At 57.2% G+C, this 115,343-nt stretch carries 103 protein-coding genes, 1 tRNA gene and 1 pseudogene (2 of these 105 cut by a window edge); 55 read left to right on the forward strand and 50 right to left on the reverse strand.

Translation table 11 applies throughout. The features are described 5' to 3' along the window. The 5 genes from ampC to efeO (K3169_RS20450) all read left to right on the forward strand — a co-directional run. On the forward strand, positions 1-974 hold the 3' portion of the coding sequence (gene ampC / locus K3169_RS20430; RefSeq protein ID WP_411567010.1) for a class C beta-lactamase. Its footprint begins 175 nt before the window's first position; the window shows 974 of its 1,149 coding nt (coding positions 176-1,149); its start codon lies off the left edge, out of view; it ends in the stop codon at positions 972-974. Between the two features lie 622 nt (positions 975-1,596). Continuing rightward, entirely contained in the window at positions 1,597-2,460 is an 864-nt protein-coding gene (gene efeU / locus K3169_RS20435) for an iron uptake transporter permease EfeU (RefSeq protein ID WP_263267733.1), read from the forward strand. A gap of 8 nt (positions 2,461-2,468) precedes the next feature. After that, the gene (efeO, locus tag K3169_RS20440; protein ID WP_263267735.1) at positions 2,469-3,677 is read left to right on the forward strand and encodes an iron uptake system protein EfeO; all 1,209 of its coding nucleotides are present in this window, start codon (positions 2,469-2,471) and stop codon (positions 3,675-3,677) included. Between the two features lie 154 nt (positions 3,678-3,831). Continuing rightward, the gene (gene efeB / locus K3169_RS20445) at positions 3,832-5,148 is read left to right on the forward strand and encodes an iron uptake transporter deferrochelatase/peroxidase subunit (protein ID WP_122396724.1); all 1,317 of its coding nucleotides are present in this window, start codon (positions 3,832-3,834) and stop codon (positions 5,146-5,148) included. 38 nt (positions 5,149-5,186) lie between these two features. Beyond that, positions 5,187-6,005 carry an iron uptake system protein EfeO gene (gene efeO / locus K3169_RS20450; RefSeq protein WP_027902481.1) on the forward strand — a complete coding sequence of 273 codons (819 nt, stop codon included), beginning with the start codon at positions 5,187-5,189 and terminating at the stop codon, positions 6,003-6,005. 209 nt (positions 6,006-6,214) lie between these two features. Here efeO (K3169_RS20450) and K3169_RS20455 read toward each other — a convergent pair whose 3' ends face one another. Both K3169_RS20455 and K3169_RS20460 read right to left on the reverse strand, forming a co-directional pair. Next, a complete protein-coding gene (locus tag K3169_RS20455) occupies positions 6,215-6,883 on the reverse strand; it encodes a polysaccharide lyase family 7 protein (RefSeq protein WP_095099420.1) in 669 nt (222 codons plus the stop codon). Between the two features lie 41 nt (positions 6,884-6,924). Further along, positions 6,925-7,080: a hypothetical protein gene (locus K3169_RS20460; protein WP_263267736.1), complete on the reverse strand. Its 156-nt coding sequence runs from the start codon at positions 7,078-7,080 to the stop codon at positions 6,925-6,927. Positions 7,081-7,414: 334 nt separating this feature from the next. Between K3169_RS20460 and K3169_RS20465 the strand changes: the two genes are divergently transcribed. The 5 genes from K3169_RS20465 to K3169_RS20485 are packed head-to-tail and all read left to right on the forward strand — an operon-like array spanning position 7,415 to position 12,489. Then, positions 7,415-7,867, forward strand: coding sequence for a MarR family winged helix-turn-helix transcriptional regulator (locus K3169_RS20465; RefSeq protein WP_099267251.1), 453 nt, complete (start codon positions 7,415-7,417; stop codon positions 7,865-7,867). After that, positions 7,864-9,951 (forward strand): FUSC family protein, encoded by a 2,088-nt coding sequence (locus K3169_RS20470; protein WP_263267739.1) that lies wholly within the window; start codon positions 7,864-7,866, stop codon positions 9,949-9,951. The genes K3169_RS20465 and K3169_RS20470 overlap by 4 nt, the downstream gene beginning before the upstream one ends. Beyond that, the gene (locus tag K3169_RS20475) at positions 9,948-10,157 is read left to right on the forward strand and encodes a DUF1656 domain-containing protein (RefSeq protein WP_027902485.1); all 210 of its coding nucleotides are present in this window, start codon (positions 9,948-9,950) and stop codon (positions 10,155-10,157) included. The genes K3169_RS20470 and K3169_RS20475 overlap by 4 nt, the downstream gene beginning before the upstream one ends. Beyond that, complete coding sequence (locus tag K3169_RS20480) at positions 10,154-11,053, forward strand: HlyD family secretion protein (protein ID WP_263267742.1); 900 nt, start codon at positions 10,154-10,156, stop codon at positions 11,051-11,053. The genes K3169_RS20475 and K3169_RS20480 overlap by 4 nt, the downstream gene beginning before the upstream one ends. After that, a complete protein-coding gene (locus K3169_RS20485) occupies positions 11,050-12,489 on the forward strand; it encodes an efflux transporter outer membrane subunit (protein ID WP_263267744.1) in 1,440 nt (479 codons plus the stop codon). Before K3169_RS20480 ends, K3169_RS20485 begins: the two co-directional genes overlap by 4 nt. Positions 12,490-13,333: 844 nt before the next feature. Here the strand turns inward: K3169_RS20485 and K3169_RS20490 are convergent. Then, positions 13,334-14,356, reverse strand: coding sequence for a transporter (locus tag K3169_RS20490; protein WP_027902297.1), 1,023 nt, complete (start codon positions 14,354-14,356; stop codon positions 13,334-13,336). Between the two features lie 2 nt (positions 14,357-14,358). Here K3169_RS20490 and K3169_RS20495 point away from each other — a divergent pair, with 2 nt between their 5' ends. Continuing rightward, positions 14,359-14,904: a hypothetical protein gene (locus tag K3169_RS20495; protein WP_263267747.1), complete on the forward strand. Its 546-nt coding sequence runs from the start codon at positions 14,359-14,361 to the stop codon at positions 14,902-14,904. A 17-nt stretch (positions 14,905-14,921) separates the two neighbouring features. On the opposite strand, the gene K3169_RS20500 is transcribed toward K3169_RS20495, so the two are convergent. Continuing rightward, the gene (locus tag K3169_RS20500) at positions 14,922-15,749 is read right to left on the reverse strand and encodes an aldo/keto reductase (protein WP_263267748.1); all 828 of its coding nucleotides are present in this window, start codon (positions 15,747-15,749) and stop codon (positions 14,922-14,924) included. A gap of 365 nt (positions 15,750-16,114) precedes the next feature. On the opposite strand from K3169_RS20500, the gene K3169_RS20505 reads away from it, so the two are divergent. Further along, a complete protein-coding gene (locus tag K3169_RS20505; protein WP_027901408.1) occupies positions 16,115-17,731 on the forward strand; it encodes an inorganic phosphate transporter in 1,617 nt (538 codons plus the stop codon). On the opposite strand, the gene K3169_RS20510 is transcribed toward K3169_RS20505, so the two are convergent. Next, positions 17,719-18,624 (reverse strand): LysR family transcriptional regulator, encoded by a 906-nt coding sequence (locus K3169_RS20510; RefSeq protein ID WP_263267750.1) that lies wholly within the window; start codon positions 18,622-18,624, stop codon positions 17,719-17,721. The two genes, K3169_RS20505 and K3169_RS20510, sit on opposite strands and share 13 nt — an antisense overlap. 315 nt (positions 18,625-18,939) lie before the next feature. Between K3169_RS20510 and K3169_RS20515 the strand changes: the two genes are divergently transcribed. Continuing rightward, positions 18,940-20,139, forward strand: a complete 1,200-nt coding sequence (locus tag K3169_RS20515) for an MFS transporter (RefSeq protein WP_231676784.1) — start codon at positions 18,940-18,942, stop codon at positions 20,137-20,139. Here K3169_RS20515 and egtB read toward each other — a convergent pair. Beyond that, the gene (egtB, locus tag K3169_RS20520; RefSeq protein ID WP_263267752.1) at positions 20,136-22,286 is read right to left on the reverse strand and encodes an ergothioneine biosynthesis protein EgtB; all 2,151 of its coding nucleotides are present in this window, start codon (positions 22,284-22,286) and stop codon (positions 20,136-20,138) included. The genes K3169_RS20515 and egtB overlap by 4 nt on opposite strands. Positions 22,287-22,380: 94 nt before the next feature. Further along, on the reverse strand, positions 22,381-22,749 hold the full coding sequence (locus K3169_RS20525; RefSeq protein ID WP_231676748.1) for a DUF427 domain-containing protein: 369 nt from the start codon (positions 22,747-22,749) through the stop codon (positions 22,381-22,383). Between the two features lie 252 nt (positions 22,750-23,001). On the opposite strand from K3169_RS20525, the gene K3169_RS20530 reads away from it, so the two are divergent. The 5 genes from K3169_RS20530 to K3169_RS20550 all read left to right on the forward strand — a co-directional run bounded on the left by K3169_RS20530 (position 23,002) and on the right by K3169_RS20550 (position 30,577). After that, positions 23,002-24,177, forward strand: coding sequence for an XdhC family protein (locus K3169_RS20530; RefSeq protein ID WP_263267753.1), 1,176 nt, complete (start codon positions 23,002-23,004; stop codon positions 24,175-24,177). Positions 24,178-24,554: 377 nt separating this feature from the next. Further along, positions 24,555-26,234, forward strand: a complete 1,680-nt coding sequence (locus K3169_RS20535; protein WP_263267755.1) for an MFS transporter — start codon at positions 24,555-24,557, stop codon at positions 26,232-26,234. Then, positions 26,231-27,421, forward strand: a complete 1,191-nt coding sequence (locus K3169_RS20540; protein ID WP_231678243.1) for an HlyD family secretion protein — start codon at positions 26,231-26,233, stop codon at positions 27,419-27,421. Before K3169_RS20535 ends, K3169_RS20540 begins: the two co-directional genes overlap by 4 nt. 912 nt (positions 27,422-28,333) lie before the next feature. Then, positions 28,334-29,422, forward strand: coding sequence for an enoyl-CoA hydratase/isomerase family protein (locus K3169_RS20545; RefSeq protein WP_263267757.1), 1,089 nt, complete (start codon positions 28,334-28,336; stop codon positions 29,420-29,422). Between the two features lie 3 nt (positions 29,423-29,425). After that, entirely contained in the window at positions 29,426-30,577 is a 1,152-nt protein-coding gene (locus K3169_RS20550) for an acyl-CoA dehydrogenase family protein (RefSeq protein WP_263267759.1), read from the forward strand. Positions 30,578-30,702: 125 nt separating this feature from the next. Here the strand turns inward: K3169_RS20550 and K3169_RS20555 are convergent, their stop codons facing one another. Next, positions 30,703-35,871, reverse strand: a complete 5,169-nt coding sequence (locus tag K3169_RS20555; protein WP_263267761.1) for a dermonecrotic toxin domain-containing protein — start codon at positions 35,869-35,871, stop codon at positions 30,703-30,705. A 127-nt stretch (positions 35,872-35,998) separates the two neighbouring features. After that, positions 35,999-36,562: an NADPH-dependent FMN reductase gene (locus K3169_RS20560; protein ID WP_099267264.1), complete on the reverse strand. Its 564-nt coding sequence runs from the start codon at positions 36,560-36,562 to the stop codon at positions 35,999-36,001. Positions 36,563-36,854: 292 nt separating this feature from the next. Here K3169_RS20560 and K3169_RS20565 point away from each other — a divergent pair, with 292 nt between their 5' ends. Continuing rightward, the gene (locus tag K3169_RS20565) at positions 36,855-37,064 is read left to right on the forward strand and encodes a hypothetical protein (RefSeq protein ID WP_027902834.1); all 210 of its coding nucleotides are present in this window, start codon (positions 36,855-36,857) and stop codon (positions 37,062-37,064) included. A 299-nt stretch (positions 37,065-37,363) separates the two neighbouring features. On the opposite strand, the gene K3169_RS20570 is transcribed toward K3169_RS20565, so the two are convergent. Genes K3169_RS20570 through K3169_RS20585 form a run of 4 tightly spaced genes read right to left on the reverse strand, consistent with a single transcriptional unit; the run spans position 37,364 to position 39,951 of the window. Then, a complete protein-coding gene (locus tag K3169_RS20570; RefSeq protein ID WP_231678033.1) occupies positions 37,364-37,909 on the reverse strand; it encodes a GNAT family N-acetyltransferase in 546 nt (181 codons plus the stop codon). A gap of 45 nt (positions 37,910-37,954) precedes the next feature. Continuing rightward, positions 37,955-38,716, reverse strand: a complete 762-nt coding sequence (gene dnaQ, locus K3169_RS20575) for a DNA polymerase III subunit epsilon (RefSeq protein WP_255879895.1) — start codon at positions 38,714-38,716, stop codon at positions 37,955-37,957. Then, positions 38,709-39,161 carry a ribonuclease HI gene (rnhA, locus tag K3169_RS20580; protein ID WP_027902837.1) on the reverse strand — a complete coding sequence of 151 codons (453 nt, stop codon included), beginning with the start codon at positions 39,159-39,161 and terminating at the stop codon, positions 38,709-38,711. The genes dnaQ and rnhA overlap by 8 nt, the downstream gene beginning before the upstream one ends. Positions 39,162-39,189: 28 nt before the next feature. Continuing rightward, positions 39,190-39,951 (reverse strand): class I SAM-dependent methyltransferase, encoded by a 762-nt coding sequence (locus K3169_RS20585; RefSeq protein ID WP_027902838.1) that lies wholly within the window; start codon positions 39,949-39,951, stop codon positions 39,190-39,192. Between the two features lie 70 nt (positions 39,952-40,021). Here K3169_RS20585 and gloB point away from each other — a divergent pair, with 70 nt between their 5' ends. The 8 genes from gloB (at position 40,022) to fabI (ending at position 50,936) form a co-directional block, all read left to right on the forward strand. Then, entirely contained in the window at positions 40,022-40,801 is a 780-nt protein-coding gene (gene gloB / locus K3169_RS20590) for a hydroxyacylglutathione hydrolase (RefSeq protein WP_263267766.1), read from the forward strand. Between the two features lie 99 nt (positions 40,802-40,900). Continuing rightward, positions 40,901-42,487: a lytic transglycosylase domain-containing protein gene (locus K3169_RS20595; protein ID WP_231678031.1), complete on the forward strand. Its 1,587-nt coding sequence runs from the start codon at positions 40,901-40,903 to the stop codon at positions 42,485-42,487. A gap of 248 nt (positions 42,488-42,735) precedes the next feature. Continuing rightward, complete coding sequence (locus K3169_RS20600; RefSeq protein WP_231678030.1) at positions 42,736-44,565, forward strand: extracellular solute-binding protein; 1,830 nt, start codon at positions 42,736-42,738, stop codon at positions 44,563-44,565. Next, positions 44,562-46,415 carry an extracellular solute-binding protein gene (locus K3169_RS20605; protein WP_263267768.1) on the forward strand — a complete coding sequence of 618 codons (1,854 nt, stop codon included), beginning with the start codon at positions 44,562-44,564 and terminating at the stop codon, positions 46,413-46,415. The genes K3169_RS20600 and K3169_RS20605 overlap by 4 nt, the downstream gene beginning before the upstream one ends. Before the next feature lies 1 nt (position 46,416). Beyond that, complete coding sequence (locus tag K3169_RS20610; protein ID WP_027902843.1) at positions 46,417-47,490, forward strand: microcin C ABC transporter permease YejB; 1,074 nt, start codon at positions 46,417-46,419, stop codon at positions 47,488-47,490. Position 47,491: 1 nt separating this feature from the next. Next, positions 47,492-48,511 (forward strand): ABC transporter permease, encoded by a 1,020-nt coding sequence (locus K3169_RS20615; RefSeq protein WP_027902844.1) that lies wholly within the window; start codon positions 47,492-47,494, stop codon positions 48,509-48,511. A 1-nt stretch (position 48,512) separates the two neighbouring features. After that, positions 48,513-50,123 (forward strand): ABC transporter ATP-binding protein, encoded by a 1,611-nt coding sequence (locus K3169_RS20620; RefSeq protein WP_263267770.1) that lies wholly within the window; start codon positions 48,513-48,515, stop codon positions 50,121-50,123. 18 nt (positions 50,124-50,141) lie between these two features. Beyond that, the gene (fabI, locus tag K3169_RS20625) at positions 50,142-50,936 is read left to right on the forward strand and encodes an enoyl-ACP reductase FabI (RefSeq protein WP_027902846.1); all 795 of its coding nucleotides are present in this window, start codon (positions 50,142-50,144) and stop codon (positions 50,934-50,936) included. A gap of 818 nt (positions 50,937-51,754) precedes the next feature. Here fabI and K3169_RS20630 read toward each other — a convergent pair. The 4 genes from K3169_RS20630 to K3169_RS20645 are packed head-to-tail and all read right to left on the reverse strand — an operon-like array spanning position 51,755 to position 55,732. Continuing rightward, complete coding sequence (locus tag K3169_RS20630; RefSeq protein WP_122706055.1) at positions 51,755-52,756, reverse strand: lysylphosphatidylglycerol synthase domain-containing protein; 1,002 nt, start codon at positions 52,754-52,756, stop codon at positions 51,755-51,757. Further along, positions 52,753-54,036, reverse strand: a complete 1,284-nt coding sequence (gene clsB / locus K3169_RS20635; RefSeq protein WP_263267773.1) for a cardiolipin synthase ClsB — start codon at positions 54,034-54,036, stop codon at positions 52,753-52,755. The genes K3169_RS20630 and clsB overlap by 4 nt, the downstream gene beginning before the upstream one ends. Then, positions 54,033-54,818, reverse strand: coding sequence for an endonuclease/exonuclease/phosphatase family protein (locus K3169_RS20640; RefSeq protein ID WP_027898860.1), 786 nt, complete (start codon positions 54,816-54,818; stop codon positions 54,033-54,035). The genes clsB and K3169_RS20640 overlap by 4 nt, the downstream gene beginning before the upstream one ends. Continuing rightward, complete coding sequence (locus K3169_RS20645; RefSeq protein ID WP_099267275.1) at positions 54,815-55,732, reverse strand: DUF72 domain-containing protein; 918 nt, start codon at positions 55,730-55,732, stop codon at positions 54,815-54,817. The genes K3169_RS20640 and K3169_RS20645 overlap by 4 nt, the downstream gene beginning before the upstream one ends. A 495-nt stretch (positions 55,733-56,227) precedes the next feature. Here K3169_RS20645 and K3169_RS20650 point away from each other — a divergent pair, with 495 nt between their 5' ends. From K3169_RS20650 to K3169_RS20660, 3 genes are all read left to right on the forward strand, one after another. Continuing rightward, a complete protein-coding gene (locus K3169_RS20650) occupies positions 56,228-56,767 on the forward strand; it encodes a cytochrome b (protein WP_263267776.1) in 540 nt (179 codons plus the stop codon). 211 nt (positions 56,768-56,978) lie between these two features. Then, entirely contained in the window at positions 56,979-59,144 is a 2,166-nt protein-coding gene (locus K3169_RS20655) for an outer membrane assembly lipoprotein YfiO (RefSeq protein ID WP_263267778.1), read from the forward strand. 6 nt (positions 59,145-59,150) lie between these two features. Further along, positions 59,151-59,858: a DUF3142 domain-containing protein gene (locus K3169_RS20660; protein WP_231677262.1), complete on the forward strand. Its 708-nt coding sequence runs from the start codon at positions 59,151-59,153 to the stop codon at positions 59,856-59,858. Here K3169_RS20660 and K3169_RS20665 read toward each other — a convergent pair whose 3' ends face one another. Continuing rightward, the gene (locus tag K3169_RS20665) at positions 59,859-60,416 is read right to left on the reverse strand and encodes a cysteine hydrolase family protein (protein WP_231677263.1); all 558 of its coding nucleotides are present in this window, start codon (positions 60,414-60,416) and stop codon (positions 59,859-59,861) included. Positions 60,417-60,440: 24 nt separating this feature from the next. Next, entirely contained in the window at positions 60,441-61,364 is a 924-nt protein-coding gene (locus tag K3169_RS20670; protein WP_122395611.1) for a LysR family transcriptional regulator, read from the reverse strand. Between the two features lie 119 nt (positions 61,365-61,483). On the opposite strand from K3169_RS20670, the gene K3169_RS20675 reads away from it, so the two are divergent. Next, positions 61,484-62,233, forward strand: coding sequence for a 3-oxoacyl-ACP reductase family protein (locus K3169_RS20675; RefSeq protein ID WP_263267780.1), 750 nt, complete (start codon positions 61,484-61,486; stop codon positions 62,231-62,233). Between the two features lie 117 nt (positions 62,234-62,350). Here K3169_RS20675 and K3169_RS20680 read toward each other — a convergent pair. After that, positions 62,351-62,440: transfer RNA gene (locus tag K3169_RS20680), tRNA-Ser, on the reverse strand. A 225-nt stretch (positions 62,441-62,665) separates the two neighbouring features. On the opposite strand from K3169_RS20680, the gene K3169_RS20685 reads away from it, so the two are divergent. The 5 genes from K3169_RS20685 to K3169_RS20705 all read left to right on the forward strand — a co-directional run bounded on the left by K3169_RS20685 (position 62,666) and on the right by K3169_RS20705 (position 65,847). Then, positions 62,666-62,854 carry a hypothetical protein gene (locus K3169_RS20685; RefSeq protein WP_027898867.1) on the forward strand — a complete coding sequence of 63 codons (189 nt, stop codon included), beginning with the start codon at positions 62,666-62,668 and terminating at the stop codon, positions 62,852-62,854. 136 nt (positions 62,855-62,990) lie between these two features. Next, the gene (locus K3169_RS20690) at positions 62,991-63,284 is read left to right on the forward strand and encodes a DUF6388 family protein (protein WP_027898868.1); all 294 of its coding nucleotides are present in this window, start codon (positions 62,991-62,993) and stop codon (positions 63,282-63,284) included. 7 nt (positions 63,285-63,291) lie between these two features. After that, complete coding sequence (locus K3169_RS20695) at positions 63,292-63,954, forward strand: class I SAM-dependent methyltransferase (protein WP_122706045.1); 663 nt, start codon at positions 63,292-63,294, stop codon at positions 63,952-63,954. Positions 63,955-64,064: 110 nt separating this feature from the next. Continuing rightward, complete coding sequence (locus tag K3169_RS20700; protein ID WP_122395614.1) at positions 64,065-64,757, forward strand: crotonase/enoyl-CoA hydratase family protein; 693 nt, start codon at positions 64,065-64,067, stop codon at positions 64,755-64,757. A 118-nt stretch (positions 64,758-64,875) separates the two neighbouring features. After that, positions 64,876-65,847, forward strand: coding sequence for a magnesium and cobalt transport protein CorA (locus tag K3169_RS20705; protein ID WP_099267286.1), 972 nt, complete (start codon positions 64,876-64,878; stop codon positions 65,845-65,847). A 402-nt stretch (positions 65,848-66,249) separates the two neighbouring features. Here the strand turns inward: K3169_RS20705 and K3169_RS20710 are convergent, their stop codons facing one another. Beyond that, complete coding sequence (locus K3169_RS20710) at positions 66,250-66,969, reverse strand: amidotransferase (protein WP_263267783.1); 720 nt, start codon at positions 66,967-66,969, stop codon at positions 66,250-66,252. Between the two features lie 714 nt (positions 66,970-67,683). Between K3169_RS20710 and K3169_RS20715 the strand changes: the two genes are divergently transcribed. Continuing rightward, positions 67,684-68,055: a rhodanese-like domain-containing protein gene (locus tag K3169_RS20715; protein ID WP_099267288.1), complete on the forward strand. Its 372-nt coding sequence runs from the start codon at positions 67,684-67,686 to the stop codon at positions 68,053-68,055. 4 nt (positions 68,056-68,059) lie between these two features. Next, positions 68,060-68,875 (forward strand): cytochrome c, encoded by an 816-nt coding sequence (locus tag K3169_RS20720; RefSeq protein ID WP_263267786.1) that lies wholly within the window; start codon positions 68,060-68,062, stop codon positions 68,873-68,875. A 129-nt stretch (positions 68,876-69,004) separates the two neighbouring features. Here the strand turns inward: K3169_RS20720 and K3169_RS20725 are convergent, their stop codons facing one another. The 8 genes from K3169_RS20725 to K3169_RS20760 form a co-directional block, all read right to left on the reverse strand. After that, on the reverse strand, positions 69,005-69,823 hold the full coding sequence (locus K3169_RS20725; RefSeq protein WP_027898875.1) for a transglutaminase N-terminal domain-containing protein: 819 nt from the start codon (positions 69,821-69,823) through the stop codon (positions 69,005-69,007). Next, entirely contained in the window at positions 69,820-70,779 is a 960-nt protein-coding gene (locus K3169_RS20730) for an alpha-E domain-containing protein (RefSeq protein ID WP_027898876.1), read from the reverse strand. The genes K3169_RS20725 and K3169_RS20730 overlap by 4 nt, the downstream gene beginning before the upstream one ends. Before the next feature lie 12 nt (positions 70,780-70,791). Beyond that, positions 70,792-72,201: a circularly permuted type 2 ATP-grasp protein gene (locus K3169_RS20735; protein WP_263267788.1), complete on the reverse strand. Its 1,410-nt coding sequence runs from the start codon at positions 72,199-72,201 to the stop codon at positions 70,792-70,794. A 516-nt stretch (positions 72,202-72,717) separates the two neighbouring features. After that, positions 72,718-73,059, reverse strand: coding sequence for a ribonuclease E inhibitor RraB (locus K3169_RS20740; RefSeq protein WP_027898878.1), 342 nt, complete (start codon positions 73,057-73,059; stop codon positions 72,718-72,720). A gap of 246 nt (positions 73,060-73,305) precedes the next feature. Next, positions 73,306-73,542, reverse strand: coding sequence for a hypothetical protein (locus K3169_RS20745; protein ID WP_027898879.1), 237 nt, complete (start codon positions 73,540-73,542; stop codon positions 73,306-73,308). Between the two features lie 414 nt (positions 73,543-73,956). Then, positions 73,957-76,044: an LTA synthase family protein gene (locus tag K3169_RS20750; protein WP_263267792.1), complete on the reverse strand. Its 2,088-nt coding sequence runs from the start codon at positions 76,042-76,044 to the stop codon at positions 73,957-73,959. A gap of 354 nt (positions 76,045-76,398) precedes the next feature. Beyond that, positions 76,399-77,259 carry a polyamine aminopropyltransferase gene (gene speE / locus K3169_RS20755; RefSeq protein ID WP_095099563.1) on the reverse strand — a complete coding sequence of 287 codons (861 nt, stop codon included), beginning with the start codon at positions 77,257-77,259 and terminating at the stop codon, positions 76,399-76,401. 410 nt (positions 77,260-77,669) lie between these two features. Next, positions 77,670-77,861 carry a PLDc N-terminal domain-containing protein gene (locus K3169_RS20760; protein ID WP_099267294.1) on the reverse strand — a complete coding sequence of 64 codons (192 nt, stop codon included), beginning with the start codon at positions 77,859-77,861 and terminating at the stop codon, positions 77,670-77,672. Positions 77,862-78,010: 149 nt separating this feature from the next. Between K3169_RS20760 and K3169_RS20765 the strand changes: the two genes are divergently transcribed. Then, on the forward strand, positions 78,011-78,937 hold the full coding sequence (locus tag K3169_RS20765) for a ZIP family metal transporter (RefSeq protein WP_122395621.1): 927 nt from the start codon (positions 78,011-78,013) through the stop codon (positions 78,935-78,937). A 4-nt stretch (positions 78,938-78,941) separates the two neighbouring features. Here K3169_RS20765 and K3169_RS20770 read toward each other — a convergent pair whose 3' ends face one another. Together K3169_RS20770 and K3169_RS20775 are read right to left on the reverse strand one after the other, a co-directional pair. Next, the gene (locus K3169_RS20770) at positions 78,942-79,463 is read right to left on the reverse strand and encodes a hypothetical protein (protein ID WP_122706037.1); all 522 of its coding nucleotides are present in this window, start codon (positions 79,461-79,463) and stop codon (positions 78,942-78,944) included. 85 nt (positions 79,464-79,548) lie between these two features. Further along, on the reverse strand, positions 79,549-80,082 hold the full coding sequence (locus K3169_RS20775; protein WP_122706035.1) for an ankyrin repeat domain-containing protein: 534 nt from the start codon (positions 80,080-80,082) through the stop codon (positions 79,549-79,551). Between the two features lie 463 nt (positions 80,083-80,545). Here K3169_RS20775 and K3169_RS20780 point away from each other — a divergent pair, with 463 nt between their 5' ends. Continuing rightward, positions 80,546-80,824: a DUF3509 domain-containing protein gene (locus tag K3169_RS20780; protein ID WP_099267298.1), complete on the forward strand. Its 279-nt coding sequence runs from the start codon at positions 80,546-80,548 to the stop codon at positions 80,822-80,824. A 391-nt stretch (positions 80,825-81,215) separates the two neighbouring features. On the opposite strand, the gene K3169_RS20785 is transcribed toward K3169_RS20780, so the two are convergent. The 6 genes from K3169_RS20785 to aroC form a co-directional block, all read right to left on the reverse strand. Next, positions 81,216-81,938, reverse strand: coding sequence for a helix-turn-helix transcriptional regulator (locus tag K3169_RS20785; RefSeq protein ID WP_231667956.1), 723 nt, complete (start codon positions 81,936-81,938; stop codon positions 81,216-81,218). 270 nt (positions 81,939-82,208) lie between these two features. After that, complete coding sequence (gene mtnC, locus K3169_RS20790; RefSeq protein ID WP_122805872.1) at positions 82,209-82,892, reverse strand: acireductone synthase; 684 nt, start codon at positions 82,890-82,892, stop codon at positions 82,209-82,211. Positions 82,893-82,902: 10 nt separating this feature from the next. Continuing rightward, the gene (locus K3169_RS20795) at positions 82,903-83,451 is read right to left on the reverse strand and encodes a 1,2-dihydroxy-3-keto-5-methylthiopentene dioxygenase (RefSeq protein WP_027898889.1); all 549 of its coding nucleotides are present in this window, start codon (positions 83,449-83,451) and stop codon (positions 82,903-82,905) included. 82 nt (positions 83,452-83,533) lie between these two features. Next, entirely contained in the window at positions 83,534-84,148 is a 615-nt protein-coding gene (locus K3169_RS20800) for a methylthioribulose 1-phosphate dehydratase (RefSeq protein ID WP_122706027.1), read from the reverse strand. Continuing rightward, positions 84,145-85,308, reverse strand: a complete 1,164-nt coding sequence (locus tag K3169_RS20805) for an MFS transporter (protein WP_263267799.1) — start codon at positions 85,306-85,308, stop codon at positions 84,145-84,147. The genes K3169_RS20800 and K3169_RS20805 overlap by 4 nt, the downstream gene beginning before the upstream one ends. 36 nt (positions 85,309-85,344) lie before the next feature. Then, entirely contained in the window at positions 85,345-86,436 is a 1,092-nt protein-coding gene (gene aroC / locus K3169_RS20810) for a chorismate synthase (protein ID WP_099267303.1), read from the reverse strand. 143 nt (positions 86,437-86,579) lie between these two features. Here aroC and K3169_RS20815 point away from each other — a divergent pair, with 143 nt between their 5' ends. Together K3169_RS20815 and K3169_RS20820 are read left to right on the forward strand one after the other, a co-directional pair. After that, positions 86,580-87,539 carry an alpha/beta hydrolase gene (locus tag K3169_RS20815; protein ID WP_231673655.1) on the forward strand — a complete coding sequence of 320 codons (960 nt, stop codon included), beginning with the start codon at positions 86,580-86,582 and terminating at the stop codon, positions 87,537-87,539. Positions 87,540-87,656: 117 nt separating this feature from the next. After that, the gene (locus tag K3169_RS20820) at positions 87,657-88,466 is read left to right on the forward strand and encodes a hypothetical protein (RefSeq protein ID WP_263267801.1); all 810 of its coding nucleotides are present in this window, start codon (positions 87,657-87,659) and stop codon (positions 88,464-88,466) included. 65 nt (positions 88,467-88,531) lie between these two features. Here the strand turns inward: K3169_RS20820 and prmB are convergent, their stop codons facing one another. Continuing rightward, complete coding sequence (prmB, locus tag K3169_RS20825; RefSeq protein ID WP_122706019.1) at positions 88,532-89,440, reverse strand: 50S ribosomal protein L3 N(5)-glutamine methyltransferase; 909 nt, start codon at positions 89,438-89,440, stop codon at positions 88,532-88,534. Between the two features lie 260 nt (positions 89,441-89,700). Between prmB and K3169_RS20830 the strand changes: the two genes are divergently transcribed. From K3169_RS20830 to K3169_RS20840, 3 genes are all read left to right on the forward strand, one after another. Further along, positions 89,701-90,291 carry a cysteine hydrolase family protein gene (locus K3169_RS20830; RefSeq protein WP_027898896.1) on the forward strand — a complete coding sequence of 197 codons (591 nt, stop codon included), beginning with the start codon at positions 89,701-89,703 and terminating at the stop codon, positions 90,289-90,291. A 234-nt stretch (positions 90,292-90,525) separates the two neighbouring features. Then, positions 90,526-90,846, forward strand: a complete 321-nt coding sequence (locus K3169_RS20835) for a hypothetical protein (protein ID WP_027898897.1) — start codon at positions 90,526-90,528, stop codon at positions 90,844-90,846. Positions 90,847-91,034: 188 nt separating this feature from the next. Next, the gene (locus K3169_RS20840; RefSeq protein WP_263267802.1) at positions 91,035-91,592 is read left to right on the forward strand and encodes a Smr/MutS family protein; all 558 of its coding nucleotides are present in this window, start codon (positions 91,035-91,037) and stop codon (positions 91,590-91,592) included. Between the two features lie 30 nt (positions 91,593-91,622). On the opposite strand, the gene K3169_RS20845 is transcribed toward K3169_RS20840, so the two are convergent. Further along, positions 91,623-91,811: a hypothetical protein gene (locus K3169_RS20845; RefSeq protein ID WP_122395631.1), complete on the reverse strand. Its 189-nt coding sequence runs from the start codon at positions 91,809-91,811 to the stop codon at positions 91,623-91,625. Positions 91,812-92,002: 191 nt separating this feature from the next. Here K3169_RS20845 and K3169_RS20850 point away from each other — a divergent pair, with 191 nt between their 5' ends. The 4 genes from K3169_RS20850 to K3169_RS20865 all read left to right on the forward strand — a co-directional run bounded on the left by K3169_RS20850 (position 92,003) and on the right by K3169_RS20865 (position 93,871). Beyond that, on the forward strand, positions 92,003-92,281 hold the full coding sequence (locus tag K3169_RS20850; RefSeq protein ID WP_231673658.1) for a type II toxin-antitoxin system RelE/ParE family toxin: 279 nt from the start codon (positions 92,003-92,005) through the stop codon (positions 92,279-92,281). 8 nt (positions 92,282-92,289) lie between these two features. Then, complete coding sequence (locus tag K3169_RS20855; protein WP_027898900.1) at positions 92,290-92,601, forward strand: HigA family addiction module antitoxin; 312 nt, start codon at positions 92,290-92,292, stop codon at positions 92,599-92,601. 276 nt (positions 92,602-92,877) lie between these two features. After that, on the forward strand, positions 92,878-93,423 hold the full coding sequence (gene folE, locus K3169_RS20860) for a GTP cyclohydrolase I FolE (RefSeq protein ID WP_027898901.1): 546 nt from the start codon (positions 92,878-92,880) through the stop codon (positions 93,421-93,423). Between the two features lie 76 nt (positions 93,424-93,499). After that, positions 93,500-93,871, forward strand: coding sequence for a glutathione S-transferase N-terminal domain-containing protein (locus K3169_RS20865; RefSeq protein WP_027898902.1), 372 nt, complete (start codon positions 93,500-93,502; stop codon positions 93,869-93,871). Positions 93,872-93,892: 21 nt separating this feature from the next. On the opposite strand, the gene K3169_RS20870 is transcribed toward K3169_RS20865, so the two are convergent. The 3 genes from K3169_RS20870 to K3169_RS20880 form a co-directional block, all read right to left on the reverse strand. Then, positions 93,893-94,285 (reverse strand): lysozyme inhibitor LprI family protein, encoded by a 393-nt coding sequence (locus K3169_RS20870; protein ID WP_231677550.1) that lies wholly within the window; start codon positions 94,283-94,285, stop codon positions 93,893-93,895. 171 nt (positions 94,286-94,456) lie between these two features. Beyond that, positions 94,457-95,059 (reverse strand): glutathione S-transferase family protein, encoded by a 603-nt coding sequence (locus K3169_RS20875; RefSeq protein ID WP_099267310.1) that lies wholly within the window; start codon positions 95,057-95,059, stop codon positions 94,457-94,459. Positions 95,060-95,092: 33 nt separating this feature from the next. Further along, positions 95,093-96,259 carry a PLP-dependent aminotransferase family protein gene (locus K3169_RS20880; RefSeq protein ID WP_231677551.1) on the reverse strand — a complete coding sequence of 389 codons (1,167 nt, stop codon included), beginning with the start codon at positions 96,257-96,259 and terminating at the stop codon, positions 95,093-95,095. 82 nt (positions 96,260-96,341) lie between these two features. On the opposite strand from K3169_RS20880, the gene K3169_RS20885 reads away from it, so the two are divergent. Both K3169_RS20885 and K3169_RS20890 read left to right on the forward strand, forming a co-directional pair. After that, positions 96,342-96,812 (forward strand): MarR family transcriptional regulator, encoded by a 471-nt coding sequence (locus K3169_RS20885; RefSeq protein ID WP_231677552.1) that lies wholly within the window; start codon positions 96,342-96,344, stop codon positions 96,810-96,812. Between the two features lie 168 nt (positions 96,813-96,980). After that, positions 96,981-98,174: a benzoate/H(+) symporter BenE family transporter gene (locus tag K3169_RS20890; protein ID WP_263267808.1), complete on the forward strand. Its 1,194-nt coding sequence runs from the start codon at positions 96,981-96,983 to the stop codon at positions 98,172-98,174. Positions 98,175-98,335: 161 nt separating this feature from the next. Here the strand turns inward: K3169_RS20890 and K3169_RS29855 are convergent, their stop codons facing one another. Next, positions 98,336-99,217 (reverse strand): methyl-accepting chemotaxis protein, encoded by an 882-nt coding sequence (locus K3169_RS29855; RefSeq protein WP_411567058.1) that lies wholly within the window; start codon positions 99,215-99,217, stop codon positions 98,336-98,338. Then, positions 99,197-100,315: pseudogene (locus tag K3169_RS29860) on the reverse strand (HAMP domain-containing protein); the annotation flags it as partial. The gene K3169_RS29855 and the pseudogene K3169_RS29860, both read right to left, overlap by 21 nt. On the opposite strand from K3169_RS29860, the gene K3169_RS20900 reads away from it, so the two are divergent. Then, entirely contained in the window at positions 100,293-100,559 is a 267-nt protein-coding gene (locus K3169_RS20900) for a hypothetical protein (RefSeq protein WP_231677561.1), read from the forward strand. The pseudogene K3169_RS29860 and the gene K3169_RS20900 overlap by 23 nt on opposite strands. A 55-nt stretch (positions 100,560-100,614) precedes the next feature. Here K3169_RS20900 and K3169_RS20905 read toward each other — a convergent pair whose 3' ends face one another. Then, a complete protein-coding gene (locus tag K3169_RS20905) occupies positions 100,615-101,547 on the reverse strand; it encodes an LD-carboxypeptidase (protein ID WP_263267810.1) in 933 nt (310 codons plus the stop codon). A gap of 221 nt (positions 101,548-101,768) precedes the next feature. Here K3169_RS20905 and K3169_RS20910 point away from each other — a divergent pair, with 221 nt between their 5' ends. Next, positions 101,769-102,773: an NADP-dependent oxidoreductase gene (locus K3169_RS20910; protein WP_231673675.1), complete on the forward strand. Its 1,005-nt coding sequence runs from the start codon at positions 101,769-101,771 to the stop codon at positions 102,771-102,773. A gap of 237 nt (positions 102,774-103,010) precedes the next feature. Here the strand turns inward: K3169_RS20910 and K3169_RS20915 are convergent, their stop codons facing one another. The 5 genes from K3169_RS20915 to K3169_RS20935 form a co-directional block, all read right to left on the reverse strand. Continuing rightward, positions 103,011-104,177, reverse strand: coding sequence for a putative zinc-binding metallopeptidase (locus tag K3169_RS20915; RefSeq protein WP_231673674.1), 1,167 nt, complete (start codon positions 104,175-104,177; stop codon positions 103,011-103,013). A 328-nt stretch (positions 104,178-104,505) separates the two neighbouring features. Continuing rightward, complete coding sequence (gene ligA, locus K3169_RS20920; RefSeq protein ID WP_263267812.1) at positions 104,506-106,869, reverse strand: NAD-dependent DNA ligase LigA; 2,364 nt, start codon at positions 106,867-106,869, stop codon at positions 104,506-104,508. 327 nt (positions 106,870-107,196) lie between these two features. Next, positions 107,197-108,036 carry a cell division protein ZipA gene (gene zipA / locus K3169_RS20925; RefSeq protein ID WP_027898913.1) on the reverse strand — a complete coding sequence of 280 codons (840 nt, stop codon included), beginning with the start codon at positions 108,034-108,036 and terminating at the stop codon, positions 107,197-107,199. A 250-nt stretch (positions 108,037-108,286) separates the two neighbouring features. After that, the gene (smc, locus tag K3169_RS20930) at positions 108,287-111,775 is read right to left on the reverse strand and encodes a chromosome segregation protein SMC (protein ID WP_263267815.1); all 3,489 of its coding nucleotides are present in this window, start codon (positions 111,773-111,775) and stop codon (positions 108,287-108,289) included. Between the two features lie 4 nt (positions 111,776-111,779). Continuing rightward, complete coding sequence (locus tag K3169_RS20935) at positions 111,780-112,439, reverse strand: GntR family transcriptional regulator (protein WP_263267816.1); 660 nt, start codon at positions 112,437-112,439, stop codon at positions 111,780-111,782. Between the two features lie 272 nt (positions 112,440-112,711). Here K3169_RS20935 and xdhA point away from each other — a divergent pair, with 272 nt between their 5' ends. Together xdhA and xdhB are read left to right on the forward strand one after the other, a co-directional pair. Next, complete coding sequence (xdhA, locus tag K3169_RS20940; protein ID WP_263267818.1) at positions 112,712-114,166, forward strand: xanthine dehydrogenase small subunit; 1,455 nt, start codon at positions 112,712-112,714, stop codon at positions 114,164-114,166. Then, a protein-coding gene (xdhB, locus tag K3169_RS20945; protein WP_263267820.1) for a xanthine dehydrogenase molybdopterin binding subunit crosses the window boundary here: on the forward strand, positions 114,159-115,343 show its 5' end (the start). It continues 1,281 nt past the right edge of the window; 1,185 of the gene's 2,466 nt are visible here — the first part of the coding sequence; its start codon is at positions 114,159-114,161; its stop codon lies off the right edge, out of view. The genes xdhA and xdhB overlap by 8 nt, the downstream gene beginning before the upstream one ends.

Below are 115,343 nucleotides of genomic sequence, written 5' to 3' on the forward strand. Positions count from 1 at the left end.
AGCATTTCTACAACTATGGCGTTGCCTCCAAAGACACCAGTCAGGCAGTCAGCAGCGACACGCTGTTCGAGCTCGGATCTATCAGCAAGACCTTCACTGCAACCTTGGCCGGTTACGCACAGACAACGGGCAAGCTGTCGCTAGAGGATTATCCGGGCAAATACCTGCCCCAACTTAAAGGCAGCGCCTTCGACCAGGTCACCCTGATCAACCTTGCCACGCACACGGCGGGCGGCTTTCCCTTGCAGGTGCCCAACGAGGTGCAGAACAACGAGCAACTGATGGCGTACTTGCAGGCCTGGCAACCGCAATACCCGGCAGGCAGCAAACGCACCTACGCCAACCCGAGCATCGGCATGCTGGGGATGATCACCGCCAAGGCGATGAACATGACCTTCGAAAATGCCATGGAGCAGCTACTGTTTCCAACGCTCGGACTGACCAATAGCTATCTGAATGTGCCTGCCGACAAGATGAAGTTTTACGCACAGGGCTACAACAAACAGGACGCGCCGGTCCGCTTGCAGGGCGGCGTGCTGGGCAATGAAGCTTACGGGATGAAATCCAGCAGCAAGGATTTGCTGCGTTTCGTTGAGCTGAACATCAATGCTGGCAAGGCAGACAATGCGTTAGCCAAGGCGATTACTGATACGCATGTTGGTTATTTCAAAGTGGGAGAAATGACTCAGGATCTGATCTGGGAGCAGTATCCCTATCCGGTCAGCCTGGAAACTTTGCAGGAAGGTAACTCGAGCAAGATGGCCTTCGAGACTCAGCCTGCCGCCGCGATCAATCCGCCGCTCGAACCGCAGCAAAACGTCTGGATCAACAAGACCGGCGCCACCAATGGCTTTGGCGGTTATGTGGCATTTGTTCCGGAGAAGAAGATCGGCATCGTGATTCTGGCCAACAAGAATTACCCGAATGAGGCGCGGGTGAAGTTGGCGTATGAGATTTTGCAGGCAGCCGAGTAAGGCTTGCCGGTCTGGACCGCGCTCGAATGATAAGACGGGCGCGGTTCACTGTTAGATCGCATCAACCCTATCGCGGGCAAGCCCGGCTCCTATCAAACAAACTACAACTATTTGATTTGGAGTACTTTTTTCATCTGTAGGAGCGCGCTTGCCCGCGATCGCGTCAGCACAGGCAATATATTCATCGACTGACAGACCGAATCGCGGGCAAGCGCGCTCCTACAGGGTCCGTGTTTGCTGCGCGACAGCGTGGTGTCAGGGACACCGGGGCGACTCCCACAGACTGCATTTATCCAGACAGGGATGTGGCGTGCAATTCTCACAATGACCACAGCCCTTGTGGGAGCAGAGCTTGCTCGCGACAAGGCTGAACACGATTCACTTTAGATCGCGTCCATGCCTATCGGGAGCAGCCTGCTCCCACAGTCCGAATTTCAGGCAAAAATCCCGTCAAGGCTTCATCCCTGAACCCCACCTGAACAAGAACTCGAATCCGATCCAGGGCGAAAAAACAACTATACGCATTCAATAATGAGTATCATTATGTTACGTATTGTTTCAGGTATGACTCTTTTGGGTGGCCCTGAAGCAGATCAGCCTAACGCATTAACCCTGGTGAAACATGCTCGTTCCTTTTTTGATCATGCTGCGCGAAGGGATTGAAGCCGCGCTTATCGTTGGCATCATCGCCAGTTACCTGAAGCAGACCAGCCGTGGCGAGTGGATGCCCGCCGTGTGGATTGGTGTCTTCCTGGCCGTCGCCTTGGCGCTGTTCGTCGGGGGTGGTCTGGAGCTGGTCAGTGCTGAATTCCCGCAAAAACAACAGGAATTGTTCGAAGGCATCGTCGGTCTTTTAGCCGTGGCGATCCTCAGTTCCATGGTGTTCTGGATGCGCAAAGTCGCGCGTTCTATCAAGCATGCTTTGCACGAGTCTCTCGATGCCGCTCTGGCTGGCTCGAAAAACCAGACCTATGCGCTGATTGCCATGGTGTTCTTCGCCGTGGCCCGCGAAGGGCTGGAAACCGTGTTCTTCCTGCTAGCCGTTTTTCAGCAGAGTGAAGGCGCCAGCGCGCCGCTGGGTGCCCTGCTCGGCCTGATCCTCGCGGTTGCCGTGGGCTTCGCCATCTACAGCGGCAGCATGCGTTTGAACCTGAGCCTGTTCTTCCGCTGGACCGGGTTGTTCATCCTTGTGGTGGCGGCTGGCATTTTGGCCAACTCGGTGCAGGCGCTGCATGAAGCCGGAGTCTGGAACCACCTGCAAACCGTGGTCTTCGACATCAGCGCCACGTTGCCGATGGACGGACCAACCGGCTCGGTACTGGCGGGCATGTTCGGTTATCAGGATGCGCCCACCATCAGCACCCTCAGTGCTTACCTGATTTACCTGATCTTCGCGCTTGTTCTGTTCTTTATGCCCCACGCTCGGGTGGTGAGTTTGCCCACCCGACCGGCGCATTCGCATCCCTCTTCCGCTACAAACGAATAAGGCAACTCATGTCGAATCGTCCTACAGGGCTTTCAGATAAAGCCAAGCCACCTCGCGCCTTGAAATTGGCTGTCGCAGGCTCCGTGGTGCTCATGATCGCTGCAGGCGGGCTGTTTTATTACGCCTCGCAAACCGCCATGAAAAAGCGCGCCGCCAATAACAATGCGGAAACCGTGGTGACCATTCATGGCCACGCCTGCGAGCCGAATACGCTCACCGTGCCGGCTGGCAAGAACGCCTTTCGTATCGTCAACCGCTCCGAACGGGCTGTTGAATGGGAAATTCTCGATGGCGTTCTGGTGATTGAAGAACGGGAAAACATTGCGCCGGGCCTCAGCCAGGTGATCAACGCCAACCTGCAAGCCGGCGACTACGCGATTACTTGCGGCCTGTTGAGCAACCCGCGCGGGACGCTGCATGTAACGCCGACTGCCGAGTCGGAGGCCAGTGCCAAGGCCCGCCCTTCGATGGTTGCTTTCATCGGTCCGCTGTCCGAATACCGGGTTTACCTGAGTACCCAGGGTTCAGCGCTGATCAAGGCGGTTAACGCCCTGCAGGACGCCATTGCGGCGGGCGATCTAAGCGCGGCACAGGCAGCTTATCTTCCGGCCCGGGCGGCCTATCAGCGCATTGCCCCCGCAGCCCAGCGTCTGGCCGAACTGGATAACGCAATCAACGCCCGCGCCGACTATTACGAAAAACGTGAGCAGGACCCAGGCTTCAGCGGTTTCCATCGCATCGAGTACGGCCTTTTTGACAAGCACAGCGTCGACGGTCTGCTGCCTGTCGCGCAGCGTCTGCAAGCCGATGTCACCACGCTGAAGCAGCAGTTGCTGGCGCAGAACATGGCGCCTGAACAACTGGCCAGCGTCATCGCCCGCAACATGCGCGGCCTCGCCGAAATCCGCAGCAACGGCGAAGAGGAGCGTTACAGCCACAGCGATCTGAACGGCTTCGTTGCCAACCTTGAAGGCACTCGCAAAGTCATCGACCTGCTGCGCCCGATGCTGGCCAAAAGCGCCAAGCCGCTGCTTGAGCAGATCGATGCCGCCGCTGCTGCGCTGGACACCGAATTGAACGGGCTGAGCGCGGACAGCGGCATGCGCCCTTATGACCAGGTGGATGCCGTACAACGCAAGTTGATTGCCGACAAGGCCAAAGCACTGGCGGATGCGCTGGACGGGATAGACCAGGCGCTGGGTTTGTCTGGCCTTTGATTTTATGTGGGAGCAGAGCTTGCTCGCGATAAGACTGGACGCAGTTCACTTTAGATCGCGTGACCTTTATCGCGAGCAAGCTCAGCTCCCACAAAGAACTCGCGACCGATCTCCCCGTTACCAAACAACTGATTTTTGAGCGAAGTAAACAGCCATGAACGACTCAGACAACAGCAACGCCCCACAATCCGCTCAACGCCGTCGAGTGCTGCTAGGCCTCGGTGCTGCGGGTGCGGCTTTGGCGGGTAGCAGCCTGAGCGGCAACGTATTGGCCGCCGCTCCGGCACAAGTCACCGAAGCGCCAAACAGCGAAAAGACCGCTGACCATAACGAATTCCACGGCACCCACCAGACCGGAATCGTCAACCCGCGTCCGGCGTCCGGTATGCTGGTGGCCTTTGATGTGCTCGCCGCTGACCGGGAAGATCTGGAGCGTCTGTTTCGCACGCTGAACGAGCGCATCACGTTCTTGATGACCGGCGGAACAGTGCCCCAGATTGATCCGAAGTTGCCACCTGTGGACTCCGGCATCCTCGGCCCGGTGGTCACGCCGGACAACCTGACCATCACGGTGTCGGTGGGTGACTCGCTGTTCGACGAGCGCTTCGGCCTCGAAAGCGTCAAGCCCAAGCGTCTGAGCCGAATGGTCGGCTTCCCCAACGATGCGCTGGAAGCGGACAGCTGCCATGGCGACTTGAGCATTCAGTTCTGCGCCAACAGCGCCGACAGCAACATCCACGCCCTGCGCGACATCGTGAAAAACCTGCCGGACCTGCTGCTGGTGCGCTGGAAGCAGGAAGGCAGTGTGCCGCCGCAAGCGCCGAAGAAACCCGGCCAGCCGCCGGAAAGCGCCCGCAACTTCCTGGGTTTCCGCGATGGTTCGGCCAATCCGGATTCCAACAACCAGAAGACCATGAACGAACTGGTCTGGGTGCAGCCGGGCAGCGACGAACCGGGCTGGGCCGTGAATGGCAGCTATCAGGCGGTGCGGATCATCCGCAACTTCGTCGAGCGCTGGGACCGCACGCCTCTGCAAGAACAGGAAGCGATTTTCGGCCGGGTCAAAACCACAGGTGCGCCCATGGACGGGAAGGTTGAAACCGATGTGCCGAACTATGCAGCCGACCCTCACGGCAAGAAAACCAGACTGGATTCCCATATCCGCCTGGCCAACCCGCGCACGGCTGAAAGCCAGCGCAACCTGATCCTGCGTCGGCCGTTCAACTATTCCAACGGCGTTAACAAGAACGGCCAACTCGACATGGGCCTGCTGTTCATCTGTTACCAGTCCGATCTCGAGAAAGGCTTCATCACCGTGCAGACCCGCCTCAATGGCGAGCCACTGGAGGAATACCTCAAACCGGTGGGCGGCGGGTACTTCTTCACCCTGCCCGGCGTGATCAACGACCAGGACTTCATCGGTCGCTCACTGCTTCAGGCTTCGGCCAGCTCCGATACCAAAACTGCGTAATTGCCAACCCTTAAAGCCACCTCAACAGGAAGAGTCCCATGAAGAAGTTGCCTTTTGCTTTGCTGCTCACCGCCGGTCTGCTGCAGACCCCGGTTTTCGCCGCCACTGCGCCGCTGGACCTGGTAGGACCGGTTTCGGATTACAAGATCTACGTCACCGAACAGATCGGCGAGCTGGTCAGCCACACCCAGAAATTCACCGACGCGGTGAAGAAAGGTGACCTGGCCACCGCTAAGAAACTGTACGCGCCGACCCGCGTGTTCTATGAAGAAATCGAGCCAATGGCTGAGCTGTTCAGCGATCTGGACGCGTCCATCGACTCCCGTGTTGATGATCATGAAGCTGGCGTGAATGCTGAAGACTTCACCGGCTTCCACCGTCTGGAATACGCACTGTTCTCGCAAAACAGCACCAAGGATCAGGGCCCGATTGCAGACAAGTTGATGGCCGACGTGAAAGACCTGGAAACCCGCGTCGCCGGTTTGACCTTCCCGCCTGAAAAGGTTGTAGGTGGCGCAGCAGCGCTGCTGGAAGAAGTGGCTGCAACGAAGATCTCCGGTGAAGAAGACCGCTACAGCCACACCGACCTGTATGACTTCCAGGGCAACATCGACGGCGCGAAGAAAATCGTCGACCTGTTCCGTCCGCAAATCGAGAAGTCCGACAAAGTGTTCGCTGCGAAGGTCGACAAGAATTTCGCGACCGTGGACAAGATCCTGGCCAAGTACAAGACCAAGGATGGCGGTTTCGAAACGTACGACAAAGTGAAAGAGAACGACCGCAAAGCGCTAGTGGGCCCGGTTAACACCCTGGCTGAAGACCTGTCGACCCTGCGTGGCAAGTTGGGCTTGAATTGAGTTAACCCGATCCCGTGGAATTGGGGTGGAATTGATCTAACCCAATCCTGTGGAATTGGGGGGTTTGATCTAACCCAATCCTGTGGGAGCCGGGCTTGCCCGCGATACATGAGACGCGGTTTGAAGACACACCGCGTTATCGTTTATCGCGGGCAAGCCCAGCTCTCACAGAGGTTTTGCATTCCCCTGAGATATCTGCCAAGCCTTATTCACGCCTTCTTGTCGTGATTGATGATCAGCTTGTAAAACGTTGCAGCCCCGCCTTCGGTGGCATACCCAGTGTTGTCCTGGGTATACACACCTGCCTTGAAATACAGCAGCTTGTCTTTCCACGTAGCATCCAGCTTGGCACCCCATGCAAAGTCAGCCGCATTCACTGTCAGATTGCCTGCAGGCGTCAGGTGAATGCTGTAGCTGAAACGCACGTTCAATGGCACGCCTGAAGCAATGTTGATGACTTCGATTTCAGCGTCCGGGCTACGGCGGAATTTAGCGACAATGTTGCCAGTCTGCAGTTTTTCCTTGAACTGGTACTCAACCTTGAGCAGCGGCTCGGTGCTTTGGAAAGCGTGAATCTGACCGATGACAATTTTGCCGGTTGAAGGCACTTGATTGACCGTGAGTGCAGCGCGCAGGAAATTGTCTGCCTGGGAGTAAGTCCAGTTGTAGACCTTGCCGTCCGCCGTCGTCTCTCGCAGTTCCGTCCGCGGGAATTTAGCGTTCTCCGTTTTGGACCCGGTTACCGGAGCCCAGAAGAACAATGTATTGCCAGAACGAAAATAACCATCCTGATAACCCTGAACCAGTTTAGGGGTATCAATAATCACGGATGGAGTGCCTACAGGAATGGAAAGGTTCCAGGTGGCGAGGTCGATCATCGCATGCTCACAAGGTGCGGCCAGCGCACCGACAAAGGTCTCTAAACCGGGCGCTTGAGCTCCCGGATGGCTTCGTCTGGCGTATCGGCTGAATCGATTTTTTTGTGAACAGCATGCGACACTGAATTGGCGTCAATAAAACAACACACTCTTATAAAGGCCATTATTTCGATATCACGCATCAAATCAGGGCCCATGACCTCTCCTGCCCTGCAAGCATCATCAAATATGGAAACTGCGAAATGAGAACCACGTCAGTTTTTTGGACGTGCGTCCCGTAACTGCTGATTTACAGTTAAAAAAACATAAATAAATGCCGACCAACGGTATGAAAATAATCAAAACGGATGGCACTTTTACGATTTATCCCTGTCGGGCCGCCTGACTTTTCCATGATTTTTAGCGCATCTGCTCCTCGAACCGCTTGGCACTTCGGGCTTGACTGTAAGACTTTGTTACAGGATTATAGTTAGCAAGCTAATTATGTTGTCACGAACAATATCCTCGCTAACTAATTTCCCGGTTTCAGTTATGTCCCTCGATTCACTGCAGATGAGCATCAGCAGCGGCATGGTCGCTTCGTCCCGACAATGGCGGCGGATCTGCCACAACACGCTGGTGCGCTATGGTGTTTCCGAAGCTTGCGCTGCGCCGCTGCTGATGATTCTGCGGCTGGGCGACGGGGTGAATCAGGTCACGGTGGCCCACGCAGCGGGCATGGAAAGCCCGACGCTGGTCCGCCTGCTCGACCAACTGTGCAATGCCGATATCGTCTGCCGCACCGAAGATCCGTCGGATCGCCGGGCCAAATCCCTGAGCCTTACCGAAAATGGCCGCGTGCTTGCGCTGGCCATTGAAGATGAACTGCTGCGCTTGCGTCGCGAGGTGCTCAAAGGGGTGGCGAAGGAAGATCTCGAAGCAACGTTGCGCGTGTTTAAAGCCTTCAGCGATGCCGCCAATCAAGACAGCACGGGGTCGCTTTGAAAGACTTTTTCGCAGGCGTGCCCCCGGCGCGGGACTGGTTCTATGGCGTCCGGACCTTCGGCGCTTCCATGCTGGCGCTGTATATCGCGCTGCTCATGGAAATGCCGCGGCCCTACTGGGCGATGGCGACGGTGTATATCGTCTCCAGTCCGTTCGTGGGTCCGACCAGCTCCAAGGCGCTGTATCGTGCAATCGGCACACTCACGGGTGCAGCGGCGTCAGTGTTCATCGTGCCGATGTTCGTCCAGACGCCGTTTCTGCTCGCCATCGTGATCGCCCTCTGGACCGGCACACTGCTGTTTCTGTCGCTGCATCTGCGCACCGCCAACAGCTACGCGTTAATGCTGGCCGGTTACACCATGCCGCTGATCTCCTTCCCGGTGGTGAACAACCCCCAGGCGGTGTTTGAAATCGCCGTATCGCGTACCGAAGAGATCTTTCTCGGCATCGTCTGCGCAGCCGTGGTCGGCAGTATTTTCTGGCCGCGCCGCCTGGCGCCGGTCATGCAGGGCTCAGCAGATAAGTGGTTCAGCGATGCCTCGGCCTACTGCGACCGCTTTCTGTCACGCAGCGCCAATGCTGAAGAAGTCGGCACCCTGCGCAGTTCAATGGTTGGTACCTTCAATACCCTTGAACTGATGATCGGCCAGTTACCTCATGAAGGCGCCCGCAAACAAACAGTTCGCAACGCAAAAGAGCTGCGCGGCCGCATGATCCATCTGCTGCCGGTGATCGACGCGCTGGATGACGCTTTATGGGCATTGGAGCGGCGCACGCCAGAACTGGTCGCCAATCTCGCGCCGCTGTTGATCGAGACGCGCGCCTGGCTGGAAAACACCGCCAGCGGCCTGCAGACAAAACAATGGGAAACGCTGCATGGCGAACTGGATCGCCTGCAACCCGGCGCCGCTCAGCTCGATGATCGCCGTCAGTTGCTGCTGTCCAACGCGCTTTACCGCCTGGGTGAATTCATTGATCTGTGGCAGGACTGCCGCACCTTGCAGCACGCGATCAAGACTGACGACCAGACACCGTGGCGCGCCGTTTACCGGCATTGGCGACTGGCACGCATCACGCCGTTTCTGGATCGCGGGCTGATGCTTTATTCGGTGATGACCTCAGTGCTGGCGATCATCGTCGCTTCGGTGCTGTGGATTCTGCTCGGCTGGACCGACGGTGCCGCCGCAGTGGCATTGGCGGCCGTGTCGTGCAGTTTCTTCGCGGCCATGGACGACCCGGCTCCGCAGATTTACCGGTTCTTCTTCTGGACCATGCTGTCAGTCGTCTTCGCCAGCCTGTACCTGTTCGTGGTCCTGCCCAACCTGCATGACTTCCCGATGCTGGTGCTGGCCTTCGCGGTCCCGTTCATCTGCGTCGGTACCCTGACCGTGCAGCCGCGCTTCTACCTGGGTACCTTGCTGACCATCGTCAACACCTCGTCCTTCGTCAGCATCCAGAGCGCCTACGACGCGGATTTCCTGAACTTCATCAACTCCAACCTGGCCGGTCCGGTGGGCCTGCTGTTCGCATTCATCTGGACCCTGATCATGCGTCCGTTTGGTGTCGAACTGGCGGCCAAGCGCCTGACCCGCTTCAGCTGGCGCGACATTGTTGCCCTGACCGAACCCGCGACACTCGCTGAACATCGGGCCATGGGCGCACAAATGCTCGACCGTCTGATGCAACAACTGCCGCGTCTGACCATCACCGCGCAAGACACCGGCATTGCCCTGCGCGACCTGCGCGTGGCGCTGAATCTACTGGACATGCTGGCCTGGTTACCAAGGGCGCACGCGGGGCAACAGCTGTTGCTGCGCCAGGTGGTCGAAGAAGTCGGCAGCCACTTCCAGGCCTGCCTGAAAGCCGGTGAGCGCCTGCCAGCGCCCAAAGGCATGTTGATGACCATGGACCGCGCACGCCGCGCCCTGACCGTTGAACTGCTGGGCGAAGAACCGGCCCGCCTGCATCTGCTGCATGCCTTGAGCGGCCTGCGCCTGGCCCTGTTGCCAGGCGTGGAAGTCGTCAATGCCGCGACCGAAACCGAAGAATTACCGCCCCATGGCCTCGACGGAGCGTCCCTATGATTGGCGATCTGGACATCAGCGGGGTCTTCGTACCCACGTTTCTCGCGCTGATGGGCATCACCTATTTACTGTTTCTCGGGGTCCACGCGGTGTTATCGCGTACCCATTTCTACCGTCTGGTCTGGCACCGGGCATTGTTCAACGTAGGTCTATACGCTTTGTTGCTCGGCGCCGTGGATACTCTCAGTCGATACCTGATGAAATGAAAAAACCTCTGCTTACATTGGGCCGCGTGGTCCTGACTCTGCTGGTCGTGACCTTCGCCGCCATCGTGGTGTGGCGCATGGTCATGTATTACATGTACGCCCCCTGGACCCGCGACGGGCACATCCGCGCCGACATCGTGCAGATCGCGCCGGACGTGTCCGGGCTGATCGAAAAAGTCGACGTCGGCGACAACCAGTTGGTCAGCAAAGGCCAGGTGCTGTTCACCATCGATCAGGACCGCTTCCGCCTCGCGTTGCGCCAGGCGAAGGCGACGGTTGCCGAGCGTCAGGAAACCTGGGAACAGGCCCGCCGCGAGAACAAGCGTAACCGTGGCCTCGGCAATCTGGTGGCCCGCGAGCAACTGGAAGAAAGCCAGTCCCGGGAAGCCCGCGCCCTCTCCGCCTTGCAGGAATCCCAAGTGGCGGTGGATGCCGCTCAATTGAACCTGGATCGCTCGGTGATCCGCAGCCCGGTAGACGGCTACCTCAACGACCGCGCACCTCGTACCCACGAGTTCGTCACCGCGGGTCGACCTGTGTTGTCGGTTGTCGACGGCGCTTCATTTCACATCGATGGCTACTTCGAAGAAACCAAGCTCGACGGCATTCATATCGGGCAAGGCGTGGACATCCGGGTGATCGGCGACAACGCCCGTCTGCGGGGCCACGTCGTGAGCATCGTCGCCGGTATCGAAGACCGCGACCGCACCAGCGGCTCCAACCTGCTGCCCAACGTCAATCCGGCGTTCAGTTGGGTACGTCTGGCCCAGCGCATTCCGGTGCGCATCGCCTTCGACGAAGTGCCGGACAACTTCCGCATGATCGCCGGGCGTACCGCCACCGTGTCGATCATCGAAGACAGTCAGGCAATTCACACAGAGGAGCCCGGCAAATGACACACCTTACGCGCCTGACGGCAACAGTCGGGCTTGGCTTGCTGCTGTCGGCGTGTCAGATGGTCGGCCCCGATTACCAACTGCCCAAGGACGCCGCGATCAATCGCCCGGACCTGCAGGGCGAGTTGGCCGGGGAATCGGTCAACACGATTTCTGCGCCCGTGCCATCTGACTGGTGGCGCCTGTATCAGGACCCACGCCTGGATCAACTGGTGCAGCAGGCCATGGCCTCCAACACCGACCTGCGCATCGCCGCCGCCAACCTGCAACGCGCCCGCTACCAGACCTCTGAAGCTGAAGCTGCGGGTGGTTTTACCACCAGCGCCAAAGCCGGTGCCCAGCGCCTTCAAGAGTCTGGCGAAGCGTTTTTGCTGTCCGAGAAAGTCCCGGTGGGTAACGTTGGGGATCTGGGTATTACTACGTCGTACCAGTTCGATTTGTTCGGCACGCTGCAACGGGGCATCGAAGCGGCCAACGCCAACGTTGATGCTGCTCAGGCAGCGGCCGACACCGCACGCATCACCTTGGTGGCTGACGTGGTTCGCGCTTATACCCAGGTCTGCGCCGCCAACGAAGAGCACGACATCGCCATGGAGTCGCTGAGCCTGCAAAAGCAGAGCGTCAGCCTGACCCAGCGTTTGCGTGACGCCGGGCGTGGTGATGAAACTCAGGTAACGCGCTCGGAAACCCAGTTCAAATCCCTGAGCGCTGAACTGCCGCGTTACGAGGCCTTGCGTCAGACCGGTCTGTATCGTTTGTCGATGCTGCTGGCCAAACAGCTGGATCAATTACCGGCGGGGGTGAGCACCTGTAATGAGTTGCCGCATATCGCGCAGGTAATGCCGGTGGGTGACGGCGCTGCACTGCTCAAACGCCGCCCGGATGTGCGTCAGGCGGAACGGCGTCTGGCAGCATCGACCGCTGAAATTGGTGTGGCGACGGGTGAGTTGTACCCGGACATCAGCATTGGTGCGACCGTCGGCACCGTGGGTCTGTTGGAAAACCTGGGCAAGCCGGTCGCTAACCGTTGGGGCTTTGGCCCGTTGATTAACTGGACTGTACCGTCGAACGGCGCTCGGGCCCGGATTCACGAGGCCGAGGCTTCGAGCCAGGCGGCGTTGGCGCGTTTTGATGGTGTGGTGCTGAATGCGATACGGGAAACCCAGACCGGTCTGGCGCAGTATACGGCGCTGTTGCAACGCCGTGATGCGCTGACCGATGCGGCGCAATCTGCGGAGCAGGCGGCGGACCAGACGCATCGTTTCTTCCAGGCTGGACGGGCTTCGTTTCTGGCTGATTTGCAGGCAACCCGGACTTATACGGATGTGCGGGCGCAGTTGGCGACGGCCAATACGCAAGTGGCGATGGGGCAGATTGATCTGTTTCTGGCGTTGGGTGGGGGTTGGGAGAGTAGCGGCTCGGCGCCTAAGCCCTGAGTCTTTCGCGTACGTGTCGCGGCGATACATTTTCTCGTTTAGTGATTTTTGTGTACATATCCGTTACTGCGTTACGGCGGATATTGGTTGCGCTTTTACAGCGCCTCACTTTTGAACAGCGCAAAAGTAAGCAAAACGCTCTTTCCCCATCACTTGGCACCTCGCTGTCGCTCGGTGTACCCGCCCGCAGATCCTGAACCGTGGGCCGCCGCAACGGGCCATCCATGGCCCAATGCGGCTAACCCGGCGTCCTGCCGGGTTGCCCACGCTTCAGAATCTGCGTTCGGCCAGCGTGATTTAACGGGGCGCTTAAGATCAAAATCAAAAGCGCGGCGGCCTGACAGCCGACCTGATTGTGTGAACTTGCTACCTCAGCTCACTCCGACCAACACGGACTTTGTGGGAGCGTGGCTTGCCCGCGATTCAGGCGCCGCGGTATATCTGACGTACCGCGGCGCCTGAATCGCGGGCAAGCACCGCTCCCACATAAAACCGCGTGTATTCAGGCCGTGTTCTTGATCTGCTTTTGATCTTGATCTTGATCTTAAGCGCCCCGTTAAACCACGCTGGCCGGAATTCGATATTGCTGTGTGGGGTAAACCGGCAGGGATGCCGGTTTAGCCGCCTCAGGCCATGGATGGCCGGTGGCGGCGGCCCCACGCAGCAATGTCGGATTACGGGTATGCCGAGCGACAGCGAGGCACCAAGTGGTGGGGCAAGAGCGTTTTGCTTACTTTTGCGCTCTATCAAAAGTGAGGCGCTGTAAAAGCGCAACCAATGTCAGCCGTTACCCCACCAACGGATATGTACTCAAAACCACCTAAAGCGCGAAAGCGCCCCCACACTACCCCTGATCCCGATTCTTGCGAAACGCCCACCGCCCCGCAATTACCGTAAACGTCGCCACCAACGCCACCAACACCCAAAAACCCTCAGGATCGCTCGCCAACGGAATACCGCCGACGTTCATCCCGAAGAAACCCGCAACGATGTTGATTGGCAGCGCCAGCACAGTCACCACCGTCAGCGTAAACAGCGTACGGCTGCTCTGCTCGTTGAGGTTCGCGGCGATCTCCTCCTGCAGCAACTTGATGCGCTCACCCAACGCCACCAGATCACTGATCACCAGGGCCGACTCCTCCGTCGACTGCCGCAACTCCTTCACATCCGCTTCCAGCAACCAGTCAGGCGGGCGATGCAGCAAACGCATCAGCGAGCCGGGCTCCAGCGCCAATAGCCGTTGCAGGCGCACCAGCACCCGACGCATCGCGCCCAACTCCGAGCGGTTATTGCTCAGGCGCTGCGACAGCAATTGGTCTTCGATCTTGTCGACGCTCAGGCTAGTCTTGCGCAGAAACTGCGTCAGTACTTCGCCCTGATCGCGCAACAGATGCACCAACAATTCCAGCGGCGAACGAAACCGCTCGCCGCGTTTGACCGAAGAACGCAGCTTGTCCACCGAACGCAACGGATGCAGCCGGGCCGTGATCAGGAGATTGTGATGGGTGCAGACCCACAAGGTGGAAATGTCAGTCGACAACATGTTGAAGTCGAAGACCACGTCGTTGACCACCGCCAGCAGCGCAGAGTCCACGTGCTCGATACGAGTCGAGCGTGAGCCTTCATGCAACGCTTCGAAGAATTCCTCTGGCAGACGCAGGTTGGTTTTCATCCAGCGTTCACACGCCGCATGGGCCAGGTTCAGGTGCAACCAGATAAATTCATCACCGCTGTCGCTGGAGTGCAGGCACTGCAAAGCAGCGGCGGAGCCAATTTCCCGGCCGCTTTCACCGGGTTTGAAACTGAAACCGTAAAGCAGGCCGAACAGATCTGAATCCTGGTGGTTCTGCACGATGCTTTGGTTCATGAATGCTCGCTGGCCGTGATGCGCCGGGTCCGTGGCAAAAGGACGAAGTGCGCATCATGACAAGCCGTTATTGCAGTTTTGTTGCACTCTCGATTCCTCCAGTGGGACCGGATTCATCCTGGAAGTCGGCATTCCTGACGATAAAGAAGCGGTGGATGTACCGGCCCTTCGCGAATGAATTCGCTCCCACAGGTTTTCGATCTCCTCAGGTTCAGCGCGATCCTGTGGGACCGAATTCATCCGGGAAGGCGGTGTTCCTGACGATAAAGAAGCGGTGGATGTACCGGCCCTTCGCGAATGAATTCGCTCCCACAGGTTTTCGATCTCCTCAGGTTCAGCGTGATCCTGTGGGACCGGATTCATCCGGGAAGGCGGTGTTCCTGACGATAAAGAAGCGGTGGATGTACCGGCCCTTCGCGAATGAATTCGCTCCCACAGGTTTTCGATCTCCTCAGGTTCAGCGCGATCCTGTGGGACTGGATTCATCCAGGAATGCGGTGTTCCTGAAGGTACAAATGCATCGCCTGCACTGGCTCCTTCCCGGCTAAATCCGGTCCCACGTGCTTTAAACCATCGCCAACGGCATTTTGCGGCTTGGCACTGGCCAGGCTCTGTCGATGTCCGCGAGGTCTTGTGCAGTGAGGACCAGCTCGGCCGCTGCCGCGTTGAGCTCGATGTGTTTCGGTGTGACCGCTTTAGGAATGGCGATCATGTTGCTCTGACGCAATACCCACGCGAGGCTGATCTGCGCCGGAGTCGCGTTGTGCCGTGCAGCGATTTCGTGCAGTGCCGGGTGATGCAGCAGGTTACCGGCCTGGCCCTGACCAATCGGGCAATACGCCATGGTCGGCAAATGGTTGGCTTCTGCCCAGGGCAACAGATCGAACTCGATGGCACGGTCCTCCGGGTTGTACAGCACCTGGTTGGTGGCGCAGGCCGGGTTATTCAGTTCCAGCAGGTCTGGTACGTCGAAGTTCGACACACCCCAGCGACCGATTTTGCCTTCTTCACGCAATCGCTCGAAGGCTTCAACGGTTTCTTCCAGCGGATAGGAACCCGGCCAGTGCAGCAAATAGAGATCAATGTAGTCGGTTTTCATCCGCTTGAGGCTGCGCTCGCAGGCGGCCGGGATGCCTGAACGGCTGGCGTTGTGCGGGTAAACCTTGCTGACCACAAACACGCGATCGCGCTGCCCGGCGATGGCCTCACCGACGATTTGTTCGGCGATGCCGTCGGCATACATTTCAGCGGTGTCGATCAGGTTCAAGCCCAACTCGATGCCCTGACACAGTGCGCGGATCTCGGCCGAGCGCATGTCCTGACGCTCGCCCATGTGCCAGGTGCCCTGGCCGATAACCGGAACCTGTTTGCCCGCTAGTTCAAGAGTGCGCATAGGGAAGCCTGCAAGTCAGTTAAATGATGAGGAGTGAGGCAGTGGAACCGGGAAAGGGTTCAGTGCGATGAGCAAAAACCGGGTCTGAGGGGCATCCAAGCTCTGTTGACTTGAAATGCCACCCTATGTGGGAGCGGTGCTTGCCCGCGATAAGGCTGGACGCGGTTCACTTTAGATCGCGTCCAGCCTTATCGCGGGCAAGCACCGCTCCCACAGGGAATCTCATTTCAATCCAGATGATCGGGTCAAAAAATGCCAATCATCCGAAACCGCCGACTAATTCAGGGATCATTGACCTGTGTAGCATCTCGGTAACATTTTGTAATGAGTATGGGCAGATCCATTCTTCAACAGGATCAAGCACCATGGCAACCAGCACGTTAGCCCCGGATTCCTTTGAACAGGCCCGAGACTCAAAGCCTCAACTGCACCGCAAGCCCAGCACGCTGACGATGGTGGTTTTCTTCGCCATTCTTGCCACCGGCTTATTGTTCACCGCCTACAGTTTGAAACAAGACGTAGATGATCTGGGCACCGTGGTCACCACCTGGACGCCATTTCTGTTGCTGGGCGTGGCGTTGCTGATTGCGCTGGGTTTCGAGTTCGTCAACGGCTTCCATGACACCGCCAACGCGGTTGCCACTGTGATCTACACCCACTCGCTGCCGCCGGGCTTCGCAGTGGCGTGGTCCGGGTTGTTCAACTTTCTAGGCGTGCTCTTTTCCAGCGGTGCAGTGGCGTTCGCCATCATTGCCTTGCTGCCAGTCGAGCTGATTTTGCAGGTGGGCTCCGGCGCTGGTTTTGCGATGATCTTTGCCTTGTTGATCGCCGCGATCATCTGGAACCTGGGCACGTGGTGGCTGGGTCTGCCCGCCTCTTCTTCACACACCCTGATCGGCTCGATCATCGGTGTGGGGGTTGCCAATGCCTTGATGCATGGCCGCGATGGCACCAGCGGCGTCGACTGGTCTCAGGCGACCAAAATCGGCTACTCGTTGCTGCTATCTCCCTTGGTCGGGTTCGTTTTTGCCGCGCTGTTACTGCTGGCAATGCGCATGTTCATCAAGAACCGCGCGCTCTATAAAGCGCCTGAAGGCAACACTCCACCGCCATGGTGGATTCGCGGCATGCTGATCGTGACGTGCACTGGCGTGTCGTTCGCCCACGGTTCCAATGACGGACAGAAAGGCATGGGCCTGATCATGCTGATTCTGGTCGGCACGTTGCCAATGGCCTACGCGCTGAACCGCACCATGCCTGCCGATCAGTCCATTCAGTTTGCTGCCGTTGCCGAAGTTACCCAGCAGGCACTTACTCGCGCGGCCCCACTGCCCGCTCCCGCTGATCCACGGCAGACGCTGTCGCAGTATCTGGTCAGTAAACAGGAAACCCCCGAGCTGATTCCGGCCCTGGCGGTGATGGCGGGCAAGATCGGCATTCAGGTCAAAGGCTACGGTTCACTGTCGAAGGTCCCCGCCGAAGCGGTGGCCAACGTGCGTAACGACATGTACCTGACGTCGGAAACCATCCGCGTGATGGAGAAAAACAAAGTCGGCAATTTCGACGCGGATACGCAGGACAAGCTCAAGCTGTTCAAGGATCAGATCGACAGCGCAACACGCTTTATTCCGACCTGGGTCAAGATCGCCGTTGCCATCGCTTTGGGTCTCGGCACTCTGGTGGGCTGGCGGCGCATCGTGATCACCGTCGGCGAGAAGATTGGCAAGACCCACATGACGTACGCTCAGGGCGCTTCGGCGGAAGTGGTCGCTATGCTGACCATCGGTGCCGCCGACATGTACGGCCTGCCGGTGTCGACTACCCATGTGTTGTCATCAGGCGTGGCCGGCTCCATGGTCGCCAACGGCTCCGGCCTGCAATTGCGAACGTTGCGTAATCTGGCCCTTGCCTGGGTGCTGACCCTGCCTGCCGCGATCCTGCTCTCGGGATCGTTGTACTGGGTGTTCACTCAGATCTTCTGATAGCCGCCTGCTGGCAATAAGTGCTCCTTGAGAAAGTCGATCAAGGCACGCAATTTCGGGGATGCATGCTGGCTCACGGGCCAGAGCATCCAGAGCGTGCCGTGGCTGAGGGTGAAATCTTCGAGCACGACCTGCAACTCGCCGCGCTGTAACGCCTCATTGACGACGAAATCCGCCAGATAGGCGATGCCCATTCCCTGCTTGCACAGGTGATACAGGGAATGGGTGGTGGTGCAGGTCGCGGCTTTTTTCGGATTCGGCACAAGCAAACCATCAACGCTGCGCAACGGCCAGGGCTCGATCTTGCCGGTGGCGGGAAACTTGTGCAGCAGGCCGACATGCCCGGCCAGATCGCCAGGCGTCAAGGGCACGCCATAGCGTTGCAGGTAATCCGGGGACGCAACCAGCATCAGACGGAAGTCACCAAGATGCCGCGACGCCAGTCGTGAGTCCTGTAGCGTGCCGGTGCGAACCACCGCATCGAAGCCCTCCTCGATGATGTCCACCATGCGATCCGACAGGTCGATGTCCAGCTCGATGTCCGGATAGCGGCGCATGAAAGCGGTCAATACCGGCATCATCAAACCATCCTGCAACGGCACGCTGATATGCATTTTGCCTCTGGGCTCGGCAGTGAAATGCGACAGCTCAAGCTCCGCAGCTTCGACCTCCCCCAGTATTCGCCGACACCGCTCAAGAAACAGTGTGCCCTCGGCTGTCAGGGTGATGCTGCGCGTACTGCGATGAAACAGGCGAACCCCAAGGCGCTGCTCCAACCGAGCAATGCTCTTGCCGACCGCCGAGGAAGAAACCTCCAGCGTACGCGCCGCCGCAGTGAAGCTGCGCGTTTGTGCGACCTGCACGAAAATTCCGATGCCACTGAGGCTGTCCACGTTAACGTCTCCATAGGCGACCGGATCTGTTGGAGCGAGGCTTGCCCGCGAAGAACGATAACGCGGTGGCGTCTGATCCACCGAGTCGGCTGATTCGCGGGCAAGCCTCGCTACAACAGAATCAACATATTGCCGCTAGACAGCGCGGAGCCATGGACACTGGGGATGATCTCCTGCGCAGGAGATACGCCTCAACGCCCCAATCCTCGCCTGTTAATTAAGGACAAATTTGTCCGCTATGAGCGGAACCTTAGCCTGTTTTTCCGCCAACCACAGCCCCTTAATCTGGCCCTCTTTTGAACAGGGCTCATGGCTATGACTGACAACACGCTGAACCTTATTGATAAATCAGACGCAGAACGGCTGCCGTGGACGGCGTTGCTGGCCTTGGCCATGGCGGGATTTCTGACCATTCTCACCGAGGCGCTGCCCGCAGGATTGCTGCCCTTGATGAGCGCAGACCTAAAGGTGTCACCCACCCTGGTGGGGCAACTGATAACGGTGTATGCGGTGGGTTCGCTGCTGGCGGCCATTCCGCTGACGGCCCTGACCCGCAATTGGCGGCGCAGGCCATTGCTGTTGATTGCCATCGGCGGTTTTGCCGTGGTCAACAGCATCACCGCGCTCTCCGATGACTATGGCGTAACGCTGGTCTCGCGATTCTTTGCCGGAGTTTTTGCTGGCTTGCTTTGGTCCCTGCTGGCCGGTTACGCCAGCCGTCTGGTGCCTGAACATTTACGTGGGCGCGCCATTGCGGTTGCCATGGTGGGAACGCCGCTGGCGCTGTCCATCGGCATTCCGGCCGGAACGCTACTGGGTTCAGTCATCGGCTGGCGCTGGGCTTTCGGGATCATGAGCCTGTTGAGTCTGGGCCTGGTGATCTGGGCACGTCTGAGCCTGGCGGATTTCCCCGGTCAGACCCAACAACAGCGCCTGTCGATCCGCCAGGTGTTCGTGCTGCCAGGCATCCGCCCGGTGCTGCTGACCACCCTGATGTTCGTACTGGCCCATAACGTTCTTTATACCTACATCGCACCGCTGCTGGAGCCTGCCGGTCTGTCCGAGCAGATCGACCGGGTATTGCTGGCTTTTGGCGTCGCGGCGCTGGGAGGGATCTGGCTGGTGGGCGTTCTGATTGATCGCTGGCTGCGTGAGCTGGTGCTGATCAGCATCGCGCTGTTCCTTCTCACCGCCTTCGCCTGGGCGATTAATGGTGAAAACAGTCAGCTGATTTATCTGTATGTGATCATCTGGGGACTGGCGTTCGGGGGCGCAGCGACACTGTTCCAGACCGCGTCAGCAATAACCGGCGGTGCCGCCGCCGATGTCAGCCAATCGATGATCGTCACTGTGTGGAATCTGGGGATTGCCGGTGGCGGACTGGCAGGTGGTTTGCTGCTGCAAAGCATCGGTGTGCAGTCCTTCAACTGGCTGGTTTGCCTGTTACTGATCAGCGCACTGATCGTCAGCGCCAGCGCGAATCGCGCTGGCTTTCCATCCTCCAGACAGACTTAAGCGTGTAGCGTGAACAACGCCACTTCAGGAGCAGCGCTGACCCAATGCTGACTCACCGACCAACCCGCAGCCGTGGCCAGTGCAGTGAACGACTCAATGGTGAACTTGTGGGAGTTCTCCGTGTGCAGCCGCTCACCCACGCCGAAGTGGAAAGTATGCCCCGCCACCGAAGCCACTTGCTCCACACGGCTGACCAGATGCATTTCCATGCGCTGGTCCTCATCGTTCCACAGCGCGAGATGCTCAAACTCGTCGACGTTGAACGTGCCGTCCAGTTCACGGTTGATCCGGGTCAGCAGATTCTTGTTGAAGCGTGCGGTGACCCCTTCGGCATCGTCGTAAGCCGCAACCAGCGTATCCGGATCTTTGACCAGATCCACGCCGACGATGAAGTGCGCGTTTTCACCCAACAAACTGTGGGCGGAACGCAGAAACTTCACCGCCTGCTCAGGAGTAAAGTTGCCAATGGTAGAACCAGGGAAGAAACCGACCCGAGGCAAACCATCAGCCGCCCTTGGGAGCTTCAAAGCCCGGGTGAAATCGTCAACCTGCGGCGCCACCGTCAAATGCGGGTATTTATTGCTGAGCTGGTGAGCGGCCCGATTCAAGGCATTGGCGCTGATATCAATGGGCACGTACACGGCGATCTGCGGCGCAGCGTCCAGCAACAAACAGGTTTTGTCACTGGCACCACTGCCAAATTCCACCAGAGCAGCACCGTGCGGAATCAGCCCGGCCATTTGTACAGCAACATCGGTCAGCAGCCGGGTTTCGGCGCGGGTCGGATAGTATTCCGGCGTCTTGCAAATGGCTTCGAACAGTTGCGAGCCAGCTGCGTCGTAGAAGTACTTCGGTGAAAGGTTTTTCACTGGCGAAGACAACCCACCAATCACATCACGGGCGAACTCACTGTCGTGAGGGTTAACCACTCCCGGCTGACGGCTGTCCCTGGCCAGACGCAGACCGGAAACCACCCAGCGTTTCTCCGGATGGAAAAAGTTTCGATACGTCGCTCGGGAATGGCTCGGCGACGTCACGCTTGCCCCGCCGCGCAATACCATCTGGTTGATCATGAACTTGCCGTTGTATTCGCCCACCGCACTGGCTGCCGGACGAAATCCCGGATACGCGCTGTAAGAGCTTTGGGTCCACTGCCAGGCGACGTCATCCACCTGCTCCAGCAGACCGGCAACCACTGCCGCCTCCCATTCAGCTTCAGTAGGCAATCGCGCATCGGCCCACTGCGCGAAGGCTGCAGCTTCGTAGTAACTGATGTGAGTGACAGGTGCGTCCGGGTCAATCGGTTCAAGGCCGCGCAAGGTCATGCAGCGCCAGCCGTGGGTTTCGTCGTGCTGCCAGTACATCGGCGCGTGCCAGGCATTTTCCTGAACGATGCTCCAGCCTTCGGAAAGCCAAAGCCCTGCCTGACTGTAGCCACCCGCATCGATAAACTTCAGCCACTCGCCGTTGGTGACCAGCCGATCACTGATCTCGAAAGACTGTAAGTACGTGGTGTGGCGTGGACCTTCGTTATCGAATGCGAAGTCTGTGCCTTTATGGCCGATCTCGGTCAGTCCGCCTTTGAGCGGTTTGTAGCGGCCCCGCCGACCAGCCACATCCTTGGGCCAGGCTGGGTCGTAAGCCGGCTTGAGGGAAGACGTACTGAACAGATGGAGGATGTCCATCAGCAGCAATTCCTGATGCTGCTCCTCATGGGCCAGGCCCAGTTCGATAAGGCTGCTCAAGTCGTCGGGTAGCGTATTTTGCAGCAGACGTGCCATGTGCTGGTCGACATATTCACGATAGGCCAGGACCTGATCGACTCCTGGACGAGTCATCAAGCCGCGCTGTGGACGTGGATGGCGCGGGCCGACGGCCTCGTAATAGGAATTGAAGAGGTAACCGAACGCCGGGTCGAAAGGCTCGTAGCCCGGCACGTTTTCGCTGAGCAGGAATGTCTCGAAGAACCAGGTCGTGTGCGCGATATGCCATTTTGCCGGGCTGGCATCAGGCATGGACTGGACCACCATGTCTTCGGCGCTCAACGGTGCGGCCAGGCTTTGGGTTCGACTGCGCACGTTCTGGTAGCGCTTGAGCAATTCGTTGGCAGCAGCAGTCTGGCGAGGCTCGCGTGAGGGGCTGATCATCAGTGTGAATCTCCGGCGTTGCCGCGACCTGTTTGTTCAGGCAATGCGGCGTCGAGCGTTTCATTTATCAGCCAACCGGTGCAGAAACACCGCTTCAGTCATGTGGTATCTGCGTCACGAACGTCACCCGTTCGGGGTAAAACGCTACGTGATCTCTGAGCTTCGCCACGGCACGATACGGATGTTCATAGGTCCAGACCGCGTTCGGGATGCGTAGCCCATGGATATCCAGGCTGAAATAATTAGCGTCGCCTTTATAAGGGCAGTGGGTTTGATGTTCGGTCCTGACGTAATGTTCAATCCGTATATCCGAACGGGGTATGTATATAACCGGCGGGTATTTGGCTTCTTCGAGCAACAGCGCGTGATCGCTGCGGGCGAGCAGCGTTTCTTTGAACATCACGCTGACCGAGCCTTTGCAGGAAGTGATGGTAATGGGGTGGTTGTAGTCGGGGGTTTTCATGGCGAGTGCTCTCTTGGCAGTCATGCAGAAAACAGGTGACCTGTAGGAGTTGCCGAAGGCTGCGATGACGGAGTGTCAGGATAAATGCTTCGCAGCCTTCGTCAGCTCCTACCCTGGATTTTTTGATCAGCCCGGTTGCGATCAGTGTAGCCACCCTCGAACGACAGGCTTATACCATCGCAAACTGAACGTTTTCGGCAACCCTGCATCCGAACACTCTATGCTGTGCACACAGATTTCCGAGGTTTTGTAATGAATGATTTATCCCGCCTGCTCGAGGCTTTGTCCCTTGCTCATACTGACGGGCAGGACGCGGTCATGGCGACGGTGGTCAAGGTCGAGGGTTCGGCCTATCGGCGTCCCGGCGCGCGGATGGTGATTCCACAACTTGGAAACGCCACTGGTACGGTCAGCGGCGGGTGCCTGGAAAGCGATGTGAGCAAGAAAGCCTGGTGGCTGACCGCCGCAGGTAAACCAGTGCTGCGCACTTACAGCACCGGCGAGGACGACGATGAACTGGAAGACGCTGAACTGAGCTTCGGGCTGGGCTGTAACGGTACGGTGCATATTCTCTTCGAGCGAGTCAGTGCGCAGAATCCATCACTGGCAATCAAAGTGTTGAAACAGGTGCAAGTCACCTCGCGCCCTGCTGCCCTGGCGACAGTGATCAGTTCCGAAAATGAACACCATGCTGCAGTGGGTGAGCGGGTTGCCCTATGGGCCGACGGCAAGCATGAGCAGGAAATGCACGACCGACTGCTCAGTCAGAGCATCGCCGCCGACCTGCAAACCGTACTGACTGCAGAGAAGTCAGCCATTCGAAACTACGAGGGTCACTCCGGATCGATTCAGGTGCTTCTGGAATTTATTCCGGCACCACGTCGGCTGGTGATCTTTGGGGCCGGGCACGATGCCGTGCCGCTGGTGAACATGGCGCACCTGCAAGGCTGGCACACAACGGTGATCGACGCCCGTACACACTTTGCCCGCCCCGAGCGTTTCCCCGATGCCGATCAAGTCAGCGCCCTGCCCTTGCAGCCTTTCACAGGCATGCAGGCACTGGTTGATGACGCTGCGGTGGTAGTCATGACCCACAGCTACACTCAGGATCGTCACTGGCTCAGTCAGGTACTGACGCTGAATCCGCGTTACATCGGCCAGCTCGGCCCACGCAGCAGGACCGAGCGATTGCTGGACGAAATGAGCAGCGAAATGCGTCAACTGCCAGCCTTTGCAGCGCTGCATTACCCGGTAGGTCTGGACCTGGGCGGCGATACCCCGGCAAGCGTTGCGCTGTCTATCCTGGCGGAGATCAATGCGGTGCTCAATCAACGGAACGGCGGCATGCTCAAGCATCGGGAGGCGAGCATTCATGCGGCGGATGTGATGATGGCGGGTGAGATAGGGCTGCTCAAGAGTGGGTCTTAGGTATTTTCTGACCTGCTGACATGTACAAAACCTGTAGGCCCCCCCTGTGTCCCTGAAACAGCGTTGTCGCGCAGCAAAGATTGGACTTGTGCAGACTGTGTGAAAACGTAGCGAGCGACGGCAAGACAAGGCAAAAACAGCCGAAAAAGCGGAGTCTAGGTGTTCTAAATGAGCATTTTTCGGCTGTTTTTAACGCAGTATTGCCGAGCGCAGTAGTTTTCACACAGTCTGTGTAGGAGCGCGCTTGCCCGCGATGGCGTCAGGTCAGTCGATGAATGTATCGCCAGTGCTGACGCCATCGCGGGCAAGCGCGCTCCTACAGGTCCTGTGCAACACTTCAAACATCAAACACAGTTGCCACAAGGCAGTACCCACGCATGAGCAGTAAGTACACCCAACGCGACTGGGCTCCCCATGAACGGCCGACCATGCCCGGCTCGCCGTCGACGCCGCTGCACTCAACGCCCAAGCGCTGGGCTTACGCGCTGGTTGGGGTCATCGTTGCGCTGACCGGTGGCCTGGGTAATGCACTGGTGGTTGCCAACCTGCCCTATTTGCAAGGTTCACTGGGCGCGACCACCGCTGAAGTCGCCTGGCTCCCCGCGGCCTACGTCATGACCAACGTCTCAATGAATCTGGTGCTGGTGAAGTTTCGCCAGCAGTTCGGCCTGCGGACCTTCACCGAGTTATTTCTGGTGCTCTACGCACTGGTGACCTTCGCCCACCTGTTCGTTAACGACCTGAACTCCGCCATCGCCGTGCGTGCGGCTCATGGCATGGTCGGCGCGGCCCTGTCGACGCTGGGCCTTTATTACATGATCCAGGCCTTCCCGCAGAAATGGCGCTTGAAAGCATTGGTGCTCGGGCTGGGCACTGCGCAACTGGCCATTCCCATGGCTCGGCTAGTGTCCGAGGATTTGCTGCAGATCGCCGAATGGCGTGGCCTTTACCTGTTCGAGCTAGGCATGGCACTGCTGTCGCTAGGCTGCGTGCTGTTGCTCAAGTTACCTCCAGGAGACCGCTTCAAAGCGTTCGAAAAACTCGACTTCCTGACGTTCGGTCTGCTTTCCACTGGCTTCGCCCTGCTCTGCGCCGTGCTTTCTCTGGGCCGCATCGAATGGTGGCTGGAGAAAACCTGGATCGGTCTGGCATCTGCCGCATCCATCGCGCTGATCTGCGCCGGGCTGGCCATCGAACATAACCGCAAAAACCCACTGCTGATCACTCGCTGGCTGGGCAGTGGTGCGATATGGCGTCTGGGGCTGGCGGTCATCCTGTTTCGGGTGGTGCTGTCGGAGCAATCCATCGGCGCGGTGGGTTTCCTGCAAACCCTGAACATGGGCTCCGAACAACTGCATTCACTGTACGCCGTGATGTTACTGGGCAGCGTGGCGGGTCTGGCGGTTAGTGCATGGACGATCAACCCGCAGCACCTGATCAAACCCTTGTTGATTTCTTTGGCGATGATTGCCATTGGCGCCTGGATGGACAGCGGCTCGACCAATGTCACCCGGCAATCGAACATGTACCTGAGCCAGTTCCTGCTGGCCTTCGGCGGCACATTCTTTCTGGGTCCGACGCTGGTCATGGGCATCAGCAGCGTGATCGCCAACCCGCGCAACATGGTCAGTTTTTCCGTACTGTTCGGGATCACCCAGAACCTGGGCGGGCTGATCGGCTCGGCGGTGTTCGGCACGTTTCAGGTAGTGCGGGAGAAATTCCACTCAAGCGTGCTGGTCGAACACCTCACCTTGATCAACCCTCAGGTTCAGGCCCGCCTGCAAAGCTCCAGCGCGAGCTACGCTTCAGCAATTGCGGATCCATCGACGCGGACCAGTCTGGGCATCCGCGCCATCGCCAATACAGCCACCCGGGAAGCCAATATTCTGGCCTACAACGACGTATTCATGCTGATCGCGCTGGTTGCCGTCCTGACCATGGTCTGGATTTCGATTCGCGTGACCTGGCTGAGAATGACCACAAAACCGCTTGCGGCGGCGACGCCTGCAGCGGCGAACTCTACTTCCGTTAACTCCAGCGGCGCTCAACCTTCATGAATGACACAACCAAGCCCCCTGCATCGACCGACGCAGGCTCTGATCAGACACCAGAACAACCCGCATCATCAGGCCCGCCACCGCCCCCGGCAGCCGCCCCCGCCAGCAGCGAACCGCGCTCTTCGCGGACCCGGATCATTTCCTCGGTGATCTTTGCCAGCATTGCACTGATCGGCATTCTGATCGTCCTCTATGCCTGGCAATTGCCGCCGTTCAGCAGCCCTGTCGAAAGTACTGAAAACGCATTGGTCAGGGGCCAGACCACGATCATCAGTCCGCAATTGAGCGGCTATGTCTTCGAGGTTCCGGTACAGGACTTCCAGTTCGTAAAGGCAGGCGACCTGCTGGTGCGACTGGATGACCGGATCTACCGTCAGCATCTGGATCAATCGCTGGCACAACTGGGCATTCAGAAAGCTTCACTGGCCAACAACCTGCAACAGCGACGCAGTGCCGAAGCGACCATTGCACAGCGCAAGGCCGCCCTGGAAAACAGCATCGCTCAGGGTCGCAAAGCGGCGGCCGACCTGCGTCGAAATCAGGCTCTGGTCACCGATGGTTCGGTCTCGAAAAGTGAGCTGGACGTGAGCCGCGCCGCCGATGCACAAGCCAACGCCGCCATCGCTGAAGCCCGTGCTGCGCTAGACATTGCCAAGGAGGATCTGCAAACCGTGATCATCAATCGCGGCTCGCTGGAAGCTTCGGTGGCCAATGCTGAAGCGGCTATCGAGCTGGCGCGCATTGACCTGAGCAATACCCGGATTCTGGCCCCGCGTGACGGTCAGTTGGGGCAGATTGGCGTGCGCCTCGGTGCCTACGTGAATTCCGGCGCGCAGTTGATGGCGCTGGTACCCGACCGGCTTTGGGTCATCGCCAATATGAAAGAAACGCAGATGGTGAATGTGCGCCTTGGTCAGCCGGTCACGTTTACTGTTGACGCGCTGGGCCATGAAAAGATGCACGGGCGCGTGCAGCGGATTTCGCCTGCGACGGGTTCGGAGTTCAGTTTGCTGCCGGCGGATAACGCTACCGGCAACTTTGTGAAGATCTCTCAGCGGATTCCGGTGCGGATCATTGTCGAGCCCAATCAGCCGTTGGCGAAGCGTTTGCGACCGGGGATGTCGGTGGTGGTCAGCATTGATACCAGTCAGGACGGCGAGGTGCCAGCGGATCCGGGGGGTGAGTGAGGGGGGGCTCATCTTGTGTACATATCCGTTGGTGCGTTATGGCTGATATTGGTTGCGCTTTTACAGCGCGTCACTTTTGAACAGCGCAAAAGTAACCAAAACGCTTTTACCCCACCACTCGGCACCTCGCTGTCGCTCGGTGTACCCGCCCGCAGATCCTGAACCGTGGGCCGCCGCAACGGGCCATCCATGGCCCAATGCGGCTAACCCGGCGTCCTGCCGGGTTGCCCACGGTTCAGAATCTGCGTTCGGCCAGCGTGGTTTAACGGGGCGCCACAGATCAAAATCAACAGCGCGGCGGCCTGAGAGCCGACCTGGTTGTGTGGATTACCGGGCATCTGTAGGAGCTGCCGAAGGCTGCGATGCGGTGTGCCAGACGTCGAATGCGTTGGCCGTGGTGACGTCTCGCGAACAAGTTCGCTCCTAACTGGCCGAGGCGATCCCGCCGTATTAGCCGCGTATTAGCTCTGCTTTTGATCCGCTTTTGATTTTGATCTTAAGCGCCCCGTTAAACCACGCCGGCCGTAATTCGACATTGCTGCGTGGGGCAAACCGGCAGGGATGCCGGTTTAGCCGCCTCAGGCCATGGATGGCCGGTGGCGGCGGCCCCACGCAGCAATGTCGGATTACGGGTATGCCGAGCGACAGCGAGGCACCCAGTGGTGGGGCAAGAGCGTTTTGCTTACTTTTGCGCTGTTCAAAAGTGAGGCGCTGTAAAAGCGCAACCAATACCAGCCATCACCACAGAAACGGATATGTACCCAAGAACAACCACAGTAGATACCACCGCACCCTGCAAGAACGCCCTAGGACTATGCACCTTTACCGGCTGTCTTTTGCAAATTTGCACTGTTAGCATCGTGACTGTCATCTCTCGCAGCCTATAAAACAAAAACGAACAGGGAGTTTGTAATGACTGCATCTGCTTCAACTGCCCTCAAGACGCTCACCGACAACAGCATTCTGGCCGAAGTGCGCAATCACATCGGTCACCTGACACTCAATCGCCCGGCGGACCTGAACGCCATTGACCTGAGCATGGTGCGCAGTCTTCAGAGGCAACTGAACGCCTGGGCCCGGGACGACTCGGTGTACGCCGTGGTCCTGCGAGGTGCCGGAGACAAGGCATTTTGCGCCGGTGGCGATATTCGCTCGCTTTACGACAGCTTCAAAAACGGCGAGCCCCTGCATCAGGCTTTCTTTGCCGAAGAATATGCCCTGGACCTGACCATTCACCGTTATCGCAAACCGGTTGTTGCGCTCATGGACGGTTACGTCCTGGGCGGCGGCATGGGGCTCGTGCAAGGCGCGGACCTGCGAGTGGTCACCGAGCGCAGCCGCCTGGCCATGCCGGAAGTGGCCATCGGGTACTTTCCCGATGTAGGCGGCAGTTACTTCCTGCCGAGAATTCCCGGCGAACTGGGCATTTATCTGGGCGTAACGGGCGCGCAGATCGGCGCAGCAGACGCGTTGTACTGCGGACTCGCCGACTGGTATCTGCAAAGCGACATGCTCGCAGAACTGGATTGCAAGCTCGACCGCCTGCAATGGCGCAATCAGCCGCTCAAGGATCTGCAAGGGGCGCTGGCGAAAGTCGCCAGTCAGCGCTTGCCTGATCCCCCGCTGGAAAAACTGCGGTCCGCCATCGACCATTACTTCGCACAGCCGGACATCACAAGCATCATTGAGCAGCTGCGTGAAGTGACTGTTCTCGACACCCATGCCTGGGCCCTGAACACCGCAACGCTGATGGACAGCCGCTCGCCCCTGGCCATGGCCGTGACGCTGGAAATGCTCCGGCGCGGGCGTCATCTGTCGTTGGAGGACTGCTTCGCGATGGAGCTGCATCTGGATCAACAATGGTTTGAGCGTGGCGACCTGATCGAAGGCGTACGCGCGCTGATCATCGATAAAGACAAGAAGCCGCAATGGAATCCGCCCACCGTTAAAGCGTTAAGCGCCGAGCGTGTGCAAAGTTTTTTCAGCGGCCATGGAGATTGAGTCATGCACGATATTGAGCTCACCGAAGAACAAGTGATGATCCGCGACATGGCAAGGGGTTTCGCCCGCAACGAAATCGCGCCGCATGCACAAGCCTGGGAGAAAGCAGGCTGGATCGATGACGCGCTGGTCAGCAAGATGGGCGACCTGGGTTTGCTGGGCATGGTAGTGCCCGAGGAATGGGGCGGCACCTATATCGACTACGTGGCCTATGCACTGGCGGTCGAGGAAATTTCTGCTGCCGATGCAGCCACCGGCACCCTGATGAGCGTGCACAGTTCAGTGGGTTGCGGCCCGATTCTGAACTATGGCAGCCAGGAGCAGAAGCAAACCTGGCTGGCCGACCTGGCAACTGGACGCGCCATTGGCTGTTTCTGCCTGACCGAACCCCATGCCGGTTCCGAAGCCCATAACTTACGCACCCGCGCCGTGCTGCAAGGGGATGAATGGGTGATCAGCGGCGCCAAGCAGTTTGTCAGCAATGGCAAGCGGGCGCAGTTGGCGATCGTGTTTGCCGTCACCGACCCGGAGTTGGGCAAAAAAGGACTGTCAGCGTTTCTGGTGCCCACCGACAACCCCGGTTACGTAGTGGATCGCTCTGAACACAAGATGGGTATACGCGCATCCGACACCTGTGCCGTCACTCTGAACAACTGCCGCATACCCGCAGCCAATCTGCTTGGCGAGCGTGGCAAAGGTCTGGCCATCGCCCTCTCCAATCTTGAAGGTGGGCGAATCGGCATTGCCGCTCAAGCACTTGGCATCGCCCGCGCCGCGTTTGAAGCGGCGTTGACCTACGCTCGGGAACGGGTGCAGTTTGACAAGCCAATCATTGAGCATCAGAGCATCTCCAATCTGCTTGCCGACATGCACACCCGCATCAACGCAACACGCTTGCTGGTCCTGCATGCCGCAAGATTGCGCAGTGCGGGCCAACCCTGTTTATCAGAAGCATCGCAGGCCAAGCTGTTTGCTTCAGAGATGGCCGAGTCGGTCTGCTCCAAAGCGATCCAGATTCATGGCGGCTACGGCTATCTGGAAGACTACCCGGTCGAGCGCTATTACCGGGATGCCCGCATCACCCAGATCTACGAAGGGTCGAGCGAAATACAGCGGCTGTTGATTGCAAGGGAACTTAAGCATTACTTGATCTGATACTGACGGCGTGGGACCGGCTTAAGCCGGGAAGGCCATATTTCTGACAATCAATTTTCAGTGACGGTAAGGGCATCTTCCCGGCTAAAGCCGGTCCCACCCCATCATCAGGTCAAGTCACCGAGTCAAAACCGTTGACGCCCCAGCAGTGTCACCAGCAACGCTACGGAATCGGCATTGGCCATTATCACTTCGGCGCGTATCAGCGCATCGTCAAGGAATATGTCTCGTGCAGCGTCAAGGTTGGGGGCGTCAGTCAATTTCAGCACCTTGGCCTTGGCTCCGCCATCGGCGGTCTTGATGTCGCGCGAGGTCCCGCTCTCCTCTTCCACCTTGAACAGCTCATCACGAGGGGTCAGATGCGAAAGCCGGCTCTGGACTCTGACCTGCTCCCTCTTCAGGCGCATGCGGTACTCGCCAATATCCTCGAGCAGGTCTAAATACGGTCTGTCCGAGTCCAGATAAGCGATATCTTCCGTTTTCCCGGCAATATGGGAAAGCTCATGAATCAAGGCCGTTGCACGGAAATGGACACCGGCATTAAATCCACCCAACCTCGATTGCGCGGACTTCAGGCGCACAAACGGCGTACCGAAAAACCGCTCACTCAGAAACACTCTTTTCAGCGGATCATCTGTGTAAGTGAATGCGGTGACATCCCGGGAGTCGATTTTGTTGGTGCCCACCACGTAACGTTGTGATGAATGCGGGGAAAGCGTGGGGTCGAGTAGCAGTCGATAAATATCAGTAATCGCCAGTTTAACGGGAATGACAAGCGCATTACTTAACGCCCTGACGCCAAAGAAATCCTTGAAAATTTGCTCGACGCGAGGATCAAGAACACGATTGGGGGGCCGTAGGGTCAGGTTATCAAGGGCGTTCCTGAGGTAGACCCTGGCTTGCCGATGAGCCTCGACCAGTTGCGTGGACTTCAGCGGATACAACCGCTGAATCTCGGCCACCCCATTGGCGTCCACTGTAAAAATATCTTCGACGTTGTAATTAATCATATTGGTCTTGAGTCGAGTCAGCGCCCCGCCGTTACGCCGCCTGCCAACGCCCGTACCAAACATCCAGTGTTGCTGGCCATCAAGGATGATCTGAGGCCCCTCTGCTTCGTTTGCAATAACGTGCCACCCACCGGGTCCGCTCCGCACCTCGTAAACCCTGCCGGACACAGCAGCATATTGCTTGCGGGTCGCAGGATTGTTGAAAACGTGCCGTGTATTATCTTTTTCCAGCTGGCTCAGAGAAACGTCGTGGACCTCAAACTTGCGCAACAGGACTTCAAGGCCCTGCTGCATCTGCGGGTCATACCATTGATGTTCGGACACCTCGTCAGGATCGCTGTCGCTGTCCTGAAGTTGCACTGTGCCCTCACTCAACTGCTGCCCCGTAGTAATCAGCACCAGCAAGGCCGCCGCAAACTCAGCAACGGCCTCACCCCACTGTTTATCCTTGGCTGAGTCCAGCGATGAATGTAATAGATCCTTGGCCTGCCATAAGCTCACCAGCCCGCCGACCCTGCCGGGTAAAAACGTCAGCGACTGCTCCACGCCCAGTAACATCAAATGATGCCAATCAGCGCGGTCGGCCTCAGCCGTACTGACGCTCTTTTTTCTGGCCATGAGCAGCATCACCTCTTGCGCAGCCCGAAACAGACTTAACAGAAAGTTTTCCTGAACCGCCTCGACCTTTAATTGCACCGGGGCTGGGTTAGAGTCGCCCAAATCCGTAAAGCCGCCAGTAACCCAGGAAAGACGAGGGGTCAGAAACCCTCCTCGTTGATAGACAAAACGCACGCTTGGATCCAGACGCTCCAGCACCAACGCTTGTAACTCGGCACTGGTCTGCAACTCGGTTAGAAATTCCCCTTGGCTGGTGTACTCCTTGAAGGTGTAATCAGCGCTGGCAACGACATGCAGAATCCATGGCCCTTTATCCCCATCTTGCGGACCAATCAGATAAATCCCCGTGGCAACATCGGGCAGATAGCCAGGAGCAGGCACCAATTGCAGCGGGCTGAAAATGATGGCTCGTCCGTCTAAAGGGAGTCGGGCGAACCCATCCGGCATATCGATCAGATTTTCGATAAACCCGTAAGCGGTGCTGGTCAATGCGCCCTGAAGCTTTAACTGGAAAGCCATCAGCAGCAATGCACACGGCGCCTGCTCTATAAACTGACCGAGTCGTTCGAGGTAGTCCGGCGAAGTGTCACTGAATTTGCCCTTCAGGTATTGCTGATAACCAGCACCGACATCCAGAGTTCGGGCCATATTGCGCACATAGATAGCATCCAGGGAGGCAGGCAACGGTGTCGCGTTGCTGGTCGAAACACTCAGGGATGCATTCTGGAAACTGGAAAAGTGATTGATGGCGAAATCAGACAGGTTTTCGCTGACTGTGCTGGTTGCCGCAGGAATCGACGAAGGTATCTGCCCAATGCCCACCGGTGCGGCGCTGTAGTGCGTGAGGGTGATCAATATTTGCTCTGGGTCTAGCTGCGCGGCGGGAAAATCCTTTTGTAACCGGTCGCGAACCTGTTCGGCGGTGTATTGATCCAGCGATGCAAGAGAAACCACTCGTTGTCGCGATGTGTAGAGCTGCCAGAAACGCACCAACAGCCCTCTGAATGCTGACATGTCGCTTTCAGGGGCGTTCTTCAGCCAATCAGGCATGAGCCTTCGTAACAGGGTGTACTCAAGCCTACAGGACAACGTGTCAATGACTGTTCGTGACTTGTCATCCGACGCCACCGGAATAAGCATTCTTTTCAGCAGTCCGGCATCGGCCTTCCAGGCAACCGCCGCTCGGTAAGCGGCTTCGATACCAAGGCATTGCCGACTAAGCTCATCCTCGACAATACGCTCGATGAAATCCTCGTCGATCCGCGCCAGATTGATGGTGATGGACGGTACCGCGCTGCGACTGAAAAACGCCAGAAGCCTTGGCTGATCCGACTCTGCGAGCAGGTTCAGCCATCGGTCTCGGGATCCGGGATACGCAAGCCTGGCATTGAGTTCGAGCTGGAGTGCACTGATGCTTTCAAACTCCATGAGGCCGAGCACCGGAGAACATAGCAGCGGCTTGCCATTGCCGCTCAAGGGCTGCTGGAGGACGAACACATTAGTGAGTTGCAAGGGCGGCTGACTACTGTCGTAAATCAGATAAGGAATGGACACTTCGACGGCCTCGAAACCAAATCGCTCACGAAGCTTGAACAGGGGACGGTCCAGCACTTGCTCAAGCATATCCAGCGCGTTTTTACTCACCTCGCTGGATGTGCGGTGCATGCTCAGGGCAAGTCTGATCAGCCCCTCCTGAATCAGGCGCGAGGCATTAGCCGAAATCACTCTGGAACCGCGCACCCGCAATTGCGAACCATAAAACGCCCTGACCTGATCCAGGTACTCCTTGGCAAAGCTCTGCCGGGCGCGGTTCATTACGTGATCGAGCAATTCCGGCGTCAACCATGACAGATGCATGGCGTAAGCAGAATCAGGTGGATCGACGTACACCTTGCAATCCTCAGGCACCGTGGTCTCGCGATGCCCTGTGACCCGATCCAGAAGCAGCACGGATAAACTCACAACGCTGCCATCGTCATCGCGAAACCACATGCGCTGGGCATCCACGGCACCACTGTGCAATACCGAAAAATATCGATTCAGGAGTCTGCGAGCGCATTCAGAAACGGTTGGGTGAGCATCGAAAATACTGTCGACCCGCATGCGTGCATCACGCAGGTAAGTTGCCCACAGCAGCGGCGCAGCCTCGCTGGCATCCTTGATCTGGATACCCAATGCAGAAATTCTCGAAGGTGAACTGAAGCTGGTCCAGAGCTGCTCGGATCCCGCCAGCGCCTCGCTCCACTGTGTTGTCTCACCGGCGATGACCAGACGTGGGTCAATCAGATACCGAATATCCAGTGCAACCTCGAGGGATACCGAGGCTTGAGCGGGGGACTTGAAGGCAGATTTCAGGATGCCGGCAAGGTTGCGCTTTTGTAGTGCAATCGCTGAATCGGCGAGCCTTATGAGTGGAGTCTTGTTCACCGGGTCCAGCCTCAGGTGAACCGCGCCTTGAGCACGCAACAACTTGTCATCGTCGAGCGATGTGTAGTCAAACATTTCGGTGCGGCCCTCGATACCGGCGAAATGCTCAGCCACCGCGCCTACGCTATTGAACCTTCGTAAGCCGCGTTTAGCGCAATACAGGAAAATATCCGACAGCAGCTCAGAGGTGAATCCGATCAACACGACGCCCGCCAGCTTGAGCGGTTCCGCATCGCGTATCGCGACCGAAACCCGCGACATTTCCAAGCTGCCTGATACTCGCCCATCTGCCTGACACAGAGTCTTGAGTTCAGCATATTCAGCAACGGTGACCGTGCAGTCCTGCCGGGCATTCAGCAAATGATGTCGAAAACAACCGATGTATGCCTGACCGAGCACATCACGACGAGTCATACCGTCCACTACCCAGGTGCGCCAGTAATCATCCAGAAGGTTTTCATAAACACCGGTCAGAGTGCCTGAAACCCGGGTGACCGCTCGCTGCCATGAGCTGGCTGCTTCCCCCGTCAGCTCATTGCCTTCGATGTCCAGCCATTGCTGTCGTATTCCGCTGATCAAAGGCGTGCCACAAAAACCCCGTATTGCAACATCAACGAGCGTCTGCGCACCCAGAATGGCGCCTTTTTGTGTGCCGTTATCAGCCTGTTTGATCTGCGCGATATGGGTGAGCACGTTAAGCTGCGAGCCAGGAAAACGAGTGGCAACCTCTTGCTTCAGAGCTTCGCCCACGGCGGCGCGTAGTGACGGCAAACGCTGCAGGCAACGTGACAGCTGCTCAAGTTGCTGCGCTTGCTGATCGACGATCGAGAGCATCCGGTGACCGGACACATCACCTTCGATGTGCTCGTATTCGAATTGTGCCGGGTCGCCACTTCGCAGACCGAACCGCGCGGTTAACCCGGCCACCAGTTCCTGACGAGTGCTGAATCTCTCTACGCCATTGAGGGGGCTACAGAGATAAACCTCGGGGGTGAGATTCGTGGCGTCGCTGATCAACAATGCGCCCGCCAGCTCAGCGTGTATCAGCCCGTCGTCACCGCGGGACAATCGATCAACCCGCGGCGCGCTCGTCTGGTCGTCCCCGGGCTGGACGAGCAGTTCAAGCCACCGGGCCTGCTGGTCGGTGATGCGCCCGGCTTCAAGCGCATCGGCAATGTCCAGCGGCAAGCGCGAACTGAGCGACCCGGAATAGAACCAGGGTGAATCTGTAGATGACATGACAAGTTCCTTTTGCAATGAGAACCCACCGCCACATAGGGCGATGGGTTGAAAGAGCAAAGGAGCTTATCGGGGGTTAAATCATTGCAGACGGTACATAAAGCAGCGCACGCCCAACTCTGTCGGATCAGGCCTTGTGGTTCTGCTCAACCCAGGCGGCATAGGCATCGATGAAAGTTTGCAGGAAAGGCCTGGTCTGCTCGGACAGGGTTCCCGCCGCATCAAAAAATGAACCGGCGTTGCCCAGGTAAGCTTCGGGCTGTTGCAGGCACGGCACGTTGAGGAACACAAGCGACTGGCGCAAATGATGATTGGCGCCAAACCCTCCAATGGCGCCAGGCGAAGCGCTGATCACGGCACCGGGCTTGCCACTCCAGGCGCTTTTGCCGTACGGACGCGAGCCCACGTCAATAGCATTCTTCAGAGCACCTGGAACCGATCGGTTATATTCCGGCGTCACGAACAGAACGCCGTCGGCCGCGCTGATTTGCTGACGGAACGCCGTGTAGCTTTCAGGGCTTGAAGTAGCCGTGTCGATGTCTTCGTTATAAAGCGGCAAATCGCCGATTTCGACGATCTTCAGTTGCAGGTTGGCCGGAGCCAGATCGGCGAGGGCCAGTGCGATCTTCCGATTGATCGAATCAGCACGCAGACTGCCCACTACCACGGCGATTGAGTAAACCTGACTCATGGATATTTCCTTCAACGTATGAAAAGAGCCATTAGTTATAGATCAAGTCGGGGCCAAGGTGCAGATTGCATTGCCGCGATAGAGCATTAAACATCACAAACAGCATAAAACCCGGCCGAGATTATTTTTTAATCGCGGGAAAACTCCGCGTCCAAACAGCGGTCTACTTCGCTTGATTGCGCACTGCGCACTGCGTTCTGTCCGAGTCATGCAGGATATGAACCCGGCGCTCGATGCGCAGTGTTAGCATGCAACAGTAAACATGCGGTTATCTTCAGAGGTTACAAAGCAAATGGCTTCAATCAAGGTTGGACAATTTCATGCACGCGATGCCGAAGGCCGTGTTTATTCGGTGCATGAGTTCCGGGAGCAACTGTCTGAAGCTAGTGGCACGGAGCCTGTTTCAATCTACAAACTGGCGATTGGAGACCGCGTCAACCATCTGGGTGGCGATGAGTTTCAGTTGGTCCAGTCCGGTATTACCATGACGCGTACGTCCTGATAGCACGAGCGCCGTTCTTACGATCGCTTGAGATGTGCAGGGGATTGCTGTGTGCCCTGACACAGGGCTGTTGTGAAGCAAACATTGGACCTGTAGGAGCTGCCGAAGGCTGCGATCGCGGTGTGTCAGGATGGATGCTTCGCAGCCTTCGGCAGCTCCTACAGAAAACGCGTTTCAATCCAGTAGATTGCATTCTGTTTGATAAGAGCAGCTTTAGTTGCGATCAAACCATTGCATCCACAACATCTGCGCAGTCAGAACGCCCACCTCCAGGCTAAAGCCTGGTCCTACAGGGTCGGTCAACTGAGCAACAGATACCAGAAGATCGCGGACTCACGGGTCTGAGGATCGATGGCGCGGTATCGCAGATGATCTACCCCACCGACAACGAATCCATATCGCTCATATAACCGGCAAGCCGCAAGGTTGTTGTTCTGGGTTTCCAGCATGATGCCTGGCAGATCCTGCTTGCGCGTCCAGAACTGCGCCACATCCAGCAATGCCCTCGCCACACCGTGACGGCGCGCTGATGCATCGACAGCCAATTCATCGACGTGCGCATAACCGTTCCAGTGGCGACTCAGGACCATGTGTCCGACGGCGCGCTCGCCCAGCCAGGCAACCATCACCGTACTGTCGGCGGCGTCCCGATAGTCGCAGAACTCCTGAGAGTCGATGCCATAGTTTTTGCTGTAGGGCTCGACCGCTTCGACCTGCCATTGATCAACACTCAGCCCCACTTGCACCGCCGCATAACCACTGACGGTGAATGTGAATTCGCTGTTGAGGATGTAGTCCTCGAAGCATTCGTCTGCAACGCGAATACTCAGTGCCGGATTAGCCAAAGTCGTGAGTCCATTCAGTTGCCAATGAATCGGTCGAGCGGTGTGTTACGCCTGTCGGGCAGCGGCTGCGGCTTCCTGCAACTGCACCCACAACGCCGGGGCACCAGCAGCCTTGGCGATGGCCGCCATACGCACGTCATGCTCAGCGAGGTCTTTTTCACTTGCACGGATGACACGGCATGGCTGACGGTCAGCTGGCAAACGACGAATTTCGGTCGCCGTATTACCTGAACCTTCACCCGACCCGTTGCCGTCACTGGCGTTACCAGCCAAGGACAGGCTGGTCTGGCCGCCAGTCATGGTCAGATAAACGTCAGCAAGAATCTCGGAGTCGAGCAAAGCGCCGTGCAATTCACGGCCCGAGTTGTCGACGCCATAACGTTTGCACAACGCATCGAGGCTGTTGCGCTGACCCGGGTGACGCTCGCGAGCCATCATCAAGGTGTCGAGCACGGTGCAGTGCTGAGTGATATCAGCCCTGTCCTGCTGACCGATCAAGGCAAATTCGTTGTTGATGAAGCCAACGTCGAACGCCGCGTTATGAATGATCAGTTGCGCGCCTTTGATGAATTCGAAGAACTCATCCGCGACTTCGGCGAAGCGCGGCTTGCCGACCAGAAATTCGTTGGTGATACCGTGGACGCCGATAGCGCCTTCATCACTTTCCCGGTCTGGTTGCAGATAAACATGGAAATGCCGCCCGGTCAGGCGACGGCCCATCAGTTCGACGCAACCAATCTCGATTACCCGGTGACCATCGGTGACCGGCATACCGGTCGTTTCGGTGTCGAGTACAACGCTACGCATGTTTGATGCCTCTTACTTCATCCACACCACGGTTAGCCAACTGGTCGGCCCGCTCGTTGCCGGCGTGACCAATGTGGCCGCGCACCCATTTCCAGGTCACGGTGTGGCGATTGACTTGTTCATCCAGCAGTTTCCAGAGATCGGCATTCTTGACCGGCTCCTTGGCAGCCGTCTTCCAGCCGCGCTTCTTCCAGTTGACCATCCACTCGGTGATGCCTTTCATCACGTACTGCGAGTCGGTCACCAGCAGAACTTCGCAGGGACGCTTGAGCTCTTCCAGGCCTCGAATCGCGCCCAGCAGCTCCATGCGGTTATTGGTGGTATTGGCTTCGCCGCCCCACAGTTCCTTTTCAACGCCCTTGCAGACCAGCAACGCGCCCCAGCCGCCAGGCCCGGGGTTGCCCTTGCAGGCGCCATCAGTGAACAGTTCAACGGTATCGCTCATTACAAACATCCAGAATGGGTTGGCTTTGCTATTCAGGCTCGCACGTGTCGCGATTGACCTTGGCCATGGGCAGCGGGATCAGCTTGCCCATCGGCTCGCGGCGTAATTCCCGCAAAGGTCGCAATCCTACCACCAGCTTGCGTGCAACTAATAAATAGAAGCCACCGCCGGGGCTTTGCCAGCCATCGCCAAGACGCTCAAGACCGGAAAGACGGGCTTGCCAGCTCGCGGAAGCAAGCGGCGGACGATAGCACCCGAAGCGGCGCTTCTCCAGTGCGAAGCCCAGCAAATTCAGCCAGTCGGCGACCCTTGACGGGGAAATGCAGCGCGCTTTGTGCAACGCATCCTTGGCAAAAACATGGCGCAACCCCCAGGCGCTCCAGGGGTTGATACCCACGATCAACAGATGCCCGCCGGGCCGCACGCTGCTGGCCGCCTCGCGTAACAATCCGTGAGGCGACAGGCAGAAATCCAGACCGTGCTGCATGACCACAACATCGGCAGCATGCTCACTGAGCGGCCAGGCCTGCTCTTCACAGACAATCTCAACGCCCGGCAGAGGTGCGCCCAGGCGCACATTGCGCTGAACCTGGTGTGCCGCAGGCGGGGTTTCGGCCGAAGGGCCGTAATGCACCAGATAGCCACCAAAAAAGCGCCCGAGTTCTTCTTCCAGAATGCGTCGCTCTTCCTGCAATAAAAGCTGGCCCAACGGGCCTGACAGCCAGTCGCGTGCCGAACTGATCAGCGCCAGCCACTCAGGATCAGCCTGCGCGAATGCTTCATCTGTCATGTGTGATCCTCGCATCGAGCGTCATCAGACTCTAAGATGCCTTATTGTTTCCAGCTAAGCGAACTGCGCCATGATACAGATTGATGCCCTGCCGGCTTTTACCGACAACTACATCTGGTTGTTACAAGATCCTTCCAGCAAACGCTGTGCGGTAGTGGATCCGGGCGACGCTGCGCCGGTCATCGAATGGCTGGAGCAACATCCGGACTGGACCCTGAGCGACATCCTGATCACTCACCATCATCACGACCATGTCGGCGGCGTCGCGCAGCTTAAACAGCTCACCAGCGCCCAGGTATCCGGTCCAGCGACAGAAAAAATTCCTGCGCGAGACATCAGCCTTGTCGATAAGGATCGGATCAACGTGCTTGGACTGGATTTCGAAGTCATCCTCGTTCCTGGTCACACTCTTGGCCACATCGCGTTTTACCACGCCAGGCCAGAGAAGCCGTTGCTGTTCTGTGGTGACACATTGTTTGCGGCGGGCTGTGGACGCCTGTTCGAGGGCACACCGGTACAAATGCACCAGTCGCTGGGCCGTCTCAACGACCTGCCGGACGACGCGCTGGTGTACTGCACCCACGAATACACACTGAGCAATCTGCGTTTCGCACAAGCGGTCGAACCGCACAACACCCATATTGCAGAGCGTCTGACGCAAGTGACGCAATGGCGAAGTGAAAATCGCATAAGCCTGCCATCAAATCTGGCACTGGAACGTCTCACAAACCCATTCATTCGTACCAGTGAAACATCTGTTAAACAAAAAGCAGACGAACGGACCGGGACCGATAATCAGTCGCCAAGCGAGATTTTTGCTGCCTTGAGGGCTTGGAAGGACACGTTCTAAAAAGCGCGTTCTTGAGCACAAAATCGTTGAAAGGTTGACCATTGGCAGGTGGGTTTCTAGAATCGCCCGACATTTTCGCCTGGAACTATCTCCCAGCCAATGTCGTCATCTATACGCAGAACCATTAATTCAGACGCATTGACCCGGTTAGCTCAGGCTATTGCCGTAGCCGTGAGCGCCACGCTTGCCGGCTGCCAGACCACTAGCCACGTCGAACCCAGCAGTAGCCACCGCACGCCCAATCTGGCTGCGGGCATCAAGCAAAAGCCGATCTTTCTCTCTCATAAACCTGCCCCACTCGCGCCCCCGCAAGATGTCTGGGAGCGCATGCGTCAGGGTTTCCAGTTGCAACAAGGCAACGGTCTTAACCCTCGCATTGACCAACAACGCCTCTGGTTCGCCAACAACCCGTCGTTCCTCGAGAACGCAGGCGAACGCGGCAGCCTGTACATGCATTACATCGTTGAACGCCTCGAAGAGCGCAATATGCCACTGGAACTGGCGCTGCTTCCGGTCATCGAAAGCGCCTACAACCCCATGGCAGTTTCTCGCAGCCAGGCAGTAGGTCTGTGGCAGTTCATCCCGTCTACCGGGCGTTATTTCAATCTGCGTCAAACCAGTTTCTACGACGGCCGCCGTGACATTCAGGCATCCACCGTTGCTGCACTGGATTACCTGACGCGCCTGCACGACATGTTCAACGGCGACTGGCTTCTGGCTCTGGCGGCTTATAACGCGGGTGAAGGCACGGTCAGCCGCGCGATTGAGCGTAACGACAAGCTTGGCCTGCCAACCGACTACTGGAATTTGCCCCTCCCGCAGGAAACCAAGGACTACGTGCCCAAGCTGCTGGCGCTGTCCCAGGTGGTGCTTGCACCCGAAGCCTACGGCGTAAACCTGAATCCTATCGCCAACGAACCGTATTTCGACGTTGTGGAACTGAACCAGCGCGTCGACCTGTCCAAGGTCGCCGCGATGGCCAACATCGACGAAGACGAGCTGATCCAGCTCAATCCCGCTTTCAAGAAACGCATGACCATCGACGGCCCCAAACATCTGCTGGTGCCAACGGCCAAGACGCAATTGCTGACCGCCAGCCTGTCGAACATGAAACCTCAGGAGTTGGTGGACTGGCAGCAGTACCGGGTCCGCAAGGGCGACACACTGGCCAGCCTCGCCAGCCGCTATCAGGTTTCAGTCGATTCGCTGAAGCGCACCAACGGGCTGTCCGGCAACAATTTGCGTCTGGGGCAATCGTTGAGTATTCCGACCCAGCCGGGCATGACGCCTTCAAAACCTGTGTTCGAAGAGCTGGCGCGTAACGAAAAACCAGCTCGCAGCAAGAATTACACGGTCAAGAGCGGTGAAAACCTGTCAATCATCGCCAAGGCGAACAAGGTCGACGTCAAGGATCTGCAGCGCTGGAACAAGCTTTCCGGACAGAACCTGAAGGTCGGTCAGACGCTGGTTTTGCAGGACAACAGTGTGAAAGCCAAGAGCACGGCGACCGCCAGTGCAGTACCGGCTGACAAGAAGTCCATGCAGTACAAGATCCAGAAAGGCGACTCGATGTACCTGGTTGCCAAGCGCTTCAACGTAGAGATGCAACATCTCAAACGCTGGAACCCGCGCAGCGGTTCGGCACTCAAGCCAGGCCAGACGCTGACTGTTTATCTGCCGCATTGATGCATCCTCTAGCCCGCCTCGGACCACCCTCCGGGCGGGTAAGCAATGCTGTATCAAGCTTCACTCGAAACCTGTGGGGGCGGATAAAGTCGCCGCAGATGTCAGGGATATCGCGTCCAGCCTTATCGCGGGCAAGCCTCGCTCCCACAAGTCATCTCCCCCGCAAACGTCTCGCTCAACTGCAACCCTTTTTCCTGTCGATACAAGCTGTTACTGTTGACGACCCAAAAGCCCAAGCCGTCTGGATCGTGATACGTCCCTTCCTGCTCATCATCAGCCTGGCCTTGAGCTTTCCCGTCTACGCGGCCATCAGCGAGAGTCATGGCTACGCGCAGTTCGGTGTCCTCAAGTATCCAGCCAGCTTTACGCATTTCGACTGGGTAAATCCCGAGGCGCCGAAGGGTGGCACCTTGCGAATGATGGCTTTCGGTTCATTCGACACGCTCAACCCTTACACTTTCAAGGGCAGCAGCCCGATTTCAACGGCCAACTTCCTGCAATACGGCATCAATGAGCTCAACGAGCCATTGATGGTGGGCACCGGGCAATACGATCCTTCCGGCGACGAACCGACGTCAAGCTATGGCCTGATCGCGCAAAGTGTCGAGTTCAGTGAGGATCGCAGCTGGGTAGTCTTCAACATCCGCCCGCAAGCCCGCTTCCATGACGGCAAGCCAATCACGGCCTATGACGTTGCGTTCTCCTATCGCACCCTGCTCAAAGACGGCCATCCCCAGTACCGCACTGCCCTGCAGGAAGTGCAGCGGGTCGACATTCTCAATCGCCACCGTATTCGCTTCGTCTTCAAACGCACCGGCAACCCCCTGTTGATCCTGCGTTTGGGCGAATTGCCGGTGCTGCCGCAACACTATTGGAAAGACCGTGACTTCAAGGCCACGACATTCGAGCCGCCACTGGGCAGTGGGCCTTATCGGATTACAAAGGTGCAACCCGGTCGCCAACTGGTCTTCGAAAGGGTGAAGGACTACTGGGGCAAGGATCTGCCGGTCAATCGCGGCAAGTACAACTTTGATCGGGTTGAAGTCGAGTTCTACCGCGACAGCGACGTCGCCTTCGAGGCATTTAAAGCAGGCGAGTTCGACATCTACATCGAGCATCAGGCCAAGAACTGGTCCACAGGCTACAACTTCCCGGCTGTAGCCAATGGCCAGGTGATCAAGGCACAGATAGAGCACAAGATTCCGACCCAGACTCAGGGCCTGTTCATGAACACCCGGCGCGCAATGTTCGCCGACGCCCGGGTGCGTGAAGCACTGGGACTGATGTTCAACTTTGAATGGACCAATCGCACCCTGTTCAGCGATGCCTATTCGCGCACCACGAGTTACTACCCCAACAGCGAGTTTTCCGCGACGGGTCTGCCTACCGGTGCCGAATGGTTGCTGCTATCAGCTTATCGCGAGCAATTGCCGCCAAGCCTGTTCACCCAGCCGTTCACCGTGTCGAAAACCGACGGCGGCGGCATCCCCCGTGAAACCCTGCGTAAAGCGCTGAAGCTGTTTGGCGAAGCAGGCTGGAAGCTCTCGGACCACGGACTGGTGAACGCCAAGGACCAGCAAATGCGCTTTGAGATCCTGCTGGTCAACCCAAGCCTTGAGCGTATCCAGCAGCCGTTTATTGAAGACTTGCGCCGGATCGGCGTTGACGCCCGCTTACGTACGGTCGACCGTGCCCAATACAAGCAGCGGCTGGACCAGTTCGATTTCGACATGATCAGCATGACCTTGACGCAAACCCTTAGCCCCGGCCTGGAGCAGTGGCAGTATTTCCACTCGAGCCAGGCCGCCATCAAGGGCAGCAAGAATTACGCGGGCGTGGCCAGTCCGGTGGTCGACGGACTGCTCAATCAACTACTCGCCGCGCAGACACGGGACTCGCAAGTGGCAGCCGCGCGCGCGCTGGATCGAGTCCTGCTGTCTCAGCACTACATGATCCCCAACTGGTACTTGAACAATCATCGCCTGGCGTACCGCAACCGGTTCGCCATGGTCACCACCCCGCCCTATACCCTGGGTTTGCGTGCGTGGTGGATAAAGCCTCTGGAGAAGACCCAATGAACCCGTTGCGTTCCCTGCTCAAGCAGGCTGGCGGCCTGTTGCTGGTCGGCATTGCCTGCACCGCCCAGGCTGCGCCCCAGCACGCCCTGACGCTGTATGACGAAGCGCCGAAGTACCCGGCCAACTTCAAGCACTTTGACTATGTGAATCCAGATGCGCCCAAGGGCGGCACCATTCGCCAGGCAGGCTTTGGCAGCTTCGACAGCCTCAACCCGTTTATCAACAAGGGCGCGCCCGCTGAAGACCTTGGCCTGATCTACGACACACTGGCCCGTTCCAGCCTGGACGAGCCGCTTACCGAATACGGCCTGATCGCGGGCAAGATCGAAAAAGCGCCGGACAACACCTGGGTGCGCTTCTACCTGCGCCCCGAGGCACGCTTCCATGACGGCCACCCCATCCGTGCCGAAGACGTGGAGTTCACCTTCAACACCCTCATCAAGGACGGCGCCCCGATGTACCGCGCCTATTACGCAGGCGTCGAGAAGGTGGTCGTCGAGGACCCGCTGCGGGTGCTGTTCAAATTCAAGGATAGCCACAGTCGCGAGTTGCCGTTGATCCTTGGCCAGTTACCGGTACTGCCCAAGCACTTCTGGGCCACTCGCGAGTTCAACAAAGGCAACCTTGAACTCCCGCTGGGCAGCGGCCCTTACAAAGTCGCCGAGGTTAAAGCCGGGCGCTCGGTGCGCTACGAACGGGTGAAGGATTATTGGGCCAAAGACCTGCCGGTCAACCGTGGCCAGTACAACTTTGACGTGATGAACTACGACTACTATCGCGACAGCGACGTGGCGTTGCAGGCACTGAAAGCCGGTCAATACGACTATCGCCTGGAAAATACCGCGAAGAACTGGGCCGCGGCCTACGACATCCCGGCCGTGCGCGAAGGTCGGTTGATCAAGGAAGAGCTGCCCAACGGCAACCCGCAGGGTATGCAGGGCTTCGCAATGAATTTACGCCGCCCGGTGTTCCAGGACCCGAAAGTGCGTGAGGCGCTGACCCTGCTGTTCGATTTCGAATGGACCAACAGACAGTTGTTCAACGGCTCCTATACTCGCACCAAAAGCTACTTCGACAACTCCGAAATGGCCTCCAGCGGCCTCCCCTCTGGTGAGGAGCTGAAACTGCTCGAACCTTTGCGCGGCAAGATTCCTGATCAAGTGTTCACGGATGAGTTCGTGCTGCCAACCACCGACGGCAGCGGCATGATTCGGCCGCAAATGCGCCGTGCTTATCAGTTGCTGCAAGAAGCCGGCTGGCGCATCAAGGACGACCATATGACCGATGCGCAAGGCAACCCGGTCAAGCTGGAGTTCCTGATGGCGCAGACTGCCTTTGAGCGGGTCATGCTGCCTTACAAGCGCAACCTCAAGGACCTTGGTATTGAACTGACCATCCGCCGCGTGGATGTGGCCGAGTACATGAACCGCTTGCGCTCGCGGGACTTCGACATGATTGTCAGCAGTTTTCCGCAATCTTCATCGCCGGGTAACGAGCAACGTGAGTTCTTTCATTCGGTCAGCGCCGACCGCACCGGCAGCCGCAATTTCATGGGCCTCAAAGATCCGGCAGTCGATACCCTGGTGGACGGCCTGATCAACGCAGACTCCCGGGAAAGCCTGATCGCCCATACCCGTGCCCTGGACCGCGTGCTGCTGTGGGGCTTCTACATGGTGCCCAACTGGCATATCAAAAGCTGGCGGATCGTTTACTGGGATCACCTGGCGCATCCGCAGGCGAAAGCCCTGTCGGATATCGGCCTGTCCAACTGGTGGGTAAAACCGGATGTGAAACCTGCACCGCCGCAGCAGCCGGCACCCGATGCAGACGCCGAGAAGGAGGAGCGCTGACATGCTGGCTTATATCCTGCGGCGCCTGCTGCTGATCATCCCGACGCTGTTCGGCATCCTGTTGATCAACTTTGTGATCATTCAGGCAGCCCCTGGCGGGCCGGTAGAGCAAATGATCGCCAAGCTCGAAGGCTTCGAGGGCGCCACCACCCGAATCGCTGGCGGCGGCTCAGAAGTCTCGGTGGCCGGTTCCAACTACCGCGGGGCCCAAGGCCTAGACCCGGCCCTGGTGAAAGAAATCGAAAAGATGTACGGCTTTGACAAGTCAGCGCCGGAACGTCTGTGGATCATGATCAAGAACTACGCCCATCTGGATTTCGGCGACAGCTTCTTCCGTGACGCCAAGGTCGTCGACCTGATCATCGAAAAGATGCCGGTGTCCATTTCCCTCGGGTTATGGAGCACGCTGATCATGTACCTGGTGTCGATCCCGCTGGGGATCGCCAAAGCCACCCGACATGGCAGCCACTTCGACGTCTGGACCAGCTCGGCAATCATCGTCGGGTACGCGATCCCGGCCTTCCTGTTCGCCATCCTGCTGATCGTGCTGTTTGCCGGAGGCAGTTACTTCGACTGGTTCCCGTTGCGCGGCCTGACCTCGAACAATTTCGACGAGCTGAGCGCGGGCGGCAAGATTCTCGATTATTTCTGGCACCTGGTGCTGCCAGTTACCGCACTGGTGATCGGCAACTTCGCGACCATGACCCTGTTGACCAAAAACAGTTTTCTCGACGAGATCGGCAAGCAGTACGTGACGACCGCGAAGGCCAAGGGTCTGAGCAACAATCGCGTTCTCTACGGCCACGTGTTCCGCAACGCAATGCTGCTGGTGATTGCCGGTTTCCCGTCGGCGTTCATCGGTATTTTCTTTACCGGTTCACTGCTGGTGGAAGTGATTTTCTCCCTCGACGGCCTGGGCCTGATGAGTTTCGAAGCCGCCATCAACCGCGACTATCCCGTGGTGTTCGGTACGTTGTTTATCTTCACCCTGCTGGGGCTGGTGGTGAAACTGATCGGGGACATCACCTACACCCTGGTGGACCCGCGCATCGACTTCGAAAGCAGGAAACATTGATATGAAGTTGTCTCCTCTGAATCGCCGACGCTTCGAGCGTTTCAAGGCCAACAAGCGCGGCTGGTGGTCGCTGTGGCTGTTCCTGATCCTCTTCGTTCTGAGCCTGGGCGCGGAACTGATCGCCAATGACAAACCACTGGCCATTCGATACGACGGCGCGTGGTACTTCCCGGTGCTGGAACGCTATCCGGAAACCACCTTTGGTGGCGAATTCCCCCTGGAAGCCAATTACAAAAGCCCCTACATCAAGGAACTGCTTGAGGCCAAAGGCGGCTGGACGTTGTGGGCACCGATCCCGTTCAGCTACCAGAGCATCAATTACGACCTGAAAGTCCCGGCCCCTGCCCCGCCCTCCGCGGAAAACCTGCTCGGTACGGACGATCAGGGTCGGGACGTGCTTGCCCGGGTGATCTACGGCTTCCGGATTTCGGTGCTGTTCGCCCTGACCTTGACGATACTCAGCTCGATCATCGGCGTCATCGCCGGTGCTTTGCAGGGGTTTTACGGCGGCTGGGTGGATCTGGTCGGGCAACGCTTTCTGGAAGTCTGGTCCGGGTTACCGGTGCTGTATCTGCTGATCATCCTGGCTAGCTTCGTGCAGCCCAACTTCTGGTGGTTGCTGGGCATCATGCTGCTGTTTTCCTGGATGAGCCTTGTGGATGTGGTGCGGGCCGAGTTCCTGCGTGGGCGCAATCTGGAGTACGTACGCGCAGCCCGTGCACTGGGCATGGAAAACGGCGCGATCATGTTCCGCCATATCCTGCCCAACGCCATGGTCTCGACCATGACCTTCATGCCGTTTATCCTCACCGGCGCCATCGGTACCCTGACCGCGCTGGACTTCCTTGGCTTTGGCCTTCCGGCCGGGTCGCCGTCACTGGGCGAACTGGTTGCCCAAGGTAAATCCAACCTGCAAGCCCCATGGCTGGGCATCAGCGCGTTCGCGGTACTGGCCCTGATGTTGAGCCTGCTGGTGTTCATCGGCGAATCCGCCCGCGATGCTTTCGACCCAAGGAAATGAAATGAACAATGACAATCTGATCGAGATCCGCGATCTGGCCGTCGAGTTCGTGTCCGGCGAAGGCTGTCAGCGCGTGGTCGAAGGCATCAATTTTGACATTCGCCGGGGCGAAACCCTGGCGCTGGTGGGTGAGAGTGGCTCCGGCAAATCAGTCACCGCGCACTCGATTCTGCGCCTGCTGCCCTACCCGCTGGCTCGCCACCCGAGCGGCACCATTCGCTACGCCGGTCAGGACCTGTTGACCCTGGACGAGAGAAAGCTGCGCAAGATTCGCGGCAATCGAATCGCGATGATCTTCCAGGAACCGATGACTTCGCTCAATCCATTGCAGTCGATCGAGAAGCAGATCAACGAAGTTCTCGGTCTGCACAAAGGCCTGACCGGCAAGGAAGCGACCCGCCGCACCCTTGAGCTGCTGGAGCTGGTAGGCATTCCGGACCCCGTGAAACGCCTGAAAGCCCTGCCTCATGAGTTATCGGGCGGCCAACGGCAACGGGTGATGATCGCCATGGCGCTGGCCAATGAGCCGGAGCTGCTGATTGCCGACGAGCCCACCACTGCGCTGGATGTGACGGTACAGCTGAAAATCCTCGAATTGCTCAAGGAATTACAGTCGCGTCTGGGCATGGCTTTGCTGCTGATCAGCCATGATTTGAACGTTGTAAAGCAAATAGCCAACCGCGTATGTGTCATGCAGCGCGGTTGCATCGTCGAACAAGCGTCCTGTGACGAATTGTTTCGTTCGCCCCAGCATCCGTATACCAAAATCCTGCTCAGCGCAGAGCCCAGTGGCGGCCCGGCAGCCAACCCGGCTGGCGCACCGCTGCTGGAAGTTGAGGATCTGCGGGTCTGGTTTCCGATCAAGAAAGGTCTGTTCAAAAGGACCGTTGATCACGTCAAGGCTGTGGACGGCATCCACTTCAGTCTGCCCAAAGGGCAGACGCTGGGGATTGTGGGTGAAAGCGGCTCGGGCAAATCGACGTTGGGCCTGGCGATTCTTCGCCTGATCGGTAGCCAGGGTGTCATACGTTTTCAGGGCGAGACGCTAGACTGCCTGTCGCAGCAACAGATTCGTCCGTTGCGTCGACAGATGCAGGTGGTTTTTCAGGACCCGTTTGGCAGCCTGAGCCCGCGTATGTCAGTCGGTGAAATCGTCGGCGAAGGCCTGCGAATCCACCGCATGGGCACGGCGGCCGAGCAGGAAACGGCGATTATCGAAGCGCTGAGAGAGGTAGGACTGGATCCGGAAACCCGGCACCGCTACCCTCACGAGTTCTCCGGTGGGCAACGGCAGAGAATCGCCATTGCCCGGGCACTGGTACTGAAACCGGCGCTGATTCTGCTGGACGAGCCCACTTCGGCGCTCGACCGGACAGTGCAGCGTCAGGTAGTCGAGCTACTGCGCTCGCTGCAAACCAAGTACAACCTGACGTATTTGTTTATCAGCCATGACCTGGCTGTCGTCAAAGCCCTCAGCCACCAATTGATGGTGGTCAAGCAGGGTCAAGTGGTCGAACAGGGTGATGCGCAAGAAATCTTTGCCGCACCGCAACATTCTTATACACAGCAGTTGCTGGAAGCCGCCTTTTTGGCACCAGTAGCTGTCGATTAACCTGAAGAGGAACAACACATGGGTTTTCTCGCCGGTAAGCGCGTCCTGATCGTCGGTGTCGCTAGCAAACTGTCCATCGCATCCGGCATCGCTGCCGCCATGCATCGCGAGGGTGCAGAGCTTGCCTTCACCTACCAGAACGACAAACTCAAAGGTCGCGTCGAAGAATTCGCCGCTGGCTGGGGCTCGGGCCCTGAGCTGTGCTTCCCTTGTGACGTAGCCAGTGACGAAGAAATCGCCAAGGTCTTCGAAGACCTGAGCAAGAAGTGGGACGGCCTGGATGTGATCGTTCACTCCGTTGGCTTCGCTCCAGGCGACCAGCTGGATGGCGACTTCACTGAAGCCACCACCCGTGACGGTTTCCGTATCGCTCACGACATCAGCGCCTACAGCTTCGTGGCACTGGCCAAAGCCGGTCGCGAGATGATGAAAGGCCGCAATGGCAGCCTGCTGACTCTGTCGTATCTGGGCGCCGAGCGCACCATGCCGAACTACAACGTGATGGGCATGGCCAAGGCCAGTCTGGAAGCCGGTGTACGTTATCTGGCAGGCAGCCTGGGCCCGGACGGCACTCGCGTCAACGCGGTATCGGCTGGTCCGATTCGTACGTTGGCGGCTTCGGGTATCAAGAACTTCCGTAAGATGCTGGCTGCGAACGAAGCGCAAACTCCGCTGCGTCGTAACGTGACCATTGATGAAGTCGGCAACGCTGGCGCGTTCCTGTGTTCGGACCTGGCGTCCGGCATCAGTGGCGAAATCATGTATGTGGATGGTGGTTTCAACACTACCGCTATGGGCAATATCGAAGAGTAATCTTCGAGTACGCCTGTGAAAAAGCCCGCAGCTTGTGAGAGTTGCGGGCTTTTTTTGTGGCGGTATATCCGTTATCGCGGTGATGGCTAATATTGGTTGCGCCCTTACGGCGCCTCACTTTTGGGGCCCAAAAGTAAGCAAAAGGCTCTTGCCCCACCACTTGGTGCCTCGCTGTCGCTCGGCATGCCCGTAATCCGACATTGCTGCGTGGCGCCGCCGCCACCGGCCATCCATGGCCTGAGGCGGCTAAACCGGCATCCCTGCCGGTTTGCCCCACACAGCAATGTCGAATTCCGGCCGGCGTGGTTTAACGGGGCGCCTAAAGTCAAAATCAAAAGCAGAGCAGAGCAGATCAAAAGCAGAGCGAAAAACAGCAGGATCGCCTCGGACCGGTAGGAGCGAACTTGTTCGCGAGACGTCAGCACAGCCAGCACAATATCGTCTGACACACTGCATCGCAGCCTTCGGCAGCTCCTACAGAATATCGGTAAGCTCACACAATCAGGTCGGCTTTCAGGCCGCCGCGCCTTTGATTTTGATCTGAGGCGCCCCGTTAACCACGCTGGCCGAACGCAGATTCTGAACCGTGGGCAACCCGGCAAGGATGCCGGGTTAGCCGCACCGGGCCATGGATGGCCCATTGCGGCGGCCCACGGTTCAGGATCTGCGGGCGGGTACACCGAGCACCAGCGAGGTGCCGAGTGGTGGGGCAAGAGCCTTTTGCTTACTTTTGGGCTCCTTTCAAAAGTGAGGCGCTGTAAAAGCGCAACCAGTTTCAGCCGTTATCCCAACAACGGATATGTACGCAAAACAAATGATCAGGCCCCACCTTCAGCCTGATTCCTCTCCCCCATCTTCTTGCTACGCTTCTCCAGCACCAGATAAACCACAACCGCAATAACCAGCGGCAGCAGAAAGTAAATCGCCCGATAGCCAATCAGCGCCGCTAGCAAGGTGCCTTTCGAGAACTCATCCTGCAACAAGGTCATGAAGACCGTTTCCAGCACCCCAAGCCCCGCCGGGATATGCGTGATCACACCAGCGATGCTGCTGATCAACAACACCCCAAGGATGGCTGGATAGAACGCCTTGTCCGGCAGCAGGGTATAAATCACCAACGCCATCAGCGACCAGTTCAGCGCGCCGAGACTGGCCTGCAGCAGCGCCTGCTTCATCGATGGCAGGGTGATCTCCTGCTTGCGAATGGTCCACGAGCGACGCTTTGAAAACCGGCAAGCCAGTAAATAAGCACCCGACACCGCCAACAAAGCAAAGCCGATCAACCGCAGCGTTCCCGTACCTACCGCCCATTCCTTGGGCAGCTCCAGAAAGCCCATGGCAAAAACGCCACCTGCCAGAATCATGTAACCCAACCAATTGGTGATCAGGCTCAGACTCAACACACGAGTAATAGTCGGCACATCCAGTCCAAGCCGGGAATACAGGCGATAACGCAACGCAATCCCGCCGACCCACGAACTGAGGTTCAGGTTGAACGCATAACAGACAAACGCCACCGGTACGATCTGTTTGATCGCCAGCTTGTGCCCGGTATAAAACCGTGCCAACACATCGAAACAGCAGTACGTGAGGTAGCTGCACAGCGCAATCACGACACCTAATGCCAGGGTGCTGAGCTTGTAGGACTGCAACGCCTGCTTCACTTCCTGCCAATCGAGGTTCTTGACCAGCAGGAACAACAACACCGGCACCGCGATAAAGAAGAACAGGTTAAAGGCACGCTTGGCCCACTTCCATTTGTTGCTTTGTTTCTCTTTTTCTTTTGGCTGATCCGAAGACGCCTCATAAGCCTGACTCATAGCGACTTCTCCTGATCCGATTGCAGGCTGGACTTCAATTGCTCTGTGACGCTGCTTTTCTCATTTTCAACAACGCTCGCTTCAGGAATTACATCCGCAGCCCGCAACGGTTTGAGCCTCATGCCATGGGCCGGAAACAAGCCAGCGATCGCCGGGAAGTGACGCAGGAAGTGAAAACTCAGGAAGATCATCGGCGCACGCCACCATTGACCGCGTGCCGCGCCTCTCAGGTTCATTTCTTTACTGTGGGCCGCAGCGAGTCCGGTCAAATGCTCGTGCAGATGCTGATTGAGCTGTTGATCGCGGATGAACAGGTTCACTTCAAGATTCAGCGCAAGGCTCAGCGGGTCCAGGTTACTGGAGCCGACGGTGGACCACTCACGGTCAATCAGAGCCACTTTGCCGTGCAGCGCACGCTGGGTGTATTCGTGGATTTTCACCCCGTCACGCAATAAGTAGGTGTATGTCAGCCGCGAGCAGACACGCACGAACGGCATGTCCGGCTGGCCTTGCAGAATCAGGGTGACCTTGACGCCACGGCGCGCAGCATTTCGCAACTCACGCAGGAAGCGGTAGCTGGGGAAGAAGTAGGCGTTAGCGATGGTGATCCGCTGGGTTGCATTACGAATCGCCAGCAAATACTGCTCTTCAATATCAGTTGTGTGCTCCTCGTTGTCGCGCTCACACAACAGCATTCGCGCACTGCCCGCGTGCTGGGTCGCTACGCGCAGCGCCGGGACTTTGGCTCGCACACCTTCACTCAACAGGCGCATGGCGGACTTGTGAATATCGCCGACGATAGGGCCACGAACCAGGACTGCATAATCCTGCTTGGCAGTCAGACCGGTATCACTCATGTGATCAACGCTGTAGTTAATGCCGCCAATGAAGGCCAGCTCACCGTCGATAACCACGACTTTTCGGTGCAGACGCCGGAACAGGTTGGTGCGCATGCCCATCAGGCGCGGACGCGGATCAAACAGCTGAATATGAACACCCGCAGCCAGCATCCGGCCGACAAATGACTTGCTGAGATCCGAAGTCCCGTAATCGTCCACGGTCACCACGACGTAAGCGCCGTTGCTAGCAGCCTCAATGAGCGCTTGCTGGAGCGCCTCCCCGATCCGGTCTTCGAAAATGATGAAGGTTTCCAGCAGCACTTCTTTGCGCGCCGCGCGAATGCATTCGAAGACGCGGGTGAAATAGTCTTCGCCGTTGATCAGCAACTCAACCGAATTGCCCTCTTGCCAGTGCCCGTGGTTATTCGCCTGATCACTCATAAGGTTAACTCCACTGCCAGCGGCGCATGATCTGAAAGGTGTGACCACGGACGATTGGACAAGACTTTGGGTCGATTGCTCGTGGCATTGCGTACGTAAATGCGGTCAAGCCGAAGCAACGGCCAGCGCGCGGGAAAACTTTTAGCGGAGACGCCGAAGTGCTGAACGAAAACTTCGTGCAGCCCGGTGCCATCCAGCGCCGCATCGGCGCGCTGACGCCAGTCGTTGAAATCCCCGGCTACGATCACCGCCTCGCCCTCCGGTAACCGGGCCAGCAATTCAGCGAGCAGCTTCAGTTGCTGCTGGCGATGATTTTCCCGCAGCCCAAGGTGCACGCAGATGGCATGCACGTGACCGTGATGGGGAACATCCAGCACGCAGTGCAACAAGCCGCGCTCTTCTGTGCCATGGATCGAGATGTCGAGGTTCTCGTGGTAGCTGATCGGGTACTTGGACAGCAGCGCGTTGCCATGGTGGCCGTGGGGATAGACCGCGTTGCGGCCATAGGCGAAATCACCCCACATGCTGTCCGCCAGGAATTCGTACTGCGAGGTGGTTGGCCAATCCTTCACGCGCTGGGCGTGATTTTGATGTTCGCCGTGAACCTCCTGCAAAAACACCACATCGGCAGACACTGAGCGCACCGCGTCTCGCAACTCGGGCAAAATAAATCGGCGATTCAGAAAACCGAATCCCATGTGCATGTTCATGGTCAGCACGTTCAGGGAAACGCTGGCAGATGTAGCCGTTCGCACGCCAACCGGCGTTGTGGCACTGGTCAAAACTCAACTCCTTGCAGGTCGCCCGGCGCAACGTCCAGCCCTTTGGCGAGATCGAAGCGCTCCAGCAATTGACGGGCGTCATACGGCGCACGGACTTTAAGGTCGTTATCGAAGTAGCAATAAATGTCCCGGGATTTGCGTTTAAGCCCTTTTCCAGTAATCAACACCTGGGCGTCGGATGGCTGTGAGCCTTTGCGCCAGGCATCAATACGATCGCCCCAATACTGGATGGCCTTGTCGGTATAGCCACTGGCATAAAGTTTTTTATCGCCGTGCAGCCTCAAGTAGACAAAATCACTGGTCAGGTCTTCGATGTACGGCCACTTGCCTGCGGTGTCCGCCATCACCAACGCCACTTTGTACTTGCGTAACAAGGTAATGAACTCAGGCACCTTGAAACTTGCGTGACGGATTTCCACCGCATGGCGTAGACGACCGGTTTGGGGAAGGTCCAGATAGCCGGGCTTGTGCATTTTTTCGTCGCACTGCGCAGCGCAACGCCTGGCCTGCTTCATGTCATGAGGCAACAGCGTGAGGAAGTGTTCGAATTGCTCAGCATCGAATTTGAAGCTCGGCGGAAACTGCCAGAGGATCGGTCCCAGTTTCTGTTTGAGCTGAAAAATACCCGACGCAAAAAAGTTGGCGACGGGTTTCTCAACCTCATTCAGGCGCCGCACATGGGTAATGAAACGTGGGGCTTTGACACTGAACACAAAATCATCAGGCGTATCGGCATACCAGCGCGCATATAAGTCCGGCGATTGCAGAGCGTAAAAAGAGCCATTGATCTCGATACTGTTGACCGCACGAGACGCAAACTTGAGCTCGTTTTTCTGTGTCAGCCCTTCCGGATAAAAGTCGCCCCGCCACGGGACGTAGCGCCAGCCGGAGATGCCAATGCGGATATCGCTCATGATGAGAGGCCCAGTGCAATACGCGGCGCCCGTGAGCTGCGGACCTCCAGACGCGATCCTGGCCGAGGTCCACGCCCGCTTTCAGGCATGAATGTTCACGTCATATGAAGCCTGGCACTGGCACAGGTTCCATACCGTTTTTTCAGCTCAGTAAACTCACCCGTGTCGTCCAGGTTATCGACCCAACAGGTGAGTCGGTGCTGCGCATTGCAGGCCTGGCCCCAGAAAGATGCGCCACCAACCGGACCTGAACGCTCTCAGCGTTGGCGCATGGCTAGCATGTCCTGACGAAAAAAAGCGGTTCCGGCATGGGTATTGCTGCAACGATATAAGCGATCCTCGGTCAAGAAAGTGACTGCACTGCAAGCACTCATCGACCCGCCATCGCCGAGCAAGCTAGAGCATTGAGCGGTCGAAACACGGCAAGCCAGAAATCGGCCTGCGGCAATCTGCATCTGTGCCTAAAATGCCAAAAAACAATCAAGGGAAAACACCGTGAATACACCTTCAGCAGTACGCTATAGCTATAGAGCCCGTTGGCTTCACTGGGTAATGGCCATCCTGATCGTGCTGGCGTACGCCCTTATCCTGAGCCGCACACAATTTGCGCGTGGTTCTGAGTTGCGAGCTTTCGCGGTACAAAGCCATTTCTGGGTAGGCATTCTCGTGCTGACCCTGGCATTCTTCCGCGTTGCTGAACGGCGCCGTCATACGCCACCGGATATAACACCACCACTCGAGGATTTTCTGCGACTCGCCGCAACCGCTTCCCACTATCTGCTTTATGCGTTCCTGTTTGCACAGCCACTACTGGGGCTGTTTACAGTGCTGATAGAAAAAGGCTCGCTGCCAATTCCTTTGACGGATATTTTGATCCCGTCACCCTTCCCCGTCTCCGAGCGCTTCGCCGAATCACTGGAAGACCTGCACAAACTGTTGGGCTCCATTTTTTACTACGTCATTGGCCTGCATGTCGTTGCCGCGATCTGGCATCACTTCGTGCGCAAGGACAACACGCTCAAACGTATGGTGTAGGGCCTCCCTTCGCCATGATGATCTGCAGGGGGTGGGTGTTGCCTCGTGCCAAATGGTAGACCGGTAGGAGCGCACGAGTACCGCGATGGCTTTGTGTCAGAATAAGTGCTTTCGCAGCCTTCGGCAGCTACTACGAAGTGCATTTCAAACCCGAAAGGAATGCAAGAGCCAGCGCTCACATCCCTCGCCCTAGCCCTCTCAAGGACGTTCCATGCAAAGCCGCCTGCTGACTTCTCTGGCCATCGCCGTGTGTGCATCGGCTTCCTCCCTCGCCCAAGCCAGCAGTGATGACTCCTGCTATCCGACCTGGTCGATACTCAGCGAACAGCTGGACCCTTGCAGTAACTTGCCTTTCCTCAGCCCCGGCAATGACAGCTCGGTTAATCTGCGGCTGCTCCTGGCCAATGCCGGCAAGTTGCAATTGAGCCCCGCAGCACTGAACAAGGATGACCTTGCTGAAGGTTACGGAGAAGTACCTTTTGCTCATTACCGCCTGCTGCCGGTGCAAGGCGAGATCGATGAAGAGGTTGCGAAAGACGGTCATACACTCGGGCTGAATGAGATGCTTGCCACGCTGGGCATCAAACGCGAACCCGCAGAAGTGGCTGGCGATATGTTGATCGACGGCGAAGGCAGCCGCTGCCGCAGCAACAATGAAACCACCGCCACGGATTTCATTCGCGAATTGATCAAGACGCCGGAACTCTCCCCTGCTGAACGCGCTGCGCTGGCGAACAGCCGGATGCAGATGCTCCCGGCCTGCGGGTGGGAGCCCGAGCAACTGACCAGTCTGTTGCCTGGCGAAATCACCTCGAGCACAGGCAAGGCCTTCACCACTTATCTGCAAGCGGCCGCCGACTTCTACAGCGGACGTTTCGTCGATGCGAGCAAGGGCTTCACCTTGCTGGCTGATAATCCAAACGAATGGTTGAAAGATACGGCGCTGTACATGATTGGCCGAACCGAGCTGAACCTGGCTCAGGAGAAAGCCTTTGAATACGGCGAACTGAGGCCGGATCGCGTTGATCTGGCTGCGGCCAGACGAGCTGAAAGTGCCTTCAAGAACTACGTCGACAACTACCCCTACGGCGTCTATTCCAGCACCGCCACGGGCTTGCTGCGCCGGGTGCACTGGCTGACTCAGGACAAAGACAAGCTTGCTGCTGATTATGAAGCGCTGCTATTTGGCCCAGGCGAAGACAACCCGGCTTACGAAGCGCTGGTGCGCGAGGCGGATCTCAAGCTCGTCACACCGAACACGACCGCGATCAAGTCGCCCATGATCTCCGCCGTCAATGACCTGATGTGGATGCGTGAAGACTCCAGCAACAAGCTGACCAAAGCCGGTTTGATGGCGCAAAAGGGCACATTCGCTGAACATCCAGAGCTCTTCACTTATTTGCAGGCCGCGTTCGCCCTGTACGTCGAGAACAATCCGGCCAGCGCCCTGCAACTGCTACCCAATACCATGCCCTCCGAACTCAACTACCTGGCGTTCAGCCAGCAGATGCTGCGTGGGTTGGCTCTGGAAGCCAATCAGGACTGGAAGGGGGCACAGAATTTATGGCTTCAGCTATTACCATTGGCCAAATTGCCGTTGCAAAACGAGCAACTGCAACTGGCACTGGCCATGAGTTACGAGCGAGACGAACAGCTGGCTAAAGTATTTGCCGCAGACTCACCCATCAAAGCTGAAAAGTTGCGCTATATCCTGCTCAGCAAGACCGCCGATGCAGACCTGTTGATCCAGCAGACGACACAAGGGATAAGCGAAACGGAGCGCAATACCGCGTTATTCGTACTGCTTTACAAAGACTTGATGCGCAGCCAGTTCGCCAGGTTTGGGGAGGACCTCAAGCGACTGCCGGATGCACCGTCGCCAGAGAAACTCGGCTACAGCCTTGGCTATGTACACAACCAAGGCCCGTCCTTGAGTCTGTTTCGCTGGAAGGGCAGCGAGGCTGACTCCGGCTACGCCTGCCCTGGCATCGCCGACATCGCAGCCGTATTGGCCAACGATGCAATCAACCCCCCAGGTTTAAACTGCATGGGCGAATTCATCCGGGGCAATAACCTGGACGGCATGCCGCTGGACGAAAAGCGCAACCCCGATGTACTTGGTGGTACACCTCCTGGTTACGTAAAGAGGGTATTCGCCCGGCATACGGCCTATCAGGCGGTGATCGTCAATCCGAAAGCAGGTCACGAAGACAAAGCCTACGCACTGTATCGCGCCATCAACTGCTACGCCCCGTCGGGCAACAATGGCTGCGGCGGCAAGGCAGTAGAGCCCTCGGTACGCAAGGCGTGGTTCAAACAGCTCAAAAGTGGCTTTGCCGATACACCCTGGGGTAAGTCTTTGCAGTATTACTGGTAATCCTGGATGCGCGGCTGGCTAATGCTGCTGTGCTTATTACAGCTGGGCTCGGCCAAGGCAGCGGTCAATGCCGAGGATCATGATGCCTTTTGGCTGTGGGGAGGTGTCGCTGCACAGCCGGTGCTGACCAAGGCAAAAACCCTGTACCTCTTGCAAGGGCAGATCAGTAGCTCGCGCAGTGAACAACACCGTCGAGTCAACTTCGTGGCGCAGGGCATGCAAGTGGCGAAGCTGCCTCAGCGCGAAGTCTGGATCGTCTATCGCGCTCATACTCTACGCTGGCCTGAGACGGTCTATAACCAGCTGTTTGGCCAGATCAAACGCTGGCGTCAGGCAGGTAACCTGGTGGTGGGCATCCAGATCGACTTTGATGCCCGCACCCGCTACCTCGACGAATACGTGACGTTTCTGCGCGACCTTCGCCAACGCCTGCCCGCCGACTATCGCCTGAGCATTACCGGCCTGCTGGATTGGAGTAGCAATGCAGACGCTTCCGTTATCGGAAAACTCAAAGGCGTGGTCGATGAAGTTGTGGTGCAAACCTATCAGGGCCGCCACAGCATTCCGGACTACAGTGCTTACCTGCCACGAATCAGTCGGCTGGGTTTGCCGTTTAAAATTGGACTGATTCAGGGCGGCGAATGGCAAGCGCCTGACTATCTGCAAGACAACCCATGGTTCAAGGGTTATGTGGTGTTCTTGCAGAATCGGTGATCACAGACGCTGCAGTATCTCTTCGCTGCCCACTACCGTGGCGTATTCCCCATGCAGATTACCCAACGACATGGCGTGCACGTCTTCAGCACTGCGCGGTGTGCCGAAAAAATCCGGCTTGTCGAAGGTAAAACATCCGTCATGGGGCACGATCACGTCAAACCCCAGATTGCCACCCGTGCGGGCAGTGGCTTCGACTGAGTTGTTGGTGGCAACACCCACGGTGATGACCTGGGTGATGGAATCGCTTTTTAACCACTGCGCGAGGGGGGAATTGCAGAAGGCATCGGGCACCTGCTTGCACAACTCACGCTCACCTTCCAAGGGCAGAAAGTCCGACTGATATTCCACGCCGGCCTGCTCCGGCCAAAACACCGACTCAGGCTCGCGGGAAAAATGCCGGATATGGATCACGGGTCTTTGGGTGTCGCGCCAGGCCTGGAGTAGCGCGAGCATTTGCCCTTCAGCCTGAGGATTATTGCGGCGGCCCAGTTTGGGATGTTGAATGCCCTGTTGCATATCAATGATCAGTAGTGCGGCGTTGGCGTGAATCTTCATCTGAACTGACTCTATCAAAGGCTTTTAGAGGGCGCTGAAGGCTGCAGACAGACCCTGCTGGGCAAACTGTTCAAGGACAAAATCCACGAACGCCCGAGTCTTGCCAGGCAACAATTTGTGCTCCGTGTAATAGAGCGAAATATTACCGTCGTCAACGTACCAATCGGGCAACACACGCAGCAGTTGCCCGCTGCGTAAATACGGCACAGCAAACGGCATACTGACCAGCGCGATGCCCAATCCCTGCTCGGCAGCAGAACACGCGGCCTCCGAATCACTCATGGTCATGCGCGGCTTCAGGTCCAGCGGGCTGTACTGGTGATCGCGACTGGTCAGCGGCCAGGAGCGGATTCGTCCGGTCTGCGGCGAACGGATCAGAATTCCCGGATGGTTCTGCAGATCCTCCGGCTGATCAATAGCCGGCTGCCCGGCCAGATAGCCCGGCGACGCCACCAGCACCCGGTGCGCAGGCGCTAACTTGCGCGCCACGACCCCTTGAGGCAGATCAAACCCACCACCAATGGCTGCGTCAAATCCCTGCCCAATCAAGTCCACCTGTCGGTTATCAAAATGCCAATCCGGTGTAATGGCCGGGTAACGACGTAGAAACTCGGCCAGCAGTGGCACGATGTAAAGCCGTCCGAAGATCGTCCCCATGCTGACTTTCAGCGTGCCCGTCGGCTGCCCTTCCGCACTGGCCAGATTAGCAACGGCATTTTGAATCGTGGTGAAGCTGGCAGCGACTTCCGTCAGAAAACGCTGCCCGGCCTCTGTCAGTGTCAGGCTGCGGGTACTACGCTGGAACAAGCGCACACCCAGCCGCGCTTCCAGCCTGGCGACACTCTTACCAACGGCCGCTGGCGTCAGGCTTAGACGTCGTGCCGCTTCGGCAAAGCTGCCTACCTCGGCGCTGCGGACAAAGCATTCGATGCTGCTGAAGTTTTCCATGAGTCGGATTCTAAACTTTTGGTTTACTCAGACTATCGCAATTACCGTCTACTCAGGATGCAATCTGCGCCGGATACTGCCCCCCAACAACTCACTTAACAACTGCTCAGGAGAATCTCATGACTCAGCAACCACCACTCAGCGGCAAAATAGCGCTCGTTCAAGGCGGCTCACGGGGTATCGGCGCCGCCATCGTCAAACGTCTGGCCGAAGAAGGCGCGTCAGTCGCTTTTACGTACGTCAGCTCCGAGGCCAAGGCGCAGGAACTGCAGGAAAGCATCACGGGCAATGGCGGCAAGGCCCTGGCAATCAAAGCCGATAGCGCAGACGCAGAAGCCATTCGTAACGCAGTTGCCCTTACAGTTGAAAAATTCGGCCGCGTCGACATCCTGGTCAACAATGCAGGCGTGCTCGCCATCGGTCCGCTGGATGAGTTCAGCCTGGAAGATTTCGACCGTACGCTGGATATCAACGTGCGCAGCGTATTCATTGCCTCACAGGCCGCAGCAAAGCACATGGGCGATGGCGGTCGCATCATCAACATCGGCAGCACCAACGCCGACCGCATGCCCTTCGCCGGTGGCGGTGTGTACGCCATGAGCAAGTCAGCGCTGGTCGGTCTGACCAAAGGCCTCGCCCGGGACCTCGGTCCACGGGGCATCACCATCAACAACGTACAGCCCGGCCCGGTCGACACCGACATGAACCCGGCCACCGGCGACTTCGCCGAATCACTGATCCCGCTGATGGCTATTGGTCGTTACGGCCACGCCGAAGAGATCGCCAGTTTCGTTGCTTACCTTGCGGGCCCGGAAGCGGGCTACATCACCGGCGCGAGTTTGACGATTGATGGCGGGTTTGGGGCTTGATGAATCGCCGGGCCTATCTGTTGAAGCGGTTTTGATGAACTGCTGAAAGGACAAATAGCCAGAAACGAAAAACCCCTGACTTCTCAAGGAAATCAGGGGTTTCGTTTGTAGCGAATTTGGCGGTGAAGGAGAGATTCGAACTCTCGATACAATTTCTTGTATACACACTTTCCAGGCGTGCTCCTTAAGCCACTCGGACACTTCACCGTATCTCGTCACACCGTTGGTCTGTCGAGGCGCGCTAATGTAGTCGAAAGCTTTTGCGAACGCAAAGGTTTTTTCAGATTTTTCATGCGGTTAAGCAAATCCCCCTCTGCGCGCATGGCGCCAGCTCATGATCACAGGGTTTCACCTCGTGCAGATACTGGCCGGGGTGATTTCCTGTGGAGCATTGCTTTATATTCGAATCCTGCTCGGCGGAGATCGAAAGCGATGGCACATTCACCCAGGTATCAAATCTCGGAATCCGTGCGCAATATTGAAACAGAGGTGGGCAAATTGCTGGATCTGGTTGTCATGCTCAAGGAGGCTGGTGACGAAGGATTGTCGGCAAACGTTGCGCTTCAGGCACACAAACTGTTGGAGGCTGCAGTGGCGCTGAGGATGGCGATGGCTGGCTGATAGCTGCTGCCCCATTCCACGTGACAGGCCCGGTGGCACTGGCAGCTCAACCCCCAATCACGCACAATCGCGTTCCCGTCTCTTTGGCGCGTTGTGCTGGAGATACTGACTTGGCTGCAAACCTGCGGAGAACCCGATGAATCTGCTCGAATGGAACGACGTTACTCAAGCTAAATACCTTGAGACCAATCCTCTTCTGCGCGATGAAATTCAGAGCCTTAGCGCCAAGGATCAGCAAGATCAGATCAAGTGGGCCTTTGAAGATGAAGCGGAAGCACAAGGCATCGAACCCTGGGAGCTGGCAGCGCAACTGATCGCTGAAACGCCTGAGCAACTCAAGGCCATGCGCCTTGACACCCATCAGCAGGTGGCAGAAGCGCTGGGTATGGATTGGGCGGAATATTGCGAGCTGAACGACATTCAGGAGTAGCGCACTGATGAGCACATCCTCCGAAGCAGGGGCTGCCGTTTACTCGCCCCTGACGCTGAAGCTTTACGACGCCTGGGTACTGGGCATTTCCAACCAGTTCGCCTGGCACTGCCCTACCCGGCAAGTATTACAGCCATTCTTCGACCGTCACGTGGGCGCACGCCATCTTGATGTGGGTGTCGGCACCGGTTATTACCTGGCCAAAGCCCGCCTGCCGGACACCACTCACGTCACCTTGCTGGACTTGAACCCCAGCAGCCTTCAGGCCGCCAAAGACCGCTTCGGTCGCGCTGACACGCAAGTCCTGCAACATGATGTGTTCAAACCGCTGGATGCCTCGCAGCATGGCCGCTACGACTCGATCTCTCTGTTCTATCTGCTGCATTGCCTGCCCGGCACCATGGCCGAAAAGGCCCAGGTGTTCGCCAGCCTCAAGCCCTGCCTGAAAAACAATGGCGTGTTGTTCGGCGCCACCATCCTCGGAGATGCGGCTGACCACAATGGCTTTGGCCGCAAGCTGATGGACATCTACAACAAGAAAGGGATTTTCGGTAACCGCAGCGATACCGTGGCGGGGTTGCGCAGTGCGCTTGAACTGCACTTCGCTCAGGTAAGCATTGAAGTGGTGGGCAAAGTGGCATTGTTCAGCGCCCGATCAGCGATTCTATAAGCGGCCACTGACAGCAGACGTTCAAAGAAAAAATGACCCGGTAGTCATCGCTTTACCTGCCCCTTGTGGGTGAGTAACGTCTGCTCACGTCAATAACAAGGAACATTGTCATGAGTGATTTGATCTCTTACCAACTGGAAGACGGCATCGCCACGCTGACCCTGAGCAACGGCAAGGTCAACGCTATTTCCCCTGAGGTGGTAGCTGCTTTCAATAGCGCGCTCGATCAAGCCGTGAAAGATCGCGCGGTGGTGATCATCACCGGCCAGCCCGGCATTCTTTCCGGTGGCTACGACCTGAAAGTCATGACCTCAAGCGCTGAAGCCGCCATCAGTCTAGTCAAGGAAGGTTCGACGCTGGCCCGACGCATGTTGGCCCACCCCTTCCCTATCGTCATCGCCTGCCCAGGTCATGCGGTCGCCAAAGGCGCGTTCCTGCTGCTGTCCGCTGACTATCGAATCGGTGTCGAGGGGCCGTTCAGCATTGGTTTGAATGAAGTGCAGATCGGCATGACCATGCACCACGTCGGCATCGAACTGGCCAGGGATCGCCTGCGCAAATCGGCTTTCCACCGTTCGGTCATCAACGGCGAAATGTTCGATCCCAAAGGTGCAATGGATGCAGGCTTCCTCGACAAGCTGGTCAGCGTCGAAGAGCTCACTGAAGCCGCACGCACAGCCGCGCTGCAACTGAAAAAGATCAACATGAACGCCCACAAGCACACCAAGCTGAAAGTGCGCAAAGCGCTGCTGGATACGCTGGATGCGGCCATTGAAGCCGATCAGCAGCATTCGTTGAGCTGACTTCAGGCGCCTGTCAAACCAGACGTTAGACAGCCCGCGAACTCGGCGGGCTTTGCCGACTCTTATTCGTGAGCCCGTTGCCGGGCATCCCCTGCCACTTTCAGGATGCAAAACCAAAATGGGTCGAGTCGTTGCCGCTGCGGTGTACAGTGCAGGCAAGAAAGTCACCGATATCAGTCTCGAAGAAGGCGCAGCCTGGGCCGCAAAACCCGGTCATTTTGTCTGGATCGGTCTGGAGCAACCGACTGCCACTGAGCTCTGCAGCCTCAAGGAGCAGTTCAAACTGCATGAGCTGGCCCTTGAAGATGCCCTTGAAGTACACAGCCGCCCCAAGCTGGAAACCTTCGGCGACGCGCTGTTTATCGTCACCTACGCACCGGTCAGAGAGAACGGCAAACTGACGTTTGTTGAAACTCATATATTTGCCGGCAAGGGCTACATCATCACCTCGCGCAATGGTCACTCCAAGTCCTATGGACTGGTGCGCCAACGCTGTGAAGCGCGACCGTTGCTGCTGGAGCATGGCGAAGACTTTGTGCTCTATGCCCTGCTGGATTTCGTGACGGAAAATTATCAGCCAGTCACAGAGTCTATCCACTGCGAACTGGAAGAGCTGGAGCACAGCGTGCTGACCGGGGCGTTGAAAGAGAGCGATATCCAGCGCATCCATAGTCTGCGTCGCGACCTGTTGCGCCTGTGGCGTTACGTAGCGCCGATGGTGGAGGTCGGCGAAGAACTACAGAAACTCAGCTTTCCCTTCATCGACAAAAATATGCGACCGTACTTCCGCGATGTGGAAATTCACGTCAAGCGGCAAATGGAAGATTTGGGCAACCTGCGTGATATCGCCAGTCAGACCATCGAGATTGGCCTGCTGCTGGAGTCGTCACGACAGAGCATCGTGCAGCGCAAGTTTGCGGCCTACGCTGCGATCCTTGCCGTACCAACAGCCATCGCGGGCATTTACGGGATGAACTTCGAGAACATGCCGGAGCTGACCTGGCACTACGGCTATTACGTGGTGCTGGGCACGATTGCGACGGTGTGTGGCGGACTGTTCGCAAGCTTCAAGCGTTCAGGCTGGCTTTGAAGCCGCGCATATCCGTAGGGGCATCGCGCCAACCGGTGGAGCTGTGGAGCGCCCGCCTCGCGCAGCAAACACGAATACTGTAGGAGCTCCGGTGTCGATGGCACTGCGCCGTCTCGAGGCAAACATAGGACCTGTAGGAGCTGCCGAAGGCTGCGATCGCGATGTTTCAGGAGAAATGCTTCGCAGCCTTCGGCAGATCCTACAGAAAATGCATTTCAATCCAGTGGTTTGCATGTGGCTTGATGAGAGTGAGCTTGCTCGCGATTCGGTCTGTCATTCGGTGCATATATCGCCTGTGCTGACGCGATCGCGGGCAAGCGCGCTCCTACAAAATGCATTTCAATTCAGCGATATACATGTAGTTTGACAGGAGCGGCTTCAGCCGCGAGGGCGCAACACACTTTAAACCGCAGCTTTATGCTGCACGAACCGCATCATCCATTCGGCTACCGTCTGGCCGTGATGGTCATGCTCGAGGCTGGCGATACCGTTCTGGTAAACCTTCTCGCCCAGACAGGCCTGGCGAATATCCAGCAAGGTCCGGGAGTAATCGTGAATAAATTCCGGATGTCCCTGGAAGCACAACACCTGATCATTGATGTGGTACGCCGCAAACGGGCAGAACTCGCTCGAAGCAATGACCGTAGCGTTTTCCGGTAACGCGGTGACCTGATCCTGATGACTGATCAGCAGGGTCAGTTTGTCCATGGCCGGCGTCATCCATGGCGTGGCAGGTGCCAGCTCGTAGTGATGGATACCGACGCCCCAGCCTTTGCTAGCCCGCTCACTTTTACCCCCCAGCAGCAACGCCAGTAACTGGTGACCGAAGCAGATACCGAGCAGTTTGTCGCCGCGCTGATAAAGCTCCAGCAAATAGACTTTCAGGGTTTGAATCCACGGATCAGTGCCAAACGAGTCAGCTTTGCTGCCGGTCACCAGATACGCGTCAAAGCGCTCGCCTTCCGGTGGGTATACGCCCTGCATCACGTTGTAGACCTCGAACTCGGCGGCAATGGGTTGCCGTGCGAAGAGCCGTTCGAACATCCGCCCATACCCCTGATATTGATCCACCAGCTCAGGGCGAAGGACGTCGGTTTCCAGAATGCAGATGCGTAGCGGCATAAAAAGTACCTGAAACGGTCAAGGCGATAGTGCGCGGCCCAAGCCTGCCTTGAACGGGTATGCCAAGGCAAGCGCCGGTTGCCGGGTCTGTGCATCATTACCTGAACCATCGCTGTACCGCGTGCATTTTTAGCAACCGGTATTTTGTAAGGTTGGTACAACAGTAATGACCGACGTAGGAATATTCCGACACCGACGAACGGTAGGTCGGCACTAATCAGGCTGAAAAAATGCCCGACCTGTCTAGCAGGGGAACATGCGCCCCGTTAACCGCAGTTCCTATAACTGGTTATTCGTATGAGTTGGCCATACATACGAAATGGTTCTAAACAACAACGACCTTGGACTCTAAGGTTAATTTTGTAGCAACAGTAGCGCGATAAAAACTATATGCGGCGCTCGGGTTGTCGGCGGATTTGCCGGACCGGTTGCTCAAAGAAACACCTTTGCCAGCTGCCCGAACATTATCAATACATTCGGTGAGCTTTTGTCGCTCAGGAATAACAAAAAAAGGCAGATAGCCATGTTTAAGCATTCGAAAGTACGTCAAGCCGGGCTTATCTTGTTCGCCACTACCCTGCTGTTGATCTTGCCAAATATGACTCGTCTATTCGGCTGACAGGCTTTGCAGCAGTAAACCCAGACGACTGCGCCCTACCGGGCGACGATTATCTGTGCCAGTCTTTGCTCATCTATGAAAGGAGGCATTTGGTGATGGGTAAATGGATAGCGCTTGGGCTCTTACTCTGCACCGGTAGCGCCGCCGCAGGTGATGTCGAACAAGCGGTTGCCGTAGCAGCGCTCAAGGAAGGGAAACTGGCCGTCGATGTGCGCAGCCAGACTGACTACGACGCGGGCACTGTACTCAACGCGGTACGCGTAGAGGAGCGACGTCTGGTCAATCAAATGAAGCAGGTGCTCAATGACCGCAACGTGGTGTTTGTGGTGTTCAGCAGCAGCAACGAAAAAGCCAGCAAAGCTCAGGACAAACTGAACAGGGCCGGTTATTACAGCGTTATCAATGGTGGCAACTATGAAGAGCTGCACAACGCTCTTTACGACACCAGCGACGACCCGGCGGAGTAATGGTTTGCGTTTTATTCTTTCCCTCGCAGCGCTGACACTCGTCCCGCAACTCTCCCTGCAAGCTGCACAGCTCAGAATCGAACGATCTCATGGAGTCGAAACCTGGGAGACCCGTCAGTTGCTCGTACACCCACAGATTCAGACCATCCAGATCAGCGAGGATGTCGCCTACAAACGTGACATGAGCTATCGCGCCATTCCTCTTGGAGCGCTGCTGGAGGGTGTTACAGCACAGGATCACCTGCAGGCGGTTGCGACCGACGGATTCGCCGCGGAAATACCCGCAGCACCGGTGGTACAACCCAAAGGTTCGAAGGCATGGCTGGCCATTGAGGACCCGGCTCATCCCTGGCCAGCGCTGAGCAACGGTTCGCAAAGCGCTGGACCGTTCTATCTGGTGTGGACAGCCCCCTCGGCCGACAATATTGGCCGCGAAGAATGGCCGTATGCGATGAGCACCCTGCGAGTGCTGGCGTCCGTCAGCGAGCGCTTTCCCGCGTTGCTACCCGACCCGACACTGGCGGCTGAAGATCCGGTAAACAAAGGTTTCGCGCTTTTCCAGAAGAATTGCCTGGCCTGTCATCGCCTCAACGCTGCCGGGGATTCACAACTGGGCCCTGACCTGAACCTGCCGCACAGCCCAACCGAATACTTCAGCGCCGGGTACCTGCGCCAATACATTCGCAACCCGCAAAGCCTGCGCGAATGGCCGCAAGGCAAGATGCCTTCCATCCCGAAGGAAGTCTTGTCCGATACAGAACTGGATCAGGTGATTGCTTATCTGGAGCACATGGTGGCGCGGCGTAAGGCGGGAGAATAACGATAAGCGCGGTATGGGTCTGGCCCGCCTCGCGAACAAGTTCGCTCCTACCGGTTCAGCACCGTGTCAGGTAGGAGGCAACTTGTTGGCGAGGGGGCTTGCATCAATGGCTGATGCCGCCCCTCGCGATTACTGATGCTGGGCTTGCATCATGACCTTCGGTGCGCCAACCATCGGCGACACCAGTACCTTGGCGTGCATCTGTTCACTACCACCGCCGCGGCGCATACCGCGGACCGGGCAGGCATCGAGATAATCCAGACCTACCGCCAGTTTCAGGTGCCGCTCCGGGATCGCCAGTTGGTTGGTCACGTCAAAGCTGTACCAGGCGTCGTCGATCCAGGCTTCAGCCCAGGCATGACTGGCAAGATGTTCGCTGTCTTCGCTGTACAAATAACCGGACACATACCGTGACGGAATCCCGAGGCTGCGTGTGCAGGCCAGAAACGCATGGGTGTGGTCCTGACAAACGCCTGTCCGGCCCGCAAAGGCCTGCGCTGCGCAAGTATCGACCTCGGTAGACCCCGGCGTGTAGGTAATGTACTGATTCAACGCGTGCATCAGATCAATCAATGCCGTGCGGTCCTTGCGCGTTTTGCACTGCTGACTGGCAAAGGCACGAATGGCTTCATCAGGCTCCGTCAGACGCGTGAAACGCAGGAACGGCAGCGGAGACTGACTTTCATGTTCGGCTTCACGCTTCTCGTCGATTTCAACCTGGCCGCGCGCGCCGATAATGATCGCCTCGTGGGGCTCATCCATGCTCAACACATGCAGGATGTTGCCAAACGGATCGATCTGCGCGCGCACCGGGCGCGGCAGGGTCAGTTGCCAGCTGAGCACTTGCTGGCGCTCGCTATCGTGCGGTGTCAGACGTAAATACTGGATGCTTGCGCGGACCTGATCCTCATAGTGATAGGTGGTCTCGTGGCTAATTGAGAGTCTCATGCAGCCTCCAGGTAAGAAGTGTGAATAGCGTTACCCAATTGGGCCAGCAAAGGGATGAATTCGTTCAACCACTCGTGCAAGCCTTCCTCCAGTATTTCGTCGATCCCGGTGTAGCGCAGACGTGCATCCAGCTCAGCGGCCAGACGTTGCGCAGGTCGGCCATTGGCGCCCGGCAGGCTGGCAAGGATCTGATCCAGCTCTTCAAGACATGCACTCAGCGAACGGGGTACGTCGGGGCGCAACAAAAGCAGCTCTGCAACATGCCTCGCGGCTGGCGCATCGCGATACAGCTCCGTGTAGGCTTCGAAGGACGACAATGCCCTCAGCAGCGCGCTCCACTGGTAATAACCATGAGCCGAGCTGTCGGCGTCCACATTGGTGTCAGTCCCACGCAGCTCGAGCATTTCATAGCGCGCATCGAGCATGCGCATGGTGTTGTCGGCGCGCTCGATGAATATGCCCAGCCGGATGAAACGGAATGCGTCATGACGCATGATCGTGCCATATGTGGCACCACGAAACAGGTGCGAACGCTCCTTGACCCACTCGCAGAAACGACTCATGCCATAACGGGTCAGGCCTTGTTCGGCGATGCCGCGAATCTCCAGCCAGGTGGAGTTGATGTTCTCCCACATGTCCGCGGTGATTCGGCCACGTACCGCATGAGCACTGGCACGTGCGGCGCCCAGACAGCTGTAAATACTGGCCGGGTTGCTCGCGTCCAGCGCGAAAAAATGCAACAGGCGTTCTGCGTGCAGCTCACCGTGACGCTCCAGATAATGATCCAGCGTGCCGGTGATCAGCAGTGGCATGGCCAGCTCATCGAGCCCGTCACCCCGCCCATCCTGAGGCATCAAAGACAGCGAGTAACTGACGTCAAGCATCCGCGCGAGGTTTTCCGCTCGCTCCAGATAACGCGACATCCAATACAAATCCGAGGCAGTTCTACTTAGCATTGGCAGGCATCCTTAATCCTCGACCACCCAGGTGTCTTTTGTTCCGCCACCTTGAGACGAGTTCACCACCAGCGAGCCTTCACGCAGCGCGACTCGGGTAAGCCCGCCGGGTACGACGCGGGTTTCACGACCAGAAAGGACAAACGGGCGCAAATCGATATGGCGCGGTGCGATGCCGTTCTCGACAAATGTCGGACAGGTCGACAGGCACAACGTCGGTTGCGCGATGTAAGCGTGTGGCTTGGCTTTGATGCGGGCGCGGAACGACTCGATTTCCGCCGCCGTCGAAGCTGGCCCCACCAGCATGCCGTAACCGCCCGACCCTTGAGTCTCTTTGACCACCAGTTCCGACAGATTGGCCAGCACATGGGACAGGTCAGCAGGCTTGCGGCATTGCCAGGTCGGCACATTCTGCAAGATCGGTTCTTCATCCAGATAGAAACGGATCATATCCGTGACATAGGGATAAACCGACTTATCGTCCGCGACACCTGTACCGATTGCGTTTGCCAACACCACATTTCCTGAGCGATAGGCCGACAGCAGGCCAGGCACACCCAGCATCGAATCAGGGTTGAACGCCAATGGATCAAGGAATGCGTCGTCTAGACGACGGTAGATAACATCCACCGCTTTCGGTCCATCTGTGGTGCGCATGAATACTCGATCATCACGCACGAACAGATCCGCCCCCTCGACCAGCTCAACACCCATTTCCCGTGCAAGGAACGCATGCTCGAAGAACGCACTGTTGAAGCGGCCCGGTGTGAGTACAACCACGCTCGGATTATCCAGCGGACTGGAGCTCTTCAGCGTGTCGAGGAGCAGATTCGGGTAGTGATCGATAGGCGCAATGCGCTGCGCGGCGAACAGCTCGGGGAACAGACGCATCATCATCTTGCGGTCTTCGAGCATATAACTCACGCCGCTCGGCGTGCGCAGGTTGTCTTCCAGCACGTAGTAAGTGCCGTCACCATCACGCACCAGGTCGACCCCGGAGATGTGCGAATAAAGGTCGCGGTGCAAATTCAGGCCCTGCATCGCCAACTGGTATTGCTCGTTGGCCAGCACCTGTTCGGCGGGGATAACCCCTGCCTTGATAATCCGCTGCTCGTGATAGAGGTCGGCAAGGAACATGTTCAGCGCCTTGACGCGCTGGATACAGCCTCGCTCAACCACCCGCCATTCACTGGCCGGAATGCTGCGTGGAATCGTGTCAAAAGGAATCAGGCGCTCGGTGCCCTGCTCATCACCATAGAGCGTGAACGTGATCCCGGCGCGATGAAACAATAGATCGGCTTCACGCCTGCGCTGAGCCAGGAGCTCAGGGGGCGTCTCACCCAACCAACGGGCAAATTCCCGGTAATGCGGGCGGACTATACCGCCAGCATCGTACATCTCATCATAAAAGGTGCGGATCATGCCGTACTCCTTGTCACCACGGACACCAAAGGCCTTCGCAAGGCCCGTGCCATCGGCATAAACGCTTAAATATCAACTGGTTATATAAACATCGAAAGCCCACCGCACCATTCCTGTGCAAGAAGCTTCCCAACCAGTTCTCCTACGCCTCATTCGGAAGCGTCATTCAACCGCAAAAGCTATGACCAGCATAGCCAGAGTTGATTTCACGAGACGATATCGTTTGTCGATAATCAGCGACATCCGAAACACACCGAATTTGTATGCCCCGTTTCAAGTCGCTGTCGAAAAAAACGAGCGTGATGCCAGTATCGACTTCCAGGCGGGCTGCCCTTACCGAACTTCCCTTTGAGCCACTCACTGAGTGGCTCTTTTTTTGTCTGCCATAAACTGAGCCCACACTGGTCACAGCCGACGAATACTCTGTTTTACGTTTAGAACATACAAACTAAAACCGGCCAATCCCCAGGCATGTACCTGGCAATTGACCGGTGATTCAACATGTCATAGCGCGTTTCATGCGTGTAGCCGCCTGATCTCCTGTCTGACTCCCCAGCCCTCGACCTCTCCGTCCAGCGGAGTGATCGCAGCCTGAAAATCCTGCTCGAAATCACCGATGCCATCATAAGTCGCGTGCATGACCTTGCTTAGCTGCAAGTGCCAGGCACCGTCATCTCGAACATTGATCTGAGTGTTAAGGGACTCGCCGCGATACTGATCTGCAGCCTGCCTTGCCCGTTCCTCGTCCGGGAAAATGGCGTAGAACTCGATGGGATGGATGCGTGCGAAATCGAAACCGCTTTCTTTCATGCGGCGCAGCACGTTGCTGCTGATGTCCTCTTGATAGGCTGTGCTCATGAAACGTCCTCCTATTCAACGATAGATAGAGTTTCAACATTCCCTGCGCGGCACTCACCGGTAGTACCACTACACAGCAGATACTCTGCTTCACGGGATCAAGCATGTAGCTGACAAGGCCGTGCCTGTTGCCAGACCGGCATCGACATGGAGAAAACGGGAGAAACGCTTCACCCGTCTCACTTGCAGAGTAACCCCATCATTGGTCTTCTGCCAATTCCCGGCGGGGGCATTTTTTCAATGGACTCAGAAAACCTCTTTGATCGAGATGATCTGCACAGCGTTGTGTTCTTTCAAAGACTTGGCCGTTGGCTCGGCTATACGGCCATCCAGGTCATTCATGTCCAGCTCGTCAGCAACCGGAACCAGGATGTGCCGAAGACGCTGGGCGGCCTTCTCATCGCTGGGAAGCTCCTCGGATTCCATCACATGGCTTTGTTGCACACCGTCTTTGTCGAGATACGAAATGTTCCACTGTTTCATCAAGGTCTCCTCGGCAGCCGACAATGCGGCTTACGTGATCTTGACCTTTTGACGCGGGCATTCGTTCACAGGATTTGAATCATTGCAGTGCTTGTTCGTCAGGCTAAAACGCACACTCCCGAGGAGAAGGCCCGGAGTTAATGGCACCACGCGGTCTCACGGTACACAGACATGTAGGAGCGCGCGTGCCCGCGATTCGTTCTGTCAGCCGATGAACATATCGCCTGTGGTGAAGCTATCGCGGGCAAGCGCGCTCCTACAGCTAAAAAACATTCCAAATCATATAGTTGGTTTTTTTATACGAGTCGCCCGGTTTCAATGGCACCACGCTGTCTGGCGGCAAACGACGATACGTTCGGCCAGACAACAAAAAGCCCCTGCATGAGGGGCTTTTTGGATTACGTCACCAGCAGGTCAATTCTTGCTCGCTTCGACCCCTGCGGTGTTGTCCAGCAAGCTCTTGGTCGCCGTTTGCAGGAAGCTGTCGAGCTTGTCACGCATTTCCTTGGCACCAGGCGCATTCGGAATCACTTCAGCATGCGGCGTACGTCCCAGGGTGTAGGACAGCACCTGAGGTTCCATATCCTTGGGCTCAATGAGAATCCGATCCTGAGTCACCAGCGCGACGGTCTGTTCACCACCCGATGGCTTGATCACACCAAAGCCCGTGTCGCCCGCCGGCAGGTTGAGCAAGTCGCGGCCCCAGCACTGATGACGGGTTTCACCGCCAAGACGACCCATGATCGTGGGCACGATGTCGATCTGGGTTCCTACAATACTGCTGCGCTGACCAAACTTCTCTTGAACACCCGGAGCGATAATCAACATCGGCACATTGAAGCGCCCCAGATCCATTTCAGTAATCTGCTGGTGATTACCGAACCCGTGGTCACCCACTACAACAAACAGGGTTTCCTTGTAGAACGGCTCTTTCTTGACCTTCTCGAAGAACTGGCCAAGCGCCCAATCTGAATAACGCATCGCAGTAAGGTGTTCGTCCAGCGAGCCCTGACCGGTCACTTTCTCGACCGGCAGGTTGGTCGGCAATGCATAAGGTGTGTGGTTGGAAAGGCTCTGAAGCAGCGCATAGAAAGGCTTGCCCTTCTCCGCACGAGCTTTCAACTCCTGCGCGCCGCGATCAAACATGTCCTGATCAGAAACTCCCCAGGTCGGATCAGAAAACACTGGATTGACGAAGTCTTCACGACCGACAAAGTTAGTCATTCCCTGATTACTGAAGAAACCCGACTGGTTGTCCCAGGCGAAGTTACCGTTGTAGACATAGACGTCGTCAAAACCACGGGCGCTGAGCAACTGCGGCAAGCCGGACAGCTTGTGAGCCCCCTCAGGCATACGCATCAGATACTCGAAAGCGGGCAGATTGGGGAAGCACGCCATGGTCGCGAACATCCCTTGGTGAGTATGCGTACCGTTGGAGAAGAAATGGTCAAACAACAATCCTTCTTTGGACAACTTGTCGAAGTAAGGTGTGATATTCGCCTCATCCCCCAAGGCACCTACGGAATGCCCGGCGAAACTTTCCATCAGGATGACAACGACGTTCTTGATTGGCAGCGTATTTTCCACCGGCGGCGTGAAGTCGCGGCGGACAGAAGCGATATCGCCATCTACCAGTTTGTCGTGACTGGTCAACAGCATGCCACGCACGATCTGCTCCGCCTCAGCTTCGGGCAAAGTAGCTTTCCAGGCATTGTCGCGATGCGATGACATGCTGGCCTTGGCTGCGGCGATCAGCGTCAGGGTGCCATTGAGTCCCAGTGTGTTGGCGAAGTTGGATTCCGTGGTGTAAGCATCCCCCCAACGCAGCGGCGGCCCTTGGCGCAGCGTGCCACGCACGGCAATAACAGCGATCAGCAGGCAAACAACGAATACACCAATACGTGCATACCAAGGCGCAACAGTGCGATTGCTGGCATCGCTGACGCTGAACTCACCACGCGGACGAGTTACACGATCAACCCCTTTGAATACCAGGCTCAGCAGCCATGTTACTGCAGCCCAGGCCAACAGATAGCGCACCACCGGAAAGCCGTACCACAACATGCTCAGAACGGTCTTTGGATCTTCCTTGACGTACTGGAACACCAGACCATTCAAGCGCTGGTGGAACTCGCGGTAGAAGTCCATCTCCATCAGGCCGAGAAACAGCGTGATGCTGGCAACCAAAGTTAGCCAGAAACGGAAGAAGCCTCGTGCAGCCATTGCCCGTGCGCTGAATAAAGAGAGCAGCAGCGGGACAAGCAGGTAAACCGTCAGACGCAAGTCGAAACGCATGCCGTTGAACAGGGCTTCGACAAATGCCGAGGCCGGTGTATCACCGATCATCTCGCGGTTATAAACCAGCAAAGCGACCCGCAGCAGCGTGTACATGACCATCAGCACCAACGCGCTGAGCAGCGTATAGGCAAGGTGCGATTTGACGGTGGGTTGCAGCGAGCGCGACGACGCGTGCTTATGAATCATAGCGTCCGGTTTAGCCATGTTGTTCTAGGATCCGTTGGATTCAAAGTAAGGTTCGAAAAGCAGTCGCGCCCGGCAATGACAGGGCATTGGCGAACGACGGGCGCAAATCTTACGTGATCGCCCAGGATTTAGCAGCGATACACGGCAGATGTTTTACTTTCAGCTGTAGGAAGTCGGGTGAGAAGTGAGAGGAAGGCGGATTATAAAACCCGGCCACACCAGTACCCATCGCTAACGGCCGAAAAGCGCGCGCAATGTTCTATGAAGAGGCGTGAAAATTTTGTAGTGGCGAATCGACGGTAATGGGCGCCTTTAGCATGTTACGCAGGCATCGCTTCCCGGCAGCAGAAGCCTGCGTAACTTTCGCAGAGGTCAGTCGTTGCTGGGTTTGTTCACAGCCTGCAACACATACTGCGGCAACGCGAACGCGCCGATGTGCACTTCAGGATTGTAATAGCGCGTAACAATGCCGCTGCCTGCGAAACGCTGACGCAAGGTTTCCAGTGGCAACTTGCGATAAGCCGGATCGGTCGCGCCCCACGCAAACGTCATGGCACCACCGATGTAAGTCGGAATCGCTGCCTGATAGAAATGCCAGTCCGCGAACAGGCCACGCATGCGCCCTGCCGTGGTTTGCACGCCGCTGAGCTGCATGAACGGAGTACCGTTCTGCGTCACCAGAATACCGCCTTCGTTCAGGCAGCGATGGCAGGCCTGATAGAAGTTTTCCGAAAACAACACCTCGCCCGGACCAATCGGGTCGGTGGAGTCGGAAATGATTACGTCGAATTTCTCTTCAGTGGTCGCGACAAAACGCATGCCGTCGTCGATCACCAGATTAAGGCGCGAGTCATCGAAGGCACCCTTGGAATGTTCCGGCAGGAACTCCTTGCACATCTCAACCACGGTGCCGTCGATTTCAACCATGGTGATGTGCTCGACCGTGTCGTGCTTGGCCACTTCACGCAGCATGCCGCCATCACCGCCGCCGATGATCAGTACACGACGGGCTGCGCCATGAGCCAGGATCGGCACGTGGGTCAGCATCTCGTGGTAGATGAATTCGTCAGCTTCGGTGGTTTGAATCACGCCATCCAGAGCCATGACCCGGCCCATGCGCGGGTTCTGGAAAATCACCAAATGCTGATGCTCGGTGCGCACTTCGTGAAGCATTTTTTCAATGCGAAAGCGCTGGCCGTAACCCTCGTACAACGTTTCTTGATAATCGCTCATGGGTAGGTCCCTGATGAATGCTGAAGACAGGACGGCCAGCCGCCCATAAGAAAGGCGCGCATTCTACGTCGCGAAAGATGACAGGTCGAACCTCGGATGACGCAATCGCTGAAAACCCTGGGTTTCTGTTAAAAAAATCCCCGAGTCTGAAGATGCGCATTTTGTAGGAGCTGCGGAAGGCTGCGAAGCGTTTAACCTGATACACCGCTATCGCAGCCTTCGGCAGCTCCTCACACTACATATAAATCATTGAATGCACGAGATTTTCATGTGGGAGCCGAGCTTGCTCGCGATAAACGATAACGCAGTATGGCTTATGACTGTGTCTCATATATCGCGGGCAAGCCTCGCTCCCACAGGGGATATGCGTGCCTCATGCATCGCGGACAAGCTCAGCACATGGAACCGAGTCAAATCCGCACATTACCCCGCGGGCCAGCGAGGGCCCAGATGACCAGCCCCAGCACAGGCATCAGGACGATCAGCAATATCCAGAGAACCTTGATACCGGTTTCTGCTCCACTTTTCAGTACGTGGATGACGGCCCAGATATCGAGAGCCAGAATAATCAGCCCTACCAAACTATTAAACGTCGAACCCATGATGTTGCTCCAGATTGAATACTTGCCGCTTAGGATAGTGGCTTTCCTACAGGGTTCCGTTGAACCAACAGCATATTTGCAGGTTCCGAATCGGATCAGGTCATTATTTAAACAGTGACCTTCAGAATTTTCAGACAGGTCGGCCAGTCATGCAAACACCCGCACAACCAAGATCGCTCTGGGCTTCATGGTTAGCCCAGGCTCAGTCCACTCCCCTGCTCAGCCTGGGGTTTCTGCTGGTGGTGCTGGTCGTCCTCGGGCTTTTCATTGCCAGCGGTTACAACGCCATCTACGGCACCAATCAAGACAACCTGCATTACGCGCTGCTCGGTGGTACCGCAGGTTTCGCGGCGACGGCTTTAGGGGCAATCGTTGCCGTGGCACTGAGGGAAGTTGCTCAGCGGACTCAGGATGTGATGCTGGGTTTCGCAGCCGGAATGATGCTTGCCGCCAGTTCGTTTTCGCTGATTTTGCCAGGCCTGGCGGCGGCCCGTGAAATAACCGACAGCGGGCCTCTCGCTGCAGGCACCGTAGTGCTCGGCCTTGGGCTGGGCGTGCTATTGATGCTTGGCCTGGATAAATTCACCCCCCATGAACACGAAAGTGTTGGCCGCCAGGGCCCTCATTCCGAGCGCATCAACCGGGTCTGGCTGTTCGTGCTGGCAATCACTCTGCATAACCTGCCCGAAGGCATGGCAATTGGCGTCGGTTTTGCCAATGGTGACATGGAGGTCGGGGTACCGCTGGCCACAGCCATTGCAATTCAGGACATCCCCGAAGGTCTGGCTATCGCTTTGGCGTTGCGGGTAACGGGCCTGTCTTCAATGAAGGCAATGCTGGTCGCGGTTGGCTCAGGCTTGATGGAGCCAATCGGTGCGCTTATCGGCCTGGGGATTTCCAGCGGCTTTGCCATCGCTTATCCGGTCAGCCTGGGGCTGGCTGCGGGCGCGATGATCTTCGTGGTGTCACATGAAGTGATTCCGGAAACCCACCGCAATGGCCATCAGACTTCAGCGACCCTGGGGCTGATGGGCGGCTTTGCGGTGATGATGTTCCTCGACACGGCACTGGGCTAGGCAGTTAAAGGCTGCGCAGCGCTTCCAGTGCCGGCGCTGCGTGAATGTTCAATGCAGCACACAACTCAAGCACACGAGCCTGATCATTACCGTAGATGAGTACCGTCTGCAGTTCATCATCCAGCGGCTGGCTGAAATTCATCAACACATAGCCACCGTTTTCCTTATTCATACTGCCCAGCTGAATCTGGATGCGATTGAGCGCAACCAGCGCCTCAACCTTGGCCAGTTGCTTGGGCTTGATATTGAACACCACCTCTTTACCAAACGATTCGACGATCTGCGCGAACAGGTCCATGTAGGTATCGGCCTGAAACAGTACGGTGTCAGGCAGACTGCCCACCACCACCCACTCACCCAACGGGATCGGAAACGTATCGTCGTAATTGATATCGGAATTGGCGGCCAGAAACGCCGAGGGATCCGCATAGGCCTGTGCGGCCTCATCGGCAACACGCTCGATATCCTGCTCGCCCATGCAACCCGAACTGATTTTGCCGATTAATTCGATGAGTTGATTCTTCACGGGAGATCCTGATCACGAGCAAAAATAAAGGCGCGAAGGATACCGGCAATTCCTTCGCGCCTCTATCACTTAAGCCGGTAATCGATCAGCCAGCGAGCCGCGCCAGTTGCTCGGCGGTATCTGCGGCCCCCATGGTCTGAGCGGCGGCCAGCGGCGTAACGCCCTTGGCATCGCGAGCATTGGGGTTGGCGCCCTTGCTGATCAGGTAGTCGACAATAGCGGTTCGGTTGAACATGGCCGCCATCATCAGGGCAGTACGACCGTCCGCCGAGGCACCTTCGACTTCAGCGCCGCCATCGACCAGCAATTTGACCACTTCGAGATCACCTTTGAATGCAGCCCCGGCAATCGGGCTCTGACCGTTGTCGTTACGGATCTCCGGATCAGCCTGGTAGTTGAGCAATACCTGCACGGCATCCTTGTGGCCGTGATAGCTGGCGAGCATCAACAGCGTGTCGCCTTTGTGATTGCGCAAATTCGGCGTAAGGCCTTTCTCCAGCAATCTGTCCAGCATTACTGCATCGCCGCGACGGGCGACGTCAAATACCTGCTCGGCAAACTCCAGAGCCTCTTCGTCGTTCATTTGCACAGGTTGATTGCTGGTGTTCTGGTCTGACATCGGTGACTCCCGCAGAAAATAAGGCATGGGCAGAGCAACCGCACGGCAACTCCCTTCTTGCACTTAATGACCGCAAGTCTCCATAGGCGTTCGTCCAGAATCAAGGTAGATGGCAATCTACTACCCGTCATCGACTAGTGAGGCGTCCACCCCATCTTTTTTATTGGCTGGCCGAATAAAAACCCGATCACGCGGTCGTAGTATTCACGAAACAAGACACGACCTGCCCGCTGAATCCTTTCTGCTCCCCGCAGCAAAGTTCCCTCGCTGCAAAAAAAAACCAAAAAAAAACCGCAAAATGCAGGATGCCCGACAGCCATTCATGCATATTGCACGAATATACGAAACCGATATATTTTTAAGTTATTGTTTTTAAAGGATTTTTATAGAAGACAAACACTGGCACAGTCACTGCACTAGTACTACCAAGCTTGTTATCCCATGAGCAATGGAGCCGCTAGACATGACTTTTATCCAAGAGAAATTCGCTTCCGTATTCTCCGAATTCGACGTAACCACTCAGGCCCGCCCGGATGGCGGTGTGCTGCTGTCGTTGCGTAACGGCGAAGGCAAACAGATCCGTCGTTCCATTTCCTACGCTCAGTTGCACACCCCGGTGCAGCTTGAGTGGGTGATCAGCGCGATTCGTCGTGACCTGGCTGGCCAGGCAAGCGACCTGCCCGCGATCTCCATGCTGCAAAGTCAGCACCGCTTTGATCTGCCGACGTATCACACTCGTTGATTTTGAATGTTGACTGTCCGTTTCATGCATCACTGATTCAAACGCTTCGCTCCCTTTGTTTAGCCGTGATTGCCAATTGGCATTCACGGCTTTTTTTTGCCTTGGTGAAAGATCAGTTGAAACCCAGCCCCAGCAGGAGACGACTTTTGGGGAGGCGGAACCTTTGACTGTGCAAAGCCAATGGCTCGCCGACAAGTTGGCTCTCGTCAAACAAAATGCAATTACCTGGCTTGGAATGCTTTTATGTAGGAGCAGCCAAAGGCTGCCAGGCATTTCTCCTGATACACCGCGATCGCAGCCTTCGGCAGCTCCTACAAATCTATGTTTGCTTTGCGACAGCGGTTTGTCATGAACACAAGGCGCGCTCCTGCAGGGAACGTCTGATTGTTGCTCACTTGATGATGCCCTGACACAAAGCCTCCCCCACCGCCTGAGCTCTGTTGGAGACCCCGAGCTTGCTGTAGATGCTTCTGAAGTGATATTTGACCGTCGCCTCGGATACTTGCCGGATCGTGGCGATTTCCCAAGCGGTTTTGCCGTCACGCGCCCATTCGAGAATCTCGATTTCCTTCTCGCTCAGCCCTCGAGAGCGCAATTTCGTCCCTCGCCCTACCAAATGCAGGACTGGAACCAGACTGGATAACAAATACATATCAGGAGCCTTGAGCGCTCGACTCAATCCGTTGAGTGAACAGATCGAAGTCACCCCCTGAAAACTGCGCGCCGGGCTGGTATAGCCGTAGGAACAAGCCGGTGTCAGCGCATGTTTTTCTACGCTCTGTATATAACTGTCAGTGGGTGGATAGCGCTTGAATGCCGCTTTCCAGTCGATAAACCCCAATTGCTCCCGGTAGTGATTGACCACCGGATCGTCCATCAACAGCAATTGACGTCGATAATGCTGACTCCAGGAGCGATCAATGTTGGAGGTCACCAACGTCAGCAGCATTGAGCCCCTGAACTGGCAAAATATCGCCCCTTCGGACTGACACTCCTGGCGTAACCAGTCCAGCGCATTCTCGATAGCCTGATTACTGTCCAGCTCATGAATGCTCCTGACCATCTGTTGTATGAGAGGGTTTTCGGTCGAGTTGATTGATTCAGCACTTCCCATCGCAGTTCGCTCCTTTGTCCAGACACGGCGCAGGGTTTGAATGGTTGTTAGTTGGCTGCGCCAGGGATGGATCGATCAGAAAACTACACGATTAAAAGCTTTGTAGAACAACTCCAGAAACAAACAGGTATTACGCACTCAAGTAAAAGCCTCATCCTACTTTTCAACAGGACGAGGCTTACACGTAATGGCTTGGTATTGGCTGAACAAGTTGAATCGTCTGACCGGCAGCCGCGATTCATTCCTGCAATAGCAGCCGGAACTCAGCGGCTAAAATGCGCCCAGGTCGATGTCGGTGAAGCTGGCAACATTGACGTGCCCCTTCAACTCGCCACCGTCACGCACCAGGCCACACGTAGCCATGCCAGCGGCCTTGGCGGCATCCAGCTCTTCGACGATATCCGACAGGAAAACAATCTCTTCAGCCGGCAAGCCAATCGCCTTGGCGATGTTGCAGTACGACTGCTCCTCGCGCTTGGGGCCCGAGGTGGTGTCGTAATAACCGCTGAACAAGACCGAAAGGTCGCCCGCGTCCGAGCAACCGAAGATCAGTTTCTGTGCCTGAATCGAGCCAGAGGAATAAACGTAAAGCCCATAACCTTGCTGATACCAGCGCTGCAGCGCTTGCACTGCATCGGGGTAGACATGGCCCTTGAGCTGACCGGCGTCGTAACCCTGCTCCCAGACCATGCCTTGCAGCGCCTTGAGCGGTGTGGCCTTGCGATCCTCGGCTATCCAGCTCAGGAGAACCTCGATGACCTGCTCGACGTCAGCATCCGGCTGCGCGCTGTCTTCTCGCACTTTTTCAAGCTGTGCGGCGACATCAGGGCGAGAGGCGTGCTCGCGGACAAAATCCGGCAAATGTTTTGCCGCGTAGGGAAACAACACATCGAAGACAAAACTGACGGCGCTGGTAGTGCCTTCGATGTCAGTCAGGACCGCTTTGATTGTCATGAACTGAATCCTATAAATCGTCAAGCTGCGGAAATAGGCTGGCAATCTTCTCGCCAGTGAAGTTCGCAACCCAGCCCTCAGTGTTATTGAACAGGCGGATCGCGACGAAGTGTGGGTTTTCCCCCATGTCGAACCAGTGCGGCGTTCCCGCCGGAACCGAAATAAGGTCGTTCTTTTCGCACAGCACGGCATACACATACTCGCCGATATGCAACGTGAACAAACCACGCCCGGCGACGAAGAAACGTACCTCGTCTTCGGAATGCCGATGCTCATCGAGAAACTTTGCACGCAATTCGGCTTTTTGCGGGTGATCACTATTGAGGCTGATCACATCGACAGTGACGTAACCGCGCTCGGTCATGAGTTTGTCGATTTGCACCCGGTACGCATTGATCACTTCTTCCTGGCTGGCACCCGGGGTAATAGGCGTCGCAGCCTGCCAGCGGTCAAAACCCACGCCGTGCTCGGCCAGGGTCGACGCGATATCCTCGACATGGGTCAGGACTTTATCTGGCTGCTCAGGGCTGGACTGGTGATAAACATACAGGCTGCTCATGGCGGCGCTCCTCGGTTCAGTTAAACCCGGTTGAATATGCCCTGCGACTTTTACAGCTCGTTCAGGCAGAAGGCTAAAAACGTTATCGGTTCAGTATGGCGAGGGTTTTGAGTTCACATTCAAAAAGGAACTCGAACGCCTCGATTTGCCGCAGCGCATCGCTCATCTTCGCGCCCCAGGTATATAAACCATGGCCGCGAATCAGGTAGCCCGCGCAATCAGGGTGCGCATCAAGCCAGGGCTGCACCTTCGCCGCCAGACGCGCAATGTCCTGATCGTTGTCGAAAACAGGAACCACGACCCGGGATTCATGAGTCACGACGCCACTGAAAGCCTTTTGCAGCTCGTAATCCTCAAACACCAGATGGTCGGCCTCGGTCAGACGCGACAATACTGTCGCATTGACCGAGTGGGTGTGCAGCACCGCACCGACTTCCGGCCTGCAACTGTAAAGTTGCGTGTGCAGCAAGGTTTCCGCCGACGGCTTTTTGCCGGGCTCCAGGCTGTTACCGTCAAGATCTGTGGCCAGCACGTCGTCGATGCCCAACTGGCCCTTGTGTTTGCCCGAGACGGTCAGCAGCACTTCAGTGGCGGAAAGCCGCGCCGAGTAATTACTGCTGGTCGCAGGTGACCAGCCACGACCGTACAGAAAACGACCGGCGTCGATAATTGCCTGACTCAGTTGTTCGCGGCTCATGCCCGCTCCTCTTTCATTCGTGTAGCTGCCATCACAGCAGCGGCCAGCGCCGCAGCACTGGCGATAGTAAATGTCCAGCCGGCCCCCAGGAAGTTCCAGGTGTAACCGGAGTAAAGCGCACCCAATGCGCCCCCCGTGCCCGCCAACGCGGCATAAAGCGCCTGGCCCTGACCTTGTTGTTGCGCACCGAAGCTACGTTGCACGAAATGGATGGCAGTGGCGTGAAAACTGCCGAATGTTGCAGCGTGCATTAACTGGGCAAACAGCAACACCACCAGGTGATCCGCAAGATTACCCAGCAACAGCCAGCGCAACGCCGCCAGCAGAAAACTGGTCAGGAGCACCTGACGTACCGAGAAACGCTGTAATACCCGGCTCATGGCCATGAACATCAGTACTTCGGCGACGACACCGAGCGCCCACAGCATGCCGATCAAACCGCGACCGTAACCCAACTGCTCCAGATGAAGGGTCAGGAAAGTGTTATACGGCCCGTGACTCATCTGCATGAGCCCGACGCAAGCATAGAAGGCTAGTACGCCGGGTCGAGTCAATTGTCGGAAAAAGCCACCGCTTTCCGGATGCGTCGTCGACAACACCGGCTGAGCATTGGGAATCCACCAACTGCTGATGACAATCGCGGCAATGATCGCGACCAGCACACTGGGAAAATAGTCGAGGCTCACGCTCTCGAATAGCCGTCCCACGCCCACCACCGTCAGGATGAAACCGATGGAGCCCCATAACCGGATCTGGCTGTAACGAGACGTCTGGCCACGCAGATGTGCGAGGGTAATGACTTCGAATTGCGGCAGGATTGCGTGCCAGAAGAAGGCGTGCAGAGCCATGACCATCGCCAGCCAGGCATAGCTTTGCCTGACCAGAATCAGGGAAAGCGCGAGCAAACCACAAATAGCGCCAAGCCGCACGATGACCAGTCGGCGCCCGGTGTAGTCCCCGAGCCACCCCCACACATTCGGCGCAAGACAACGCATCAGCATCGGGATCGCAACCAGTTCACCAATGCGCGCGCTGGAGAATCCGAGATGGCTGAAATACAACGGCAGGAACGGCGCGGTAGAGCCTAGCAAGGCAAAGTAGAAAACGTAAAAGCCGGACAGCCGCCAATAAGGCAGCTGTCCAGCCGGGGGGTGCGTCACGTCAACAGACCCTGGCAGCGGCAACGCCTTCGGGCATTACAGTTGACCCAGCACAGGCGTAGTCACCCGAACATCGGCATTCTGACCGCGATGACGCAACAGATGATCCAGCAACACGATGGCCATCATGGCTTCGGCAATAGGCGTGGCACGGATCCCGACGCACGGGTCATGGCGGCCCTTGGTGATCACGTCCACCGGATTGCCGTGAACATCAATGGAGTGTCCTGGCGTAGTGATGCTGGAGGTCGGTTTGAGTGCCAGGTGCGCCACAATTGGCTGACCTGAGGAAATACCGCCAAGAATCCCGCCGGAATTGTTCGACAGGAAACCCGCGGGCGACAGCTCGTCGCGGTGCTCGGTGCCGCGTTGGGCGACACTGGCAAAACCGGCGCCGATTTCCACACCCTTGACGGCGTTGATGCTCATCAACGCGTGAGCCAGATCGGCATCCAGACGGTCGAACACCGGCTCGCCCAGCCCCGGCATAACGCCATCGGCAACGACGGTGATTTTTGCACCGACCGAATCCTGATCACGACGCAACTGGTCCATGTAGGCTTCCAGCTCCGGAACCTTGTCAGGATCGGGGCAGAAAAATGCGTTCTCTTCCACGCAATCCCAGGTTTTGAAGGGAATTTCGATCGGGCCAAGCTGACTCATGTAGCCGCGTACCACGATGCCCATCTTCGCCAGATACTTCTTGGCGATAGCACCGGCCGCGACGCGCATGGCCGTTTCCCGTGCCGAGCTGCGGCCGCCGCCGCGATAATCGCGAACGCCGTATTTGTGGTGATAGGTGTAATCGGCGTGGGCCGGGCGGAACTGAGCCTGGATGGCCGAGTAATCCTTGGACTTCTGATCAGTATTGCGAATCAGCAAACCGATGGAGGTGCCGGTGGTTTTGCCTTCGAAAACACCCGAGAGGATTTCCACCTCGTCGGCTTCCTGACGCTGGGTCGTGTGGCGGCTGGTGCCGGGCTTGCGCCGATCCAGATCGACTTGCAGGTCTTGCAGCGACAGCTCAAGGCCCGGCGGGCAGCCGTCAACGATAGCAACCAGCGCCGGACCATGGCTTTCGCCGGCGGTGGTGACAGTGAACAGCTTGCCGAAGGTGTTGCCGGACATGCGGACGCTCCGATAAATCAGCGAAAAAACCAGGTCGATATAAACAAGCCCGCCAGTATACGCAGGCTGCTCGTGTAGTTCATCCTCGAACCTTATCCGTCTGGCCGCGTCCAATCGGCATCCCATCAGATAGTGGCCCAACGATGTTACGCGTTATCGCTTTGATCCTTCCCTTGCTCACCGGACTTGCTCACGCTGCCACCCCATCCGTCCTGCAGCGCCCCATCGTTCTGCAAACCGCGACGGGTGAGCTGTCCGGCACCTTATTACTGCCCAAATCCACCTCTCCCGTACCGGTGGTGTTGATTATTGCTGGCTCTGGCCCGACTGATCGCGATGGCAATAACCCCGACGGCGGTCGCAACGACAGCATGAAACTTCTGGCGCGCACCCTCGCCAGACACAACATCGCCAGCGTGCGTTATGACAAGCGCGGCGTCGCCGCGAGCAAGGCCGCTACTCCTGATGAGCGCAATCTGAGCATCGAGGCTTATGTAGCCGACGCAGAAGCTTGGGGTCAGAAACTCAAGACTGACCCGCGTCTGGGTCAGTTGATCCTGCTGGGTCACAGCGAGGGCGCACTGGTTGCATCACTGGCGGCTGAAAAAGCCGGTGCCGCTGCGGTGATCTCGGTAGCAGGTACAGGTCGTCCGGTGGATGAAGTATTGCGTGAGCAACTGCAAGAGCGCCTGCCTCCGCCCCTGCTGCTGCGCAGCAATCAATTGATCGATGAAATCAAGGCGGGCAAGACCGACAACGATGTTCCGGACGAGCTGGAAGTTGTATTCCGCCCGAGTGTTCAGCCGTATCTGATTTCGTTGTTCCGCCAGGCCCCGGCTGCCGCGTTCGGCAAATTGAAAGTTCCAGCGCTTATCATCCAGGGTCGAAACGATATCCAGGTCGGTGTCGGAGATGCAGAGCTGTTGAAGCAAGCCAAACCCGATGCCGAACTGGCCCTGATCGAGGGCATGAATCACGTGTTGCGCATCGTACCGAACGACATCAAGCAGCAACTCGAGTCCTACAAAAATCCGCAACTGCCTCTAGCCAGTGAGCTTTCCACACGGATTCTGCGCTTTATCGAAGCCCTGCCTAAGGCATGACTGTGGGAAATTGGCGTCAGGAATCCTGGCGCCCCTTCAGGACTCGGAAAAACGGCCGATAGGTGTTTGCTGGCTCTGTGTTTGCTGCACAGGGTCAAGGACAGGATCGCCGTGAACATGACTGAAACGAACGCCTTACCCGAAACCACTGAAAATACTTCAGTCGCCGAAGCAGAAGCTCCGGCGCCTGCGCCTGCGCAGCTGTGGGACGAAGTCAAGCCAGAACATTTTGTAATGCTGCGTCTGGCCCCGCTGCAGACCGACCGGGCCACGGGTGGCCGGCCGTTGCGCTTTGTCCAGTTTGGCCGTGCCGAACGCCATAGCAAAGAGGTGAGTCTGCTGCGCCTGAGCATCCAGTTGCCGGGGCAACGGGTGCGGCGCGAACAGAACCATCTGGATGTCTGGGTCGATCACGAAAAACACATCGTGCGCTTCGGGCCGGACTCAGGCCTGCAAATCGAGCCGTGGAACCGTGGCATCGGCCGTTTTCTGATCGCTCAGGGCATTCACTGGGCGCAGAAAAAATGGTCGACCTATAAAGTCGAAAGCTTCGCCCTGCCAAGCAAGGACGGGCTGAACGAAGACACCCGCCTGCGCCGCGATCATTTCCTGAAAACCCAGGGCTTCGAAGTCGCCTACGCCGACGCGCAGCACATGAAAGGCAGCTTCAAGGAAGTTCAGGTCGGCAACCTGCACAGCACCTGGAACAACGACAAGATTCAGATCATCGAGATTCTCGAAGCTTCACAGATGCTGGAGAACGCCGAGAAGAAGATGATCGAGCAAGAAGTGGCGATCCGTCAGCATGAGGATCGCGTCGGCAAATACAAGCGTGAAGACAGTGGCCTGCGCTTCACTATTGCCTGTCTGGTGACCTTTGCAGTATTCCAGGCCGGATTACTGATCTGGATTGCAACCCACCGCTAGTCTTCAAAACTGAATAGCTCTCAAAACTGAAGGCGCTCATCGCGAGCGCCTTCAGCCTTGATCAGTCAGATACGCGATTCAAACAGCGCCTGATGCTCCCGGCACTGGGCAGCGCTGAGCATGAACACGCCGTGGCCACCGCGCAGGAAGTCCAGCCAGGCGAACTCAACTTCCGGGTACAACGCCTGGACGTGAACCTGACTGTTACCCACTTCAACGATCAACAGACCTTTTTCGGTCAAATGATTTGCTGCCTGGCTCAACATCCGGCGCACCAGGTTAAGACCGTCACTGCCACAGGCCAGGGCCAGTTCCGGCTCGTGCTGGTATTCGTCCGGCATGTCCGCGAAATCTTCGGAATCGACATAAGGCGGGTTGGAGACGATCAGGTCAAAACGCTGACCCGGAAGGCCGTCAAAGCCGTCGCCCTGAACGGTGTAAACCCTGTTATCAACGCCGTGACGCTCGATGTTCTGGTTGGCAACTTCCAGTGCTTCAAAAGACAAATCAGCCAGCACCACTTCGGCGTCCGGGAACTCGTCGGCACAGGCAATACCGATACAGCCGGAACCGGTGCACAAGTCGAGAATGCGAGCCGGCTCGTCAGCCAGCCAAGGAGCAAAGTGGTTCTCGATCAGCTCGGCAATGGGTGAACGGGGGATCAGCACACGCTCATCAACAATGAACGACATGCCGCAGAACCATGCTTCGCCCAGCAGGTACGGCGTTGGTACGCGCCCATCAATGCGGCGAGAGATCAGGCGCTGCAGCTCCGAAATCTCATCAAGCTCCAGGCGGCAATCCAGATAGCTGTCGGCAATCTCCCAAGGCAGATGCAATGCGCCCAACACTAGCTGGCGTGCCTCGTCCCAGGCATTGTCAGTTCCATGACCGAAAAACAGGTCTTCCTGGTGAAAGCGACTGACCGCCCAACGGATATGGTCGCGCACGGTGCGCAAGCGGGATGTGATCACGGGGGGAAGCTCCTTGGAATACGTCTTGGGATTCTAGCAGCCATGACCGCAACACACGATGCCCGAGTGCCATTAGCGACCCGGCTCACGTTCGACGATGGTTTTGGATACGTGGCATTTCAATCAAGGCATAATGCTCACCGCCCAGATCGATCAACGCCGCTACAGGCCAGAGAAACCGGAGCTTCTCACCGTCGCCATTCCCAGAACCGTTCAGGCGGAGGAGAATGACGCAAAAGCCCCACACAAAGGAGCCCCAGATGTCCGATCCAAAGACCATGTTTCAACTCAGCGGCCGTGGCTATGCAGCGGCCACTTTGAGCAATGCCACGCTGATCATTATTGATGCCCAGAAAGAATACCTCAGCGGCCCGCTGGCCCTGACAGGCGTTAACGAAGCAGCCGCCAACATCTGCAAACTGGTTGCGGCGGCCCGTGCCGGCAAATGCCCGGTTGTGCACATCCGCCACCTCGGCACTGTCGGTGGCTTGTTCGACCCGCAAGGTGAGCGCGGTGAGTTCATGCCTGAGTTGAAGCCACTGGAAGATGAACGCGTCGTTGAAAAACGTCTGCCCAACGCTTTCAACGGCACCGGCCTTGATGACTTGTTGCAAAGCCTTGGTCATCTGGACCTTATTGTTTGCGGTTTCATGAGCCATTCGAGCATCAGCACGACAGTACGGGCGGCGAAGGATTATGGCTATCGTTGCACGCTGGTAGACGACGCCTGTGCGACGCGAGACCTGCCAAGCCCCGACGGAGTCGTCAGCGCCCACATTGTTCATCGCACTGAAATGGCGATCATGAACGATAACTTCGCGACCCTGGCACTCACCAAAGACTTGATCTGAACCGCTAGAAACCAGCCCAGACTCCCCCTGCCCGGCCAAGAGCATCACAGCTCCGCGCCGGCGTGCACCACGCCTCGCGGCTGTCGTACCCCATTCGCTGTATTCGCGGTTATGTGACGCTGTTCACATTACCGCCTATCCATTAATACCCGTCATTTGCCCTGAATCCTCTGCCTGCGGGAACCAGCCGCCGCCTGTCCGGGTCAGACCCCGATACTCTGGAGGAAAATCGGAATGAAAGTATCCGACGGTTTTGACGCCCGTCGCCTGCGTCCAAAAGGATCGGGCAGTTGGGGCGTGCGCATTGGTTCGGCCATTGCTGCCCTGTTGGCGACTTTCGGCGTGTTGCTGGCAATGGCCGGTGTTTCCAGCCTGATTGGTCGGCCCCAGGTGCTGGGTGAGCTTAATGCCAGCCCGCTGGGCGCAGCGCTCGTTGTACTAAGTGGCTTGTTGGTGCTCTACGTTGGCATCTGGCTATGGCGTCGCTGCCGCGTGGGTAGTCGTCGCAAGAATGGCTTGAACATGTCGCCGCACTTGATGAAAAAGCAGGATTGAAAAACTTGTCGGCAAACACTGCTTGCACGTGAGATCGGCTTTAGCGGGAAAGGCAGCATTCCTGATGTCACATTTCGCTGACCATACCGGCCTTTTCCCAACTAAAGCCGGTCCCACGCCCTATATGTGCATCACACCACCGCTCACACCGCGACTTGGTTAAACTAGCCCCCTTCGCGGAGGCTGACATGCAAGACGACGATTTTTCCCTGTTCAAAAACGAGTTACGCGGCGTCAAGCCCATCAAGCAAGAATATGCCGATGTAGGCAAACCCAAGACCGACCGTAAACTCCTGGCCAGACTGCGTCAGTCCGCGACGGTGCGCACCGATTCGGTGACAGTCGATGGGTTGTCGGATCAGTTCGTGATCGATGTCGGGCCGGAAGATGTGTTGAGCTGGTCCCGCGATGGCGTGCAGGAAGGCCAGATGCGCAAGCTGAAGCTCGGGCAGATCAGCTTCGAGGGCGGTCTGGATTTGCATGGCATGACGGTAGAGGTCGCACGGGAAACCCTGTGGGAGTTTCTCGCTGAAGCAACCAAACTGGAAGTACGTTGCGTGCGTGTCACTCATGGCAAGGCTGTGCGACTGGACGGCAAGCGCCCGATGATCAAAAGCCACGTCAACACCTGGCTGCGGCAACATCCTCAAGTGCTAGGTTTCTGTTCGTGCCAGGCAAAACACGGCGGCGCGGGAGCGGTTTACGTAATCCTGAAGCGGACCATGATGGAAGGCCGCGACGAGTAATCCGTCGCAGCCTGAATCACCCGGGGCGAGTTACGGACGCCCGCCCGGACCGCCACCACCTGGACCACCGCGGTCGCCACCTTCATAGTGACCGCCACCGCCGCCATGCCCGCCACCACCATGACCGCCAGGTCCACCTGGACCCCAAAACGGCCAGCAGCCTGAAACCGTAGACAGCACTGCAACCACCATTGCTACTTTTACCATTCGACCGAACATCACTTCACTCTCTCATGCGACAGGTATTTGTTACCTGTTCATTCAGACAGCGTGTGGGGGGTTATTTCTGTCGCGGGTTAGTAGGGGCTTGGTAAGCGACTGGATACAATCGCGCTCCGTCTGAGATGCCGCTTGATAAATGATCGTGCAGCTATATACTCAACCTTAACGAATAACGTTAAGCATTACAGATGATTCAGAGTTTTCGCTGCATCGATACCCAGGCACTGTTTGAAACTGGCAAGACCAGACGTTGGAGCGGGTTAAAGAATGTAGCAGAACGAAAGCTCGCGATGCTCGATGCCGCAACGGCGCTGAAAGATCTCAAGTCGCCCCCCGGAAATAGACTGGAGGAGCTTCATGGAGACAGAGAGGGTCAGCACAGCATACGCATCAACGCTCAGTTCAGAGTCTGCTTCTTATGGGGCAGCAATGGACCGGAACATGTAGAAATTGTTGACTATCACTGAGGTGAACCATGCATAAGAACGGCATGCGCCCGATACATCCGGGAGAAATTCTCAAAGAGGAATTTCTTGAACCGCTGGGGGTGACCCCCGCTGCACTCGCCCGCGCCCTTCATGTCTCTGCTCCGACAGTCAACGATATTGTCAGAGAGCGGCGCAATATCAGTGCAGATGTTGCATTGCGTCTGGCAACGGCACTCGGCACATCTGCGCAGTTCTGGCTCAACCTTCAAGCCTCCTACGACCTGCGTAAAGCAGAGATCGAGAAAGGCGAAGAAATCTACCGTGATGTTCACCTTCTCGACTGCTGTGCCTTCAGCTAAAGAAACCTGAACGATCAGGCTGCTGTAGCGCCAATATGCCCTTCTGTAATAGACGGCAATACAACTACGGTCATACCTACGCTACTATGTGCGGCCTGACAGAAAAAGCTCGGCGCCAGCCTGGGCAAAGCGGGCAAATACCGCTATCGATTTATACCATCGCAGAACTCCGGCACTGGCTGGGGCGAGATCGGGCAACTCGAATAGAGCTTGATTGGTACAAATTGGTACGACCCGACATGGTACCTATCTGAAAACTTTATGGAATCAACCCCTGTGACACTGGAACAGAACTACACCGCGATCCTTGGCCAACTGGGGGAAGACGTTTCCCGCGAAGGTCTGCTCGACACCCCCAAGCGTGCTGCCAAGGCAATGCAGTATCTGTGTCGCGGTTATGAACAAACGCTGGAAGAGGTTACCAACGGTGCCCTGTTCAGCTCCGACGCCAGCGAAATGGTGATGGTCAAGGACATCGAGTTGTATTCGTTGTGCGAGCATCACCTGCTGCCGTTCATTGGCAAGGCGCACGTCGCCTACATCCCCAATGGCAAGGTGCTGGGTCTGTCCAAGGTCGCGCGCATTGTGGACATGTATGCCCGCCGCCTGCAGATCCAGGAAAACCTCAGCCGCCAGATCGCGGAAGCAATAATGCAAGTGACCGGCGCACTGGGCGTTGCCGTAGTGATCGAAGCCAAACACATGTGCATGATGATGCGCGGTGTCGAAAAGCAGAATTCGTCGATGATCACCTCAGTGATGCTCGGTGAATTCCGCAACAACGCTGCTACCCGCAGCGAGTTCCTCAGCCTCATCAAGTGACCGACGCCCTGCCCGGCTGATCACTCGCCGGGCCTTGGGCGATACGTTCCCGCCTGTTTCTCGCGAGGTCTTTTACGTGTTTATAAAAGCATTGAGGGTTGGTCTTGGCCAACTGGTCATCTTCATCGACTTCATCACCCGTCCGGCGAAGAAAAAACGCACGCCCGAAGCTCAGGCGGCTGTCGAGCAGTCAGCAAAGAATCTCAGCCTGTATCAGTTCAATGCCTGCCCGTTCTGCGTCAAAACCCGTCGTACCCTGCACAAGCTCAACGTTCCGGTTGCGCTGCGTGATGCAAAAAACAACGAACAGGATCGCGAGACACTGCTCAATGAAGGCGGCAAGATCAAAGTGCCCTGCCTGCGCATCGAGGAAGATGGCAAGACCACCTGGATGTATGAGTCCAAAGTTATCATTGATTACCTGAATCAGCGCTTCGCAGCGATCTGATTCAACGGCGAACGCCCGATATCAATTCGGGCAGCCCTCCTGACGGCACGCCGCATACTGTTTCAACTGCTCGACGCGCACCCTGGTCTGCTCTGCCAGACACCGGGATTGCAGCAGCGGCCACATCGAGCCGGAATCTTCAGCCTTGCCTGCCTGATACATACAATCCGCATCACGGAAAGCAATCCACTTCTGCTGCGCAGCCTTGAACGCCTGCTTCTTCTCAGGCGTCTGCAAGTACGCTATTTGTGCCTTGTATTGTTTGTTCAGCGCCGCATCCAGCGTTGCCAGTTGCTGACCTGCGCAACGATTCATCGCAGCCTGGCTGGCATCACAGTCTGTGTTTTGTGCCGAAGCAGAGCAGCCAATACCCAGCGCCATGAACATCAGCACCGCCATCATTGAAAAGCGCATAGGGAACTCCTTTCCTTGAATTCTTGTTATCGGGTTACGGGGCCGTACCCAAGAGGCGCGCAGACTAAATGCCTGTGCTGACACAGCCAAGTGATTTCAGCTGTGCTAAAACAATCGGACATAAAAAAGCCGGTCATGTTGCATGACCGGCTTTTCAGGTGTCCGTCGCGATCAGTCCAGCATGCCTACATAGCCAGGTTGCGCCTTCACCCGCTCCAACCATTGCTCGATGCCAGGGTATGGCGTCAGGTCGAAACCACCCTGATGGGCAACATGGGTGTAGGCATACAACGCAATGTCTGCGATGGAAAAGTGATCGCCCACCAGAAACGGCGTACGTTTCAGCTGCTGCTCCATCACCGCGAGGGCGCGGTAGCCAGCCTTGTGCAACGAACGATATTCCTCGAGACGCTCTTCAGGCAGCCCCAGATAAAACTGGATAAACCGCGCGACTGCGATGCTCGGCTCATGGCTGTACTGCTCGAAGAACTGCCATTGCAGCACTTGCGTGCGCAGTCGCGGTTCGCTCGGCAGGTACTGGCTGCCATCGGCGAGGAAATTGAGGATCGCATTGGATTCCCACAGGCAGGTGCCGTCCTCAAGCTCCAGGACAGGGATCTTGCCGTTGGGGTTCTTCTCCAGAAACGCTGCGGTCTGGGTTTCACCCTTGAGAATATCCACCGGCACCCAGTGATACTCGACGCCCAGCAGGTTGAGCATCAGCTTGATCTTGTAGCAGTTGCCCGATTTGTAATCGCCGTAAACCTTGTACATACCCGTCCCCTTGAATTCCCTTGATGCCCGCAGCTAAGCGGCTCGCTCCAACCGGGCCTGACGCACGACCGCCGCCAATCGCTTCAGGCCCTCATCGAGACGGGCCGGATCAATGTGGCTGAAGTTGAGCCTTAGATAACCATGGTTGGCATCTGGATCAGCGAAAAACGGCTCCCCCGGCATAAACGCGACATCCTGCCTGAGCGCTTCGTCGAGCAGAGTCCGTGTATCCATTGGTTGCTTGAGCGTCAGCCAGAAAAACAAACCACCTTGCGGGCTGTTCCAGTCAGCTATATCGGCAAAATGTCGTTTTAGTGCAGCCTCAAATGCATCCCGCCGCTGACGGTAGAAAGTCTGCAACTCAGACAAGTGTTCGCGGTAGTGCTCGGTACCGATCCATTGCAGGGCCTGCCACTGGCCTAAACGGTTGGTGTGCAGATCGGCAGACTGCTTCAAACGCAGCAAATGCGGGAACAGATCAGGACTGGCAATCAGGTAGCCGACCCGCAAACCTGGCAACAGGGTTTTCGACACGGTACCCGTGTAGATCCAGCTGGCCTTTTGCAAACGGCTGGCGATGGGCTTGGCACTGCCGCCATCAAACGTCAGATCGCGATAGGGTTCGTCTTCGATCAAGGTCACGCCGAATTCATCCAGCAGAGCAGCCACGGCCACACGACTGGCTTCGCTGTAACGCACTGCGGAGGGATTCTGGAAAGTCGGAATCAAGTAGGCGAACGCAGGCTGGTGTTGCTCCAGTTGTCGTCGCAAGGCCTGCAAATCCGGACCATCGGTTTGCAGCGGCACTGTCAGGCAATCAGCACCGAACAACTGGAAAATCTGCAACGCCGCCAGGTATGTCGGTGCTTCGAGCACGATCTGCGTGCCTTTGTCGATGTACAGCTTGGCCGCCAGATCCAGCGTCTGCTGCGAGCCGCTGACGATCAACACCTGACTGGCGTCGCACTGCAGGCCGATAGCTCGCGCCTCTGCAGCCAGGGCTTCGCGCAAGCCAGGCTCGCCTTCACTCATGCCGTATTGGCCAAGCGCAACAGGCATGTCCGCCCACTCCACTTTGGGCAGCATGGCTTCGGCTGGCAGGCCACCGGCAAACGACATGACTTCCGGACGCTGGGCCGCAGCAAGGATTTCACGAATCAGAGAACTTTTAAGCCGGGACACGCGTTCAGAGAAAGCCATTGAGATCACCGCTAGCCGAAGTAATTGGAAATAAGTCAAACTGGTTGACCGAAATTACGACGCCAGACATAGATACGTCAATATGCTTGACCTTAAAAATTCCGCATCCCAACAAGCCGCCATGGAAGCTTTTTTCTTCGGCTACCAGGCATTCACGGCTAAAGCTGACGAAATGCTTGCCCGACGAGGCTTCAGCCGGGTGCATCAGCGCATCGTATTTTTCATTGCCCGCTATCCCGGTTTGAGCGTTAAAGAGCTGCTCTGCGTGCTCGGTGTGAGCAAGCAGGCACTCAATGCGCCGCTGCGCCAACTGATCGCCATGGACCTGGTACATAGCACCGCCCCCGACAGCGACAAGCGCAAACGCTTGCTGGGGCTGACCGAAGAAGGCTCGAAGTTCGAACAGGCTTTGCGGCGCGAACAAGTGAAGTTGTTGCAGCGCGTTTTTGCCGAGGCGGGTCTTGAAGCCGTTGACGGCTGGCTGCAGGTCAACGAAGCACTGGGCAGGACGTTGCAGAGTGGTGCCCGGCCTGCTTCTCGTGAAGATGACTGAAACCTGACATCGGCTCCTATTAGACAAAATATAAATAAACGTGTCTGCAGCCAGGCTTGGGCTGCTTCGTAACTGTACTCACGTTTACGAATCCCGCTGTATCGCAACACTTTGATACCAGTACGTTTACGCTTGCGGCCTGCCGTTGCACTGCTCAAGGATGGATTGATGAACGCCTCACCCCCCGCCCGTCTGCGCCCATTGGCCGACACTTCCCCCGCCGCAATCGTCGCTGGTTTTATCGCCATGATGACGGGCTGTACCAGTTCGCTGGTGCTGATGTTTCAGGCAGGCCAGGCAGCCGGGCTGACCAGTGCGCAGATATCTTCGTGGATCTGGGCATTGTTCGTCGGTATGGCTGTGTGCAGCATCGGTCTTTCCTTGCGCTATCGGACACCCATCACCGTGGCTTGGTCGACCCCCGGCGCAGCTTTGCTGATCACCAGCCTGGGCGGAGTGGCGTATCCAGAAGCCATCGGTGCGTTTATCACCAGTGCAGTGCTCGTCATCATTTGCGGGGTAACCGGCAGCTTTGACCGACTGGTAAAAAAGCTTCCCGCCTCTCTGGCTGCGGCGTTACTGGCCGGCATTCTGTTCAAGATCGGCAGCGAAATCTTCGTCGCCGCCCAACACCGCACCGCGCTGGTATTGGGCATGTTCTTCACCTACCTGCTGATCAAACGGATATCGCCACGCTACGCGGTATTGGCTGCACTCCTCGTGGGTACTGCGCTGTCAGGCTGGTTGGGCTTGCTGGACTTCAGCGGCTTTACGCTGGAGGTCTCGATGCCGGTCTGGACGACGCCAGAGTTTTCTCTGGCGGCAACGGTGAGCATCGGCATTCCGCTGTTTGTGGTGGCCATGACGTCACAGAACATGCCGGGCATCGCCGTGTTGCGTGCTGATGGTTATCACGTACCAGCCTCTCCGCTGATTTCAGTCACCGGTATCGCGTCATTGTTGCTGGCACCGTTCGGTTCCCACGGACTCAATCTGGCCGCTATCAGCGCGGCTATTTGCACCAGCGCCCACGCTCACGAGGACCGCGACAAGCGTTACACGGCGGCTATCTGGTGCGGAATCTTCTACGCCATTGCCGCCATCTACGGTGGAGCGCTGGCGGCGCTGTTCGGTGCGTTCCCCAAGGAACTGGTGCTATCGATCGCCGCTTTGGCGTTGTTCGGCTCGATCATCAACGGCCTGACCGTTGCGATGAACGAACCCAGGGAGCGTGAAGCGGCACTGATCACCTTCATGGTGACGGCGTCAGGCCTCACCCTGCTTTCGATTGGTTCGGCGTTCTGGGGGATTGTGGCGGGGGTTGTGACGATGCTGATCCTGAATGGGACGTCGCGTCGGTAGAAGCAGGTCGCTTCAGAAATACATCTACCGGATTCGAAGATGATCCTGCGCCACAAACAAGTGGTCTGTAGGAGCTGCCGAAGGCTGCGATGGCGGTGCATCAGACTAAGTGCTCGCAGCCTTCGGCAGCTCCTACGGGCCAATAAAGATTCAGTGTTTCGCTACAACCTGAAATGCCCAACCATCCCCTTGAGCTCGGTCCCAAGTGATGCAAGCTCAGTACTCGACGCTGCATTGCCCCGCATGGCCAGGGCGGACTGGTCGGCGCTGGCGCGAATATTAGTGACGCTGCGATTGATCTCTTCGGCGACCGACGTCTGTTGTTCTGCCGCTGCAGCAATTTGCTGGTTCATCTGCTGGATCATCGAAACCGCCGCAGCAATGCTGCCCAACGCGCTTTCGGTTTGCAGCGCATCGCTGACCGCAAGCCTGACCAGTTCACCACTGCTCTGGATGTGTGCCACGGAGGCTGAAGCACCACTGCGAAGGCTGCTGACGAGTCGTTCGATTTCCTCAGTGGATTGCTGAGTTCGCCTGGCCAGCGCTCTTACCTCGTCGGCAACCACGGCAAAGCCCCTGCCCTGCTCACCTGCGCGCGCGGCTTCGATAGCCGCATTCAGCGCCAACAGATTGGTCTGTTCGGCCACGCTTTTAATGACCCCAAGCACCGTGCCGATGTTCTGGATCTCGTTGCTCAGGTTTTCAATGCTGTCGATGGCCGACGCAGAAGAACTGGCCAATTGCTCAATGCGCTGCAAACTCTGACGCACCACTGTCTGGCCGCTGTCGACCTTCTCATCAGCGCTCTGCGCGGCAAGCGCCGCTTGTTCCGCATTGCGGGCGACGTCATGCACAGATGCCGTCATCTGGTTCATGGCCGTCGCGACCTGCTCGGTCTCTTCCTGCTGATGACTGACTTCGCGATTAGTCTGCTCAGTCACAGCCGAAAGAGAATGCGCAGAACTGGCCAACTGATCGATACCTGCCTGCAGACCGCTGACGATGCCACTCAGGCCAGCCCCCATTTGCTGCATGGCGAGCATCAGTTGTCCGATTTCATCCTTGCGCCGTACGTCGATACTACCGCTCAGGTCCCCCGCAGCAATACGTTGCGCAGTGGCAATGACGCTGCGCAACGGGTGAACGATCAGGCGAGTGATCAACAGCGAAGCCATGACACCCACCAACAAGGCCACCACCGATGAGCCGATGATCTGCAACGTGTTCGTGGTGAGTTGCGCCTGCATCGACTGATCTTCGGCGGCGTAGGCCTGCTTCACTTGCTCGACGACCTGAGTGGCGTTGGCAGCCAACTGAAGTGATACCTTGGCTTCGCTGTCGAGCAGGTCGGTGTATTCACTGAGTTTTTCAGTGAAATTGACGATATGCGTACTGACTTCACCCAACACAGTCTGGTAGCCCTCGTCCTTGACGACACCTTTGAGCTCCTCGACCAACGCCTTGGCATCATCCGCCTGCGTGATTTTGCCGGTCCTGACCTCGTCACCCGAGCCTGTCTTGCGGCTTTTATCGAGACGCACCCGGGCCTCGTCCATTGCCTGCATCATCAATTTTGAGACCTGGCTGACCTGATTGGCCTGCTCGATGAACTCCGAACCCTGCTCACCCTTCGACTCTTTGAGCCCATAGGCGCCGTCATCCGCCAGCCCGGCCTGTAAAACATCCAGATTGTTGGCGACGCTAGAGACGGACCAACTGGCCATTTCCAGCGCAATGTCCTTGCTTTGGCTGATATCGACGAACTGATCGAAGGACCTGCGATAAGCCCCCAATGTCTGCTGGACCTCGGTCATGCGTGACTCGCTGGCGGGGGACTGACTTTTCAATTGCTCAGCCAGTGCATTCAACTCATCAACGCCAACATGCAGTTGCTCAACGATCTTCGGATCACTGCGCAGCGCGTATTCCTGCTCCAGCAACCTGACCTTGAGAAGCCCGCTGTTCAGGGAAGACATCTGGTTAAGGCCATCGAAGTGAGCGCTGATGCTTTTCAGCGACCAGACACCAATAGCGGCCACCAGCGCGGTCAGCAGCAAAACCAGCGTGAAACCCACGCCGAGTTTCTTTGCCATCCCAAGGTTGGCAACGCGAGCTTGCATGGCCGAAATCATAGCGCTCATCTCCGTTCGATCACTCAAGGCGTTCTGGCCGAACACTCAGGCCGTTGATTCACGCCATTCAATAATCGTGCAGATTCGCAATGAGCCTGAAGATGTACAAGTCTTTGACGCCGAGATAATGGCAAATAGCTATGCCGAAGTCGTTTTCAGACTTATCCGGGGCAACTTGGGATTATCAGCCTGCGTGCGACGTCGAGACTTGAGCATAAAAGCAGCGGATGACCTGGCAGCAGTTGCAGGGTAAACGTCCGATTCGGAGCGATTACCCTGCGTGGAGCGCTAAACGTGCGCAGGGGTATTCAGCAAGTCGCAGCCCCCACCAGCAAGGTTCCCGCATCCGCATCGAGTGTGGCTTCGATGCCCAGCGGCACCGCGTGGTTGATAGCGTCATGGCCAATGGAAAGACCGCCCAGAACAGGAATGCCCAGATCACCCAGTCGTTCCATCAAGACACTCGAATGGGTGATCGATCCGGTAGCGCCTTTAGGTTCGCTGAACTGCCCAACCGCAATGCCTGTCAATCCATTCAGCGCGCCACTGTTGAGTAGATGAGTAAGCAGGCGGTCAACACGATAGGCCGCTTCGCTCACATCTTCGATCAGCAGAATGGCGCCGTTGAGATCTGGCATGTAATCAGTACCCACGCTGCTGCTGAGTATGCTGAGATTGCCTCCCAGCAATACACCATGAGCCGTGCCGCGGGTACGCACATCGAAGGTGCGCTCCGCTGCATCGGCTGCGACCAGAACCGGTTCGGTGCTCATGGTCACGTGTCGCAAACCGCTGACGAACAGACCGCCGCGCTCAAGCTGACTGGCCACCGGCCCGTGGATGGTTGCCAGTCGCGCATGCTGCCAAAGCGCACCGTGAAACGCAGTGATATCAGAAAAACCAATCACCAGTTTCGGATCGCGTTTAACCGCGTCGAAATCAAGATGCTGAACGATGCGTTGCGCGCCGTAGCCGCCACGATTACAAAACAGTGCGCGGATCTCCGGATCAGCCAGCGCAGCATTGAAGTCTGCAAGCCGGTGCTCATCAGTGCCCGCATAAAAAGAATGAGTGTCCAGTGCGTGAGGGTAAATCCGGGGCCTGAGACCCCAGCTCTTGAGAACCTCTGCCGCACTCTCGACCTTTGCCGGTGCCACCGGGCCAGCAGGCGAAACCAGAGCGACTGCATCTCCGGGGCGGAGCGCATGAGGGCGAAGGGTTGGCAAACAGATGGAAGACATTACAAAAGCTCAAGTTTCAGGTCAGTGGCCCAATGTAGATTAGTCTCGGCTGTCGATCCACACCGAAAAACATTTACCTGATTTTGAAAGCCTACCACCAGCGGGTGCGCGCGCTTGCTCATAATCCAACTGGATCGCAAAGCATTCGCACGATGATCTTCACTTGCCGGGCAACGCCTCAGCGACTTCAATCAATCTTTGACTATTTATGAGGAAATGCCATGAGCAGCCACACCAACCGCCAATTCCTGCTCGCCAAACGCCCGGTCGGCCAGGCGAGTCGCGAAGACTTCACTTATCAGGAAATACCGGTCGGCGAGCTGGCAAGCGGGCAGATTCTGGTCAAGAACCATTACCTGTCACTGGATCCGGCCATGCGCGGCTGGATGAACGAGGGCAAGTCGTACATCGCCCCTGTCGGTCTGGGCGAGGTGATGCGCGCACTGGGCGTGGGCGAAGTGATCGCCTCGCAAAGCGAACAGTTCGCGGAAGGTGACTTTGTTCAGGGCGCACTGGGCGTTCAGGACTACTTCCTTGGTGAGCCTAAAGGCTTCTACAAAATCGACCCTAAACTCGCACCGCTGCCCCGCTACCTTTCAGCGCTGGGCATGACCGGCATGACCGCCTACTTTGCGCTGCTGGATGTCGGAGCGCCGCAGAGTGGCGACACCGTAGTGATTTCCGGCGCAGCGGGTGCCGTGGGAAGTGTCGCCGGACAGATCGCCAAGCTTAAAGGTTGCCGAGTGATTGGCATCGCGGGTGGTAAACAGAAGTGTGAATCGCTGGTTAATGAGCTGGGCTTCGACGGCGTCATCGACTACAAGAGCGAGGATGTTCTGGCAGGTCTGAAGCGTGAGTGTCCCAATGGCGTGAATGTCTATTTCGATAACGTCGGTGGCGACATTCTCGACGCCGTACTCAGCCGTCTGGCGCCCAAGGCGCGGGTCGTGATCTGTGGCGCGATCAGTCAGTACAACAACACCTCGCCCGTCAAAGGGCCGAGCAATTACCTGTCGCTGTTGGTCAACCGGGCCCGCATGGAGGGTTTTGTGGTCATGGACTACGCCAGCAAGTTTGCCGCTGCCGGGCAGGAGATGGCCGGCTGGATGGCTGAGGGCAAACTAAAGAGCCGTGAGGACATTGTCGATGGGCTGGAGACGTTTCCCGAAACCCTGCAGAAGCTGTTCAAGGGCGAAAATTTCGGGAAGTTGGTGTTGAAGGTTTAGGCCTGAAGAAATCGGGGTCTTATCAATCCAGAACACTCATCACCGAATTGCAATGCATTCCTCAGGGGCTCGTGCGCTCCTACAGGTCTGCCGTCTGGCGCGAGACTCATTGCCATAAATCAATCTGTAGGAGCTGCCGCAGGCTGCGAATGCATTCTGCCTGCCCACCGCCATCGCAGCCTTCGGCAGCTCCTACAGATCAGCATACGGCGGCGTAACGGAGGACTACGTCCCTACCTACTGCGCTTGCAACACCTCATCCGCCTTGCCGCCCGCGTCCTGAATCACCAGGTGAATGAAATGCAGTTTGGTGATCACTGCGGGAGGCAAAACGAACGGATAGAAGTCAGGCTGGCCCATGCTGCGCGAAAGCTCGTTGAGCATCCCGGCCAGTTCGATCCAGGCATTGACGAATGACAGGAACGCAGGCCCGCCGGGGTGTTGCGGGTCGTAAAGGGTTTCCAGCGGGAACGGCTGATAATCCAGGTCCATATCCCGGGCACTCATGCCAAAACCCAGCGCGGTATCGACCGCATCCATCATGTGCAGGTAATGCGCCCAGGTCTCCGCCCAATCCTCCCATGGATGCATGGTGGCGTAAGCGCTAACGAAGTTCTGCTGCCAGTCGGCTGGCGCCCCGTTCTGGTAATGGTGATCCAGTGCCTCGGCATAACTGGCGCGCTCATCGCCGAACAGGTTGCGATACCCGTCCTGCCACCAGGTATTTGCGATCAACCGATCCCAATAGTAGTGGCCCACTTCGTGACGGAAATGCCCGAGCAGAGTCCGATAAGGTTCGTGCATCTGCACACGAATTTTCTCGCGATGGGCGTCATCTGCTTCTTTGATATCCAGAGTAATCAAGCCGTTGGCGTGCCCGGTAGTGGGCGCTTTGCCTTCCAGATCAACGCCAAGAAACTCAAAGGCCAGCCCGCGCTCTTCGTCCTGAGTTTTGGGGATGACTTTCAGCCCGAGGGAAATCAACTGCGCAACCAGTCGACGCTTGGCGGTTTCCACCTTGCACCAGCGCTCACCGTTTTCCGGGATCGACAGGTCGGGAATGGTCTTGTTCAAGCTACAGGCAATGCAGAACTCGCCACTGTCATCGGCGGGAAACAGCCAGTTGCAGGCCGCAGGCGTATCAACGTTGGCACAACGTCGATACAACCCGGCTCCCGGCTCGTCACTCAGGCGCCAGGTGTCTTGATCGGGGCCAGGCTCAAGAGCTGCAACCCGTCCCTGCTCTGGCAGATAACCAAGCGCTGCGGAGCAGGCCAGACACTGGGTATTGGGAAAGAATACAGACTGACCACACTGGCACTGCCAAACCTTGCTGTTACGCCGGGTCTCGCCAACAAAAGGTGCAGCAATACGTGAACTGAGTTGCTCGAAAAACCGGTACATGGCGATCTCCTGGTGGGCCAGCATGCACTAGATCATCGCCGGTTGCCGTCGTTCCGTGGAGTTGATGCGTGACGTGGATCTTTGCTGAATCATCGATCTTCTGGGCGATGACGCCCCGTGGGGCATCCACAGGTAAAGGGATTGCGCGAACGTCGTGGGAGCGAATTCATTCGCGAAGGGGCCGATACATACGCAGCCTGTGTATCGTCTGAAATGCCGCCTTCCCGAATAAATTCGGTCCCACAGGATTTGCATCGCACATCAGTTTGCAGGCAAACATAGACCTCCCACATGAAGCACTTATCCCGTCAGGTCAGCACATGGCCTTTCAATCCACCGCGATGCCATGCTTCGCCAAAAAGCCTACAAACGCCTCTTCATCCAGCACCTTCAAACCCAGCTCGTTGGCCTTGGTCAACTTTGACCCGGCCCCCGGCCCGGCGACTACGGTGTGGGTTTTAGCCGATACGGAGCCGGACACCTTGGCCCCCAGGCTTTCCAGTTTTTCCTTCGCTACGTCGCGGCTCATCAGTTCCAGCGAACCGGTCAATACCCAGGTCTGCCCCGCCAAAGGCAAGCCTTCGACGACTTTTTTCTCGCTCTGCCAGTGCATGCCGAAGTCTTTCAACTGGGCTTCGATGGCCAGCCCGCGTTCGGCGTTTTCCGGTTTGTCGAAAAACTCACGCACCGCTCTGGCCTGTTTCTCGGGCAAGGCCTGACGCATGTCCAGCCAGTCAGCCTTGATGATGCCTTCCAGCGAGCCAAACTTGTCGGCCAGCTTCTGAGCGGCACCGGGACCTACCGAAGGGATGTTCAGCTTGTCGACCATGCCACCCAGCGTCGCGCTGGCAGCGAACTCTGCGCCCAGCTCACCCTCATCCTGCAATTGCAGGCCTCGCTCGTTCAGCAGCGCGTCAATCACATTTTGGTTGTGCCCGTCTTCAAAGAAGCTGTGGATCTCATGGGCTACTTCAAGACCGACATCCGGCAAATACGTCAGCACTTCAGGCAACGCTTGTTTGACTCGTTCCAGCGACGCCAGGGAGCGAGCCAGCACCTTGGCGGTCTCCTCGCCCACATCCGGAATACCCAGCGCATAGATAAACCGCGCCAGCGTGGGTTGCTTGCTGTCTTCGATGGCCTTGAGCAGCTTTTTGCTGGAGATTTCCGCGAAGCCCTCCAGATCGACGATTTGCTCAAAGGTCAGTGCATAGAGATCGGCTGGCGAACCAATCAGTTTTTCGTCAACCAGCTGTTCGATGGTTTTGTCGCCCAGGCCTTCGATATCCATGGCCCGTCGCGAGACGTAATGGATGATTGCCTGCTTGAGTTGCGCACCGCAGGCCAGTCGACCCACACAGCGGTAAACCGCGCCTTCGCTGACGGTTTCCTTGCCCTTGCTGCGCTTGATCAATTGCGTGCGCTCGACATGGGAACCACACACCGGACAGGTTTGCGGGATTTCTACCGCGCGGGCGTCTTCCGGACGACGCTCAAGCACGACTTGCACCACTTGAGGAATCACATCGCCTGCGCGACGGATGATCACGGTATCGCCGATCATCAGTCCCAGACGTGCCACTTCGTCCATGTTATGCAGGGTCGCGTTGGCGACAGTCACGCCGGCTACCTTCACAGGCTTCAGGCGTGCCACCGGCGTAACAGCGCCCGTACGGCCAACCTGAAACTCGACGTCGAGCAGTTCGGTCAGCTCTTCCATGGCGGGGAATTTATGGGCGATGGCCCAACGCGGCTCACGGGCGCGAAAACCCAGCTCGCGTTGTGCAGCCAGGTCGTTGACCTTGAACACCACACCGTCGATTTCGTATGTCAGGGCCAGACGCCGCTCGCCGATGTCACGGTAATACTCAAGGCATTCTTCAATGCCATCTGCCAGTTTCAGTTCGCGACTGACCGGCATACCCCATTCCTTGAGCTGGTTCAGGTTGCCGATATGGGTGTCGGAGATTTCCGCAGACACTTGGCCCAGACCATATGCACAGAATTCCAGTGGGCGGTTAGCGGTAATCTTCGAATCCAGCTGACGCAGGCTACCCGCTGCCGCATTACGCGGGTTGGCAAAAGTCTTGCCGCCGATTTCCGCCTGACTCGCATTGAGCCGCTCGAAGCCCGCCTTGGACATGAACACTTCACCGCGCACTTCCAGCACTTCGGGCCAGCCCGTGCCATGCAGCTTCAGCGGGATATTACGCACAGTGCGCACGTTGATGCTGATGTCTTCCCCGGTGGTGCCGTCGCCACGTGTAGCGCCCCGTACCAGCGCGCCATCACGGTACAACAGGCTGACCGCAAGACCATCGAGCTTGGGTTCGCAGCTATATTGCACTTTTGCGCCGCTGCCAAGCAAATCAACGGCAGGCAAGTCCAGCCCTTCGGTGACGCGGCGGTCGAACTCACGCATGTCGACTTCTTCGAAGGCGTTACCCAGGCTGAGCATCGGTACTTCGTGACGCACCTGAGTAAATGCCGACAGCGCTGCACTGCCGACCCGCTGCGTGGGCGAATCAGGCGTGACCAGATGGGGGTTTTCTGCTTCCAGCGCTTTGAGCTCGTGGAACAGCCGGTCGTACTCCGCGTCCGGAATGCTCGGCTCGTCGAGGACGTGATAGCGGTAGTTGTGCTGATCCAGTTCGGCGCGCAGTTCAAGGATTCGGGTTTCGGCGGCTTTCATGCGGTGTTCTCTTCAAAAGCAAAAGAGCAGCCTAGGCTGCTCAGATGTTGGTACGGTCTATCAGGGCATAACCCGTGCAGACTGTGTGAAAACGTAGCGAGCGACGGCAAGACAAGGCAAAAACAGGCGAAAAAGCGGAGTCTAGGTGTTCTAAATGAGCATTTTTCGCCTGTTTTTAACGCAGTATTGCCGAGCGCAGTAGTTTTCACACAGTCTGCGTGGGAGCGAATTCATTCGCGAATGCAATAGATCAGTCAACGATGATGTTGAATCTACCGGCCTCTCGCGAATGAATTCGCTCCCACAGGATGTTTACCCAAGCATAAATCAACGACGCTGAGTCAATGCGCGGCGTTCGAATTCGACGATGCGCTGACGGTAGTGCTCAATGGTCTGCGCGGTCATGACGCTGCGCTGGTCATCCTTGAGTTCGCCATTGAGTTCATGGGCCAGCTTGCGAGCAGCGGCGACCATGACGTCAAAAGCCTGTTTCGGATGACGCGGCCCCGGCAAGCCGAGGAAGAAGCTCACGGCACGGGTGCTGAAGTGGTCGATGTCATCCAGATCAAATACGCCAGGCTTGACGGCATTGGCCATGGAGAACAGCACTTCACCGTTGCCTGCCATGCTTTCGTGACGATGGAAAATATCCATCTCACCAAAACGCAGACCGCTTTCCAGAATGTTCTGCAACAACGCAGGGCCTTTGAAGCCACTTTCGTCGCGGCAAATAACGCTGATGACCAGCACTTCCTCAACAGGCGGCAGATCCTTGTCTTCGGTGATGCGCTGGGCAGGCTTGTCATCTTCGAAGGCATCTTCGCGCCCGGTGAACAGGCTCGGGCCGTCCATGTCCAGGTTGAGATCGCCTTGCTGCGGCTCATCCTTGCGTTTGTTATTGCGCTTGCTCTGACGCGGCGTCGCGCTCATCGACGGCAGGTCTTCCTCGTCGAGCTGCGGCTCTTTATGTGTGTCGAGCACTCGCGGTGGGCCCAGCAACTCGGCGGAGGACGGTTCATCGTCATCCGGCAGGTTCGAGAAGCTGCGGTCCAGCCTGAATTTCAATTTCCCCTTGCTGCCGCGCATACGGCGCCAGCCATCAAAAAGAATACCGGCAATGACAATTATGCCGATGACGATCAGCCACTCGCGCAGACCGATTTCCATGTAATCCAGTGCCTCTAATGAAGAATGCTTGAAATAAGGGCCTAAACCCCTTTAAAACGTGGTGCCAAGTCTCTGTTCTGACTGGCAATTTGCCCACGCGAAAAGAAAAAGTGGACATTAAACTAGCACGACCAAAGGTAACTTTACACCGTCTGTTACATCTGGTTTGTGCGCAAAGCGATATCTACCCCACAGAGTTGTTCACGCAAAGCTATTAAATGGCCATTTCTACCGCGCAGAACAGGCATTGCTAGGCATCGACCAATGCCATCGCCTCCTCTACATCCACCGCCACAAGTCGCGAACAACCCGGTTCATGCATGGTGACACCCATCAATTGATCGGCCATTTCCATGGCGATCTTGTTGTGGGTGATGTAAATGAATTGCACAGTCTGCGACATCTCCTTGACCAGTCGCGCATAGCGTCCAACGTTGGCATCGTCCAGCGGTGCATCCACTTCGTCGAGCATGCAGAACGGTGCAGGATTGAGCTTGAAGATGGCGAAAACCAACGCCAACGCAGTCAAGGCTTTCTCGCCACCGGACAGCAAATGGATCGTGCTGTTTTTCTTCCCCGGCGGGCGCGCCATGATTGTTACCCCTGTATCGAGTAAATCTTCGCCAGTCAGTTCCAAATAAGCTGAGCCTCCACCGAAAACTTTTGGAAAAAGTGCCTGAATTCCACTGTTTATCTGATCGAAGGTCTCTTTGAATCGATTTCGCGTCTCCTTGTCGATCTTGCGGATCACGTTTTCGAGGGTTTCCAGTGCCTCAACCAGGTCAGCGTTTTGCGCGTCCAGATAGCGTTTGCGCTCAGACTGCTGCTGGTACTCATCGATGGCTGCAAGGTTGATCGCGCCCAGCCGCTGAATCCGTACGGCAATGCGCTCAAGTTCTTCTTCTGCGTCTTTTTCGTTGGCCTCAGCGGTCAGGGTTGCCAGCACGCCCTGCAGGTCGTAACCGTCTTCAAGCAGCTGATCCTGCAAGGTGGTACGGCGCACCGTGAGGGATTGCCACTCCATCCGCTGCTGCTCCAACTGCCCACGTAGCAATTGTGATTGCTGCTCGGCCTGGGTACGGCGCTTCTCGGCATCGCGCAATTCGCGATCGGCATCTTCCAGCGCATTCTTGGCGGTACGCATTTCATCGTCCACCGCCATGCGCCGCTCAAGTAATTCTTCAAGTTTCAGGCGCAGCTCTTCCAGCGGGGCTTCGCCCTCCTCCAGATTCAAATCGAGCTGCTCGCGCTTTTCGGTCAGGCGCTCGGACTGCATCTCCAGACGCTCAAGCGCCTGTCGTGTGGAATCGTGCTGAGCCCTCAGCGAGCCAAGGCGCACAGCCAGTTGATGGGCGTGGTCCTTGTGTTGACGGGCTTCCTGACGCACGCGGTCAAGGTGCTCGCGCAGGCTGTCGCGCTGGGCCTGAAGCAGTTCACGCTGCTCGGTGTCCAGCGCCATGGCGTCCAGCGCATCCTGCAATTGCAGGCGTGACTCACCAAGATGCTCGTGCTCCATGGCGCGTTGCTCGCCCAGCTCTGCAAGTTCTTCATCCAGTCGGGTACGACGCAAGGTGAGCTGTTCGACCTTGACCCTGGCGGCAGACAATTGCGCCCGGAGCTCGCTTTGCTGACGGGTTTCATCCTGGACCCGGCGGCGCAACTCTTCCCGGGCCTCTTCCTGATTCGATTGCTGTTCACGCAGTATCAACAGCTGCTCTTCAAGCGTGGCCAGTGTAGCTTCACGCTCATCGCGCTCCTGCCCCAGACGCTGCAACTCCTGACCGCGGGCCAGCACGCCGCTTTGCGCTTCACTGGCGCGACGTACCCGCAGAAAGTGCCGCCCCACCCAATAACCATCGCGACTGATCAGGCTTTGCCCCGCTGCCAGTTCACCGCGCTGGGCCAGCGCTTCGTCGAGGGTTTCCACCGGACGCACCTGGCCCAGCCAACTGGCGAGGTCCATAGCACTGTCGACTTTATCCAGCAGACTGCCGGGGATTCGCGCAGCCTCGGCGCTAGTACTGACCAGCCGCAAATCGCCCTGCTGGAAACCCGCAAGGTCAAGCCCGCCGAAGTCATCCACCAGCACGGCCTGCAGGTCCGCACCCAGCACGGTTTCCACCGCCAGCTCCCAACCCGGCTCAACCCGCAGGCCTTCAGCCATCCGTGGTTGTTCAGCCAAATCATGATCGCGCAGCCATTCGGCGGTACCGGTGTCGGGATCAAGCGCAGCCTGCTGCAACGCTTCAAGGGATGCTAAACGGCCGTTAAGCCGCTGCAATTCGCCTTGGGTCTGTTGCTGTGCCTGATTGGCCTGTTGCAGCTCGTTGCGCAACTGCTCAAGCCGCTCGACAGCTTGCTCTTCGCCGATGTGCAACTCTTCGAGGGTCATTTCCCGGGTAGCAAGATCTTCGTCCAGTTGCAGGATCGCCGCGTCTTCCGGATCGGCTTTGAGCAACTCCAATTCTTCACCCAGACGTCGCTGCCGCTCGGCCAGTCGCTCCAGGCTGTGTTCCAGTTGCTGAATACGCGACTGCTGGACTTCCGCCTGACGTCGCGGTTCGGCTGATCGCAAGTTAAAGCTGTCCCACTTCTCCTGCCAGCCATGCATCGCGCTTTCAGCATCTTCCAGCGATGCTGCGGATTCCTCGGCGGCAGCACTGGTCATCTCCTGCTCGGGCTCAAGCATTTCCAGCTCTTCGCCCAACGTAGCCAGCAGCGTGCGGTCGTGGCCCAGATGGGATTCGGTTTCCTGACGGGCGCGCTCGGCTTCACGCAGGTCGTCCTGCAATTGGCGCAGACGCTGCTGACCGTGCTGGATACTTTGCTCGACGCGGGCAATGTCACCGCCCACGGAGTAGAAGCGCCCCTGAACCAGATTGAAGCGCTCGGACAGGTCGTGGTGACCGTCACGCAAACGCTCGATGCTGGCATCGGCATTGCGCTGTTCGGCGACCAAGGCCTCGAAACCGACCTCCTGATTGCCAATCACCGCCTCGCGCTGACCCACCTGCTCGTTTAGCGCCTGCCAGCGCAACGCTGACAACTGTGCCTTGAGCTGACGCTCCTCAGCTTTGTATTCCTGATACTTCTCGGCAGCCTGAGCCTGACGATGCAAGCGTTCCAGCTGGCGCTCCAGCTCTTCGCGAAGGTCGGTCAGGCGCGCGAGGTTTTCGTGGGTACGGCGGATACGGTTTTCAGTTTCGCGACGGCGCTCCTTGTACTTGGAGATACCCGCCGCTTCCTCGATGAAATTACGCAAGTCTTCCGGCTTGGCTTCGATCAGCTTGGAGATCATGCCCTGTTCGATGATCGAATAGCTGCGCGGACCCAGACCGGTACCGAGGAAAATATCAGTAATGTCCCGCCGACGGCATTTGGTGCCGTTCAGGTAATAAGTGTTCTGGCTGTCGCGGGTGACCTTGCGGCGGATGGAAATCTCCGCGTAGGCCGCGTACTCGCCGACCAGCGTGCCGTCCGAGTTATCGAAGACCAGCTCAATGCTGGCCTGGCTGACGGGCTTGCGGCTGGTTGAGCCATTGAAGATAACGTCGGTCATCGACTCGCCGCGCAGGTTCTTGGCCGAGCTTTCGCCCATGACCCAGCGCACGGCGTCAATGATGTTGGATTTGCCGCAGCCGTTAGGGCCGACGACCGCCGCCATGTTACTGGGGAAGTTCACCGTAGTGGGGTCGACGAAGGATTTGAACCCCGCCAGCTTGATGCACTTCAGGCGCATGGGGTCAGCCTGCTTCCAGAGCCGAGAGCACCAGCTGACAGCTGCGTTGCCCGTAATCGGTCAATACGCTGCGAACCCGCTTGGTATCCCGGGCGATCACTGCTTCAAGCAATTGCTCGAACAGGGTCAGATAGTCACGCATCTCTGCCTTGCGCTGGTCCAGCGCCAGGTAATAGCTGCGGCTCATGGACGGTTGCAGGTTATCGACGGTCTCCTGCAGGTAAGGATTGTTGGCAAACGGATAAGCCGCACGCATCACGTTGAAGCTGTCTTCTACGAAAGCCTTCACGTCCTGGCGCTCGTAACTGGCAATCAGCCGCTGCTGGATTTGCAGGAAACTCGCCAGATCGCTCTGCTGCTGCCACTTCTCGGCTACCGCAATGCCCAGCAGCACATACAATTCGGTCATCAGCGTGCACAGGCTCTGCACGTTATGGGCATTGAGTACCGTGACCTGCGCGCCGCGACGCGGCAGGATCGCCACCAGATGACGGCGTTCCAGAATCAATAACGCTTCGCGCACCGAACCACGGCTGACGTTCAACGCCTGCGTGACTTTTTGTTCCTGAATTCGCTCAGCGGGCTTGAGCTCGCCACGAATGATGCGCTCGGCAAGGTGGTGAGCGATTTGCTCGGCGAGGCTGTCCGGAGCCTTGAACGTCATGTCTTTCCCAAATGCTGGTGATAACCAAGCGGCGCAGTGTATCCCAAGGAAGGCCTATGGCGCAGGGCCATACCGGTGGAAACTGGCACGAAATAAGCAAAACTTTCAACAGATCGTGTCAGTTCGTCGCACTGGCAGCCCGCTGATACCCGGTGACCGATCTAAAAACGACACTTCCTGACCTAAGAGTCAGAAACAAATTGACCGAAAAGTCAGACCTGATAAATTCGGGTTTATGTTCGACGATCAGAAAAAACGCGCAGAGGCCTTCCGTGATCCAATTTCTCTTGAACAATGAGCTGCGCACCGAACATAGCCTGGACCCCAATCTGACGGTTCTCAACTACCTGCGCGAACACCTGCACAAGTCTGGTACCAAAGAAGGCTGCGCCAGTGGCGACTGTGGCGCCTGCACGGTGGTAGTCGGCGAACTTGAAACCGATGCACAGGGTGAAGACAGCCTGCGTTATCGCAGCCTCAATTCTTGCCTGACCTTTGTGGCGTCCCTACACGGCAAGCAGTTGATCAGCGTTGAAGACCTTAAGCATCAAGGCAAGCTGCACAGCGTTCAACAGGCCATGGTCGACTGCCACGGCTCGCAATGCGGGTTCTGCACCCCCGGCTTTGTCATGTCGTTGTTTGCCCTGCAAAAGAACAGCGCACAGCCCGACAGTCACAAAACCCACGAAGCGCTGGCAGGCAACCTCTGCCGCTGCACTGGCTATCGCCCTATTCTCGATGCCGCCGAACAGTCGTGCGGCAAGCCTCAGCCGGACCAGTTCGACGAACGAAAAACACAGACCATCGCTCGCCTGCGCAGTATCACGCCGACGCAAACCGGTGAACTGAATGACGGCGACAAGCGCTGTCTGGTGCCGCAGACCGTCGCTGACTTGGCGCAATTGTATGAAGCCCACCCACAGGCGCGACTGCTGGCAGGCGGGACCGATCTGGCCCTTGAAGTCACTCAGTTCCACCGACCGCTGCCGGTGATGATTTATGTGGGCAATGTCGCCGAACTGAAACGCATCGCGCATTTCGATGACCGAATGGAAATTGGCGCGGCTACACCACTGACTGATTGCTATGCCGCGCTGAGCGCCGAGTACCCGGACTTTGGCGAACTGCTGCAGCGCTTTGCGTCGTTGCAGATCCGCAATCAGGGGACCTTGGGCGGCAATATCGGCAACGCCTCGCCGATTGGCGACTCCCCTCCTTTGCTGATCGCCCTGGGTGCGCAAATCGTACTGCGCAAGGGCGATACTCGACGCACCCTGGCACTTGAGGACTACTTCATTGATTACCGGGTGACGGCGCGGCAAGAAAGCGAATTCATCGAAACCATTATCGTGCCCAAAGCCAAGGCGCAGCGGGCCTTCCGCGCCTATAAAGTCTCGAAGCGGCTGGATGACGATATTTCCGCGGTCTGCGCGGCGTTCAATCTGCACGTCGAGGACGGCAGCATTGTTGATGCGCGAGTTGCCTATGGGGGGATGGCGGCAATTCCCAAGCGCGCCGCTGCCTGCGAAAAGGCATTAAAGGGCGCGCCATGGACATCTGAAACAGCCGAACGCGCGTGTCAGGCACTGGCGGAAGATTTCACGCCCCTGTCGGACTTCCGCGCCAGCAAGGAATATCGTCTGCTCAGCGCGCAGAACCTGCTGCGCAAATACTTCATCGAGCTGCAAACGCCCACCCTTCAAACGCGGGTGACGGCTTATGTCTAACCATTCAGGGATCAAGTCCCAGGCCGAAATGATCGCCCTGTTTCAACAGGACCTGACCACCGGCGTCGGCCGCAGCGTCAAGCACGACAGCGCCGACAAACATGTGTCCGGCGAAGCGGTGTATATCGATGACCGTCTTGAGTTCCCCAATCAACTGCACGTGTATGCGCGTCTTTCCGACCGTGCCCATGCACGGATCATCAGCGTCGATACCGCCCCTTGTTACGCTTTTGAAGGTGTACGGATTGTCATCACCCACGAAGACATTCCCGGCCTGAAAGACATCGGTCCACTGCTGCCCGGCGATCCATTACTGGCCATCGATAAAGTGGAATTCGTCGGCCAGCCGGTGCTCGCTGTTGCCGCGCGTAGCCTCGATATCGCTCGTCAGGCGGCCATGGCGGCAGTGATTGAATATGAAGATCTGGAGCCCGTTCTGGATGTAGTCCAGGCGTTGCGCGATAAGCATTTCGTGCTCGACAGCCACACTCACAAGCGCGGTGATTCCGCTGCAGCGCTGGACGTTGCCAAGCATAGAATCCAGGGCAGTCTGCACATCGGCGGCCAGGAGCATTTCTATCTGGAGACGCAGATTTCCTCGGTGATGCCCACCGAGGACGGCGGCATGATCGTCTACTGCTCGACCCAGAATCCCACTGAAATACAGAAGCTGGTCGCCGAAGTGCTGGACGTTTCGATGAATAAAATCGTCGTCGACATGCGCCGCATGGGCGGTGGTTTTGGCGGCAAGGAAACCCAGGCAGCGAGTCCTGCGTGCCTGTGTGCAGTGATCGCGCGCCTGACCGGGCAGCCGACCAAAATGCGCCTGCCCCGTGTCGAAGACATGCTGATGACCGGCAAGCGTCATCCGTTCTACATCGAGTACGACGTCGGCTTTGATGACGATGGCCGTCTGCACGGCATTCAGCTGGATCTGGCAGGCAATTGTGGTTACTCGCCGGATCTTTCGGCTTCGATTGTCGACCGGGCAATGTTTCATGCCGACAACTCCTATTACCTGGGTGAAGCCACGATCAACGGTCACCGCTGCAAGACCAACACTGCGTCCAATACTGCGTATCGCGGCTTCGGCGGTCCCCAGGGCATGGTCGCTATTGAAGAGGTCATGGATTCCATCGCCCGTTATCTTGGCAAGGATCCATTAGCGGTGCGCAAG

This window comes from Pseudomonas phytophila (assembly GCF_025643095.1).
Lineage (GTDB): Bacteria > Pseudomonadota > Gammaproteobacteria > Pseudomonadales > Pseudomonadaceae > Aquipseudomonas > Aquipseudomonas quasicaspiana.

Bases quoted from the DNA above. Each gene is read 5' to 3' on its own strand.
- efeU (WP_263267733.1), top strand. From the start codon at position 1,597: ATGCTCGTTCCTTTTTTGATCATGCTGCGCGAAGGGATTGAAGCCGCG.
- efeO (WP_263267735.1), top strand. From the start codon at position 2,469: ATGTCGAATCGTCCTACAGGGCTTTCAGATAAAGCCAAGCCACCTCGC.
- efeB (WP_122396724.1), top strand. From the start codon at position 3,832: ATGAACGACTCAGACAACAGCAACGCCCCACAATCCGCTCAACGCCGT.
- efeO (WP_027902481.1), top strand. From the start codon at position 5,187: ATGAAGAAGTTGCCTTTTGCTTTGCTGCTCACCGCCGGTCTGCTGCAG.
- K3169_RS20455 (WP_095099420.1), bottom strand. From the start codon at position 6,883: ATGATCGACCTCGCCACCTGGAACCTTTCCATTCCTGTAGGCACTCCA.
- K3169_RS20460 (WP_263267736.1), bottom strand. From the start codon at position 7,080: ATGGGCCCTGATTTGATGCGTGATATCGAAATAATGGCCTTTATAAGA.
- K3169_RS20465 (WP_099267251.1), top strand. From the start codon at position 7,415: ATGTCCCTCGATTCACTGCAGATGAGCATCAGCAGCGGCATGGTCGCT.
- K3169_RS20475 (WP_027902485.1), top strand. From the start codon at position 9,948: ATGATTGGCGATCTGGACATCAGCGGGGTCTTCGTACCCACGTTTCTC.
- K3169_RS20480 (WP_263267742.1), top strand. From the start codon at position 10,154: ATGAAAAAACCTCTGCTTACATTGGGCCGCGTGGTCCTGACTCTGCTG.
- K3169_RS20485 (WP_263267744.1), top strand. From the start codon at position 11,050: ATGACACACCTTACGCGCCTGACGGCAACAGTCGGGCTTGGCTTGCTG.
- K3169_RS20490 (WP_027902297.1), bottom strand. From the start codon at position 14,356: ATGAACCAAAGCATCGTGCAGAACCACCAGGATTCAGATCTGTTCGGC.
- K3169_RS20495 (WP_263267747.1), top strand. From the start codon at position 14,359: ATGCTCGCTGGCCGTGATGCGCCGGGTCCGTGGCAAAAGGACGAAGTG.
- K3169_RS20500 (WP_263267748.1), bottom strand. From the start codon at position 15,749: ATGCGCACTCTTGAACTAGCGGGCAAACAGGTTCCGGTTATCGGCCAG.
- K3169_RS20505 (WP_027901408.1), top strand. From the start codon at position 16,115: ATGGCAACCAGCACGTTAGCCCCGGATTCCTTTGAACAGGCCCGAGAC.
- K3169_RS20515 (WP_231676784.1), top strand. From the start codon at position 18,940: ATGACTGACAACACGCTGAACCTTATTGATAAATCAGACGCAGAACGG.
- egtB (WP_263267752.1), bottom strand. From the start codon at position 22,286: ATGATCAGCCCCTCACGCGAGCCTCGCCAGACTGCTGCTGCCAACGAA.
- K3169_RS20525 (WP_231676748.1), bottom strand. From the start codon at position 22,749: ATGAAAACCCCCGACTACAACCACCCCATTACCATCACTTCCTGCAAA.
- K3169_RS20530 (WP_263267753.1), top strand. From the start codon at position 23,002: ATGAATGATTTATCCCGCCTGCTCGAGGCTTTGTCCCTTGCTCATACT.
- K3169_RS20535 (WP_263267755.1), top strand. From the start codon at position 24,555: ATGAGCAGTAAGTACACCCAACGCGACTGGGCTCCCCATGAACGGCCG.
- K3169_RS20540 (WP_231678243.1), top strand. From the start codon at position 26,231: ATGAATGACACAACCAAGCCCCCTGCATCGACCGACGCAGGCTCTGAT.
- K3169_RS20545 (WP_263267757.1), top strand. From the start codon at position 28,334: ATGACTGCATCTGCTTCAACTGCCCTCAAGACGCTCACCGACAACAGC.
- K3169_RS20550 (WP_263267759.1), top strand. From the start codon at position 29,426: ATGCACGATATTGAGCTCACCGAAGAACAAGTGATGATCCGCGACATG.
- K3169_RS20555 (WP_263267761.1), bottom strand. From the start codon at position 35,871: ATGTCATCTACAGATTCACCCTGGTTCTATTCCGGGTCGCTCAGTTCG.
- K3169_RS20560 (WP_099267264.1), bottom strand. From the start codon at position 36,562: ATGAGTCAGGTTTACTCAATCGCCGTGGTAGTGGGCAGTCTGCGTGCT.
- K3169_RS20565 (WP_027902834.1), top strand. From the start codon at position 36,855: ATGGCTTCAATCAAGGTTGGACAATTTCATGCACGCGATGCCGAAGGC.
- dnaQ (WP_255879895.1), bottom strand. From the start codon at position 38,716: ATGCGTAGCGTTGTACTCGACACCGAAACGACCGGTATGCCGGTCACC.
- rnhA (WP_027902837.1), bottom strand. From the start codon at position 39,161: ATGAGCGATACCGTTGAACTGTTCACTGATGGCGCCTGCAAGGGCAAC.
- K3169_RS20585 (WP_027902838.1), bottom strand. From the start codon at position 39,951: ATGACAGATGAAGCATTCGCGCAGGCTGATCCTGAGTGGCTGGCGCTG.
- gloB (WP_263267766.1), top strand. From the start codon at position 40,022: ATGATACAGATTGATGCCCTGCCGGCTTTTACCGACAACTACATCTGG.
- K3169_RS20595 (WP_231678031.1), top strand. From the start codon at position 40,901: ATGTCGTCATCTATACGCAGAACCATTAATTCAGACGCATTGACCCGG.
- K3169_RS20605 (WP_263267768.1), top strand. From the start codon at position 44,562: ATGAACCCGTTGCGTTCCCTGCTCAAGCAGGCTGGCGGCCTGTTGCTG.
- K3169_RS20610 (WP_027902843.1), top strand. From the start codon at position 46,417: ATGCTGGCTTATATCCTGCGGCGCCTGCTGCTGATCATCCCGACGCTG.
- K3169_RS20615 (WP_027902844.1), top strand. From the start codon at position 47,492: ATGAAGTTGTCTCCTCTGAATCGCCGACGCTTCGAGCGTTTCAAGGCC.
- K3169_RS20620 (WP_263267770.1), top strand. From the start codon at position 48,513: ATGAACAATGACAATCTGATCGAGATCCGCGATCTGGCCGTCGAGTTC.
- fabI (WP_027902846.1), top strand. From the start codon at position 50,142: ATGGGTTTTCTCGCCGGTAAGCGCGTCCTGATCGTCGGTGTCGCTAGC.
- K3169_RS20630 (WP_122706055.1), bottom strand. From the start codon at position 52,756: ATGAGTCAGGCTTATGAGGCGTCTTCGGATCAGCCAAAAGAAAAAGAG.
- clsB (WP_263267773.1), bottom strand. From the start codon at position 54,036: ATGAGTGATCAGGCGAATAACCACGGGCACTGGCAAGAGGGCAATTCG.
- K3169_RS20645 (WP_099267275.1), bottom strand. From the start codon at position 55,732: ATGAGCGATATCCGCATTGGCATCTCCGGCTGGCGCTACGTCCCGTGG.
- K3169_RS20655 (WP_263267778.1), top strand. From the start codon at position 56,979: ATGCAAAGCCGCCTGCTGACTTCTCTGGCCATCGCCGTGTGTGCATCG.
- K3169_RS20660 (WP_231677262.1), top strand. From the start codon at position 59,151: ATGCGCGGCTGGCTAATGCTGCTGTGCTTATTACAGCTGGGCTCGGCC.
- K3169_RS20665 (WP_231677263.1), bottom strand. From the start codon at position 60,416: ATGAAGATTCACGCCAACGCCGCACTACTGATCATTGATATGCAACAG.
- K3169_RS20670 (WP_122395611.1), bottom strand. From the start codon at position 61,364: ATGGAAAACTTCAGCAGCATCGAATGCTTTGTCCGCAGCGCCGAGGTA.
- K3169_RS20675 (WP_263267780.1), top strand. From the start codon at position 61,484: ATGACTCAGCAACCACCACTCAGCGGCAAAATAGCGCTCGTTCAAGGC.
- K3169_RS20685 (WP_027898867.1), top strand. From the start codon at position 62,666: ATGGCACATTCACCCAGGTATCAAATCTCGGAATCCGTGCGCAATATT.
- K3169_RS20690 (WP_027898868.1), top strand. From the start codon at position 62,991: ATGAATCTGCTCGAATGGAACGACGTTACTCAAGCTAAATACCTTGAG.
- K3169_RS20695 (WP_122706045.1), top strand. From the start codon at position 63,292: ATGAGCACATCCTCCGAAGCAGGGGCTGCCGTTTACTCGCCCCTGACG.
- K3169_RS20700 (WP_122395614.1), top strand. From the start codon at position 64,065: ATGAGTGATTTGATCTCTTACCAACTGGAAGACGGCATCGCCACGCTG.
- K3169_RS20705 (WP_099267286.1), top strand. From the start codon at position 64,876: ATGGGTCGAGTCGTTGCCGCTGCGGTGTACAGTGCAGGCAAGAAAGTC.
- K3169_RS20710 (WP_263267783.1), bottom strand. From the start codon at position 66,969: ATGCCGCTACGCATCTGCATTCTGGAAACCGACGTCCTTCGCCCTGAG.
- K3169_RS20715 (WP_099267288.1), top strand. From the start codon at position 67,684: ATGGGTAAATGGATAGCGCTTGGGCTCTTACTCTGCACCGGTAGCGCC.
- K3169_RS20725 (WP_027898875.1), bottom strand. From the start codon at position 69,823: ATGAGACTCTCAATTAGCCACGAGACCACCTATCACTATGAGGATCAG.
- K3169_RS20730 (WP_027898876.1), bottom strand. From the start codon at position 70,779: ATGCTAAGTAGAACTGCCTCGGATTTGTATTGGATGTCGCGTTATCTG.
- K3169_RS20735 (WP_263267788.1), bottom strand. From the start codon at position 72,201: ATGATCCGCACCTTTTATGATGAGATGTACGATGCTGGCGGTATAGTC.
- K3169_RS20740 (WP_027898878.1), bottom strand. From the start codon at position 73,059: ATGAGCACAGCCTATCAAGAGGACATCAGCAGCAACGTGCTGCGCCGC.
- K3169_RS20745 (WP_027898879.1), bottom strand. From the start codon at position 73,542: ATGAAACAGTGGAACATTTCGTATCTCGACAAAGACGGTGTGCAACAA.
- K3169_RS20750 (WP_263267792.1), bottom strand. From the start codon at position 76,044: ATGGCTAAACCGGACGCTATGATTCATAAGCACGCGTCGTCGCGCTCG.
- speE (WP_095099563.1), bottom strand. From the start codon at position 77,259: ATGAGCGATTATCAAGAAACGTTGTACGAGGGTTACGGCCAGCGCTTT.
- K3169_RS20760 (WP_099267294.1), bottom strand. From the start codon at position 77,861: ATGGGTTCGACGTTTAATAGTTTGGTAGGGCTGATTATTCTGGCTCTC.
- K3169_RS20765 (WP_122395621.1), top strand. From the start codon at position 78,011: ATGCAAACACCCGCACAACCAAGATCGCTCTGGGCTTCATGGTTAGCC.
- K3169_RS20775 (WP_122706035.1), bottom strand. From the start codon at position 80,082: ATGTCAGACCAGAACACCAGCAATCAACCTGTGCAAATGAACGACGAA.
- K3169_RS20780 (WP_099267298.1), top strand. From the start codon at position 80,546: ATGACTTTTATCCAAGAGAAATTCGCTTCCGTATTCTCCGAATTCGAC.
- K3169_RS20785 (WP_231667956.1), bottom strand. From the start codon at position 81,938: ATGGGAAGTGCTGAATCAATCAACTCGACCGAAAACCCTCTCATACAA.
- mtnC (WP_122805872.1), bottom strand. From the start codon at position 82,892: ATGACAATCAAAGCGGTCCTGACTGACATCGAAGGCACTACCAGCGCC.
- K3169_RS20795 (WP_027898889.1), bottom strand. From the start codon at position 83,451: ATGAGCAGCCTGTATGTTTATCACCAGTCCAGCCCTGAGCAGCCAGAT.
- K3169_RS20800 (WP_122706027.1), bottom strand. From the start codon at position 84,148: ATGAGCCGCGAACAACTGAGTCAGGCAATTATCGACGCCGGTCGTTTT.
- aroC (WP_099267303.1), bottom strand. From the start codon at position 86,436: ATGTCCGGCAACACCTTCGGCAAGCTGTTCACTGTCACCACCGCCGGC.
- K3169_RS20815 (WP_231673655.1), top strand. From the start codon at position 86,580: ATGTTACGCGTTATCGCTTTGATCCTTCCCTTGCTCACCGGACTTGCT.
- K3169_RS20820 (WP_263267801.1), top strand. From the start codon at position 87,657: ATGACTGAAACGAACGCCTTACCCGAAACCACTGAAAATACTTCAGTC.
- K3169_RS20830 (WP_027898896.1), top strand. From the start codon at position 89,701: ATGTCCGATCCAAAGACCATGTTTCAACTCAGCGGCCGTGGCTATGCA.
- K3169_RS20835 (WP_027898897.1), top strand. From the start codon at position 90,526: ATGAAAGTATCCGACGGTTTTGACGCCCGTCGCCTGCGTCCAAAAGGA.
- K3169_RS20840 (WP_263267802.1), top strand. From the start codon at position 91,035: ATGCAAGACGACGATTTTTCCCTGTTCAAAAACGAGTTACGCGGCGTC.
- K3169_RS20845 (WP_122395631.1), bottom strand. From the start codon at position 91,811: ATGTTCGGTCGAATGGTAAAAGTAGCAATGGTGGTTGCAGTGCTGTCT.
- K3169_RS20850 (WP_231673658.1), top strand. From the start codon at position 92,003: ATGATTCAGAGTTTTCGCTGCATCGATACCCAGGCACTGTTTGAAACT.
- K3169_RS20855 (WP_027898900.1), top strand. From the start codon at position 92,290: ATGCATAAGAACGGCATGCGCCCGATACATCCGGGAGAAATTCTCAAA.
- K3169_RS20870 (WP_231677550.1), bottom strand. From the start codon at position 94,285: ATGCGCTTTTCAATGATGGCGGTGCTGATGTTCATGGCGCTGGGTATT.
- K3169_RS20875 (WP_099267310.1), bottom strand. From the start codon at position 95,059: ATGTACAAGGTTTACGGCGATTACAAATCGGGCAACTGCTACAAGATC.
- K3169_RS20880 (WP_231677551.1), bottom strand. From the start codon at position 96,259: ATGGCTTTCTCTGAACGCGTGTCCCGGCTTAAAAGTTCTCTGATTCGT.
- K3169_RS20885 (WP_231677552.1), top strand. From the start codon at position 96,342: ATGCTTGACCTTAAAAATTCCGCATCCCAACAAGCCGCCATGGAAGCT.
- K3169_RS20890 (WP_263267808.1), top strand. From the start codon at position 96,981: ATGAACGCCTCACCCCCCGCCCGTCTGCGCCCATTGGCCGACACTTCC.
- K3169_RS29855 (WP_411567058.1), bottom strand. From the start codon at position 99,217: ATGCTCGCCATGCAGCAAATGGGGGCTGGCCTGAGTGGCATCGTCAGC.
- K3169_RS20900 (WP_231677561.1), top strand. From the start codon at position 100,293: ATGGCCGAAATCATAGCGCTCATCTCCGTTCGATCACTCAAGGCGTTC.
- K3169_RS20905 (WP_263267810.1), bottom strand. From the start codon at position 101,547: ATGTCTTCCATCTGTTTGCCAACCCTTCGCCCTCATGCGCTCCGCCCC.
- K3169_RS20910 (WP_231673675.1), top strand. From the start codon at position 101,769: ATGAGCAGCCACACCAACCGCCAATTCCTGCTCGCCAAACGCCCGGTC.
- K3169_RS20915 (WP_231673674.1), bottom strand. From the start codon at position 104,177: ATGTACCGGTTTTTCGAGCAACTCAGTTCACGTATTGCTGCACCTTTT.
- ligA (WP_263267812.1), bottom strand. From the start codon at position 106,869: ATGAAAGCCGCCGAAACCCGAATCCTTGAACTGCGCGCCGAACTGGAT.
- zipA (WP_027898913.1), bottom strand. From the start codon at position 108,036: ATGGAAATCGGTCTGCGCGAGTGGCTGATCGTCATCGGCATAATTGTC.
- smc (WP_263267815.1), bottom strand. From the start codon at position 111,775: ATGCGCCTGAAGTGCATCAAGCTGGCGGGGTTCAAATCCTTCGTCGAC.
- K3169_RS20935 (WP_263267816.1), bottom strand. From the start codon at position 112,439: ATGACGTTCAAGGCTCCGGACAGCCTCGCCGAGCAAATCGCTCACCAC.